The organism is Rhodococcus huquni (genome assembly GCF_055231055.1).
The window spans coordinates 631,781-742,520 of sequence record NZ_JBUYWE010000001.1; the positions used below are offsets into that span (position 1 = coordinate 631,781).

At 64.6% G+C, this 110,740-nt stretch carries 130 protein-coding genes, 2 tRNA genes and 1 riboswitch (2 of these 133 cut by a window edge); of the genes, 86 read left to right on the plus strand and 46 right to left on the minus strand.

Annotated features, from left to right (window positions below; all coding sequences use genetic code 11):
* Positions 1-301, minus strand: the 5' portion of a protein-coding gene (gene dop / locus ACZI8R_RS02900; RefSeq protein WP_463378039.1) for a depupylase/deamidase Dop. 1,199 nt of this gene lie to the left of the window's left edge; 301 of the gene's 1,500 nt are visible here — the first part of the coding sequence; the start codon lies at positions 299-301; its stop codon lies off the left edge, out of view.
* Positions 302-483: 182 nt separating this feature from the next.
* Here dop and ACZI8R_RS02905 point away from each other — a divergent pair, with 182 nt between their 5' ends.
* Positions 484-1,278, plus strand: coding sequence for a class I SAM-dependent methyltransferase (locus ACZI8R_RS02905; RefSeq protein ID WP_463378206.1), 795 nt, complete (start codon positions 484-486; stop codon positions 1,276-1,278).
* A 68-nt stretch (positions 1,279-1,346) separates the two neighbouring features.
* Here ACZI8R_RS02905 and ACZI8R_RS02910 read toward each other — a convergent pair whose 3' ends face one another.
* On the minus strand, positions 1,347-2,114 hold the full coding sequence (locus ACZI8R_RS02910; RefSeq protein WP_463378040.1) for a hypothetical protein: 768 nt from the start codon (positions 2,112-2,114) through the stop codon (positions 1,347-1,349).
* A 175-nt stretch (positions 2,115-2,289) separates the two neighbouring features.
* On the opposite strand from ACZI8R_RS02910, the gene ACZI8R_RS02915 reads away from it, so the two are divergent.
* Entirely contained in the window at positions 2,290-2,832 is a 543-nt protein-coding gene (locus tag ACZI8R_RS02915) for an NUDIX hydrolase (protein ID WP_463378041.1), read from the plus strand.
* 96 nt (positions 2,833-2,928) lie between these two features.
* Here the strand turns inward: ACZI8R_RS02915 and arc are convergent, their stop codons facing one another.
* Positions 2,929-4,704 carry a proteasome ATPase gene (gene arc / locus ACZI8R_RS02920; protein WP_463378042.1) on the minus strand — a complete coding sequence of 592 codons (1,776 nt, stop codon included), beginning with the start codon at positions 4,702-4,704 and terminating at the stop codon, positions 2,929-2,931.
* A gap of 183 nt (positions 4,705-4,887) precedes the next feature.
* On the opposite strand from arc, the gene ACZI8R_RS02925 reads away from it, so the two are divergent.
* Positions 4,888-5,373, plus strand: a complete 486-nt coding sequence (locus tag ACZI8R_RS02925; RefSeq protein WP_463378043.1) for a WKL family lipoprotein — start codon at positions 4,888-4,890, stop codon at positions 5,371-5,373.
* Between the two features lie 74 nt (positions 5,374-5,447).
* Here ACZI8R_RS02925 and ACZI8R_RS02930 read toward each other — a convergent pair whose 3' ends face one another.
* Positions 5,448-6,302, minus strand: a complete 855-nt coding sequence (locus tag ACZI8R_RS02930) for a tRNA (adenine-N1)-methyltransferase (RefSeq protein WP_463378044.1) — start codon at positions 6,300-6,302, stop codon at positions 5,448-5,450.
* A 68-nt stretch (positions 6,303-6,370) separates the two neighbouring features.
* On the opposite strand from ACZI8R_RS02930, the gene ACZI8R_RS02935 reads away from it, so the two are divergent.
* Both ACZI8R_RS02935 and ACZI8R_RS02940 read left to right on the plus strand, forming a co-directional pair.
* The gene (locus ACZI8R_RS02935) at positions 6,371-7,303 is read left to right on the plus strand and encodes a RecB family exonuclease (RefSeq protein ID WP_463378045.1); all 933 of its coding nucleotides are present in this window, start codon (positions 6,371-6,373) and stop codon (positions 7,301-7,303) included.
* A complete protein-coding gene (locus tag ACZI8R_RS02940) occupies positions 7,300-8,112 on the plus strand; it encodes a thioesterase family protein (protein ID WP_463378046.1) in 813 nt (270 codons plus the stop codon). The genes ACZI8R_RS02935 and ACZI8R_RS02940 overlap by 4 nt, the downstream gene beginning before the upstream one ends.
* A gap of 19 nt (positions 8,113-8,131) precedes the next feature.
* Here ACZI8R_RS02940 and hisG read toward each other — a convergent pair whose 3' ends face one another.
* Genes hisG through metH form a run of 6 tightly spaced genes read right to left on the minus strand, consistent with a single transcriptional unit; the run spans position 8,132 to position 15,412 of the window.
* Positions 8,132-8,983 carry an ATP phosphoribosyltransferase gene (gene hisG, locus ACZI8R_RS02945; protein ID WP_463378047.1) on the minus strand — a complete coding sequence of 284 codons (852 nt, stop codon included), beginning with the start codon at positions 8,981-8,983 and terminating at the stop codon, positions 8,132-8,134.
* 55 nt (positions 8,984-9,038) lie between these two features.
* Positions 9,039-9,320, minus strand: a complete 282-nt coding sequence (locus ACZI8R_RS02950; protein WP_463378048.1) for a phosphoribosyl-ATP diphosphatase — start codon at positions 9,318-9,320, stop codon at positions 9,039-9,041.
* Between the two features lie 29 nt (positions 9,321-9,349).
* Complete coding sequence (locus tag ACZI8R_RS02955) at positions 9,350-10,243, minus strand: pseudouridine synthase (RefSeq protein ID WP_463378049.1); 894 nt, start codon at positions 10,241-10,243, stop codon at positions 9,350-9,352.
* A gap of 2 nt (positions 10,244-10,245) precedes the next feature.
* Positions 10,246-11,106, minus strand: a complete 861-nt coding sequence (gene trhO / locus ACZI8R_RS02960; protein ID WP_463378050.1) for an oxygen-dependent tRNA uridine(34) hydroxylase TrhO — start codon at positions 11,104-11,106, stop codon at positions 10,246-10,248.
* A gap of 39 nt (positions 11,107-11,145) precedes the next feature.
* Positions 11,146-11,850 (minus strand): HAD family hydrolase, encoded by a 705-nt coding sequence (locus ACZI8R_RS02965; protein ID WP_463378051.1) that lies wholly within the window; start codon positions 11,848-11,850, stop codon positions 11,146-11,148.
* Entirely contained in the window at positions 11,843-15,412 is a 3,570-nt protein-coding gene (gene metH, locus ACZI8R_RS02970) for a methionine synthase (protein WP_463378052.1), read from the minus strand. The genes ACZI8R_RS02965 and metH overlap by 8 nt, the downstream gene beginning before the upstream one ends.
* A 52-nt stretch (positions 15,413-15,464) precedes the next feature.
* Between metH and ACZI8R_RS02975 the strand changes: the two genes are divergently transcribed.
* The 6 genes from ACZI8R_RS02975 to ACZI8R_RS03000 all read left to right on the plus strand — a co-directional run bounded on the left by ACZI8R_RS02975 (position 15,465) and on the right by ACZI8R_RS03000 (position 26,123).
* Positions 15,465-16,403: a PAC2 family protein gene (locus ACZI8R_RS02975; RefSeq protein ID WP_463378053.1), complete on the plus strand. Its 939-nt coding sequence runs from the start codon at positions 15,465-15,467 to the stop codon at positions 16,401-16,403.
* A gap of 140 nt (positions 16,404-16,543) precedes the next feature.
* Positions 16,544-17,641 (plus strand): helix-turn-helix domain-containing protein, encoded by a 1,098-nt coding sequence (locus ACZI8R_RS02980; RefSeq protein ID WP_463378054.1) that lies wholly within the window; start codon positions 16,544-16,546, stop codon positions 17,639-17,641.
* Positions 17,642-17,791: 150 nt separating this feature from the next.
* Complete coding sequence (locus ACZI8R_RS02985) at positions 17,792-18,898, plus strand: hypothetical protein (protein WP_463378055.1); 1,107 nt, start codon at positions 17,792-17,794, stop codon at positions 18,896-18,898.
* Between the two features lie 225 nt (positions 18,899-19,123).
* Positions 19,124-20,575 carry a TIGR02677 family protein gene (locus ACZI8R_RS02990; RefSeq protein ID WP_463378207.1) on the plus strand — a complete coding sequence of 484 codons (1,452 nt, stop codon included), beginning with the start codon at positions 19,124-19,126 and terminating at the stop codon, positions 20,573-20,575.
* Positions 20,572-21,966, plus strand: coding sequence for a TIGR02678 family protein (locus ACZI8R_RS02995; RefSeq protein WP_463378056.1), 1,395 nt, complete (start codon positions 20,572-20,574; stop codon positions 21,964-21,966). Before ACZI8R_RS02990 ends, ACZI8R_RS02995 begins: the two co-directional genes overlap by 4 nt.
* Positions 21,963-26,123 (plus strand): TIGR02680 family protein, encoded by a 4,161-nt coding sequence (locus tag ACZI8R_RS03000; protein WP_463378057.1) that lies wholly within the window; start codon positions 21,963-21,965, stop codon positions 26,121-26,123. Before ACZI8R_RS02995 ends, ACZI8R_RS03000 begins: the two co-directional genes overlap by 4 nt.
* Before the next feature lie 44 nt (positions 26,124-26,167).
* Here ACZI8R_RS03000 and mshC read toward each other — a convergent pair whose 3' ends face one another.
* The 5 genes from mshC to ACZI8R_RS03025 all read right to left on the minus strand — a co-directional run bounded on the left by mshC (position 26,168) and on the right by ACZI8R_RS03025 (position 30,516).
* Entirely contained in the window at positions 26,168-27,412 is a 1,245-nt protein-coding gene (gene mshC / locus ACZI8R_RS03005) for a cysteine--1-D-myo-inosityl 2-amino-2-deoxy-alpha-D-glucopyranoside ligase (protein WP_463378058.1), read from the minus strand.
* A 45-nt stretch (positions 27,413-27,457) separates the two neighbouring features.
* Positions 27,458-28,267 carry an SCO1664 family protein gene (locus tag ACZI8R_RS03010; RefSeq protein WP_463378059.1) on the minus strand — a complete coding sequence of 270 codons (810 nt, stop codon included), beginning with the start codon at positions 28,265-28,267 and terminating at the stop codon, positions 27,458-27,460.
* Positions 28,268-28,270: 3 nt separating this feature from the next.
* Complete coding sequence (locus ACZI8R_RS03015) at positions 28,271-28,867, minus strand: DUF3090 domain-containing protein (RefSeq protein WP_463378060.1); 597 nt, start codon at positions 28,865-28,867, stop codon at positions 28,271-28,273.
* A gap of 80 nt (positions 28,868-28,947) precedes the next feature.
* The gene (locus ACZI8R_RS03020) at positions 28,948-29,634 is read right to left on the minus strand and encodes a histidine phosphatase family protein (protein WP_463378061.1); all 687 of its coding nucleotides are present in this window, start codon (positions 29,632-29,634) and stop codon (positions 28,948-28,950) included.
* Positions 29,635-29,670: 36 nt separating this feature from the next.
* Entirely contained in the window at positions 29,671-30,516 is an 846-nt protein-coding gene (locus tag ACZI8R_RS03025) for an undecaprenyl-diphosphate phosphatase (protein ID WP_463378062.1), read from the minus strand.
* Between the two features lie 181 nt (positions 30,517-30,697).
* Here ACZI8R_RS03025 and ACZI8R_RS03030 point away from each other — a divergent pair, with 181 nt between their 5' ends.
* From ACZI8R_RS03030 to ACZI8R_RS03050, 5 genes are all read left to right on the plus strand, one after another.
* On the plus strand, positions 30,698-31,618 hold the full coding sequence (locus ACZI8R_RS03030; protein WP_463378063.1) for an aldo/keto reductase: 921 nt from the start codon (positions 30,698-30,700) through the stop codon (positions 31,616-31,618).
* A 72-nt stretch (positions 31,619-31,690) separates the two neighbouring features.
* Positions 31,691-32,377 (plus strand): biliverdin-producing heme oxygenase, encoded by a 687-nt coding sequence (locus ACZI8R_RS03035; protein ID WP_463378064.1) that lies wholly within the window; start codon positions 31,691-31,693, stop codon positions 32,375-32,377.
* Positions 32,374-33,387: a heme/hemin ABC transporter substrate-binding protein gene (locus ACZI8R_RS03040; protein WP_463378065.1), complete on the plus strand. Its 1,014-nt coding sequence runs from the start codon at positions 32,374-32,376 to the stop codon at positions 33,385-33,387. Before ACZI8R_RS03035 ends, ACZI8R_RS03040 begins: the two co-directional genes overlap by 4 nt.
* 50 nt (positions 33,388-33,437) lie before the next feature.
* Positions 33,438-34,454 carry a FecCD family ABC transporter permease gene (locus ACZI8R_RS03045; RefSeq protein ID WP_463378208.1) on the plus strand — a complete coding sequence of 339 codons (1,017 nt, stop codon included), beginning with the start codon at positions 33,438-33,440 and terminating at the stop codon, positions 34,452-34,454.
* Positions 34,451-35,314, plus strand: a complete 864-nt coding sequence (locus ACZI8R_RS03050) for a heme ABC transporter ATP-binding protein (protein ID WP_463378066.1) — start codon at positions 34,451-34,453, stop codon at positions 35,312-35,314. Before ACZI8R_RS03045 ends, ACZI8R_RS03050 begins: the two co-directional genes overlap by 4 nt.
* Here the strand turns inward: ACZI8R_RS03050 and ACZI8R_RS03055 are convergent.
* Positions 35,311-35,652 carry a hypothetical protein gene (locus ACZI8R_RS03055; RefSeq protein ID WP_463378067.1) on the minus strand — a complete coding sequence of 114 codons (342 nt, stop codon included), beginning with the start codon at positions 35,650-35,652 and terminating at the stop codon, positions 35,311-35,313. The two genes, ACZI8R_RS03050 and ACZI8R_RS03055, sit on opposite strands and share 4 nt — an antisense overlap.
* Before the next feature lie 153 nt (positions 35,653-35,805).
* Between ACZI8R_RS03055 and ACZI8R_RS03060 the strand changes: the two genes are divergently transcribed.
* Genes ACZI8R_RS03060 through ACZI8R_RS03070 form a run of 3 tightly spaced genes read left to right on the plus strand, consistent with a single transcriptional unit; the run spans position 35,806 to position 38,172 of the window.
* Entirely contained in the window at positions 35,806-36,819 is a 1,014-nt protein-coding gene (locus ACZI8R_RS03060) for a hypothetical protein (protein WP_463378068.1), read from the plus strand.
* Positions 36,816-37,091, plus strand: coding sequence for a DUF5703 family protein (locus ACZI8R_RS03065; protein ID WP_463378069.1), 276 nt, complete (start codon positions 36,816-36,818; stop codon positions 37,089-37,091). The genes ACZI8R_RS03060 and ACZI8R_RS03065 overlap by 4 nt, the downstream gene beginning before the upstream one ends.
* A gap of 10 nt (positions 37,092-37,101) precedes the next feature.
* Complete coding sequence (locus ACZI8R_RS03070) at positions 37,102-38,172, plus strand: quinone-dependent dihydroorotate dehydrogenase (RefSeq protein ID WP_463378070.1); 1,071 nt, start codon at positions 37,102-37,104, stop codon at positions 38,170-38,172.
* A gap of 80 nt (positions 38,173-38,252) precedes the next feature.
* On the opposite strand, the gene ACZI8R_RS03075 is transcribed toward ACZI8R_RS03070, so the two are convergent.
* Both ACZI8R_RS03075 and ACZI8R_RS03080 read right to left on the minus strand, forming a co-directional pair.
* Positions 38,253-38,783 carry a YbhB/YbcL family Raf kinase inhibitor-like protein gene (locus ACZI8R_RS03075; RefSeq protein ID WP_463378071.1) on the minus strand — a complete coding sequence of 177 codons (531 nt, stop codon included), beginning with the start codon at positions 38,781-38,783 and terminating at the stop codon, positions 38,253-38,255.
* Positions 38,784-38,819: 36 nt separating this feature from the next.
* Positions 38,820-40,172: a M20/M25/M40 family metallo-hydrolase gene (locus ACZI8R_RS03080; RefSeq protein WP_463378072.1), complete on the minus strand. Its 1,353-nt coding sequence runs from the start codon at positions 40,170-40,172 to the stop codon at positions 38,820-38,822.
* A gap of 172 nt (positions 40,173-40,344) precedes the next feature.
* On the opposite strand from ACZI8R_RS03080, the gene ACZI8R_RS03085 reads away from it, so the two are divergent.
* The 8 genes from ACZI8R_RS03085 (at position 40,345) to ACZI8R_RS03120 (ending at position 50,403) form a co-directional block, all read left to right on the plus strand.
* Positions 40,345-40,430, plus strand: a tRNA-Leu gene (locus ACZI8R_RS03085).
* 90 nt (positions 40,431-40,520) lie between these two features.
* Positions 40,521-42,002, plus strand: a complete 1,482-nt coding sequence (locus ACZI8R_RS03090; protein ID WP_463378073.1) for an SDR family NAD(P)-dependent oxidoreductase — start codon at positions 40,521-40,523, stop codon at positions 42,000-42,002.
* A gap of 91 nt (positions 42,003-42,093) precedes the next feature.
* Positions 42,094-42,498 (plus strand): DUF2784 domain-containing protein, encoded by a 405-nt coding sequence (locus tag ACZI8R_RS03095; protein ID WP_463378074.1) that lies wholly within the window; start codon positions 42,094-42,096, stop codon positions 42,496-42,498.
* 9 nt (positions 42,499-42,507) lie between these two features.
* Positions 42,508-43,767 carry a saccharopine dehydrogenase family protein gene (locus ACZI8R_RS03100; RefSeq protein ID WP_463378075.1) on the plus strand — a complete coding sequence of 420 codons (1,260 nt, stop codon included), beginning with the start codon at positions 42,508-42,510 and terminating at the stop codon, positions 43,765-43,767.
* Between the two features lie 264 nt (positions 43,768-44,031).
* The gene (locus ACZI8R_RS03105; RefSeq protein WP_463378076.1) at positions 44,032-45,021 is read left to right on the plus strand and encodes a sulfite exporter TauE/SafE family protein; all 990 of its coding nucleotides are present in this window, start codon (positions 44,032-44,034) and stop codon (positions 45,019-45,021) included.
* A gap of 107 nt (positions 45,022-45,128) precedes the next feature.
* Positions 45,129-47,312, plus strand: coding sequence for a malate synthase G (locus ACZI8R_RS03110; protein WP_463378077.1), 2,184 nt, complete (start codon positions 45,129-45,131; stop codon positions 47,310-47,312).
* Positions 47,313-47,449: 137 nt separating this feature from the next.
* Positions 47,450-49,216: a substrate-binding domain-containing protein gene (locus ACZI8R_RS03115; RefSeq protein WP_463378078.1), complete on the plus strand. Its 1,767-nt coding sequence runs from the start codon at positions 47,450-47,452 to the stop codon at positions 49,214-49,216.
* Positions 49,216-50,403 (plus strand): metallophosphoesterase, encoded by a 1,188-nt coding sequence (locus ACZI8R_RS03120; protein WP_463378079.1) that lies wholly within the window; start codon positions 49,216-49,218, stop codon positions 50,401-50,403. Before ACZI8R_RS03115 ends, ACZI8R_RS03120 begins: the two co-directional genes overlap by 1 nt.
* A gap of 22 nt (positions 50,404-50,425) precedes the next feature.
* Here the strand turns inward: ACZI8R_RS03120 and gcvP are convergent, their stop codons facing one another.
* From gcvP to ACZI8R_RS03190, 14 genes are all read right to left on the minus strand, one after another.
* Positions 50,426-53,278, minus strand: coding sequence for an aminomethyl-transferring glycine dehydrogenase (gene gcvP / locus ACZI8R_RS03125; protein WP_463378080.1), 2,853 nt, complete (start codon positions 53,276-53,278; stop codon positions 50,426-50,428).
* Positions 53,279-53,459: 181 nt separating this feature from the next.
* Positions 53,460-53,580, minus strand: a riboswitch (glycine riboswitch).
* A 46-nt stretch (positions 53,581-53,626) separates the two neighbouring features.
* Positions 53,627-54,196: a MerR family transcriptional regulator gene (locus tag ACZI8R_RS03130; protein ID WP_463378209.1), complete on the minus strand. Its 570-nt coding sequence runs from the start codon at positions 54,194-54,196 to the stop codon at positions 53,627-53,629.
* 325 nt (positions 54,197-54,521) lie between these two features.
* The gene (locus ACZI8R_RS03135; RefSeq protein ID WP_463378081.1) at positions 54,522-54,995 is read right to left on the minus strand and encodes a bifunctional nuclease family protein; all 474 of its coding nucleotides are present in this window, start codon (positions 54,993-54,995) and stop codon (positions 54,522-54,524) included.
* Between the two features lie 93 nt (positions 54,996-55,088).
* Positions 55,089-55,829 (minus strand): transcriptional regulator FtsR, encoded by a 741-nt coding sequence (gene ftsR, locus ACZI8R_RS03140; RefSeq protein ID WP_463378082.1) that lies wholly within the window; start codon positions 55,827-55,829, stop codon positions 55,089-55,091.
* A complete protein-coding gene (gene odhI, locus ACZI8R_RS03145; protein ID WP_463371478.1) occupies positions 55,826-56,326 on the minus strand; it encodes an oxoglutarate dehydrogenase inhibitor Odhl in 501 nt (166 codons plus the stop codon). The genes ftsR and odhI overlap by 4 nt, the downstream gene beginning before the upstream one ends.
* Positions 56,327-56,621: 295 nt before the next feature.
* A complete protein-coding gene (gene gcvH / locus ACZI8R_RS03150) occupies positions 56,622-57,026 on the minus strand; it encodes a glycine cleavage system protein GcvH (protein WP_463378083.1) in 405 nt (134 codons plus the stop codon).
* Positions 57,027-57,068: 42 nt separating this feature from the next.
* Complete coding sequence (locus ACZI8R_RS03155) at positions 57,069-57,863, minus strand: DUF881 domain-containing protein (RefSeq protein WP_463378084.1); 795 nt, start codon at positions 57,861-57,863, stop codon at positions 57,069-57,071.
* 5 nt (positions 57,864-57,868) lie between these two features.
* A complete protein-coding gene (locus ACZI8R_RS03160) occupies positions 57,869-58,219 on the minus strand; it encodes a small basic family protein (protein WP_463378210.1) in 351 nt (116 codons plus the stop codon).
* A 79-nt stretch (positions 58,220-58,298) separates the two neighbouring features.
* Positions 58,299-59,159 carry a DUF881 domain-containing protein gene (locus tag ACZI8R_RS03165; protein WP_463378085.1) on the minus strand — a complete coding sequence of 287 codons (861 nt, stop codon included), beginning with the start codon at positions 59,157-59,159 and terminating at the stop codon, positions 58,299-58,301.
* Entirely contained in the window at positions 59,156-59,788 is a 633-nt protein-coding gene (locus ACZI8R_RS03170; protein ID WP_463378211.1) for a cardiolipin synthase ClsA, read from the minus strand. Before ACZI8R_RS03170 ends, ACZI8R_RS03165 begins: the two co-directional genes overlap by 4 nt.
* A 99-nt stretch (positions 59,789-59,887) precedes the next feature.
* Positions 59,888-60,931: an SMP-30/gluconolactonase/LRE family protein gene (locus ACZI8R_RS03175; protein WP_463378086.1), complete on the minus strand. Its 1,044-nt coding sequence runs from the start codon at positions 60,929-60,931 to the stop codon at positions 59,888-59,890.
* A gap of 25 nt (positions 60,932-60,956) precedes the next feature.
* Positions 60,957-61,562: an NUDIX hydrolase gene (locus ACZI8R_RS03180; RefSeq protein WP_463378087.1), complete on the minus strand. Its 606-nt coding sequence runs from the start codon at positions 61,560-61,562 to the stop codon at positions 60,957-60,959.
* A 20-nt stretch (positions 61,563-61,582) separates the two neighbouring features.
* Entirely contained in the window at positions 61,583-62,110 is a 528-nt protein-coding gene (locus ACZI8R_RS03185; protein WP_463378088.1) for a hypothetical protein, read from the minus strand.
* A 105-nt stretch (positions 62,111-62,215) separates the two neighbouring features.
* Positions 62,216-62,680 carry a hypothetical protein gene (locus ACZI8R_RS03190; protein ID WP_463378089.1) on the minus strand — a complete coding sequence of 155 codons (465 nt, stop codon included), beginning with the start codon at positions 62,678-62,680 and terminating at the stop codon, positions 62,216-62,218.
* 199 nt (positions 62,681-62,879) lie between these two features.
* On the opposite strand from ACZI8R_RS03190, the gene ACZI8R_RS03195 reads away from it, so the two are divergent.
* Positions 62,880-63,566 carry a hypothetical protein gene (locus ACZI8R_RS03195; protein ID WP_463378090.1) on the plus strand — a complete coding sequence of 229 codons (687 nt, stop codon included), beginning with the start codon at positions 62,880-62,882 and terminating at the stop codon, positions 63,564-63,566.
* 126 nt (positions 63,567-63,692) lie between these two features.
* Complete coding sequence (locus ACZI8R_RS03200; protein WP_463378212.1) at positions 63,693-64,664, plus strand: fused (3R)-hydroxyacyl-ACP dehydratase subunits HadA/HadB; 972 nt, start codon at positions 63,693-63,695, stop codon at positions 64,662-64,664.
* Positions 64,665-64,811: 147 nt separating this feature from the next.
* Here the strand turns inward: ACZI8R_RS03200 and ACZI8R_RS03205 are convergent, their stop codons facing one another.
* The 4 genes from ACZI8R_RS03205 to ACZI8R_RS03220 all read right to left on the minus strand — a co-directional run bounded on the left by ACZI8R_RS03205 (position 64,812) and on the right by ACZI8R_RS03220 (position 67,999).
* Positions 64,812-66,008, minus strand: a complete 1,197-nt coding sequence (locus ACZI8R_RS03205) for a tyrosine-type recombinase/integrase (protein WP_463378091.1) — start codon at positions 66,006-66,008, stop codon at positions 64,812-64,814.
* Positions 66,009-66,017: 9 nt separating this feature from the next.
* A complete protein-coding gene (locus tag ACZI8R_RS03210) occupies positions 66,018-66,362 on the minus strand; it encodes a hypothetical protein (RefSeq protein ID WP_463378092.1) in 345 nt (114 codons plus the stop codon).
* 164 nt (positions 66,363-66,526) lie between these two features.
* Positions 66,527-66,928, minus strand: a complete 402-nt coding sequence (locus ACZI8R_RS03215) for a hypothetical protein (RefSeq protein ID WP_463378093.1) — start codon at positions 66,926-66,928, stop codon at positions 66,527-66,529.
* Positions 66,929-67,303: 375 nt separating this feature from the next.
* Positions 67,304-67,999, minus strand: coding sequence for a hypothetical protein (locus ACZI8R_RS03220; protein WP_463378094.1), 696 nt, complete (start codon positions 67,997-67,999; stop codon positions 67,304-67,306).
* A 223-nt stretch (positions 68,000-68,222) separates the two neighbouring features.
* On the opposite strand from ACZI8R_RS03220, the gene ACZI8R_RS03225 reads away from it, so the two are divergent.
* The 50 genes from ACZI8R_RS03225 (at position 68,223) to ACZI8R_RS03470 (ending at position 99,038) form a co-directional block, all read left to right on the plus strand.
* Positions 68,223-68,477, plus strand: a complete 255-nt coding sequence (locus ACZI8R_RS03225) for a hypothetical protein (protein ID WP_463378095.1) — start codon at positions 68,223-68,225, stop codon at positions 68,475-68,477.
* A 56-nt stretch (positions 68,478-68,533) separates the two neighbouring features.
* The gene (locus ACZI8R_RS03230) at positions 68,534-69,322 is read left to right on the plus strand and encodes a phage antirepressor N-terminal domain-containing protein (protein WP_463378096.1); all 789 of its coding nucleotides are present in this window, start codon (positions 68,534-68,536) and stop codon (positions 69,320-69,322) included.
* On the plus strand, positions 69,322-69,606 hold the full coding sequence (locus tag ACZI8R_RS03235; protein ID WP_463378097.1) for a hypothetical protein: 285 nt from the start codon (positions 69,322-69,324) through the stop codon (positions 69,604-69,606). The genes ACZI8R_RS03230 and ACZI8R_RS03235 overlap by 1 nt, the downstream gene beginning before the upstream one ends.
* On the plus strand, positions 69,603-69,782 hold the full coding sequence (locus ACZI8R_RS03240) for a helix-turn-helix domain-containing protein (protein ID WP_463378098.1): 180 nt from the start codon (positions 69,603-69,605) through the stop codon (positions 69,780-69,782). The genes ACZI8R_RS03235 and ACZI8R_RS03240 overlap by 4 nt, the downstream gene beginning before the upstream one ends.
* Positions 69,779-69,946: a hypothetical protein gene (locus ACZI8R_RS03245; protein ID WP_463378099.1), complete on the plus strand. Its 168-nt coding sequence runs from the start codon at positions 69,779-69,781 to the stop codon at positions 69,944-69,946. Before ACZI8R_RS03240 ends, ACZI8R_RS03245 begins: the two co-directional genes overlap by 4 nt.
* 113 nt (positions 69,947-70,059) lie before the next feature.
* Positions 70,060-70,476, plus strand: coding sequence for a DUF732 domain-containing protein (locus ACZI8R_RS03250; protein WP_463378100.1), 417 nt, complete (start codon positions 70,060-70,062; stop codon positions 70,474-70,476).
* Between the two features lies 1 nt (position 70,477).
* On the plus strand, positions 70,478-70,798 hold the full coding sequence (locus ACZI8R_RS03255) for a hypothetical protein (protein WP_463378101.1): 321 nt from the start codon (positions 70,478-70,480) through the stop codon (positions 70,796-70,798).
* Complete coding sequence (locus ACZI8R_RS03260; RefSeq protein WP_463378102.1) at positions 70,795-70,995, plus strand: hypothetical protein; 201 nt, start codon at positions 70,795-70,797, stop codon at positions 70,993-70,995. Before ACZI8R_RS03255 ends, ACZI8R_RS03260 begins: the two co-directional genes overlap by 4 nt.
* The gene (locus ACZI8R_RS03265; RefSeq protein WP_463378103.1) at positions 70,992-71,360 is read left to right on the plus strand and encodes a hypothetical protein; all 369 of its coding nucleotides are present in this window, start codon (positions 70,992-70,994) and stop codon (positions 71,358-71,360) included. The genes ACZI8R_RS03260 and ACZI8R_RS03265 overlap by 4 nt, the downstream gene beginning before the upstream one ends.
* Complete coding sequence (locus tag ACZI8R_RS03270; protein ID WP_463378104.1) at positions 71,357-71,524, plus strand: hypothetical protein; 168 nt, start codon at positions 71,357-71,359, stop codon at positions 71,522-71,524. The genes ACZI8R_RS03265 and ACZI8R_RS03270 overlap by 4 nt, the downstream gene beginning before the upstream one ends.
* Entirely contained in the window at positions 71,521-71,667 is a 147-nt protein-coding gene (locus ACZI8R_RS03275) for a hypothetical protein (RefSeq protein ID WP_463378105.1), read from the plus strand. Before ACZI8R_RS03270 ends, ACZI8R_RS03275 begins: the two co-directional genes overlap by 4 nt.
* Entirely contained in the window at positions 71,664-72,197 is a 534-nt protein-coding gene (locus tag ACZI8R_RS03280) for a 3'-5' exonuclease (RefSeq protein WP_463378106.1), read from the plus strand. Before ACZI8R_RS03275 ends, ACZI8R_RS03280 begins: the two co-directional genes overlap by 4 nt.
* Entirely contained in the window at positions 72,194-73,087 is an 894-nt protein-coding gene (locus ACZI8R_RS03285) for a YqaJ viral recombinase family protein (protein ID WP_463378107.1), read from the plus strand. Before ACZI8R_RS03280 ends, ACZI8R_RS03285 begins: the two co-directional genes overlap by 4 nt.
* Positions 73,084-73,968: a hypothetical protein gene (locus tag ACZI8R_RS03290; protein ID WP_463378108.1), complete on the plus strand. Its 885-nt coding sequence runs from the start codon at positions 73,084-73,086 to the stop codon at positions 73,966-73,968. Before ACZI8R_RS03285 ends, ACZI8R_RS03290 begins: the two co-directional genes overlap by 4 nt.
* On the plus strand, positions 73,961-74,083 hold the full coding sequence (locus ACZI8R_RS03295) for a hypothetical protein (protein ID WP_463378109.1): 123 nt from the start codon (positions 73,961-73,963) through the stop codon (positions 74,081-74,083). Before ACZI8R_RS03290 ends, ACZI8R_RS03295 begins: the two co-directional genes overlap by 8 nt.
* On the plus strand, positions 74,080-74,598 hold the full coding sequence (locus ACZI8R_RS03300; RefSeq protein ID WP_463378110.1) for a hypothetical protein: 519 nt from the start codon (positions 74,080-74,082) through the stop codon (positions 74,596-74,598). The genes ACZI8R_RS03295 and ACZI8R_RS03300 overlap by 4 nt, the downstream gene beginning before the upstream one ends.
* Positions 74,595-75,332, plus strand: a complete 738-nt coding sequence (locus tag ACZI8R_RS03305) for a cutinase family protein (protein WP_463378111.1) — start codon at positions 74,595-74,597, stop codon at positions 75,330-75,332. The genes ACZI8R_RS03300 and ACZI8R_RS03305 overlap by 4 nt, the downstream gene beginning before the upstream one ends.
* Positions 75,329-75,724 carry a hypothetical protein gene (locus ACZI8R_RS03310; protein WP_463378112.1) on the plus strand — a complete coding sequence of 132 codons (396 nt, stop codon included), beginning with the start codon at positions 75,329-75,331 and terminating at the stop codon, positions 75,722-75,724. The genes ACZI8R_RS03305 and ACZI8R_RS03310 overlap by 4 nt, the downstream gene beginning before the upstream one ends.
* Positions 75,725-75,869: 145 nt before the next feature.
* Entirely contained in the window at positions 75,870-76,235 is a 366-nt protein-coding gene (locus ACZI8R_RS03315; RefSeq protein WP_463378113.1) for a hypothetical protein, read from the plus strand.
* Positions 76,236-76,693: 458 nt separating this feature from the next.
* Positions 76,694-76,861 carry a hypothetical protein gene (locus ACZI8R_RS03320; RefSeq protein WP_463378114.1) on the plus strand — a complete coding sequence of 56 codons (168 nt, stop codon included), beginning with the start codon at positions 76,694-76,696 and terminating at the stop codon, positions 76,859-76,861.
* Positions 76,858-77,256: a RusA family crossover junction endodeoxyribonuclease gene (locus ACZI8R_RS03325; protein ID WP_463378115.1), complete on the plus strand. Its 399-nt coding sequence runs from the start codon at positions 76,858-76,860 to the stop codon at positions 77,254-77,256. The genes ACZI8R_RS03320 and ACZI8R_RS03325 overlap by 4 nt, the downstream gene beginning before the upstream one ends.
* Positions 77,253-77,534: a glutaredoxin family protein gene (locus ACZI8R_RS03330; protein WP_463378116.1), complete on the plus strand. Its 282-nt coding sequence runs from the start codon at positions 77,253-77,255 to the stop codon at positions 77,532-77,534. Before ACZI8R_RS03325 ends, ACZI8R_RS03330 begins: the two co-directional genes overlap by 4 nt.
* Positions 77,531-78,208 (plus strand): hypothetical protein, encoded by a 678-nt coding sequence (locus ACZI8R_RS03335; RefSeq protein WP_463378117.1) that lies wholly within the window; start codon positions 77,531-77,533, stop codon positions 78,206-78,208. The genes ACZI8R_RS03330 and ACZI8R_RS03335 overlap by 4 nt, the downstream gene beginning before the upstream one ends.
* Entirely contained in the window at positions 78,205-78,456 is a 252-nt protein-coding gene (locus tag ACZI8R_RS03340; RefSeq protein WP_463378118.1) for a hypothetical protein, read from the plus strand. Before ACZI8R_RS03335 ends, ACZI8R_RS03340 begins: the two co-directional genes overlap by 4 nt.
* On the plus strand, positions 78,453-78,596 hold the full coding sequence (locus ACZI8R_RS03345) for a hypothetical protein (protein ID WP_463378119.1): 144 nt from the start codon (positions 78,453-78,455) through the stop codon (positions 78,594-78,596). Before ACZI8R_RS03340 ends, ACZI8R_RS03345 begins: the two co-directional genes overlap by 4 nt.
* Before the next feature lie 303 nt (positions 78,597-78,899).
* Positions 78,900-79,097 carry a hypothetical protein gene (locus ACZI8R_RS03350; protein WP_463378120.1) on the plus strand — a complete coding sequence of 66 codons (198 nt, stop codon included), beginning with the start codon at positions 78,900-78,902 and terminating at the stop codon, positions 79,095-79,097.
* A 61-nt stretch (positions 79,098-79,158) separates the two neighbouring features.
* Positions 79,159-79,305 (plus strand): hypothetical protein, encoded by a 147-nt coding sequence (locus ACZI8R_RS03355; RefSeq protein WP_463378121.1) that lies wholly within the window; start codon positions 79,159-79,161, stop codon positions 79,303-79,305.
* Entirely contained in the window at positions 79,302-79,586 is a 285-nt protein-coding gene (locus tag ACZI8R_RS03360) for an HNH endonuclease (RefSeq protein WP_463378122.1), read from the plus strand. Before ACZI8R_RS03355 ends, ACZI8R_RS03360 begins: the two co-directional genes overlap by 4 nt.
* Positions 79,587-79,697: 111 nt before the next feature.
* Positions 79,698-79,997 carry a hypothetical protein gene (locus tag ACZI8R_RS03365; RefSeq protein WP_463378123.1) on the plus strand — a complete coding sequence of 100 codons (300 nt, stop codon included), beginning with the start codon at positions 79,698-79,700 and terminating at the stop codon, positions 79,995-79,997.
* Positions 79,981-81,441 (plus strand): terminase, encoded by a 1,461-nt coding sequence (locus ACZI8R_RS03370; RefSeq protein ID WP_463378124.1) that lies wholly within the window; start codon positions 79,981-79,983, stop codon positions 81,439-81,441. Before ACZI8R_RS03365 ends, ACZI8R_RS03370 begins: the two co-directional genes overlap by 17 nt.
* Entirely contained in the window at positions 81,441-82,859 is a 1,419-nt protein-coding gene (locus ACZI8R_RS03375; RefSeq protein ID WP_463378125.1) for a phage portal protein, read from the plus strand. The genes ACZI8R_RS03370 and ACZI8R_RS03375 overlap by 1 nt, the downstream gene beginning before the upstream one ends.
* 176 nt (positions 82,860-83,035) lie before the next feature.
* A complete protein-coding gene (locus ACZI8R_RS03380) occupies positions 83,036-83,689 on the plus strand; it encodes a VG15 protein (protein ID WP_463378126.1) in 654 nt (217 codons plus the stop codon).
* 72 nt (positions 83,690-83,761) lie between these two features.
* A complete protein-coding gene (locus ACZI8R_RS03385; protein WP_463378127.1) occupies positions 83,762-84,271 on the plus strand; it encodes a hypothetical protein in 510 nt (169 codons plus the stop codon).
* Positions 84,272-84,289: 18 nt separating this feature from the next.
* Positions 84,290-85,189, plus strand: coding sequence for a phage major capsid protein (locus ACZI8R_RS03390; protein WP_463378128.1), 900 nt, complete (start codon positions 84,290-84,292; stop codon positions 85,187-85,189).
* Positions 85,189-85,359 carry a DUF7302 family protein gene (locus tag ACZI8R_RS03395; RefSeq protein WP_463378129.1) on the plus strand — a complete coding sequence of 57 codons (171 nt, stop codon included), beginning with the start codon at positions 85,189-85,191 and terminating at the stop codon, positions 85,357-85,359. Before ACZI8R_RS03390 ends, ACZI8R_RS03395 begins: the two co-directional genes overlap by 1 nt.
* Before the next feature lie 7 nt (positions 85,360-85,366).
* On the plus strand, positions 85,367-85,840 hold the full coding sequence (locus tag ACZI8R_RS03400; RefSeq protein ID WP_463378130.1) for a hypothetical protein: 474 nt from the start codon (positions 85,367-85,369) through the stop codon (positions 85,838-85,840).
* Positions 85,837-86,163 carry a hypothetical protein gene (locus tag ACZI8R_RS03405; RefSeq protein ID WP_463378131.1) on the plus strand — a complete coding sequence of 109 codons (327 nt, stop codon included), beginning with the start codon at positions 85,837-85,839 and terminating at the stop codon, positions 86,161-86,163. The genes ACZI8R_RS03400 and ACZI8R_RS03405 overlap by 4 nt, the downstream gene beginning before the upstream one ends.
* Positions 86,160-86,369: a hypothetical protein gene (locus ACZI8R_RS03410; protein WP_463378132.1), complete on the plus strand. Its 210-nt coding sequence runs from the start codon at positions 86,160-86,162 to the stop codon at positions 86,367-86,369. Before ACZI8R_RS03405 ends, ACZI8R_RS03410 begins: the two co-directional genes overlap by 4 nt.
* Positions 86,370-86,594: 225 nt before the next feature.
* Complete coding sequence (locus ACZI8R_RS03415; protein WP_463378133.1) at positions 86,595-87,002, plus strand: hypothetical protein; 408 nt, start codon at positions 86,595-86,597, stop codon at positions 87,000-87,002.
* Positions 87,003-87,067: 65 nt separating this feature from the next.
* Positions 87,068-87,667 carry a phage tail tube protein gene (locus ACZI8R_RS03420; protein ID WP_463378134.1) on the plus strand — a complete coding sequence of 200 codons (600 nt, stop codon included), beginning with the start codon at positions 87,068-87,070 and terminating at the stop codon, positions 87,665-87,667.
* Positions 87,668-87,725: 58 nt separating this feature from the next.
* A complete protein-coding gene (locus ACZI8R_RS03425; protein ID WP_463378135.1) occupies positions 87,726-87,923 on the plus strand; it encodes a hypothetical protein in 198 nt (65 codons plus the stop codon).
* A 123-nt stretch (positions 87,924-88,046) separates the two neighbouring features.
* Complete coding sequence (locus ACZI8R_RS03430; protein ID WP_463378136.1) at positions 88,047-88,463, plus strand: hypothetical protein; 417 nt, start codon at positions 88,047-88,049, stop codon at positions 88,461-88,463.
* A gap of 173 nt (positions 88,464-88,636) precedes the next feature.
* Positions 88,637-88,933 carry a hypothetical protein gene (locus tag ACZI8R_RS03435; RefSeq protein ID WP_463378137.1) on the plus strand — a complete coding sequence of 99 codons (297 nt, stop codon included), beginning with the start codon at positions 88,637-88,639 and terminating at the stop codon, positions 88,931-88,933.
* A 16-nt stretch (positions 88,934-88,949) separates the two neighbouring features.
* A complete protein-coding gene (locus tag ACZI8R_RS03440; protein WP_463378138.1) occupies positions 88,950-93,881 on the plus strand; it encodes a tape measure protein in 4,932 nt (1,643 codons plus the stop codon).
* Positions 93,878-94,792, plus strand: coding sequence for a hypothetical protein (locus ACZI8R_RS03445; RefSeq protein WP_463378139.1), 915 nt, complete (start codon positions 93,878-93,880; stop codon positions 94,790-94,792). Before ACZI8R_RS03440 ends, ACZI8R_RS03445 begins: the two co-directional genes overlap by 4 nt.
* Entirely contained in the window at positions 94,792-96,486 is a 1,695-nt protein-coding gene (locus tag ACZI8R_RS03450; protein WP_463378140.1) for a Gp37-like protein, read from the plus strand. The genes ACZI8R_RS03445 and ACZI8R_RS03450 overlap by 1 nt, the downstream gene beginning before the upstream one ends.
* Before the next feature lie 11 nt (positions 96,487-96,497).
* On the plus strand, positions 96,498-96,911 hold the full coding sequence (locus tag ACZI8R_RS03455; protein ID WP_463378141.1) for a phage gene 29 protein family protein: 414 nt from the start codon (positions 96,498-96,500) through the stop codon (positions 96,909-96,911).
* A complete protein-coding gene (locus ACZI8R_RS03460; RefSeq protein WP_463378142.1) occupies positions 96,908-98,017 on the plus strand; it encodes a glycine-rich domain-containing protein in 1,110 nt (369 codons plus the stop codon). Before ACZI8R_RS03455 ends, ACZI8R_RS03460 begins: the two co-directional genes overlap by 4 nt.
* Positions 98,014-98,733, plus strand: a complete 720-nt coding sequence (locus ACZI8R_RS03465) for a glycine-rich domain-containing protein (RefSeq protein ID WP_463378143.1) — start codon at positions 98,014-98,016, stop codon at positions 98,731-98,733. The genes ACZI8R_RS03460 and ACZI8R_RS03465 overlap by 4 nt, the downstream gene beginning before the upstream one ends.
* Positions 98,733-99,038, plus strand: a complete 306-nt coding sequence (locus tag ACZI8R_RS03470) for a hypothetical protein (protein ID WP_463378144.1) — start codon at positions 98,733-98,735, stop codon at positions 99,036-99,038. The genes ACZI8R_RS03465 and ACZI8R_RS03470 overlap by 1 nt, the downstream gene beginning before the upstream one ends.
* 36 nt (positions 99,039-99,074) lie before the next feature.
* Here the strand turns inward: ACZI8R_RS03470 and ACZI8R_RS03475 are convergent, their stop codons facing one another.
* Entirely contained in the window at positions 99,075-99,683 is a 609-nt protein-coding gene (locus ACZI8R_RS03475) for an HNH endonuclease signature motif containing protein (protein WP_463378145.1), read from the minus strand.
* Between the two features lie 27 nt (positions 99,684-99,710).
* On the opposite strand from ACZI8R_RS03475, the gene ACZI8R_RS03480 reads away from it, so the two are divergent.
* The 7 genes from ACZI8R_RS03480 to ACZI8R_RS03510 all read left to right on the plus strand — a co-directional run bounded on the left by ACZI8R_RS03480 (position 99,711) and on the right by ACZI8R_RS03510 (position 103,609).
* Entirely contained in the window at positions 99,711-100,490 is a 780-nt protein-coding gene (locus ACZI8R_RS03480) for a peptidoglycan recognition protein family protein (RefSeq protein ID WP_463378146.1), read from the plus strand.
* Positions 100,490-100,873, plus strand: coding sequence for a phage holin (locus tag ACZI8R_RS03485; protein ID WP_463378147.1), 384 nt, complete (start codon positions 100,490-100,492; stop codon positions 100,871-100,873). The genes ACZI8R_RS03480 and ACZI8R_RS03485 overlap by 1 nt, the downstream gene beginning before the upstream one ends.
* A complete protein-coding gene (locus ACZI8R_RS03490) occupies positions 100,870-101,289 on the plus strand; it encodes a hypothetical protein (RefSeq protein WP_463378148.1) in 420 nt (139 codons plus the stop codon). The genes ACZI8R_RS03485 and ACZI8R_RS03490 overlap by 4 nt, the downstream gene beginning before the upstream one ends.
* Positions 101,262-101,588 carry a hypothetical protein gene (locus tag ACZI8R_RS03495; protein WP_463378149.1) on the plus strand — a complete coding sequence of 109 codons (327 nt, stop codon included), beginning with the start codon at positions 101,262-101,264 and terminating at the stop codon, positions 101,586-101,588. The genes ACZI8R_RS03490 and ACZI8R_RS03495 overlap by 28 nt, the downstream gene beginning before the upstream one ends.
* On the plus strand, positions 101,585-101,992 hold the full coding sequence (locus ACZI8R_RS03500; protein WP_463378150.1) for a phage upper tail fiber protein: 408 nt from the start codon (positions 101,585-101,587) through the stop codon (positions 101,990-101,992). Before ACZI8R_RS03495 ends, ACZI8R_RS03500 begins: the two co-directional genes overlap by 4 nt.
* A gap of 20 nt (positions 101,993-102,012) precedes the next feature.
* Positions 102,013-102,456: a hypothetical protein gene (locus ACZI8R_RS03505; protein WP_463378151.1), complete on the plus strand. Its 444-nt coding sequence runs from the start codon at positions 102,013-102,015 to the stop codon at positions 102,454-102,456.
* Between the two features lie 325 nt (positions 102,457-102,781).
* Positions 102,782-103,609: a hypothetical protein gene (locus tag ACZI8R_RS03510; protein WP_463378152.1), complete on the plus strand. Its 828-nt coding sequence runs from the start codon at positions 102,782-102,784 to the stop codon at positions 103,607-103,609.
* A gap of 40 nt (positions 103,610-103,649) precedes the next feature.
* Here ACZI8R_RS03510 and ACZI8R_RS03515 read toward each other — a convergent pair whose 3' ends face one another.
* The 9 genes from ACZI8R_RS03515 to ACZI8R_RS03555 all read right to left on the minus strand — a co-directional run.
* On the minus strand, positions 103,650-104,057 hold the full coding sequence (locus ACZI8R_RS03515; protein WP_463378153.1) for a DUF732 domain-containing protein: 408 nt from the start codon (positions 104,055-104,057) through the stop codon (positions 103,650-103,652).
* Positions 104,054-104,482, minus strand: a complete 429-nt coding sequence (locus ACZI8R_RS03520) for a hypothetical protein (RefSeq protein ID WP_463378154.1) — start codon at positions 104,480-104,482, stop codon at positions 104,054-104,056. The genes ACZI8R_RS03515 and ACZI8R_RS03520 overlap by 4 nt, the downstream gene beginning before the upstream one ends.
* Before the next feature lie 692 nt (positions 104,483-105,174).
* Positions 105,175-105,251, minus strand: a tRNA-Pro gene (locus tag ACZI8R_RS03525).
* Between the two features lie 72 nt (positions 105,252-105,323).
* On the minus strand, positions 105,324-106,748 hold the full coding sequence (der, locus tag ACZI8R_RS03530) for a ribosome biogenesis GTPase Der (RefSeq protein ID WP_463378155.1): 1,425 nt from the start codon (positions 106,746-106,748) through the stop codon (positions 105,324-105,326).
* The gene (cmk, locus tag ACZI8R_RS03535) at positions 106,745-107,407 is read right to left on the minus strand and encodes a (d)CMP kinase (protein WP_463378213.1); all 663 of its coding nucleotides are present in this window, start codon (positions 107,405-107,407) and stop codon (positions 106,745-106,747) included. Before cmk ends, der begins: the two co-directional genes overlap by 4 nt.
* 17 nt (positions 107,408-107,424) lie before the next feature.
* On the minus strand, positions 107,425-108,435 hold the full coding sequence (locus ACZI8R_RS03540; RefSeq protein WP_463378156.1) for a pseudouridine synthase: 1,011 nt from the start codon (positions 108,433-108,435) through the stop codon (positions 107,425-107,427).
* 17 nt (positions 108,436-108,452) lie between these two features.
* Positions 108,453-109,178, minus strand: coding sequence for an SMC-Scp complex subunit ScpB (gene scpB / locus ACZI8R_RS03545; RefSeq protein ID WP_463378157.1), 726 nt, complete (start codon positions 109,176-109,178; stop codon positions 108,453-108,455).
* Entirely contained in the window at positions 109,175-110,056 is an 882-nt protein-coding gene (locus ACZI8R_RS03550) for a segregation and condensation protein A (protein ID WP_463378158.1), read from the minus strand. The genes scpB and ACZI8R_RS03550 overlap by 4 nt, the downstream gene beginning before the upstream one ends.
* Positions 110,056-110,740: the 3' portion of a ParA family protein gene (locus tag ACZI8R_RS03555; protein ID WP_463378159.1), read on the minus strand. 209 nt of this gene lie beyond the right edge of the window; only the last 685 of its 894 coding nucleotides appear in the window; its start codon lies beyond the right edge, outside the window; its stop codon occupies positions 110,056-110,058. Before ACZI8R_RS03555 ends, ACZI8R_RS03550 begins: the two co-directional genes overlap by 1 nt.

Consider the following 110,740-nt stretch of genomic DNA (forward strand, 5'->3'; position numbering starts at 1 on the left):
ACTCCGGATGCGCGTGATCGACGTACAGCCGAGCGCCGTTGGTGAGGATCATGTTGGCCGCGCCGATCTCGTCGGCGTCGATCACCGGCGCCGGACCACTCGTCCTGCCGAGATCGAATCCGCGCGCGTCCCGCAGCGGAGACTCGACCTCGTAGTCCCAGCGGGTGCGCTTGGCGCGCGGCACACCCGCTGCGGCGGCGTAGGCCAGAACGGCCTGCGTCGACGTCAGAATGGGGTTGGCCGAAGGCTCGGTGGGCGAAGAGATTCCGTACTCGACCTCGACTCCGATGATCCTTTGCATGGCCCGAGCCTAGGCGATGGCATCGTGTTCGACCGCTCAGGTCCAAAGGCGACTGCTGGGCTGGCCCGTCCGCACTCGACGCTCGATACTGAACTAGGGCCGCATCGGATGCCTCGGTGGGGTCTCTCAGTGGGAGGCACACCGTGTCCGATGCAGACGTCAGATCCAACGACGATCACGACATGAAAGTGAAACAACGCCGAATGTGGGCGTCCGGCGACTACCCGGCCGTCGCGAGCGAAGTGATTCCGCAACTCGGTATCGAACTCGTGCGTGCGTGCGATCTGAAGTCCGGCGATCGTGTTCTCGACGTCGCAGCGGGATCCGGGAATGCATCGATCCCCGCCGCCGTGGGCGGTGCACACGTCGTCGCCGCGGACCTCACCCCCGAGCTGTTCGAACGTGGTCGCGCCATAGCCGACGAGCAGGGCGTCGAAGTGGAGTGGCGCGAGGCGGATGCCGAATCCCTACCGTTCGACACCGCGGACTTCGATGCGGTGATCTCGTGCGTGGGAGTGATGTTCGCGCCGCATCACCAGCTCACGGCGGATGAATTGGTACGGGTGTGCCGACCCGGCGGCACCATCGGACTGTGCAACTGGACCCCGGAAGGATTCATCGGGCAGATGTTCGCAGCCATGAAGCCGTATGCGCCTGCTCCACCGCCCGGGGCACAGCCGCCACCTCTGTGGGGCGACGAAGAACATGTGCGATCGCTGTTCGGATCGCGAATTGCCGACGTGTGCGCCGAACGTCGGTTGCTACACGTCGACCGCTTCGGGTCGGGCGAGGAGTTCCGCAAGTTCTTCGTCGAGCACTACGGGCCCACGATTTCGATCTACGCGGCCATCGGAGACGACCGGGAGCGGGCGCAGGCCCTCGACCGAGCACTGATCGCTCTGGGCGACGAAGAGCTCGGCCACGGCGGCGCGGGGATGGACTGGGAATACCTGCTCGTCACCGCACGCAAGGTGTGAAGAGAGGGCAGCTCCCTGCCCCGTGTCACACACGGAACAGGGAGCTGCCGGCTACGCCCTACTGTGGATCAGCTACCGAACTTGAACAGGTCGCCAAGGGAGCCGTTACCAACCTCGGGAACTTCAGGAACCTCGGGAACCTCAGGCGCCACGAGCTCGAAGTCCGTGGTGCATCCGAACTTGATGCCGTCGACGTGATTGGTGCCCGCGGCCGCGCCGCTGCCGAGGTTCACGCCGTAATGATCGAGCGTGGCATTCGGCTGCTTCTCGGCGAACTCCTGCAGAGTGATCGGCTGTCCCCGCTTGATGTCGCCCGTCAGGTTGCGAGTCGCCCACCACTTACCCGTCTCGAGGCCGTCGTAGGTCGTCCAGCCGTCGACATCCGTGCCGGCTCCCTGGTTGTTCGACGGCACCCACACGAGGCTGGCGAATCCGTCCTCCACGCCGGCACCGTTGTCGGCGTTGGGATCGTATTCGGCACCGGTGATACGGAGCTGGTACGAGCTGCCGGTGGTTCCCTTGGTCTCCTTGAAGCCGATCGACGTGCCCGCGACATCGGCGATCTTCTGCTGCTCCGCCGGGTGGTAGTACTCGACGATTCCCTTGTTGTCGGCAACCGTGTACTCGAGCGCCCCCTCGCCCACTCCGCCCTCAGGCGATGCGACGTAGTTCGGCGCAGTACCGTCGATCGACGTCCAACCCGCCTCCGCTCCCGGTGCGGACACGAAGTCCTGGCACGCGGGGGCTGCGGCAGCAGTCTGTGCTGTACCGGTCACGAAAGCGGCGGCGAAGAGCGCTGCCACTCCCACCCCTGAAACCGTCTTACGAACGTTCACGTACATCTCCAGTGTCTCCCCGACCTGGTTGAAACCGATTGATACTGCAACGACTTCGTCTGCAGTAACGGAAAAGTAACACACACCACCGACACCGTCACGAAGAGATACCACTCACACACTCCCTCGGCGGCGCACCGCTCGGCGCGCACCGGCGCGCTGGCATCATCGAGGAATGCAACCGAGCGCGAACCACGACCGTCCCGAAGATGAAATGGTCGCCGTCTTCGACAGCGCAGGCAACGAGTGCGGTTCCGCAAGACGCGGCCGCGTCTACGCAGAAGGGTTGTGGCACGCGAGTGCAGGGGTGCTCGTCCGGTCGACCGATGGAGAACGCATTTACGTCCATCGCCGATCCGGCAGCAAGGCGGTGTTCGCCGGGCATCACGATTGTCTCGCCGGCGGAGTGGTCGACCCCGGAGAGTCGCCGGAGCAGACGGCGCGACGCGAACTGGCCGAGGAACTGGGCGTCGACGACATCGAACTCACCCCGGTGACCAACGTGTCGTGGGACGGGGTGTGGAACGGCCGTCCGCTACGTTGCCACTTGTTCGCCTACGAGACCCGGCACGACGGCCCGTTCGTTCATCAGCCGAGCGAGATCGCAGACGGGTGGTGGTGGACCCGTGGTGAGCTACTCGCCCACCTCGCGGATCCGGACTGGCTGTTCGCGCCGGACACCCGCGTGCTGTTGAACGACTTCCTCACGCCGCCCTGACCGTCTCCAGTTCCCTCCCCCACCCCCGACGAATGTCACACCGGTTCGGCTGAGCCGAACCGGTGTGACATTGGTCAGCGGGGGCGGGAGGGGATATCAGAGGTACTGACCGGTGTTCGTTTCCGTGTCGATGGCCCGGCTCGCACTGGCATTCTTGCCCGTGACCAGCGTGCGGATGTAGACGATCCGTTCGCCCTTCTTGCCCGAGATCCGAGCCCAGTCGTCCGGGTTGGTGGTGTTCGGCAGATCTTCGTTCTCGGAGAACTCGTCGACGATCGAGTCGAACAGATGCTGCACGCGCAGACCGGGGTTACCGGTCTCGAGTACCGACTTGATCGCGTACTTCTTCGCTCGGTCCACGATGTTCTGAATCATGGCGCCGGAGTTGAAGTCCTTGAAGTACAGGACCTCCTTGTCACCGTTGGCGTAGGTGACTTCCAGGAATCGGTTCTCTTCACTCTCCGCGTACATCCTGTCGACGACACGCTCGATCATCGCGCGGACGCAGGCCGTCCGGTCTCCGGAGAACTCGGCCACGTCGTCGGCGTGCACCGGCAACGTGTCGGTGAGGTACTTGGAGAAGATGTCCTGGGCCGACTCGGCGTCCGGTCGTTCGATCTTGATCTTCACGTCGAGTCGACCGGGCCGCAGGATCGCGGGATCGATCATGTCCTCACGGTTCGACGCACCGATCACGATGACGTTCTCGAGCCCCTCGACACCGTCGATCTCACTGAGGAGCTGCGGCACGACGGTGGTCTCCACATCCGAGGACACACCCGATCCACGAGTTCGGAAGATCGAGTCCATCTCGTCGAAGAACACGATCACCGGAGTACCTTCGGACGCCTTCTCGCGTGCCCGCTGGAAGATCAGCCGGATGTGACGTTCGGTCTCTCCGACGAACTTGTTGAGAAGCTCAGGGCCCTTGATGTTGAGGAAGTAGGACTTTGCTTCCTTGCTGTCCTGACCGCGGGCCTCGGCGATCTTCTTCGCCAACGAGTTGGCGACTGCCTTGGCGATCAGCGTCTTTCCGCACCCGGGCGGGCCGTACAGCAGCACACCCTTCGGCGGCCGGAGCGCGTACTCGTGGAACAGGTCCTTGTGCAGGAACGGCAATTCCACCGCGTCACGAATCTGCTCGATCTGTCGTCCCAGACCGCCGATGTCGTCGTAGTGGACGTCGGGAACCTCTTCGAGGACGAGATCCTCGACCTCGGCCTTGGGTATCCGTTCGAACGCGTATCCCGCTTTGGTGTCGACCAGAAGTGAATCCCCGGGACGCAGCTTGCGGGTCGGAGAGTCGACGTCGTACGCGATGTCGGCGTTCTCGGAATCGGCGAACACCTTGGCCAGCGGCTCCGACAGCCACACGATTCGCTCCTCGTCGGCGTGCCCGACGACCAGCGCACGCCGACCGTCGTCCAACACCTCGCGCAACGTGCTGATCTCACCCACGCTCTCGAAGCCGGTGGCCTCGACGATCGTGAGTGCCTCGTTGAGCCGAAGCGTCTGGCCGAGCTCGAGCGTGTTCGCGTCGACATTCGGAGAGCACGTCAACCGCATCTTGCGGCCCGAGGTGAAGACGTCGACGGTCTGATCTTCGTGTATCCCCAACAGCACTCCGTAGCCGCTGGGCGGCTGCCCGAGCCTGTCCACCTCTTCTCGGAGGGAGATCAGTTGCTGACGGGCTTCCTTGAGCGTGTCGAGCAGCTTGGTGTTGCGGACGGACAAGGAGTCCACCCGCGACTCGAGCTCGCGCATCTGATCAGGCGACTCTGCGAGCCGGCGCCGCAGGGCCGAAGCCTCGGCGCGCAGCGACTCGAGCTCCCGTGCGGCCTCGATGGGATCCGGGTTGTCTGTAGAGCTCATGTGCGTCTCCTCCCACTACGATCTGTCAACGCTACCGGCACAGGCCGAAAAGTGCGTTGTGACACGGGTTCCGTCGATCGTCGATTCGAGGAAAGCTCTCACGTCGAGCCCCGGACCACCATGTTAGCCTCACCTAATCCTTGAGCGGTTACGTCTCTGTTCTCTGTAACGAAAGGTTCGGCCTTGATAATCCGCAAATCGGCAATTGCCGCCACCGCGTTGGCTCTCGCACTGGGGATGTCCGCGTGCTCGTCCGACGAGGCCGGCGACGCAGCCGACACGTCGACCGCCGCCACCACGCCGGAAGCGGACTCCGGCTCTGCCGACAGCGACGTGGCCGCACCGTCCGCCGACGAACTGCGCGGGACCTTGGACGCACTCGTGGATCCACAGAAGCCGGTCGACGACAAGGTCGCCCTCATCGAGAACGGCGACGAGCGGAGACCCAACGTCGAGACGATGACCAATGCCATGCAGAACTATCCGGTCGGTTTCGAAGTGACCAACGTGAAGGTCGAGGGATCGACCGCGACTGCGGACGTGGCGATCACCGGCCCGCACGGTGCGGCATCCGCCACTCCGTGGACTTGGGTGAACGCGGACGGAATCTGGAAGGTGTCCGACGAGAGCACCTGCGGACTTCTCGGGATGGCCACAGCGCCCTGCTAGGTAGCTGACCATACCGGGTTCGGCGCCGCCCCCGACGTGCGTCGCCGAACCCGGTCGGCTCTCAACGCAGCGCTCTAGCCTTTGCCCGAGCGGCGCTGAGGTTTCGGGGTGACGGTGCCCTCTGCCAGTCGGCGGGCTGTCACGAGAAATGCGGTGTGCCCCTGCATCCGATGTTCCGGACGTACGGCGAGGCCGACGACGTGCCAACCACGCACGATCGATTCCCAGGAACGCGGTTCCGTCCAACATTCCTGCTCGCGCATCGCTTCGACCACCCGCGACAGCTGGGTGACCGAGGCGACGTACACGACGAGCACACCACCCGGGACCAGTGCCTTCGACACCGCCGGCAGCACCTCCCAGGGTGCGAGCATGTCCAGCACGACACGGTCGACCGGTCCGCCTGCGGCTTCCGTATCGAAGTCGGCGACGTCGGCGATGGTCAGATCCCAGTTCGCGGGACGTTCGCCGAAGAACGTCTCGACATTGCGGACGGCGTGTTCGGCGTGGTCGTCGCGGACCTCGTACGAAATCACGCGACCTTCGGGCCCCACCGCTCTGAGGAGTGAACAGGTCAGCGCACCCGAGCCTGCGCCGGCCTCGAGCACGCGCGCACCGGGGAACACATCGCCCTCGTGGACGATCTGTGCGGCATCCTTCGGATATATGACCTGAGCGCCCCTCGGCATGGACAACACGTAGTCGACGAGCAGCGGGCGGAGCGCGAGGTAGGCCGTGCCGTTGGTGGACTTCACGACGCTGCCCTCGTCGGTGCCGATGAGAGCATCGTGCAGAATCCCGCCGCGATGCGTGTGGAATTCCTTACCCGCCTCGAGGTTCACCGTGTAGTGGCGACCCTTGGCATCCGTCAGTTGGACACGGTCGCCCACTCGAAACGGGCCGCTCGGTCGTGTCTCGTGCCCAACCATCGTCACAGACTCCTCGTTCAGCGTGTCCGGCCGACAACGTGTCGGACCGCCCGCCTACCCTGCCAGGTGTGAGCACTACAGCGTCGTCTCCCCCCGCGTCGAAGGGTTCCACGTCACAGGACTCGGTGGTCTCACGGATCCCCAGACGACCAGCCCTGTCCCCGTCTCGGGCCGGCGATTTTCGCCAGTGCCCGTTGCTCTACCGGTTCCGCGCGATCGACCGCATTCCGGAGAAGGCAACGAAGGCCCAGGTCAAGGGCACGGTCGTGCATGCTGCGCTGGAGTCTCTGTTCGCGCTCCCCTCGGATCAACGCGACCAGGCCCGAGCACTCGATCTCGTTGCGCCCTCGTGGGACGCGATTCTCGAGAAGTCTCCCGAACTCGAAGAGCTTCTGGAAGGCGAAGCCGACCGAGAGAAGTTCCTGACGGAGGCAGCGAAGCTGGTGGCTTCGTATTACCGGCTCGAGGATCCCACTCGGTTCGATGCCGAATCGTGCGAGCTTCGTGTAGAAGCGGAGTTGGACAACGGCGTCCTACTCCGGGGATTCGTCGACCGTATCGACGTCGCGCCGACCGGAGAGGTCCGGATCGTCGACTACAAGACGGGCCGCGCCCCCGGTGAGGCGATGGAGTCCAAAGCACTGTTCCAGATGAAGTTCTACGCACTGATGCTGCTGCGAACCAGACAGATAGTGCCGGCGCAGTTACGTCTGCTCTATCTGGCGTCCGAGACCGTGCTCACCTATGCGCCCGACGAAGCCGAGTTGCTTCGCTTCGAACGCACCCTGTCCGCGCTGTGGACCGCCATTCTCGCCGCCGGCGTCGAGGGAGACTTCCGGCCGAAGCCGGGGCGCCTGTGCAACTGGTGTGACCACAAAGCGCTCTGCCCTGCATTCGGCGGAACACCACCGCCCTACCCTGGGTGGCCCGGCACGGGGCAACCTGACTCCGGACAATCCGCGATCCCACGGGACGAACTGGTCAGCGAAGGCAAACAATGAGCGACGACGCGTACTACGTACCGCTGGGACCCGGGTCGTCGGTGGGCGTGGAGCGATTCCTCGCCACCGACCTCACCACCAGTCTCTGGGCTCCGACGATGCAGCACGGCGCTCCCCCTTCTGCACTGCTGGTGCGCGCCTTGGAGCGGTGTGCCCAGAGAGCGGACACACGTCTCACGCGAGTGGTGGTCGAGATCCTGGGCCCGATCCCCATTACGGAACTCGAGGTGCACGCGTGGGTGGAGCGGCCCGGTCGCCAGGTCGAATTGGTGTCCGCCGAACTCTCCGCGGACACCCCCGAGGGCGGCAGACGAGTCGTCGCAAGCGCGACCGGCTGGCGGATGGCCACCGTCGACAGCACCGAGGTCGCACATGCAGCCGACCCGCAAATGCCCTCGCGGAGCGAAGCGGGCCGTGAGGGGAAGCTCGACGGCATCTGGGGCGAGGGCTATCTCGACACCCTCCATTGGTCATGGATCGACGAGATCGGTTGCGAGGGGCCGGGGCGAGTCTGGATGCGCCCGAAGCCCGTCCTCGTGCGCGGTGAGGTACTCACCCCGATGGAACGCCTGTTCTCCGTCGCCGACGTCTCAAACGGAGTCGGCGCGAAGATCGACCCTGCGGAATGGACGTTCCTCAATACCGATTTGAGTGTCCACATCTTCCGAGTGCCCGACGGAGAGTGGATCGGCGTCGGCGCAGAAACCTCCATCGGACCCGACGGTGTCGGGATGTGCGCAGGCATCCTCTACGACGAGAGCGGTCCGGTAGGCAGGATCGCGCAGACGCTCCTGGTCAGAAAGCGCTGAGAGTTCGGGTCTGCACGGGTCAGAGTGCGCGAACCGACCTGATGTTCGACGCCAGAATCGCCTTCGCCCCGAGCTGAGCCAGCTCGTCCATCACGTCGTTGTGGCCCTTGATCGGGACCATCGCGCGTACAGCCGTCCAGCGATCGTCGGCCATCGGTGACAGCGTCGGCGACTCGAGACCCGGTGTGATCTTCAGTGCGTCCTCGAGGATCGTCTTGGGGCAGTCGTAATCGAGCATCAAATTCTGCTGCGCGAAAACGATTCCACGCACGCGCTCGATCAACTGGTTGCGATCCGCGTTGTCCGCAGCCGAACCGGCCTGCTCGATCAGCACGCCCTCCGAGTCGCACAACACGTCACCGAAGGCAACGAGGTTGTGCTGCTTCAGCGTCCGACCCGAACCCACGACGTCGGCGATCGCGTCGGCCACTCCGAGCTGGATGGAGATCTCGACCGCGCCGTCGAGACGAATGACGGCAGCCTCGATGCCACGCGCCGCGAGGTCTGCGCGAACAAGATTCGGGTACGACGTGGCGATACGTCGACCGGCAAGGTCCTCGACACTCCACTCGCGCCCGGCGGGGGCGGCGTAGCGGAACGAGGATCGGCCGAAACCGAGCGACAGCCGCTCGGTGACCGGCGCAGCGGAGTCGAGGGCGAGATCGCGCCCGGTGATGCCCAAGTCGAGTTCACCCGAACCGACATAGATCGCGATGTCCTTCGGGCGAAGGAAGAAGAATTCGACCTGATTGGCGGGGTCGAGGACGGTGAGGTCTCGCGAGTCGGTGCGACGACGGTATCCGGCTTCGCTGAGAATCTCGGCGGCGGACTCGGACAGTGAGCCCTTGTTCGGCACGGCTACACGCAACATGGTGGGTCCTTTCGGTGGGGAGATCGAGGGTGTCGTCGTCGAGAACGGTGCACGTTCACAGATGTCGGTAGACGTCCTCGAGCTTCAGACCCTTACCCACCATCAGAACCTGTACCCAGTACAGGAGCTGTGAGATCTCCTCCGACAGCGCTTCGTCGCTCTCGTGCTCGGCGGCAATCCATACTTCGCCGGCCTCCTCGAGAATCTTCTTTCCCTGCGAATGGACGCCGGCGTCCAACGCAGCAACGGTGCCCGAACCCTCGGGACGGGTTTCGGCACGCTCGGACAGCTCGGCGAACAGGGATTCGAAGGTCTTCACGAGTAGGCATTGTTTCACGGCAGCCGCAGGCGATCCATTCGGGCAGCTCACCAGGGCAGCGACCGCGTGGTCTCGAACCGTCGGAGCCGCCCCGACAGTGGGTCGACGAACTCGACGGCGGAGGCCAGCAGGCGCAACGGCGTGGAGAAATCACCCGGAACGGACCGGGAGAACGCCGGGTAGTAGTTGTCTCCCTCGATCGGAATTCCCAGGGAACACATGTGCATTCGCAGTTGATGCGTCCGTCCGGTTCGAGGCTCGAGGTGATAGAGGCCGCGGCCGGACCGGGTATCGACGAGCTCGATCCGGGTCTCACTGTTGGGCACGCCCGGCTCCTCCGTCGCCGTCATCACTCCGTGCTCCTTGACGATTCGACTTCGCACGATGCGGGGAAACGTCAGGTCCGGATCATGGCGGGCCAGCGCCCGATACTCCTTGGTGACCTGCCGGTCGACGAACAGCTCCTGGTACGGCCGCCGGTGGCGCCGCTGGATCACGAAGACGAGAACACCGGCAGTCATTCTGTCGAGACGATGAGCGGGGGTCAGTTCGGGAAGGTCGAACTGCTTACGCAAACGCACCACGGCAGTCTCCGTGATGTGTGCACCACGCGGAATGGTGGCCAGGAAGTGCGGCTTGTCGACGACGAGCAACTCGTCGTCGTGGTGCAGCACCTCGAGCTCGAAAGGAACGGGGACTTCCGGCGCCGGGTCACGGTAGAAGTACAGGAACCGCGTCGGCGCGTAGCGCGTATCGGTGTCGATGACACGAGCGTGTTCGTCGACGATCTCGCCACGATCGACCATGTCCCGCCACGTGTCGACGTCGTCGGGAAACTGCCGAGCCAGGAACTCCGCGACGGTCTTCACATCCAGGTTCGCCGGCATGCGGATACGGTCCGGGCCGAGTCCGTCCCGAATGGGTAGAGGCGCTTTCCCCACGGTCAGTCGCCGCTCTCGACACCCGAGCAGGAACCGCACACCAACACCAGCGTGCGTTCGGGAACCGAGTCGTCGTTCTGGTACCGCGATGTCGGCGCACCACACACCGAGCACTGTCCGAGGGTCTTCGCCGACTCACTGAACTCGATGTTCATCCGGTTGTCGAAGACGTAGAGCGACCCTTCCCAGAGACCTCGGTCCCCGTACTCCTCCCCGTACCGGACGATGCCACCGTCCAACTGGTACACCTCGTCGAACCCCCGCGCTCGCATCAACGACGACAACACCTCGCACCGCACCCCGCCCGTGCAGTACGTGACGACGGCCCGGTCCTTGAGGTGGTCGTATTTTCCGCTGTCGAGTTCCTCGACGAAATCCCGAGTCGTTGCCACATCCGGCACCACGGCGTTCTTGAAGCGACCGATCTCGGCTTCGAACGCATTGCGGCCGTCGAAGAAGACGACGTCGTCGCCTCGGGTGTCGACGAGGTGATGCACTTCGTCGGGCGCAAGGCGCACTCCCCCGTCTACGACGCCCGCATCGTCCACCTCGAGTTCGTCGGGCGCACCGAAGGTGACGATCTCGGGTCGAACCTTCACGCTCAACCTCGGGAAATCGCGACCGCGACCCTCCGACCACTTGATGGCCGCGGACTTGAACGGCGCATAGCTGCGGGTGCCTTTCACGTACCGCTTCACGTCAGCCAAGTCACCGCCGACGGTGGCGTTGATCCCATGGGGAGAGACGACGATTCGCCCGGTCAGATCGTTCGACTCCGCCAACGTGTGCTGCCAGAGACGGATCGCCTCCGGGTCCGGCAACGGAGTGAAGACGTAGAACAAGACGATTTTCGGTACAGCCACGACAATCTAGATTACCGAGCGGATGTGCCGTCGCGGTAATCAGACGCGGGACGGTGTAGCCCAGAGGGCCTCGAGGTCCCTGCCGGTCAGACCTTCGAGAGTGGTCCGAAACACCCTGTTCGGCGACTCCGGCACCGGAATCTCACACGGCACGACGAGTACGGAACACCCCGCAGCCTCTGCCGCTGCGGCCCCGGTGGGTGAATCTTCGACGGCAAGGCAGTCCGACGGGTGCAGGCCGAGAAGTTGCGCGCCCCGCAGATAGGGGTCCGGGTGCGGCTTTCCGTTCGGCACGTCGTCACCGCACACGGCGTGATCGAAGAATTCGCGTCCCAGCCTGTCCAGCGCTCGGTCGACCAGGCGGCGCTCCGTATTGGTCACCAACGCGGTCCGGACTCCGTGGTCACGGGCAGTCTCGAGTGCTTCCCGCGCACCCGGCCGCCAGCCGACGTCGGAGAACAGATTCTCCACGCGGATGTACATCCAGTCCTTCGCCTCTGCCAGCGCCTCCGGCGTCTTGTCGAGGCCCAACGAGTCGAAGATGATCCCCAACGCCGTAGGACTGGATGCACCGATGGTCCGGATACGGGTTTCTTCGGTCATCACCCCACCGAGGTGTTCCGACAACTCCCGTACGGCGACGTCCCAGATGCGCTCGGAATCGAGCAGCGTGCCGTCCATGTCCCACATCACGCCACCGAAGGTGCGACTGGCGATTACCGACGCGGTCATCTCGTCAGACATTGAAGTACTTCGCCTCCGGGTGGTGCAGCACGAATGCGTCCGTCGACTGCTCGGGGTGGAGCTGCAGTTCGTCGGACAGTTTCACGCCGATTCGTTCCGGTTCGAGCAGCGCCATCATCACCGCTCGGTCTTCGAGATTCGGGCACGCTCCGTAGCCGAAGGAATAGCGAGCGCCCCGATATCCCAGGTCGAAGAACTCCTGCACGTCGGCGGGATCCTGGGTGGCGAGGTTGGACCCGTCCGGGAGGACGAGTTCCTGACGTACTCGCTGATGCCAGTACTCGGCCAGCGACTCGGTCAGCTGCACGCCGATTCCATGCACCTCGAGGTAGTCCCGGTACGCGTTGGCCGCGAACAGTTCGTTCGCGAAATCTGCGATCGGCTGCCCCATCGTGACGAGCTGGAACGGCAGGACGTCGACCGTTCCCGAGGACTGCGCTTCCTTCCTGGATCGGACGAAGTCCGCGACGCACAGGAAGCGCCCGCGCTGCTGCCGCGGGAAGGAGAACCTGCACCGCTCCTCGGCGTCCGGTTCCGGGCTGGTGAGAACGACGACATCGTCACCCTCGGACACAGCCGGGAAATAGCCGTACACGACGGCAGCATGAGCCAGGATCCCCTCGGTGCTGAGCCGATCGAGCCAATACCGCAACCGCGGTCGACCCTCCGTCTCGACCAGTTCCTCGTACGTGGGCCCGTCGCCGGCACGTTGGCCGCGCAGCCCCCACTGCCCGAGGAACAGAGCCCTCTCGTCGAGCAGACCCGAGTAGTCGGACAACGAAACACCCTTGACGATTCGGGTGCCCCAGAACGGCGGCGTCGGAACGGCGAGGTCGGCAGCCACATCGGATCGCTCCGGAACGACGATCGGAGTCTCCTCCGCCTTTCGCTTCTCGGCTATTCGCTTCGAACGCTCGTGGCGGGCCTTGCGCTCGGCGGCCTTCTCCCGAGCCGCAACAGCTTCGGGGCTGTCAGGATCGGGTCCGTTGCCACGCTTGATCGCCATGATCTGGTCCATCAGATGCAGACCCTCGAAGGCGTCTCGCGCATAGCTCACTTCGCCCTCGTACAGATCCGCGAGGTCGTTCTCGACAAAGGAGCGCGTGAGGGCCGCGCCACCGAGCATGACCGGGAACTTCTCGGCCACGCCTCGCGAATTCAGCTCCGCCAGATTGTCCTTCATCACCACGGTCGACTTGACCAGCAGTCCCGACATGCCGATCACGTCGGCCCTCTGCTCGATCGCCGCGTCGAGGATGGTGCCGATGGGCTGCTTGATTCCCAGATTGACCACGTCGTAGCCGTTGTTGCTGAGGATGATGTCCACGAGGTTCTTACCGATGTCGTGTACATCGCCCTTCACGGTGGCGATAACGAGGCGGCCCTTACCGTCGTCGTCGCTCGCTTCCATGTGCGGTTCGAGGAACGCCACGGCCGCCTTCATGACCTCGGCCGACTGCAGTACGAACGGCAACTGCATCTGTCCGGATCCGAATAGCTCGCCGACCGTCTTCATCCCGGACAGCAATGTCTCGTTGATGATCTCGAGCGGCGGCTTCTGCTTCATCGCCTCGGTGAGGTCGTCGTCCAGACCATTACGTTCGCCGTCGACGATGCGATGCTCGAGCCGCTCGAACAACGGAAGTGCGGCCAACTCCTGCGCCCGCGACTCACGCGCCGATGCCGCCGACACTCCCTCGAACAACTGCATCAGCTTCTGCAGTGGGTCGTAGCCCTCGCTGCGGCGGTCGTAGACCAGGTCGAGCGCCACCTCTCGGTGCTCGTCGGGGATCCGGGCCATCGGCAGGATCTTCGACGCGTGCACGATCGCGGTGTCGAGCCCGGCCTGGGTGCATTCATGGAGGAACACCGAGTTCAGGACCTGCCGCGCCGCGGGATTCAGTCCGAACGAGATGTTCGAGACGCCCAGCGTGAAGTGAACGCTCGGGTACAGCTCCTTGAGCTGACGGATCGCCTCGATCGTCTCGATTCCGTCGCGGCGAACCTCTTCCTGCCCGGTCGAAATCGGGAAGGTCAGCGCATCGATGATGATGTCCGACTCGCTCAGTCCCCAATTGCCGGTGATGTCCTCGACGAGGCGCGTCGCGATGCGCACCTTGTGTTCGGCGGTGCGGGCTTGCCCCTCCTCGTCGATCGTGAGGGCTACGACGGCCGCGCCGTGTTCACGCACCAGCGTCATGATCCGCTCGAAGCGTGAATCCGGGCCGACACCGTCCTCGTAGTTCACCGAGTTCACCGCACTACGGCCGCCGAGATGCTCGAGGCCCGCCTTCAGAACCTCCGGCTCGGTGGAGTCGAGCATGATCGGCAACGTCGATGCCGTCGCGAACCTGCTTGCGAGCGCGGCCATGTCGTAAGCGCCGTCGCGGCCGACGTAGTCGACGTTGAGGTCGAGCATGTGCGCGCCGTCACGAGTCTGCTGCTTGGCGATCTCCAAGCACTTGTCGTAATCCTCGGCGATCATCGCCTCACGAAACGCCTTCGAACCGTTCGAGTTGGTTCGTTCGCCGACCACCAGAATGCTCGCATCCTGTTCGAACGGCACCGCGCTGTACAGCGAAGACGTACCAGATTCGTGGGTCGGGGTGCGCCGGGCCCGTTCGGCACCGTGCACCGCTTCGGCCACCTGCCGGATGTGCTCGGGGGTCGTGCCGCAGCAGCCGCCCACCAGGTCGAGGCCGAACTCTCGGACGAATCCGCTCAGTGCCTCGGCCAACTCTTCGGGGGTGAGCGGATACTCGGCACCCTTGGGCCCAAGCTGCGGCAGACCCGCATTGGGCATGACCGAGACCGGAATCGACGTGTTCTTCGACAGGTGCCGCAGGTGCTCACTCATCTCGGCAGGTCCGGTCGCGCAGTTCAACCCGATCATGTCGATACCCAGGGGCTCGAGCGCCGTCAAGGCCGCGCCGATCTCACTGCCGAGGAGCATCGTGCCCGTCGTCTCGACCGTCACGTGCGTGATGATCGGCAAACGGCGTCCGAGCTTCTCCATCGCTCGCTGACTACCGAGAACTGCCGCTTTCACCTGAAGAAGGTCCTGGCAGGTCTCTACGAGAATCGCATCGGCACCGCCGTCGATCATGCCCATCGCGGCCTCGACGTACGCGTCTCGGAGTGAGGCGAACGGAGCGTGCCCGAGCGTCGGCAGCTTGGTGCCCGGCCCCATCGAGCCGAGCACGAACCGTCCCATTCCGTCGCGCCCTGGGCCCATCTCGTCGGCGACCTCGCGGGCCAACCGGGTGCCTTTCTCCGACAGCTCACGGATTCGATCGGCAATGTCGTAGTCGGCGAGGTTGGGCAGATTGCATCCGAACGTGTTCGTTTCCACTGCATCCGCGCCGGCCTCGAAGTAGGCCCGGTGGATGTCGCGCAGCACGTCGGGGCGCGTTTCGTTCAGAATCTCGTTGCAACCTTCGAGGTTCATGAAGTCGTCGAGAGTCAGTTCCGCGTCCTGCAACATGGTGCCCATCGCCCCGTCGCCGATCACAACGCGCCGTGTCAACGCATCGAGCAGTGCAGAGTGAAGTGGGGCAGACATGCCGTCCACAGTAGTAGGCGCCGCCGACGAGGCTGGCCGTAGGCTGGGCCTTGTGAGTTCCAGTGAGTTCCCCGTCACGCCCAGCGAAGCGGAAGACCCCGCGGCCGCAACCTCTGCGGACGAGCCGATGTCAGAGCTGCCGGTATTGCGTGACCCCATCCTTGTGGCGGCGTTCGAAGGCTGGAACGACGCCGGCGACGCAGCGAGCGGCGCCGTCGAGCATCTCGAGCTCATCTGGGACGCGCAGCCGCTCGCCGAACTCGACTCCGAGGACTACTACGACTACCAGGTCAATCGCCCCACCGTGCGGCAGATCGAGGGCGTCACCCGCGAGATCGTGTGGCCGTCGACTCGGGTATCCCTCTGCTCGCCACCCGGCGGTCAGCGCGACATCGTCCTCCTACGCGGGATCGAGCCGAACATGCGTTGGCGCAGTTTCTGCGACGACCTGATCGAACTGATCGAGGATCTGAAGATCCACACCGTCGTCATACTGGGTGCGCTCCTCGCGGACACTCCCCACACTCGTCCTGTGCCGGTCACCGGTTCCGCATACAGCCGCGAGGCCGCCGAGCGATTCAACATCGAACAGACGAGGTACGAGGGTCCGACCGGAATCACCGGCGTGCTGCAGGACGCCTGCGTGCGGGCCGGCATCCCGGCGGTGTCGTTCTGGGCAGCAGTCCCCCACTACGTGTCACAGCCACCCAACCCCAAGGCCACCGTCGCACTGCTGCAACGCGTCGAGGACGTCCTGGACGTGGAGGTGCCTCTCGGAGAGCTTCCCGGCCAGTCCGAGGATTGGCAGGAAGCCGTCACCGAAATGACGTCGGACGACGAGGAGATCGGCGACTACGTTCGCACTCTCGAGGAGCGTGGCGACGCCGAAACGGACATCTCGGACGCGATCTCGAAGATCGACGGCGACGCCCTGGCAGCGGAGTTCGAGCGGTACCTTCGGCGCCGCGGTCCCGGCAGCTTCGGCATCTGACCACTCACCCCCTCCGTCGAGGATGGGGTGCGTGAGCGGTCGTGAAGAGAACTTTCGTACCGATGGTGAGTTCGGAGTGTCGTTATAAATTCGGTCTATTCTGGGGTTCCGTCTGTCGCCGACAATGGTACGATGCACACGTGCCGACGGACAAGAACCAGACGAACGTCCCCAAGCCGGAGCGTGACATCGACCTCTATCGGCGGTCCACTGCAGCCCTGCGTGCCGCGCTCCCCCCTGGATGGACCATCGAGTCGGGCAAGGCCCGCTCCCTCGCAGACGCTCCGGAGCGTCTGCTGATCTCCTCCCCTGCCGGCGAGGTCGCCTCGTTCTCGGTGATCTCCGCTCGTGGAGTCCTCGCCGGCGACGCCGCGAGATTTGCCGATTCGGTGTCGGATGCCGACAACGGTTTCGTCTGTGCCCGCTACCTTTCCGAACCCGTACGCAAACAACTCGACGCCAAGGGCCTCTCCTATGCCGACGCCACCGGCAACACGTCGGTCTTCGCGAATCGACCGGCGATCTGGGTCCGCGACCGAGGGGCGGACGCAGACCCGTGGCGCGGACCGGGTCGCCCGGCGGCTCAGCTGACCGGCGACCCAGCAGCCCGTGTCGTCCGCGCCCTGGCCGATCACTCCGGCGAACTGACGGTTCCGCAACTCATCAGGCTCAGCGGTGCATCCACAGGCGCCACCTACCGCGTCGTCGAGACCCTGGCCGAACGTGATCTGGTCGAACGACTCCCGAGAGGTCCCATCACCAGCGTCAGGTGGAAGGACATGCTTCGCGCATGGAGTGCGGACGCGCGATTCCGGGACTGTCCCTCGGTCGGCTACTTCGCCCCCGACGGCATCACGTCGATCGTCGAAGGCCTGGCAGCCAACCCCGAACTCCTGTACGCGGTCACCGGGTCCGTAGCGGCCGCCACCTGGACCGAGTACGCACCCAGTCGTCTGTTGCAGATCTACGCGGACAACGGCGAAGCTCTCGCGACCGCTCTCGGCTTACGCGTGGTCGAGGAGGGAGCCAACGTCGTCGTGGCAACGCCCCGGTCCCCTTCCGTGTTCGACAGAACCCTCTTCCGCAGAGACATCCGGCTGACGGCCCCCGCTCAGGCCTGCGCGGATCTACTCGGCGGCAAAGGTCGCCAACCGGAGGAAGGCGAGCACCTTCTCGACTGGCTCGCGGAGAACGAATCGGCCTGGCGAACTTCGCTGCGCGAAAAGAAGCAGAACTGACGCTTCGACCACGTCCACGGTGACGGGCCCCACTCGGCCCATTCGCGACTATGTACGCTTGCGACTTACCAGAATCGTGGAACCGCAAGGCAGCACGTAACCGCATGGCGGCGAATGTGATCCGCAGCGGCCGGAGTAGGGGTAGTTGTAATGGCCATGGGAGTCGGGCTCAGGGTCGGCAGCGTCGTGTCGACTGCCGTCGTGGCGTCGAACGACCCGGGTTCGCCCGACCCGATCGTCATCGTCCGCGACACGGTTCTACACATGTGTGGCGACGGCAGTGCTGTGCTCGGCGGGTCCACGCCGGTCGGAGTTCCCGGAGGTACACAATCCGTGTCGGGATTCCTTCCCCGCGTAGCAGATCCGGCAGGCGTCACCACCAAGGACGGATCCCTCTTCAGAGCAGAGGATCTCGTGGCGGGCGCAATGCGCTGCCTCCTGCGCGAGTGCGAGCCACTCCCGGACCACGGCGGACGAACGGGCGGGGCACCGGACATCATGGCCACCTACCCGACGAAGTGGGACGCCACCGCGGTGGACGCCCTGCGCGACGCACTCGACTTTGCCGACCTGTCGTACGTCTCCCTCATGTCCGATGCCGAGGCTGCGGCAGCCTGGTTCGAATCCGAGATCGCCGAGAAGCCAGGCAAACTCGTCGGCATCTATCACGTCGACGACACGGGAGCGACCGTCGGTCTCGTTCGCTCAGGTGTTGCCGCCGGCAAGGCATTCCGGTTCGCCTCCACTGGCGACTCCTCCCCCACATCCCGAATCGCGACAGCTCTCGGGGCATTCGGTTGGCTTCCTGCGAACCTCGACGCCGTCGTCGTGACCGGTGACGGTCTGGTTGCTCGCGACTCCACCGCGATCCACGCGATCGCCGAGACGGTCGGCACGAAATTCTCGGTGCGATGTGTCGTCGGACCGGGGCCCGAGCAAACGGCAGCCCTCGGCGCAGCCATCCGAGCAGCCGGGTTCAACCCCACGACTCACCGCGTCACCCCCATCGGCCTACCCCCGTCGTACGACGTGACCGAAGTGATCGACGCGATCGCTCACGAAGAACGTGTCGTCGCTCGGGGTGCTGCGCGCCGTTACGAGGAAGCCGCCCCCGAACAACCGCCTACGCCGGTCGAAACCCCCGAAGAACCGCGAACGACACGCCGTCGCAGGCGCCTGTTTCGCACCATGGCCGGCGTCGCCACCGGCGCAATCGCCCTCCTTCTGGGCGTTGCGTACTTCATGTACGGCCTCTGAACGATTCGTCCAAAGGCGACCACTCCAGCGTCCCTTCGAGAGATTCGCCTAGTTCGGTGAATTCTGGGTTTCCGTCACGATCCGACTCGGTTCGCATCGGGCTACGGCGACACGTCTATCGGGCAGGCCAACGCTTAACCTGTCACGGTGACCGATTTCGCCGATACCGCCGAGTGGGTGTTCCCCTCAGGGCGAGTGACCGACTCCCCCGACGTGGACGGCCGGCTGAAACTGTTCGCATTCGCGACGGCAGAGAAGCGCACCGAGTACCTGTGGGTGCTGCGCGCCTTCGACAGCGCTCGCGCCAACTATGTGGTCCTGCTTCACGCCGCCGAGGTGTCGCGGATCCTCGAAAAGATCTCGCCGGACGACCCGGCCGCTCACCTCTCCCCCGTCGAGGTCGCTCCTCTGCTCGAGCAACTCCACATCTGGGAGGTCCTCGAGCGAAGCTACGACGGAACCCGGGCAGCCACCCTCGCCGAATATCGAAACCGAAACTTCGTCTACCAGTTCAGCCAATCCGGCTACCAAGTGTTTCGTGCAGTGGAGGGCGTGTTGGCGGCCCGCGACGACGAAGCCTCGTTGTCGCGACTGGCACTACCCGATCTGCTGTCGGACATGAAGGATCTCGCTGCGGCCAATCGTCGAAACGATGCGGACGGGGTGTACCGCAAGCTGGGACGCCTCGACACCACACTTTCCGAAATGGCCACGCGCGCATCACATTTCTACTTGACACTCGGCGATCTCGTGCGCACCACCGACATCACTCCCGAGTCGTTTCTCTCGCACAAGGATGCGTTGCTCACGCACATGCGCGAGTTCGATTCGGATCTGACCCGCTACACACCGCGCATTGCGGAGGCCATCGCCACCGTCGAATCCACGGGCACCGATGCGATGCTGCGCCTCGCAGCAACGTCGGACGAGCGAGTGTTTCTCTCCTTCGAACAGCGGATAGACGACTGGCGGGCGCGGTGGTCCGGCCTGACCAACTGGTTCGTCACGGACCCCACGCACCGGAGCGAATCCGAACGACTCGGCGAAGGCACCATGAGTGCGATCGCCGCGGTCCTCTCACTCCTTCGCCGCGTCACCGAGACACGCAGGGGTGGCGTCAGCCGCGAAAGCCAACTGCGGCACCTCGCCGGATGGTTCGCAGCAGCACCGTCCGAAAAGGCGGCTCACGCGCTGTTCGACGCGGTGTTCGATCTGGGCAAACCCCGGCACCTGTCGGTCGTTCACCCGGATGCGGACGTCATTCCGGACGCCCGCTCGTGGTGGGACGCGCCGCCCATCGAGATTTCGCGCACGCTCGCCGAGACCGGCCGTCCGCCGTCACCCGGCCTGCCCGCACGCGTCCAACGCAACGACGGAAGTGTGCGCCGACTACGTGAGGAACAGCTCGACCGACAACGTCGACGAGCGGCCGCGGCGCGATCCCTGGCCGATGGGGACGCATACGGACGCGTTCTCGGTAACGCGGAGACGGACGTTCTGCTGAGCCTGCTCAACATCGCACTCACGTCACGAGTTCCGGTGAGTGGACGGGTCGAAGGCGCCACCGGAGCCGAGAACGGCGTGAAGCTGACACTGAGTCCACACACCGAGTCCACCACGGTGGAGACCGAACGCGGCCGGCTACACCTCGACGGATTGAAGGTCACCATCCGATGAGGGCACAAGAGATTCCGTCGTTGACTCTCGATTCCTATCAGCGCGCAGCACGGCTCGTACTGACGAATCATCTGGTGACACGGTCGTTTCCGGACCGTCTCGCGTTGCCGCTGATTCGGAGGTGGGCCACCGAGCTTCGCGACGATCTTCACGAACTCTTCGGATACCGCCTCGAAGTCACGGAAACCACTGCGCGACTGTTCACTCGATCGGACCGACTCGACCCGGACTCTCCAGCGAAGACCGCATCCGACCGTACTTTCGATCGGAGTCGATATTCCTACCTCGCGCTGTCCCTCGCCGCGCTGGGCCGGGCCGGCAATCAGATCACGTTGTCGGAACTGGCGAACCACGTCGCCGCGTCCGCCGCACAGATCGACGGCATCGAGTTGTCCACCGAGCGCGCCTCGGACCGCGACGCCTTCGTGGACGCCGTCGGTTGGCTCGCGATCCGCGGAGCGATAGCACTCACCGACGGGGATGCCGGGGGTTGGGCCGCAGATCCCGAGGCCGGCGAAGCCCTCTACGACATCGACCGCGGTGTAGTGGTCGCCTTGTTCCGGCCGCCACGAGCTCTTCAACACCTCCGATCCGTGCGAAGTCTGCTCGCCGAGCCCGATGCATCCGGTAGCGATGCGAATACCGAGCGCCCCGTCGACCCACAGGCCGTTTGTCGGCGCGTGCGGAGAGCCCTCGTCACTCGTCCCGTCGTGTACGCCGCCACGCTCGACGACGACGAGAGGGTGCAATTGGCACTCCCCCGAACCACGGCGGAGATCCAACTCCTGACCGGTCTGACGGCCGAGCGCCGCGCCGAGGGCGTCGCGATGATCGACGTGTCCGGTCGCCTGTCCGACACCCGGTTTCCCAGTACGGGCACGGTCTCACAAGTGGCGCTGCTCCTTGCAGGCGAGATCGCGGACCGAGTGCTCGACCTCGACGCCCCCGAACTGTCACACCTGCCATTGCCCGAACAGTCCGCGGCAGCCCTCGCCGCACAGCTGGACAGAGCGATCCCCACGTCCGGCGTCTTCGAGGAGCTTGTCGACGAGGCCGACGATCGCGATTCGTCGAGAGAACACGCGGATCCGGAATCCTCCGATGATCCGGACGTGTTTCCGATGATCGCGCACGCATGGATCGACAACACGCTCCACACCCTCGTAGAGCAGTACGGCAAGACGTTCGCGGCCGCCTGGCAGGCCGACCCGGCAGGGCTGGGGCGCGCCGCGCTCGCCCTTCTCGAGCGCCTCGATCTGGTGGCGCCCGTGCCCGGCGGGCTTCTTGTTCTGCCCGCGCTCGCACGCTACCGCGGAGTCGTCGTCACCATCCGGGAGCGCGCCCCCGAAATCGACCTGTTCCCGAGCACCAGTGAGGACACCACAGTATGAGCAGCACTCGCTTTCGGCCGACCCGCGCCGGAATCATCAATCTGTGGGACTACCGAGATCAGGAGTTCTCGTTCGCCGACGGAAGATTGGTGCTGAGGGGACCCAACGGGTCCGGCAAGACGAAGGCACTCGAGGTGCTCTTTCCGTTCGTGTTCGACGGCCGGATCGAGCCTCGTCGACTCAATCCGTTCGCCGGTGAAGAACGCACGATGAAGTCGAACCTCCTCTACCGCGGTCAAGAGAGTGCGTACTCGTACGTGTGGATGGAATTCTGCCGCGGGTCGAAAGCGGATCCGGAGGCAGTCACGGTCGGTATCGGGATGCGGGCGAGCCGCACCAACGACAAGGTCACTCGTTGGTATTTCGTGGCCGACGGCCGGGTCGGCGTCGACTTGTCCCTTCTCGGCGACGACGATCGTCCGCTCACCAAGAAGCAATTGGGCGAGCGGATCGGTACCGACTCGATCGAAGATCGACCCGTCGACTACCGCGCGGCAATCGACGCCCGCCTGTTCGGTCTCGGCGCAGAACGATACGACCAGCTCATCAATTTGATCCTCACTCTCCGGCGCCCCCAGCTCGCGAAGAATCTCGACCCGAAGGGCCTGTCGCAGGCGCTGACCGACGGACTGCGGCCGCTCGACGAGCAGCTGGTTCTCGAGGCCGCCCGGTCGTTCAGCGACATGGAAGAAGTCGGGCGGGCGCTCGAGAGTCTCACGGCGGCCGACGAGGCCGCCCAGAGCTTCGTCGGCGTCTACACCCGCTATCTCGAACTGCACGCCAAGTCCGATGCCGATCATCTGTCCGCTCGCCTCGATTCCGTGACGCGTGGCCGCAGCGACATGAATGCGGCCGCCACGGAACGCGAACGAGCACAATCCGCCCGCGCCGCTGCCGAAGCGGGGTTCGCGGCCGCAGAACGAGAGCTCGACCAGGCCAACGCCAATCTCGATGCGCTCACTCGTTCCACCGCGTACGAAGGCCGAACTCAACTCGACGACCTCACCCGAGCTGTCACCACGCTGGAACGATCGACCACAGGACAGATCGACAAGGCGCGCAAGGCCACGGCAACCCTCGAACAGCGCGCGGAGGAATCCGCCCGCGCGCAGGACGTCGTCGCCCGCACCGCCGAAGCCCTCTCCCGAGCCGAGGACGAACTCCAGGCCGCCGCCGACGACGCCGGCATCACGTGGACCGCATTGCCCGACACCAGCCGTTCGGACCAACTCACGAACGCACTTCGCGGTCACGCCGAGGAGCGAGACGGTGACATCCGGGCCGTACGCACCGCGGCCGCCGCAGTCGAGAAGGCAACGGCTGCACGGGAACGCGCCGCCGAATCCGCCCGCCGGAGCCAGGACCAGCACGAGTCTGCACGGACTGCAACGATCGAGGCCGAAGCAGCTGTGGAGGTCGCCCGGGGGAAATGCGCGGTGGATCTGCGCGCTTGGTGGACGCAGCACTCCGACTTGTTCGCGACCGTGGGCATCGCAGACACACTCTTCGACGAACTCGACGCCGCCTTGTCGCAGGTCGGTGACGAAGACGCAGCGTCACTGAGCGAAGTACTCGCACGATGCAGCGCCGACGCCGTCGAGGCTGTCAGGACCGACCGCCAGAACGCCGCGTCCGACATCACCGCCACCGAGACCACGCTCACGGAACTGAAAGCGACCAGAGAGGCGGTCGCGGCCGAGCACGACGACGCTCCACCTCCGTCGGACGCACGTACCGGAGCACGTACCGAACTCGAGGGCGCACCACTGTGGCGTCTGGTCCGATTCGGCGACGACATCGACGCGCACACTGCTGCAGTCGTCGAGGCGGCCCTGCAGGCGTCGAACCTTCTGGACGCCTGGGTCACCGATAACGCCTCCGCGCTTGCCGACCTCGAATCCGAGCAGTACCTGACTCCCCTACCTCCCGGGGACCGCCCCGCAGGCTCCACGCTGCGTGACGTTCTCGTACCCGAATCCGATGCGGGCGTGTCGGAACAGCGGATAGCGAATGTGCTCGCCTCGATCTCCTGGGACGGACCGATCGAAGACGGTCCCACCCCGGCTCTGGACGGTCGCGGCAACTTTCGTCAAGGGGTGCTACGAGGAAGGCATACGAAGGCCGAGGCGGAGTACATCGGAGCCACGGCCCGTGAGCGGCGCAGGCGTGTACGCATCGAAGAGTTGGACCACGACATCGCCGGGGCCGAGGCCACGCTCGAGCGGGTCCGCGCCGAGGAGGAGCACGCACGTGCCCTCCTCGCTCGTCTGGCCGGCGTCGGCGGCGAGCTACCCACTACGAAGCACATTCGACGAGCGCTCGTGGCGGTCACCGAGACTGCGGGTGTGCTGCGGAGCAGGTCCGAGGCCGAAGTACTTGCAGTTCGCGAACACGATCAGGCCATCGCCGAGGTGAGCGCGAAGGAGAAGCAGCTGCGCAGCGCCGCAGTGAAGCACCGGACACCGCACGTCGCCCGGGACATCGATTCCCTCGCAGCCGATGTGCGGCACTTCGAACAGCGGGGCGAGACCGTACTGCGACTGCGTCGCGATCATGCGCGCGAGATCGAACATGCTTCCGAGGCCGACGACCGGCTCACCGAAGCCCGGTACACCGCAGAAGAATTCGCCGAAGAGGCGGTGATCGCCGAGGAGTCTCTCGCCCAGCAGGTTCAACGCTTGAGCACGCTGCGGGAAGCACTCGGTGCCAGCGCGGAACAGATCGACGCCCAGCTCGACGAGGCACATGCACGAATCGAGGCGTGCAAGAAGAAGCAGCGGGATGCGCGCAAGGCGGACAAGGACGCCGGTGAAGCCATCGGTAAAGCCGAAGGCGCACACACCGCGGCCGTATCGGCGTTGCGTGTCGCACTCACCGAGTGCCACAACGACGCCGCCCGCCTCGCTCCGTATGCGCAGCGAGACATCCTCGAGCTCCTCGGGATCGGTACCGACCACGCTTGGCCGGCCAGTTCGTCCGCCTGGTTGACTGCCGACCAGTTGGTGTACCGACTCCAGGAGTCCGAAGAACACACCGATGTGCTGCCCGCGGAGGTGGCGGCCCTGCATCAGTCGCTGATCGGCGTGACGGAGTCGGTCCGCGGTGGGGATGCCGCCCGCAAGTCGACGAGATCCGCGCTGACCACCGCGCTACAGGAATTCGAGGCACGTCTGGCCGCAGCAGGCGAGGACTACAGGCTGCAGTGGGACGCGCCCGACGGCCTCACCGTGGTCCAGATCCAGGACGACGAGGGTGTTTCGTCGGTGGGACAGTTCGCTTCTCGTATCGCGGAGTCGCGCGGACATCAGGAACACCTGCTCACCGATGCCGAACGCAAGATTCTCGAGGATGCACTACTCACCGGACTCGCACAGCAGATTCACGAGCACACCGTCGATGCTCGGGAACTGATCGCGAAGATGGGGACCGAGATGCGGGAGCGCCGCATGTCGTCCGGGAGCACCATCGGAGTTCATTGGGTTCTCGCCGACGATCTGGACGAGCGCGCCCGCGCCGTGTCCAAGTTGCTCGAACGCGATTCCTCCGCACTCGGCCCCGACGAGCTCGCGACCATGCGCGCACATTTCGCCGATCGGATCAGAACTGCCCGCGCAGCACATCCGGAGCGGTCGTATCCGGAAATCCTGTCCGCGGCACTCGATTACCGTCGTTGGCGCGTGTTCTCGTTCACCCTCGTCGGCGTCGACGGCAACGAGGACCGACTCACGGTGGCCCGGCACAGCGCGTTGTCCGGAGGTGAGCAGTCGGTATCGCTTCACCTGCCACTGTTCGCGGCCGCGCACGTGATGCTCGATTCCGCTGATCCGCACGCACCGCGACTGCTGGCTCTGGACGAAGCATTCGCCGGCGTCGACGACAACGGACGCGCCGAACTTCTCGGACTCAGCGTCCAGTTCGACCTCGACCTGTTCATGACGGGGTACGACCTGTGGATCACGTACGCGGGGGTACCGGGATGCGCCCACTACGATCTTGCGCACTCGTCGGCCGAGCAGAGCGTCAGCGCGGCGCTGCTCGTCTGGACCGACGGCGAACTGCTTGCGGAGCACGACGGTTCGGACTTGGCGACGGCGCTCGGATCCCCGCTGCGTCGCCGAGCCCCACGGCCGGTGGACGACTCACTCGAACTCGTGTGATCTCGGCCCGGCGACGTATGCCAGGGGTCGATCCACGAACCTCGTCAGGACAGTAGGTCGACGCCCAGGAGTGCATCGACGGCGGCGGCGAACAATCCGGGTGCCTCGGTGTTCGGGCCACCGTCGTCGACGGCCCTTCTCGCCCAACCGTCCAGCGCGTCCAGTGCCTTGGGCGTGTCCAGGTCGTCCGCCAGGTGTTGGCGCAGGCTCGCGACGGTGTCCTCGGCGGATTGCGCAGATTCGAGTGCAGCGGCCTTGCGCCACAACTCGAGTCGCGCGTGTGCGTCGGCCAGAACCTGATCGGTCCATGCCCGGTCCTGTCGGTAGTGCCCGGAGAGCAGACCGAGCCGGATGGCAGCGGGATCAACCTGTTCGCCCCGTAGCTTCGAGACGAACACGAGGTTGCCACGGCTCTTCGACATCTTCTCGCCGTCGAGGCCGATCATTCCGGTGTGCACGTAGTGCCGTGCGAAGCGCCGCTCGCCGGTCACGGACTCCGCGTGGGCCGAGGAGAACTCGTGGTGCGGGAAGATGAGGTCGCTTCCGCCGCCCTGCACATCGAATCCGCTTCCGATCCGATTGAGTGCGATCGCGGCGCACTCGATGTGCCACCCCGGTCGGCCCTCGCCGAACGGCGACGGCCACTTCGGTTCGCCGGGTCGGGCCGCTCGCCACACCAGGGCGTCCAACGGATCGAGCTTGCCCGGCCGCTCCGGGTCACCGCCACGCTCGGCGAAGAACGTGGACATGGTCTCGCGGTCGTAACCCGACTCGTAACCGAACTGTTCGTTGGCATCGACTCTGAAGTAGACGTCCGGGTACTCGGGGTCGTCCACGACGTACGCCGCCCCGGACGCCACCAGCTTCTCCACCAAGGCGACGACCTCGCCGACCGACTCGACCGCTCCGATGTAGTCGCGAGGAGGTAGCACTCGCAGTGCCTCCATGTCCTCACGGAACAACGCGGTCTCCCGCATGCCGAGAACCACCCAGTCCTCGCCGTCACGCTCCGCACGCTCGAAAAGGGGGTCGTCCACGTCGGTGACGTTCTGGACGTAGTGCACATCGTGGCCGGCGTCGCGCCAGACCCGGTTGACCAGATCGAAGGTCAGGTACGTGGCGGCGTGGCCCAGATGTGTCGCGTCATAGGGGGTGATGCCACAGACGTACATCGTGGCCGTCGGCCCCGGAACGACTGGGCGAACCTGCCGGTCTGCGGTGTCGTACAACCGTAGCGGCGGACCCTCGCCGGGTAGTGAAGGGACAGCGACGTCGGACCAAGACTGCATGCAACCGAGAGTAATGGAGAGCGCTGTAGCCGAGGTTGGCGCCTGTCAGAATGCCGGCCACGGGATGGGGCGATTCCCGTTCGGCCGTGGCATCGTCGGCGCGGCGACGAGTGCCAGCGCTCGCTCCCGTAGTGCGGTCACCTCGGCGGGCGTGATGTGCTCGGTCAGTTCGTCGCCGAACTCTCCCGACAGACCCTCCACGAGCTCGGCTACGTCCAGCACCAACGCACCGGGAACTTCACTGCCTGCCCAGCCCCACAGCACCGTGCGCAGCTTGTTCTCGGAATGGAGACAGATTCCGTGGTCCACGCCGTAGACGGACCCGTCCATACCCTCGAGTGCGTGACCACCCTTGCGGTCGGCGTTGTTGATCAGGATGTCGAGTACCGCCATCCGCTGCAGCCTCGGATCGTCTGCGTGAATCAATGTCACGTTCGACCCGTCCATGTCGGTCGCATGCAGAATCTCGAAGAACCCAGGAGGTACGTCGCCGCTGGGACAGATGTCGACCAGGTCCAGCCCGACGGGGCTGTCCGAGGACACGTCCGTGCCGTGTCGATCCGGCGTGTCGATCCAACGCTGCACCATTCCGGGACCGAAAGGCCCGTCACGCAGGATCGTTCGCGGTATCACGCCCCACCCGAGGCGTTCGGAGACGAGATACGACGCACGCTCCCGGCCGGCCAGGGTGCCGTCCGGAAAGTCCCACAACGGCTGCTCGCCGCGAATCGGCTTGTAGACGCATCGGACCACGTCGTCTCCGGATTCCGCATCGCACACCAACGTGGCGTTACTGGCATGCGTGATCTGTCCGATGAGCGTCAGCTCACCGTCCAGAAGCGCGTCGACGGGCAACCGTCACTCCTCTTCGTCCGCATCGGGTGCGAGCAGTCCGAAACTCTCGCCGCGGCGATACCCGTTGGTGCGAATACACATGTGCCCTTCCGGTGCCAAGGGTTCGCCGCACAGCGGGCACGGCGCCCGGCCGGCGGCGATGACGCGCTCCGAGCGCAACGAGAACTCCCGTGCCTGAATCGGGGTGAGGAACACCCGCACGGCGTCGGGCCCCTCCTCCGAATCGTCGAGGACCACCGACTCGTCGAACTCCGTCTCGCTCACGGCCAACAGTTCGACCACGACGGCCTCCGCGTCCGCGTCCCAGCCGAGCCCCATCGTGCCGACCCGGAACTCCGCGTCGATCGGCGTCACCAGCGGGCTCGAGTCACCCGGCTGGTCACCCTCCGGCGGCACATCGGTGCCGAACCGACGGTGGACCTCTTCGAGCAACAGACCCATGCGGTCCGCGAGTACCTGTACCTGCTGCTTCTCCAACAGAACACTCACCACCCGGGCATCGTGCACCGCCTGCAGGTAGAAAGACCGGTCACCTGGCTGACCGACCGTGCCCGCAATGAATCGATCGGGGGTGCGGAATACGTGGATCGCGCGTGACATTGCACCTCCTTGGGTTGAAGCCGGGCATCGCCGAAGTCGTGCCCGCTCGCCTGTTTCTCATTATCCGTCAATAGTCACAGTCAGACCTCCCCGCCGGGCACCGATTGGGATACCGCCGGTCCGTCTCGCTTCGGTGCAGTGCCGACGAGGCCCGAGAAATCGCCACCGGTGTCGTTCATGCGAAGCACGAACGGTCGGGTGTCGGTGTACCGAACGACACTGATCGATGCCGGCTCCGCAACGATCCGCTGGAAACCGTCGAGGTGCGAACCGAGCGCGTCGGCGAGTATCGACTTGATGACATCACCGTGACTGCACGCCACCCAGACCACGTCACCGCCGTGTTCCTTCGCCAATCGGGCGTCGTGCTCACGCACTGCTGCCACGGCACGGGACTGCACCTGCGCCAATCCTTCGCCGCCGGGAAACACCGCTGCGGAGGCGTGCTGTTGCACGACCTTCCACAGTGGCTCTTCCACCAGCGACTTCAGTTCGCGCCCCGTCCACTCTCCGTAATCGACCTCGACGAGTCGGTCGTCGGCCTCCGGAGTCAATTCGTGCTCGAGTGCCAACGGCTCCACGGTCTGCTCGCAACGCAGCAGCGGAGACCGCACGATCGCCGCCAATCGAACACCTGCCAATCGGTCGACGACCGATCGTGCTTGCTGCCGGCCGCGCTCGTCGAGGGCGACGCCGGGGGTGCGACCCGCCAGAGTTGCGGCGGTGTTGGCCGTCGACCGACCGTGACGGAGCAGGACAACTGTCATTCGCCCAGCCTAAACTCGAGGACTCCGAACGGCCGGTCAGGTGGCGGAAACGACGCCGGTCGCCAGCAGTGCCATCACGATCACACCGAGCCCGATTCGGTAGCCGACGAACCAGTACATCGAGTGGTTCTCCACGAACTTCAGGAACCATGCAATCGCCGCATAGCCGACTGCGAAGGCGATGACGGTCGCAACCAGGAGCTGGGCTCCACTCGCGTTGAGACCCGATCCTGCTGGTTCGAATGCGTCGGGAAGGCTGAACAGACCGGACGCGACGACCGCGGGGATCGCCAGCAGGAACGAGTAGCGGGCGGCCGCCTCACGGGTGAGTCCGAGAAACAGTCCGGCGCTGATCGTGCCGCCGGAGCGGGACACACCCGGAATGAGGGCGAGAGCCTGCGCCGAACCCATGATGATGCCGTCGCGCGCGTTCAACTGGTCCAACGGGCGCACCTTGCGGCCGTAGTACTCGGCCGCGGCGATCACGAGCGCGAACACGATCAGCATCGTGGCGATCAACCAGAGGTTGCGAGCACCCGTCCTGATCTGATCCTTGAACAGGAAGCCGAGCACACCGACCGGGATCGTGCCGATGATCACGTACCACCCCATGCGGTAGTCGAGATCACTTCGATGCTCGGCGTGTAGCAATCCCCTGAACCACGCCGTCACGATCCGAGCGATGTCGCGGGCGAAGAAGATGAGGACCGCCAGTTCCGTACCGAGCTGAGTCACCGCCGTGAACGATGCACCCGCGTCGTCGCCGAAGAAGATCTCGGAGACTATGCGCAGATGCCCCGAAGAAGACACCGGCAGAAACTCGGTCAACCCTTGAACAACTCCCAGTACGACCGCCTGAAGCCAGGTCATCGCCTCGCCCATCACTCACTCACCTTCGTGCGGCCCGCTCCGAGATGGAAGATGTCCGTTTCGGGAGTGTGGCGCCAATCATCCGCGTCGAGTTCGTAATTCACCGGCGCCACGGTACCGGGACACGAACTTCACCGATCAACTCGGCGTGGCATGGGTAGGCGCCCCGGCCTGCCCACTACTCTGCCGGGTTATGGAACAGAGAACGGTGGGAGCGAGTGGGCTTCGAGTGTCGCGACTCGGTCTCGGGACTCTGACGTGGGGTCGCGACACGGATGGAGACGAAGCCGCAGCACAGATCTCGGCATTCGCCGACGCCGGTGGCACGCTGGTCGACAGCTCCCCCGCATACGGAGACGGTGCGGCGCAGCGGATTCTCGCCGAACTCCTCGGGGACGTCGTGCCTCGCGAACAGCTTGTCGTCAGCTCGAGCGCCGGTATCGGCGGCGGCCGAGTCGATTGCTCACGCAGAGGTCTTCTCGCTCAGCTCGACTCCACTCTTCGTGAACTCGGCACGGATTACCTCGACGTGTGGCAAGTCGCCACCTGGGACCCGGCAACTCCCGTCGACGAGGTGGCCACCACCCTCGACCACGCTGTCACCAGCGGGCGTGTCCGATACGTCGGGGCACGTGGCTATCTCGGATGGCAGCTCGCAACCGCAGCGTCGGCGGCGCGCGACACCGACCTGGTCGCAACCCAGATCGAATATTCGCTCCTCGCACGCGGCGTCGAAGAAGAACTCGTACCGGCGGCTCTTCACCACGGCGTCGGCGTGTTCTCGGCGGTACCCCTCGCAGGCGGAGTACTCACCGGAAAGTATCGAAACGGTGTGCCGGTCGACTCCCGAGGTGCCGACGAGGCCCACGCCGACCACGTACGGAGCTACCTCGGCGATGCCTCGAACAGAGTGGTCGACGCCGTCGTCACCGCCGCCGACGGTCTCGGCACCTCACCACTCGCAGTAGCCCTTGCCTGGGTGCGCGACCGTCCCGGAGTCTCCAGCGCGATCGTGGGTGCCCGCGACATCGCGCAGCTGACCGGGGTGCTCGTCGCCGAGGAATTGGAACTTCCACCCGCGATCAGCGCGGCGCTCGACGACGTCAGCGCGTAGCCGGTTCACGCCCAAGGCAGGTCAGGCTAACCTGGTACGCGAACCGGCATCGGCGTACAGGCGAGGAGCAGCATGACCAGTCAGATTCGGACTGCCGAACGTCCAGACGAGGCGGCCGGATTCTCCGAACGCCTCCGGACCGGCACCGACGCAGCCCACCGCGAGACGGAGCAGTCCCGGTTCGTGGGCGCTCTCCTCGGCGGCGAGCTGACATCGGACGGCTACGCAGAGCTCCTCGCGCAGACGTACCTCGTGTACACCCGGCTCGAAGAAGCCGGTCGGACTCACGCCGACGACGCAGTGGTCGCCCCGTTCCTGGCCGAGGAACTGCTTCGAGTTCCCGCACTCGAGGCGGACCTGGAGTTCCATCGTGGCCCACAGTGGCGCGAAACGATACGTCCACTCCCCGCCACGGAGCGGTACGTCGCACGCCTGGACGAAGTCGCATTCGGCTGGCCGGCCGGGTTCGTCGCGCACCACTACATCCGATACCTCGGCGACCTGTCGGGCGGACAGATCATCAGGCGAATGCTCGAGCGCGCCTATGGATATCGAACCGACGGGCTCCGCTTCTACATTTTCGACGGTATCCCCAAGCCGAAGCCGTTCAAGGACTCCTATCGGGCGAAACTCGATGCCGCCCCGCTGACCGAGCAGGAGCAGCAACGTGTCATCGACGAGGTGAACACGGCGTATCGCCTGAACGGACAGTTGTTCGCGGATCTCGAGGCCGACATCGAGAGGTACCTCGTCAAATGAGGCGACGCATCGCTGCTGTCGCAGTCGTGTCGGTGGTCGCATTGTTCGGCGTCACGGCCTGCGCGTCGGGCGCGGATCCCGGTTCGGGATCGTCGGGACCACGCACCGCGACGCTGGCGGACCCCGACCCGCAACCCGTGGCCGAAATGCCGGCACCTGCGTTGCCCACCACCGTCCACAGCTTCGACGGTGCGGAGGTGACCATCGACGATGCGAGCCGCATCGTCACCGCCGACCGATACGGCACTCTCACCGAAACGGTCTTTGCTCTCGGACTCGGCGACAACGTCGTCGGACGCGACATCGCTTCCGATTTCCCTGCAGCAGCAGACGTTCCGGTGGTCACGCCCGGTGGGCAGTCCCTCAACGCCGAGGCAATTCTGAATCTCGCTCCCACGGTCGTCCTGACGGACACCAGCATCGGACCCAAGGGTGTTCAGGACCAGTTGCGAGATGCCGGAATTCCGGTCGTGTTCTTCGATCCGGCCCGAACACTCGAAGGCGTGGCGCCACAGATCACCGCTGTTGCGGACGCACTCGGAGTGCCTGACGCCGGCCGCGATCTGGCCGCACGCACCGAAGCAGAGATAGCGGCGGCGCACGACCGAGTTCCGGAGGGCACGGACCCACCGAAAGTTGCGTTCTTGTACATGCGAGGAACCGCTCTCACCATGATGGGTGGGCCGGGTTCCGGCGCGGATTCGCTCATCGAAGCTCTCGGCGCGGTGGACGCCGGAACCGAATCCGGTCTCACACAACAGTTCTCCCCCATCACCAGCGAGGCGATGATCGCCGCGGCGCCCGACGTGTTCCTCATGATGACGAATGGGCTCGAGTCCATCGGAGGCATCGACGGGCTCGAGAAGATCCCCGGTATCGCTCAGACTCCGGCGGGCAAGAACCAGCAGGTTGTCGAGATGGCGGACGCAGTTCTCCTGAGCTTCGGCCCCAATACCGGTCGCGTGCTCGCGGCACTGGCCGACGCACTGTATCCGCCCGCAACTACGTGAACGTCGGTATAGACGTCGGCTCCGGCAACAAATCGCGCAGCCGAGCGGCGATGGTGTTGGCCGGTCTGGTGGTGGCTCTCCTGGTGTGTTCGGTGTTGTCCGCCTGCATCGGACAGGTACCGACGAGTCCCCTGGAGGTCGTCGGGAGCATTCTGCACCGCATCGGCCTCGACCTCGGCCCTGTCCCTGCCCATCCGAGCGGTGACGTCACCCTGTGGGAGGTTCGTTTCCCCAGGGTGGTTCTGGCAATTCTGGTGGGCGCCGCATTGGGTTGCGCCGGCGCGCTTCTCCAAGGCGTGTTCGCCAACCCACTCGCGGAACCGGGGGTCATCGGAGTGTCCGCCGGCGCCGCGGTGGGAGCGAGCGCGGCATTCGTCGTCGGCGGCACCTTCGCCGCCGGATGGTCCGTCGCGGCAGCCGCGTTCGCGGCCGGCCTCGTCACCACGGTCGGCGTCTACCTGCTCGCGAGACACGACGGTCGCACCGAGGTGGTCACACTCGTGCTCACCGGCGTGGCGGTCAACGCGTTCGCGGGGGGTCTGATCGCCTTCTTCACCTTCGTCGCAGATCCAGCGGCACGCGACCAGATCGTGTTCTGGCAGCTGGGCAGCTTGAACGCCGCTACCTGGAGTTCGGTTGCAGTGGTCGCGCCGATGGCGATCGCCGGCATCGCCGTCACCATGCTCATCGCACCGAAATTGGACCTGCTCGCGCTCGGCGAGAACGCGGCACGCCACCTGGGGCTGAACGTCGAACGACTACGACTGATCGCCGTGCTCCTGGTCGCGATTCTGGTGTCGTCGAGTGTGGCGTTCACGGGGATCATCTTGTTCGTCGGTCTCGTAGTGCCCCATCTGATGCGCATCATGGTCGGCCCCGGCCACCGAATCCTGATCCCGGCCAGCGCTCTGTGTGGTGCGTTGGTACTCCTGCTGGCCGACCTCGGGGCGCGCACTCTCGTCCAGAACGCAGACCTGCCGCTCGGCATGTTGACGGCGCTGGTCGGTGGTCCCTTCTTCTTCTGGCTCCTCCGCCGCACCCGTGCGAGCCAAGGGGGTTGGGCATGATCCGGGCCCTGAGAAGACTTGCGTCGGCACGCAGGGTCGATGGGCCACCTCCGCCGGCCGGAACCGGAGCGGTCACGCTGCGCGCCGTGGGAATCGACGTGACATTCGGAGATCGAGCGATCCTCCGCGACGTCTCGATGGACGTGCGGGCGGGCGAGATCCTCGTGCTGGTAGGACCGAACGGCGCCGGCAAGTCCACCCTGTTGGCCGCACTGTCCGGAGACCAGCCCGTCAGTTCAGGACACGTCGAACTCGGCGGCCGTTCACTGCCGCAGTGGTCGCACCTGGAGATGGCTCAGCGCAGGTCCGTCCTTCCGCAGCAGCACACGGTCGGATTCTCGTTCACCGCACGCCAGGTCGTCACCATGGGACGCTCCCCCTGGGCTCGGACTTCTCGTGCCGACGAGGACTCGGCGCTCGTCGAGCAATCGATGCGCATCTGCGATGTCGACACGTTCTCGGACAGACCGTTCACCGCGCTCTCCGGCGGCGAGCGCGCCCGCGTGGCATTGGCGAGGGTCCTCGCGCAACAGACGGACACAATTCTTCTGGACGAGCCCACCGCAGCACTCGACCTCGGTCATCAGGAGACGGTGATGACGGTTGCACGCGAACGCGCCGCGCAGGGCAAAGCAGTGGTCGTGGTGCTGCACGACCTCGCTCTCGCTGCTGCCTATGCCGACCGCATCGTCGTGCTGGAGAAGGGGCGAATCGTCGCCGACGGCCCGCCTGCCGACGTCCTGTCCGAGGATCTGCTCACCGAGGTGTACGGACACCCGGTCGAGGTGATGGCGCACCCCCGTACCGGTGCCACACTCGTGATCCCCAAACGCGACCGGTTGCCGGTCGACGACGCCTAGAGACCCAATTTGGCGAGGACGGCACGCACTGCCGATCCTTCTCCACGGCGGTCTTCGCCGGTGTCTGCGGCCGGGTCGGCGACCGCGTCCCGCACCACGGCAATCACGCTGCGTTCGTCGCTCAGATCGATCTCGGTGACCGATCGGCGAACCTCGGCGATCACATCCTCCCGATCGGGCACCGAATACCCGGATTCGTACCGGTAGATCCGGGCGACCAGGGTCCGGCCACACACGCGAAACGTGTACTGGCGCCCATCGTCCGTTCTACCGAAACCGTGGGCATGTGCACCGGCGGAAATGTATTCGGTTGTGAACTGGGAACCGAAACGTTCCACGGATCTCTCCTCGCTGACGGCGGTGGTCGACCGCGCGAACCGATCACACGGTAACCCGAATCGGCCGCTATCCCGAGTCGCCTGCAACGGCGTTGCGCCGATCAGGGATGCTGATGGGGTCGAACAGTCGGCCCGAATCCGAGGGAGCATTACATGAAACGTCCCGGACTGCGTGTGGTTGCCACACTCCTCGGATCGGCATTGCTGCTGGTGGCGGGCTGTTCTTCGGGCGACGATCAGGACAAGGTCCAGACGATCGAGCGTGCCACTGCCGCCGAATCGCCACCCGTCACAACTGCACCTGCGGGCGTCGTCCAACCACTGCCCTTCTCGGTCGATTCGACAACGATCGATCCGGCGACGAACACCCTGATCGTGACCGGTGACGACGGACGACAGGTTCGATTGTTCGAGAACGACGATCCGGCCGCACCGCCGCGAGAAGTAGGCACGGACCGGCCTGTTCGGCAGGTCACGCCGGTCGGCGACGGAACGGCGCTCCTCGCCATGAAGGATCAGGTCGGGCGTCTGGACCTGAATACCGGCGAGATCACGTCCACGCCCTTCGAGGGCAACGTACTTTCGGTGTCACAGCTCGACGACGGCCGGATCGTCGCCGGTACCGACAACGGGACCATCGGCATCATCGATCCGAAGACGAACGATGTTCGGACCATCACCGGACTCGCCTCGGTCGACGCGTTCGCGGTCGTCGGAAACAGTCTCACCGCGCTCGATCGGAAGCAGACCTCGGTCACCGATATCGACGTGAACGAGGAGTCCCTCGGCGTGGCGCTACGCGTAGGCGAGGGCGCTCACTCGCTCACGACCGACTCGTTCGGTCGCATCCTCGTGACCGACACCCCCGGCGACGAACTGCTGGTCTACACGACGGACTCGCTGACGCTGCGTCAGCGATTCCCGGTCGGTCCCGCACCCGTCGGAGTTGCCCACGACTCCGGCACCGACACCGTGTGGGTGACCTTGTCGGGCACCAACGAGGTGGTCGGATTCGATCTTTCCTCGGGGGTCGGCGTCGAAACGGCCCGGTTCACCACGGTCCGGCAGCCGAACTCCGTCGCCGTGGATTCGCGCACCGGTGACCTCTTCGTCGGATCCGCGGCAGGTGACGGCCTGCAACGCATCCCTACCCGGGCCGCGCCGTGACGACGCCACCCCCACCGCAGTCGTCCGGTTCGTCGAGACTGCCGAAGGGGTGGGAAGTCGTCACGCAAGGTCCCGGAAACGAGGATGCGGAGTTCGTGCACCTGCGACTTCCACCTGAAGTGACGCGCATCAGCGCAGCATTGCGACTGTCCATCCACGCGGAATTCGGGGGCTGGAAACTATCGCGCGTCCGCCTGTATTCGGACGGAACCAGGCGTGTTTTGCTCGAACGGCGTAAGACCGCGCATCATGTTCCGGATCCGGGAATCTAGGGAGAACTACGTGTATCACCTGCTCTTGCGCTTGATGTTCCTCGCTCCGCCGGAACGAATCCATCATCTGGCATTCGTCGCGATGCGCTTCGCCACACGGGTTCCTCCCGTGCGCTGGCTGATCTCCCGACTCCTCGTGGTCGACGACCCGGTACTGCGGTCCACTGTGTTCGGCGTCGACTTTCCCGCGCCGCTCGGCCTCGCCGCCGGCTTCGACAAGGACGCCACCGGGGTCGACGCCTGGGGACCACTGGGGTTCGGTTTCGCGGAAATCGGCACCGTCACTGCGCAGGCCCAGCCGGGCAACCCCACGCCGCGCTTGTTCCGCTTGCCTGCCGACCGGGCACTCGTCAATCGCATGGGCTTCAACAATCACGGCGCCGGCCACGCGGCCAACTACCTGCGTCAGCGCCGCGGCGGAATCCCGATCGGCGCCAACATCGGCAAGACCAAGGTCGTTCCGGTCGACGACGCCGCCGAGGACTACCGGCAGAGCGCCAGCCTTCTCGGCCCACTCGCGGATTTCGTCGTCGTCAACGTCAGTTCACCCAACACACCTGGTCTCCGAGACCTTCAGGCGGTGTCCACGCTCCGTCCGCTTCTGCAGACAGTCCTGGACACGGTCAGCGTTCCGGTACTGGTGAAGATCGCACCGGATCTCTCCGACGAGGACATCGAAGCCGTGGCCGATCTGGCTCTCGAACTCGGCCTGGCGGGAATCGTCGCCACGAACACGACCATCCGGCGCGACGGGCTCGTGACACCGCAACCGGATGTCGCCGCGATCGGCCCCGGTGGGGTGTCGGGAGCGCCGGTAGCCGATCGATCGGTCGAGGTTCTTCGTCTGCTGCGCGCACGCGTCGGCGACCGCATCGCGTTGGTCTCGGTGGGCGGCATCGAGACGGTCGATCAGGCGTGGGAACGCATCCTCGCCGGCGCCGCACTCGTGCAGGGCTACACGGGCTTCATCTACGGCGGTCCGTTCTGGATGCGCGGCATCCACAAGGGCATCGCACGAAAGCTCCGCGAACGCGGGTACTCGTCCATCTCCGAGGCTGTCGGCGCGGGCGTGGACGCCTGAAGGCCGCTCGACCGACAACGAGAACGAAACGAGTGTGGGGGCCGCGATACGCGGCCCCCACACTCGTTCACAAGTGACAGCTACTGCTCGTACGTTCCCGTGATGGTGGCGCGGGCGATCGCATGCGAGAACAGGTTGAATCCGAGGAAGGCCGGCGTCGAGTCCGCTGTCACGCCTTCCAGCGTGTCGACGTCCACGGCGTGCACGGCCACGATGTACCGATGCGGGCCGTGGCCTGCCGGGGGCGCGGCACCCAGGAACCGATGCAGTCCGCCGTCGTTCTTCAGCGTGACGCCCGGGTGCGGGATACCGGTGCCGCCGTCGTCACCGGCACCGACCACGAGGGACGTGGTGGCTGCGGGAATGTTCGCCACCGCCCAGTGCCAGAACCCCGAGGCGGTGGGTGCGTCCGGGTCGTACATGGTGACCGCGAAGCTCTTCGTCTCGGGCGGAAACCCCGACCAGGACAGCTGGGGCGAGTTGTCGTGGCCGCCGGCACCGAAGATTCCGCTGACCTGCTCGACCTTCAAGGGCTGGCCCTCGCTGATGTCTTCCGACGTCAACTCGAATGTGGGCAGCTTCGGAAGGTCCGCGTACGGATCGTGGGGCATACCGTTCCTCTCTCTCGTGTCACTTCTGTCTGGGGATCAGCTGTGCATCAGGAAGTGTTCGAGCACGCGCGTACCGAACTTTAGTGCGTCCACAGGGACTCGCTCGTCCACTCCGTGGAAGAGTGCGCTGAAATCGAGATCTGCGGGCAAATGGAGGGGCGCGAAGCCGAAGCACCGAATACCCAGTTTTGCAAAGGCTTTCGCGTCCGTGCCACCCGAGAGCATGTAGGGCACCGTCCGGGCTTCGCTGTCGTTGGCGAGGATCGCATCGTTCATCGCATCGACCAGGTGGCCGTCGAACGTCGTCTCGTAGGAATCGAGCTTGGTGATCCATTCGCGGGTCACGTCCGGTCCGATCAACTCGTCCACAGTCTTCTCGAACTCGGCCTGCCGTCCGGGAAGTATTCGGCAGTCGACCACCGCGTGCGCCGTCTGGGGAATGACGTTCGCCTTGTATCCCGCCTCGAGCATCGTCGGATTGACGGTGTCACGCAGCGTGGCCCCGATGATGTTGGCAATACTGCCGAGCTTCGCGAGTGTGCCGTCGAGGTCCGGGGAGGCCGGGTCGAAGTCCAACCCGGTCTCGTTGCCGACCGCCTGCAGAAACTCTGCAACGGAGTCGGGGACCACGAGCGGGAATCGGTGGGCTCCCAAGCGGGCCACTGCTTGCGCCAGGATGGTCACGGCGTTGTCCTCGTGCAGGAAGGATCCGTGTCCGGCCCTGGCCTTGGCCGTCAGACGCATCCACCCCAGGCCCTTCTCGGCCGTCTCCACGAGATAGAGGCGCCGCTCACCCCCGTCCGGCTTGGGGACGGTGAGCGAAAAGCCACCCACCTCACCGACTGCCTCGGTGACACCGTCGAACAGGTCCGGACGGTTCTCCACCAGCCACTGGCATCCGAACTTGCCACCGGCCTCCTCGTCCGCAACGAAGGCGAACACGAGATCACGCGGCGGGACGGTCCCCTCGGCTTTGAGTTGCCTTGCGACTGCAAGGATCATGCCGACCATGTCCTTCATGTCGATGGCGCCACGACCCCACACGTAGCCGTCCTCCACCGCACCCGCGAACGGGTGCACCCGCCAGTCGGCCGGCTCCGCGGGAACGACGTCGAGATGACCGTGCAGCATGAGGGCGCCACGAGAACTGTCCGCGCCCTTCAATCGTGCGAATACGTTCCCTCGCCCCGGGGCCCCCGATTCGACGTACTCCGTTTCGTATCCGACTTCCTGCAATTGCGCCGCGACCCATTCGGCACACTCGCGTTCGCCCTTCGTCGTCGACGGCTCACCGGTGTTCGAGGTGTCGAATCGGATCAAGGAGCTGACGAGATCGACGATCTCGGATTCGGCGCGGGCAGGACTCCGGTTCTTTTCCGTGGAAGACACCCCACTTTCCTACCACCGCACAGTGGGAAACGCTCAGGTGAACGCAACCTTTCCACCTCGTCGCACAAGGCGATTTGGGCCGCGGCGATTCATCGGTTAGTCTTTCTCGGCACCACAGAAACGGGCACGATGTGTTCGAAGATGCGGTGCTCCGTGCCTTGGTGCGGAGCAAGTCCGAGTGGCGGAATGGCAGACGCGCTAGCTTGAGGTGCTAGTGTCCTATTAACGGACGTGGGGGTTCAAGTCCCCCCTCGGACACGCTGATTTTCAGACAGTTCTGAGTTGAGACAGACGAGAAGCCCCGGTTCCTTGGAACCGGGGCTTTCTTCGTGAGAGGGCGAGAACCGCGTGGATGAGCACGAGCGGAATCTTGGGCCGCGCAATGATGTGGCCCGAATCGATCCGGCAGACCTGGAGATCTGTCTGCGGGTTCTCGATCAGGCTGCGGCACTGGACGACGACGATCCGGATTCGATCACGGTGCAGCGCGCAGTCGGACACCTCTTCAAGAGACTGAAGAAGCGGCGGCGCATCTCCGCACGCAACGCGGTGTCCGACGCCGATCGGAAGGTCGTCGCGGCCACCGCCACCGGCTCCCCCGACCGTATCGACGACGAGACGGCCGGCATCCTGCTCGAGTCGAACACGGAAGGCTCGGTCGCCGGCACGTTGATCCGGCCCCGCCCGTGCTACATCTGCAAGCAGCGGTACACCCGAGTCGACGCCTTCTACCACCAGCTGTGTCCCGAGTGCGCGGCGCGAAGCCACAGCAAGCGCGATGCCCGCACCGATCTCACCGGGCGCCGTGCCCTCCTCACCGGGGGCCGAGCGAAAATCGGCATGTACATCGCACTTCGGTTGCTGCGGGACGGCGCCCACACCACCATCACCACACGCTTTCCCAACGACGCCATTCGACGGTTCACCGCGATGGAGGACAGTGCGCAGTGGTTGCACCGTCTGCGCGTGGTCGGTATCGACCTGCGTGATCCGGCCCAGGTCGTGGCGCTCGCGGATTCGGTGGCGGAGCAGGGGCCTCTCGACATCTTGATCAACAACGCCGCCCAGACCGTGCGACGCTCCCCCGGCGCCTACAGTGCGCTGGCCGACGCCGAGCGCGGCGCGCTCCCGTCCGGGCAACTACCCGAGGTACTGACCTTCGGCAAGACCAGCGATGCCCATCCGGCCGCACTCGCAGGCTCGCTGTCGGATGCTTCTGCAATGGCACACGCAGCGATGACGCCCGAAGCCGTCAGTTCCCTCGCCATGGTCGCGAAATCGGCGTCGCCCGAACGGCTCGAGCAGGGTCTTGCGATCGATGCAGGCGGACTGCTGCCCGACCTCGCACACAGCAACAGCTGGGTTCAGACCGTCGAGGAGGTCGACCCCATCGAACTTCTCGAGGTTCAACTGTGCAACTCGGTTGCACCGTTCATCCTGGTCTCTCGGCTGCGACCCGCGATGGCGGCCGCAGCGGCACGGCGCAAGTACGTCGTCAACGTCTCGGCGATGGAGGGTCAGTTCGCCCGCGCCTACAAGGGACCAGGGCATCCGCACACCAACATGGCCAAGGCCGCGCTGAACATGCTGACGCGTACCAGCGCCAAGGAAATGCTCGACGACGGAATCCTGATGACAGCGGTCGACACCGGCTGGATCACGGACGAACGTCCGCACCACACCAAGATGCGTCTCGCGGACGAGGGTTTTCACGCCCCACTCGACCTGGTCGACGGCGCAGCCCGTGTGTACGACCCGATCGTGCAGGGTGAGTCGGGCGTCGATCTGCACGGGTGCTTCCTGAAGGACTACGAGCCGTCACCCTGGTGAACACCTGACGCAGTTGCGCCCGCTACCCCTTCACCCGACGTAATCTGAGGACAGACGGCATTCCGCCGTCACGTTCGAAGGTGGGGCGAAGATGCTCTATTCGGTGATTGCGAACCTGACGTTCGCGGCGCATCTCGCGTTCATCTCGTACGTCGTCGTGGGCGGATTCGTCGCATGGCGATTCCCTCGCACTCTCGCGCTCCATCTCGCAGCGGTCGCCTGGGGATTCGGCGGCATCATCGTCGGCTACGACTGCCCGCTCACCGCCTTGGAGAGTTGGGCCCGGATCCACGCCGGCGAAGCGCCGCTGCCCTCGACAGGATTCATCGCTCACTACCTCACCGGAGTGATCTATCCCGAGTCGGCGATCGGCCTCGTGCAGGTCCTGGCTGCTTCACTGGTCCTCGCCTCGTGGGTCGGCTTCGCCTTTCTCCACACTCATGGCCGCAGATCGGCCGTCCATCGCGTCACGGGCACTCGCGTTCGTCACGTATAGGCTGGCGGCATGAGTGCAAGCGAATCGAACGGAACTGCACGCGAATTCGACATCGTCGTCTACGGCGCAACCGGGTTCGTCGGCAAACTCCTTGCCGGATACCTGGCCGACAAGGCTCCTGCCACGGCCCGGATCGCGCTGGGCGGCCGGTCTCCCGAGAAGCTGGAGGCGGTGCGCGCCACCCTCGGCACACGCGCGGCCTCCTGGCCGACCATCGTCGCCGACGCCGACGATGCAGCGGGACTCGATGCGCTCGCCGCCCGCACCCGCGTGGTCGCGACCACGGTCGGCCCCTACGCCAAGTACGGACGCGAGTTGGTACGTGCCTGCGCGGAAGCCGGCACCGACTACGTCGACCTCAGCGGCGAGGTCCTGTTCGCGCGAGCCACCATCGACGCGCATCATGCGACCGCGAAGTCCACGGGGGCGCGGATCGTCCACTCGTGCGGCTTCGATTCGATTCCGTCCGACCTCGGTGTCCACGTACTCAACGAGGCCGTCGCAGCCGACGGCGCCGGTGAACTGACGGACACCACCCTCGTCGTGACGTCGCTCAGCGGCGGTGTCAGCGGGGGCACGATCGACTCGCTGCGCAACCAGATAGACGAATCCAAGAAGGCTCCCGACCTGCGGCGTGTGGCCGCGACTCCCTACTCGCTCAGCCCCGACCGGTCCCGTGAACCAGATCTGGGTCGGCAGTCCGACATGAGCATCGTGAAAGGGGGCGACATCGCTCCTGTCGTGCGCGGATGGAAGATCCCCTTCGTGATGGGCCCGGCGAACACTCGTGTCGTTCGCCGAACGAACGCCCTCCGAGACTGGGCCTACGGCCGCCAGTTCAAGTACCGCGAGGTCATGAGTGTCGGATCGTCGGCCCTCTCCCCTGCAATCGCAGTCGTGGCCACCGCCGGCATCGGCCTCGGTGTGGCCGGCCTGGCTTTCCCCCCGACCAGGGCTCTCCTCGACCGGATTCTCCCGAAGCCCGGCGAAGGTCCCGACGAGGCCGCGCGGGACAAGGGTCATTTCACGATCGACGTGTTCACCACCACGAGCACGGGCGCCCGCTATGCCTCACGGGTGAAGGCCAAGGGCGACCCTGGCTACAAGGCGACCGCAGTGATGCTCGGTGAGTCCGCGCTGGGTCTCGCCTTCGACAGGGACGCACTCCCGGACGCCGCTGGAGTGCTCACACCCGCCACCGCGATCGGGGATGTCCTCGTGAACCGCCTGCGTGCTGCGGGCGTCGAATTGTCCGCCCGCAAGCTCTGAACAACACACCGTTCGTGTCCCGGATGTGACTGCACACCACCGGGCGTCTAATCTCGTAGTGCGTGCGTAAGCACTCGTACGCGATCCACTTCGACTTACCCGGGAGCCACTGTGAACCGCACGAGCCAGGAAGGCCCAGCCGCCTCCCTAGCTCTTCGGTCCTTCTGGCCGTCCCGTCGCGGACACTGCTTCGACCAAGGATGTTGCTGAACCGGCTCGGCGCCGGTTCAACGTGCCCTTTTTCGGTCTGCAGTCGGAGTTTCCATGCTCAAGCTCTTGGTGTTCACGCTCGTCGGTGTCGGCGCTCAACTCGTCGACGGCGCCCTCGGGATGGCGTTCGGCGTGACGGCGACCACGCTGTTGGTCTTCAGCGGCGTCGGACCTGCACATGCGAGCGCCGCGGTTCACTTCGCCGAGGTGGGCACCACGTTGGCGTCGGGAGTGTCGCACTGGCGGTTCCGCAACATCGACTGGAAGCTCGTTCTCAAGCTGGGCGTGCCCGGAGCCGTAGGCGCCTTCGCCGGAGCAACCATCCTCTCCGGTCTCTCCACCGACTCCGCAGTGCCGGTCACCTCCACGATCCTGTTGGCCATCGGCGTCTATGTGCTGCTCCGATTCTCGATCAGGCCGCCCGAGGTCAACTCCGCACGCACCTCCCCACACACGGCGAAGTTCCTCTCACCGCTCGGACTGTTCGGCGGATTCATCGATGCGAGTGGAGGCGGCGGCTGGGGTCCGATCACCACGAGCACGCTCCTCTCCCGCGGTAAGACGGCGCCCCGGACGGTCATCGGATCGGTCAGTGCGTCGGAATTCCTCGTCTCCGCGGCCGCCAGCGTCGGCTTTCTCCTGGGACTCGGTAGCGACTTCTTCGACAACCTGATCATCATCGCCGGGCTCGCACTCGGCGGTGTGATCGCTGCCCCCATTGCGGCTTGGCTCGTCAGCCGGATCTCCGCAACGCTGCTCGGTACCGGCGTCGGCGGCATCATCGTCATCACCAATGCACAGAAGCTGCTGTCGAACGCGGACATCGGTGGCGCACCCGCGGCCGCCGTGTACGTCGTCCTCGTCGCCGCGTGGCTCGCACTGCTCTCCGTCGCGTGGCGGCGTTCGCGGCTCACGGCCGCCGAAGCTGCCGGTGAGTTCGTGGAAGCACCATCGCCGGACGACGTGCCTGCAACCCTCGACCCCGCAGTCGCCGACACCGATACCGCACTCGCGGACACGGACGGCGACCGATCGTCACGGTGATCTCGAACACCCCGGTCACCGGCACTCACGGGTTTACCCCCAGGTAACATCGGAAGCGATGCACGGCATCGATCAGGTGCTCCGATAGCGGAAAAGTGAGGCTATTCATGACTGAGCGTGTTCAGGTCGGCGGTCTTCAGGTCGCCAAGGTTCTCTACGATTTCGTCGGGAACGAAGCCCTTCCCGGCACCGGCGTCGACGTCGACGCCTTCTGGGCCGGCGCCGACAAGCTCTTCACCGATCTTGCACCGAAGAACCGTGACCTGCTTGCCAAGCGCGACGACCTGCAGGGCCGGATCGACACCTGGCACCGCGACCGTGCCGGCAAGCCGATCGACATGACCGAGTACAAGGCCTTCCTCGAGCAGATCGGCTACCTCGTCCCCGAGCCCGACAAGTTCGAGGTCTCGACAGCGAACGTCGACACCGAGATCACCACCACCGCAGGCCCGCAGCTCGTGGTCCCGATTCTCAACGCGAGGTTCGCCCTCAACGCATCGAACGCCCGCTGGGGTTCGCTCTACGACGCCCTGTACGGCACGGATGCCATCTCGGAGGAAGGTGGCGCCGAGAAGGGCTCGAGCTACAACAAGGTCCGCGGCGACAAGGTCATCGCCTGGGCACGCAATTTCCTCGACACCGCTGCGCCGCTCGAGTCGGGCTCGCACGCCGACTCGCAGAAGTACTCCATCGAAGGCGGCGTCCTGAAGGTCGCCCTCGCCGACGGCTCCGTCTCCGGACTCGCGCAGCCGGAGAAGTTCGTCGGCTACCGCGGCGACGCAGAGGCCCCGACCAGCGTCCTGCTACTCAACAACGGACTCCACGCCGAAATCGAGATCGACGCCTCCTCCCCCGTGGGAAGCACCGACGCGGCCGGAGTGAAGGATGTCGTGCTCGAGTCCGCGATCACCACGATCATGGACTTCGAGGACTCCGTCGCCGCCGTCGATGCGGACGACAAGGTCGTCGGATACCGGAACTGGCTCGGCCTGAACCGCGGCGATCTGACCGAGACCATCGCCAAGGGCGACAAGACGTTCACCCGCTCGCTCAATCAGGACCGCACGTACACCGAGCCCGACGGTGGTGAGCTCAGCCTGCACGGCCGCTCGCTGCTGTTCGTGCGCAACGTCGGCCACCTCATGACCAACCCGGCGATCCTCGACGCCGACGGCAACGAGCTTCCCGAGGGAATCATCGACGCACTCGTCACCAGCCTCGGTGCGGTTCACGGACTGAAGATCAACGACGAGAACGGCCCGCTCGACAACAGCCGTACCGGCTCCATCTACATCGTGAAGCCCAAGCAGCACGGCCCGGAAGAGGTCGCGTTCACGACCGAGCTGTTCGGCCGTGTCGAGGAGATCCTCGGCCTGCCTGCGAACACGCTCAAGGTGGGCATCATGGACGAGGAGCGCCGCACGACGGTCAACCTCGCGGCCTGCATCAAGGAGGCCAGCGAGCGCGTCGCGTTCATCAACACCGGCTTCCTCGACCGCACCGGCGACGAGATCCACACCTCGATGGAGGCGGGCGCCGTCGTCCGCAAGGGCGCGATGAAGCAGCAGAAGTGGATCGCTGCCTACGAGGACTGGAACGTCGACACCGGCCTGGCCACCGGGCTGAAGGGCAAGGCGCAGATCGGTAAGGGCATGTGGGCGATGACCGAGCTCATGGCCGACATGCTCGAGCAGAAGATCGGCCACCCGAAGGCCGGCGCGAACACCGCGTGGGTTCCCTCGCCCACCGGCGCCACCCTGCACGCCACGCATTACCACCAGGTGGATGTCGCGCAGGTCCAGGACGAGCTCGCGGGCAAGAAGCGGGCTCAGCTCGAGGACATCCTCACCATCCCTCTTGCTCCCGACACCAACTGGTCCGATGCCGAGAAGAAGGAAGAGCTCGACAACAACTGCCAGTCGATCCTCGGATACGTCGTCCGGTGGATCGATGCGGGTGTGGGTTGCTCGAAGGTTCCGGACATTCACGACGTCGCGTTGATGGAGGACCGTGCCACGTTGCGCATCTCCAGCCAGCTTCTCGCGAACTGGATCCGCCACGACATCGTGTCGGAAGCGGACGTCGTCGCGGCACTCGAACGCATGGCTCCAGTCGTCGATCGCCAGAACGCCGGCGATGCCGACTACCGGCCGATGGCTCCCGACTTCGACTCCAACATCGCCTTCCAGGCGGCCAAGGAGCTGATTCTCGAGGGAACGAAGCAGCCGAGCGGTTACACCGAGCCGATCCTGCATCGCCGCCGTCGTGAGTACAAGGCAGCCAACGCCTGACACCACACACGAAACTCGACACGTCTCGACCCCGTCGCCGCAGGTGGCGGGGTCGAGACGTCGGTGCCGGTGGGCGCCGTCATTAGACTCGGCGGGGCTGGAAACGAAGAGTCGACACAGAGCAGGAAGAGAACCAGGTGGGACAGCATCGCGACGAAGGCGGCATCAGAGGCGTCAGCAAGGGTCCCGTCATCGTCGTCGGACTCGTCGTCCTTCTCGTCCTTGCGGTGGTCGGCTGGTTCCAACTTCGCGAGCGAATCGATTCGCAGGGCGCACAGGCGGCAGGCACCTGTGTGGAAGGTGAAGCGATTCTGCACGTGACCGCGGATCCGGATATCGCGCCCACGGTGGAAGAACTCGCAACTGCGTACACGGACACCGATCCGGTCGTTCGCGATCACTGTGTGCGTGTCGAGGTCGCGTCGAAGCCCACCGGAACGGTCGGCGCAGCCTTGAGCGCCGATCCCGGCGCCCCCTGGGACGAAGACGGTCTCGGGCCGCGTCCGGACCTGTGGATTCCCGACTCGACGGCGTCGCTCCGACAATTGACTCGGCCCGACATCGTGCCCGGTGAACCGCGATCCATCGCTGCCACACCGGTAGTGCTCGCAGTGCCACGTGACGTGTCCGCGGCACTCTCCGCTGCCCCCACCGGATGGCAGGATCTGCCGGCACTGCAGAGCGGGCCGACATCACTACAGGACCGCGGACTGCCCGGGTGGGGCAACCTGAGGCTTGCTTTGCCCATCGGCGCCGATTCGTCTCCTACCGCGATGGCAGTGAACGCCGTCGCCGCGGCGCTGGCCGAAAGTCCCGGTGAGCCGCTCACCCCCGAACAAGTCACGGACGGAAGGGTGCGCAGCGCGATCACCGAGCTGTCCCGCGATGCTCCCCAGAGGCCGTCGCCGGAGTCCACGACGTCCGAGACCGTCGCCGACATGATGACGCACTCCGACGAAGGGGACGCTGCGGTGCACGCCGTACCCAGCACCGAGCAGCGGGTCTTCGCCACCCTTCGGGAGGATCCGCGCGCAGGACTCACCGCGTTCGTTCCGTCCGGGTCGACACCGGTGGCCGACTACCCCGCAGCAATCCTCGCAGGCACGGACGAGACCAAGTCTCGTGCCGCGTCGGAGTTCGTCGAGTTCCTCCGAGCCCCGGAACAGGCACAGAGTTTTGCGGATGCCGGGTTCCAGGTGTCCGCCACCACACCACCCGCAGATTCTCCACTCGACTTCACCCAGATCGACTCCCCGCTCGCGCCCGCAGAGCCACCCGCAGCCGCAGCGCTTGCGAAGATCGTGGAATCTCCTGTCCCAGATCGTGCCACCACCGTCCTTCTCGACGAATCCCGCTCCATGGGCGCCACAGAAGGCTCGGCGACCCGCCTTGCCAACACCACCGCTGCACTGGGCGCGCGGATCGAGGCGGCTCCGAAGACCTCGAACTTCGGTCTGTGGGTATACAGCCAGAATCTGGACGGGTCGACGCCCTACCGGACCGTCGTGCCCACCGGTCCCCTCGCCGAGGGTGATCGCCGCCAGGAACTCGAGCGCGGACTGTCGAACGCTCAGCCCGGAACCGGTTCGTGGACGTACGCCTCCCTGTCGGCTGCGTACGAGGATGCCGTGAACAACTACGTTCCAGGTCGCACGAACTCCGTTCTCCTCGTCACCGACGGCGCAGACGACCAGCCGCAGTCGACCCGAGCGGAATTGCTCGCCGCCCTCGCCGCGGCAACCGACGAAGGCTCCCCTGTACGGATCGACGTGATCTCCATCGGTGACAATCCCGCCGAAAGCACACTGCAGGCGGCATCGGACCGGACCGGCGGCACCCTCGTGAACATCGACTCGACCGACGGCCCCGCCCTCGGCGAAGCCATCGAAAGGCTTTCCTCCTGATGGTCAGACTCGTGATTTTCGGCGTCGTCCTCGGCCTCGTCACCTGGCTGCTGCACCGGCGCCTCGTTCGAGCAACCGGCATCCCGGGCGGGTGGGCGCGTCTCGCCGATGTCGTCCTCGTCGTGCTGTGGGCGCTCACCCTCGTCGGGGTCGGGTCGGGCGAGGTGTTCGACACGAGCTGGGCCCGTCCCGTCGGCTTCCTCGGCTGGGTATGGCTGGCTTCCCTGTTGTACTTGTTGATCGGCCTGCTGCTCATCGCAATCGTCTCCGGCGTGCTGCGGATTGCGCGACGGCGACGAGGTACGTCGACCCTGAAGGCGCCCGACCCGGAGGCCGTGGACCCGTCGAAGACCGTCGACACGGGTCGTCGGAACGTCCTTCGCGTAGGCACGGGAATCGTCGTCCTGGGAGCGCTGGCGACCGCCGGCTACGGCGTCCGAGAGGCCGCGAATCCTCGACTGGTGCGAGTCCGCGTCCCACTCGCCCGATTGCCCAGGGACTTCGAAGGCATGCGGATCGCGCTGGTATCGGATCTGCATGTGGGTCCGGCTCGCGGTGTCGCTTTCACCCGCCATGTCGTCGACCAGGTCAACGCCGAGAACGTCGACCTCGTCGCACTGGTCGGAGATCTGGTCGACGGCACCGTGTCCAAGGTGTCACCGGACCTCGCACCCCTCGCCGACCTTCGAACACCGCTCGGTGTGTACGGCGTGAGCGGGAATCACGAGTTCTATGCCGACGACGGCGGCCGTTGGCTGGACGTATGGGACGGCCTGGGGATTCACACCCTGCGCAACGAGCGCGTCGAACTTCGCCGCGGAGACGGCGTGATCGACCTTGCCGGCGTCCACGACTTCACGTCGCCGGCCCCGTACGAACCCGATCTCGCGTCCGCTCTCGCCGACCGCGACCCCGATCGCGCCGTCGTGTTGCTGGCGCACCAACCGAAACAGGTTGTCGAGGCATCCGAGCTGGGCGTGGACCTTCAGCTGTCCGGCCACACCCACGGTGGTCAGATGTGGCCACTCGGCTATCTTGTTCCGGCGCAACAGCCATCGGTGACCGGCCTCGACCGGTTCGGCCCCACGACCCTCTACACGAGCCGCGGCGCCGGAGCGTGGGGGCCGCCGGTACGGGTGGGGACACCGCCCGAGATCACGATCCTCGAACTGGTTCGCGAATCCTGACCTCGAGCGGGCCTCGTGCCCGTCAGGCGTCCTGGAACGCCTCGATCGGCGGGCACGAGCACACCAGGTTGCGGTCGCCGTGCGCACCGTCGATGCGGCGCACCGCCGGCCAGACCTTCGGTCGTGCCTTGCCACGCGGGTAGACCGCGATCTCCCGCGAGTAGGGATGATTCCACTCGTCGACGAGGCATTCCGCAGTGTGGGGTGCGCCGCGCAGCGGGTTGTCTTCGACCGGCCACTCGCCCGCGCCGACGCGATCGATCTCCTTGCGGATCGCGATCATGGCATCGCAGAACTCGTCGATCTCGGCGAGATTCTCACTCTCCGTCGGCTCGACCATCAGGGTCCCGGCTACCGGGAAGCTCATGGTCGGTGCGTGGAATCCGTAGTCCGCGAGACGCTTCGCCACGTCGTCGACGGTCACACCGGTTTCCTTGGTCAGCCCACGCAGATCGAGGATGCATTCGTGGGCGACCATTCCGCCTTCGCCGGTGTAGAGAACCGGGAAGTACTCGTCGAGTCGGCGCGCGATGTAGTTGGCCGACGCGATCGCGGTGAGGCTCGCGCGACGCAGGCCCTCGGCTCCCATCATGCGGATGTACGCCCACGTGATCGGCAGAATCGATGCGCTGCCGTACGGAGCAGCAGACACCGGACCGCTCTCACCGAGTTCGGGGGCCATCGGGTGTCCGGGCAGGAAGGGCGCAAGATGTGACCGGACACCGATCGGCCCGACACCCGGGCCGCCACCTCCGTGCGGGATGCAGAAGGTCTTGTGCAGATTGAGGTGGCTGACGTCGCCACCGAACCGTCCGGGACGAGCAAGCCCCACGAGTGCGTTGAGGTTTGCGCCGTCCACGTAGACCTGCCCACCCGCATCGTGCACTGCGGCGCAGATATCCGAGATCTCGTGCTCGTACACACCGTGTGTCGACGGGTAGGTGATCATGATCGCAGCCAGGCGTTCCGAGTGATCGGCGATCTTCGCCTTCAGGTCGTCCACGTCGACGTCGCCGTTGGGCCTGCACGCCACGACCTCGACACGCATCCCGACCATCACCGCGGATGCGGCGTTCGTTCCGTGCGCACTGGACGGAATCAGGCAGGTGTCCCGCTCGGTGTCACCGCGCGACAGGTGGTAGTTGCGGATGGCGAGCAGTCCGGCGTACTCACCCTGGCTGCCCGCATTCGGTTGCAGGCTCACCGCGTCGTATCCCGTGACGGACACGAGCCACTGTTCGAGGTCCTTGATGATCGCGAGCATGCCGGGCGCATCGGAAGTCGGAGCAAACGGGTGCAAGCGCGAAATCGACGGCCAGGTGATGGCCTCCATCTCCGCGGTGGCGTTCAGCTTCATCGTGCACGAGCCGAGCGGGATCATGCTCCGGTCCAAGGCAATGTCCTTGTCGGAGAGTGCACGCAGGTACCGCAGCATCGCGGTCTCCGTGCGGTACCGAACGAAGGCCTCGTGCTGCAGGTATTCACTGGTCCGCAGTTGTCCGGTCGGGAGTGCGGGCTCCGACGCGAACTCGACTCCCGCTTCCACGGCGAAGGCGCGCAGCACCGTCGCCAGGTGCTCGTCCGTGGTCGCCTCGTCACAGGTGATCGAGACATGATCAGCGTCGACGAGCCAGAGATTCACGCCTGCCTGCGCAGCCTTTTCCAAGACATCCGCAGCCGAACCTGTCACCTCGACGAGGATGGTGTCGAAGAAGTGGTCGTGTACGACACGCACACCGGCCGCCGACAACGTGTTCGCGAGACCGCGCGCTTGCCGTGCGACTCGCTCGGCGATCGCCTTCAATCCCTCGGCACCGTGATAGCTCGCGTACATCGCCGCCAGGATCGCGAGAAGCACCTGTGCCGTGCAGATGTTGGAGGTCGCCTTCTCACGACGAATGTGCTGTTCACGCGTCTGAAGTGCCAGTCGATACGCCGTGGTTCCGTCCGCATCCACCGATACGCCCACGAGTCGTCCTGGCAGCTGCCGTGCGTGCTTCGTGTGCACTGCGAGGTAGCCCGCGTGGGGTCCGCCGAAGCCCATCGGGACACCGAAGCGCTGGGTGGTGCCGAAGCACGCGTCCGCACCGAGCTCGCCGGGAGGCGTCAGCAGCGTCAATGCGAGCAGGTCGGCGCCGACGGCGACGAGCGCGCCACGCTCGTGAGCGGCGTCGATCACTCCGGACAGGTCGGTGACGCGGCCGGAGGCGCCGGGCATCTGCGCCAGGACGCCGTAGAAGTCGCCTTCGGGCAGTCCTTCGGTGAGGTCGGCAACGACGACCTCGATACCCAAGGGCTCGGCTCGCGTCTCGATCACCGCGAGAGTCTGGGGGTAGAGGTCTGCGTCCACGACGAAACGCGGCGACTTGCTCTTGTTCGCGCGCCGGAGCAGCGTCATCGCCTCGGCGGCCGCGGTTCCCTCGTCGAGCATCGAGGAGTTGGCGACCTCCATGCCGGTCAGGTCGCCGACCATCGTCTGGAAGTTCAGGAGCGCCTCGAGACGGCCCTGGCTGATCTCCGGCTGGTAGGGCGTGTACGCCGTGTACCAGGCCGGATTCTCGATGATGTTCCGAAGAAGAACAGGAGGCGTGAGGGTGTCGTGGTAACCGAGACCGATCATCGATGTCGCGACCGTGTTCTGCCCCGCCAACGACGCCAGTTCGGCGAGCGCTTCATGCTCCCCCACGGGCGCCGGGAGGGTGTCGAGGCCGTCGGCGATCCCGGATTCGACACCGTCGAGAATGGCGGCGGGGACGGCCTTCGAGGCGAGAGCGTCGAGCGAATCCACGCCGATCAGTTCGAGGATGCGGGTGAGTTCGGGAGTGCTCGGCCCGATATGACGGTCGGCGAATGTACGGCTTGCGGCATCGACCACGTTGGCTCCAGACGATTCGGAGGAACAGGACACGCACCACGTCGTGGTACGCACCTCCCCCTCTGTCGCCTGCTCGTGGTCACGAGCGCCTGAGAGATTCGGTACCGACCCGATCGACAACGACCGGAGCAGCCCTTTCCCCGTGGGCGGGTGGGTGCTCCCACCGCTTTCCAGAGGCGTCGGAGCCCGCACGGTCCTGGATGCCTGAGAGATTGACGGGGAGGTGTTGCTCCTTCGGCGCCCGATCACGCAGCACAGGAAGACCTGTGTCGCGATACTCGGAACTCTCCCGCACGGCGTCGACGCAGAGGCCAGTCTATGCCACTGCCTAACCGATCTGGGCCACTGCTAACCGATCTTGCGGTTCGCACGGTTCTTGCGACGCGACGCGAGTTCGTCCTCCGGGCTTTCCTCGGCCTCGCCGTCGATGGCACGCTCTGCAGGGAAGTCCGCGATGGTGCCCGTCAGTTCGCGCATCGCACCGCTGACCGCAATACCGAACACGCCTTGCCCGCCTTGCAGAAGGTCGACGACCTCTTCGGGTGACGTGCACTCGTACACGGTCGTACCGTCCGAGAAGAGGGTGATCTTGGCGAGATCGCCGACACCACGTTTACGCAGATGATCGACCGCGACGCGAATGTTCTGTAGCGAGATTCCGGTGTCCAGCAGCCGCTTGACGATCTTCAGGACGAGAATGTCCTTGAAGGAATACAGGCGTTGACTGCCCGACCCCGCTGCGCCCCGAATCGACGGCACGACCAGCGAAGTCCGCGCCCAGTAGTCGAGTTGCCGGTAGGTGATGCCCGCGATCTGGCACGCACTGGGTACTCGGTAACCCACCAGCTCGTCCGGCACAGAATCGTCTGGGAAGAGACCTGGCTGGACGTCTTCGGACCCGAAGTCGGAATCAGCGATTCGCTCGTCGTCCGAATGCCCGGCGCCGACGCCAAGCACGAGGTTCGCCCCGTTCTCCTGCGACCGATCTCCCACTGAGTACTCCCTCTCGCATGTGGCACTGAACCCGACGATCAGTGCGCCTGATGACGCGCGCGTCGCCAGAGTGACATCGAGCAAATCCGCATCGTGGATTTGTCCAGCTTACTCTCGATGCCCCCTGCAGGGCATTCGTTCACTGCAGAGAACGCTACGACCCGCCCGAAACCGGGTCAATGCGACGCGCCGCAAACCTCAACCTTTACTTGAGACTTTTGAGATTCGTACGTCAGCGGCAGAGAGCAATCTATCCGTCGGTCGCCTTGAAATCGTCCGGCGACACGGAGTCGAGGAATTCTTTGAACTTCTCGACCTCGTCTTCGCGCTCGTCCGGCATCACGAGGCCGGCCTCGGCGAGAACCGATTCGTCGGCAAAGATGGGAACACCGGCGCGTAGCGCGATCGCAATCGAATCGGACGGACGGGCCGAGACACGCGTGTCGCCGTCGAACACGAGGTCTGCGTAGAAGGTTCCCTCTTGGAGGTCGACGATCCGGACCTCTTCGAGGGTACGACCGAATGCCTCGAAGAGGTTCTTGATCAAGTCGTGAGTGAGCGGCCGGGCCGGCTCCACACCTTGCTGTTCGAGCGCAATCGCGGTGGCCTCGGTCTGGCCGATCCAGATCGGTAGATAGCGATCACCGTCGGTTTCGCGCAGCAGCAGGACAGGCGCATTCTGAGGCTGCTCGACACGAACTCCGATCACGTGCATTTCGCTCATCGTGCTGCCTCCAACCTGCGGACTGGGTACGGAAACCGCGAGCGTGAATCCGTACCTGGATTCTATTCGATCAGAGCGAACCGTTCGACCGCGTCAGCGATCGAGCGCACCCCGTACAGCCGACTTCACAAGACACGTATGCAAAGTGAGCGACAGTGCTGCGAGCTCGCGCACCATCTCCTCTGCCCGGTCGCGTGCACCCGCGTCACGGCCCTTCGCGATCGGTCCGGCGATCTGAGCCACCAGCCCCGCCTCGCGATCGGCAGCCAACTTGAACGCCCTGAGATGCCGAACCTCGAGGCCGAACTCCGACATCGCCTTCGCGGTCCGGGCGAGCGTGACGGCTTCTTCGTCGAAGAATCCGGCCGCGCCGGGCACGACAAGACCTGCGCGGACGAGCTCGCCGAGAAACTTCTCGTCGATACCTGCCCGCGAGATCATGTCGTCGCGGCCGATACGAACCTCTCGGTCCGAACGGAACTCCTCGGGTGAGACGTCGCCGGGAGCGACGACCAGCGCGCGGGGACGACGCGGCGCGTCTTCCCCGCCCACCGTGGCCACACCACTGTCGATCGCCTCGAGTTGTTCCTTGATGACCTTCAGCGGCAGATACTGATCCCGCTGCGCCGTCAGCACGTAACGCAGACGTTCGCAGTCCGCGAGCGAGAAACGCCGGTACCCCGACGGTGTCCGCTCGGGACTGATGAGCCCCTCGGCTTCGAGGAAGCGAATCTTCGAGATCGTCACATCAGGGAAGTCGGTACGAAGTCGGTCCAGAACGGTACCGATCGACATCCCGGCTTGCGCCTGCTGCTGCTGCCGCACCGCCGTCATTGGCTACCTGCACCTGCCGACGATTCACCGATCTGCGAGCCACCGGACGCCGCGCGGGGTCCGGTGAGGAAGACCAGTCGGAACTTGCCGATCTGCACCTCGTCACCGTTCGCAAGAACAGCCGAATCGACAGGCTCGCGATTGACGTACGTGCCGTTGAGGCTTCCCACGTCCACGACCTGGAACTCGTCCTCGTCCTGACGGAATTCGGCATGTCGACGACTCACGGTCACGTCGTCGAGGAAAATGTCGCTGTCCGGATGACGACCGGCCGAAGTGGTCGGCTGATCCAGCAGGAACCGCGATCCTGCGTTCGGCCCGCGCTTGACGACGAGCAGTGCGGAACCTGCGGGCAGGCCCTCCACGCCGGATACGGGTGCCTCCGAAGCCTGCGAACTGGTCGCATTGTCGAGCTCGTTCAGAAAATCTGCCCGGAAGACCGATGTCGTTTCTGCCGGCGTTTCCCCATAACCCGCGTCGTTGCCGTTCTCGCTCACCGTTTATCCTCCTCAGTCCGATCGTCCAGTCGCCCTCGCTGGACCACGCAGTGCTCACATGCTAATTCGCTTACGTACTACATCCGAACAATCTCGATATCTCTTGCCGTCTCGGGGCCGAGCGACCCCTCGACGCCATACCTTCTTCCGCAATCGATCTCCCGCGGCGGACCAACGCTCTGCATCGGCACATGCGTTCACCTCGACCGTACCCTGCAGCGGCCCGCACGTGTAGCGAGACAGGCGAGTACGGCCACGGCCTTCCTGGATGCGGCCGCGTGGAGATCGGCCGCGATTACCCGCCGGCGATCTCGTCGTATCCGGCTGCATCGAGCATGTCGCCCAGGGCTGTGTCGAGGGTGTTCTCGTCGGAAACCGCGAGATCGACCAACCACCCTTCAGCGTAGGGAGCGGAATTGACCAGTTCCGGACTACCGTCCAGATCCGTGTTGGCGGCAACGACTTTCGCGGTGAGCGGGGCGAAGATGTCGGAGACACTCTTGGTCGACTCGACCTCACCGAACGATTCCCCGGAAGTGACCTCTTCGTCCACTGCCGGGAGCTGAACAAAAACGACGTCACCCAATTGCGCCTGGGCGAAGTCGGTGATGCCGACACGAACCGTCGTCGGGCCGGTTCGCTTCACCCACTCGTGTTCTGCCGTGTACCGCAGATCGGTGGGGGTTTCGGGCTCACTCACGGTGGCTTCCTTTCGATTGCATTCCGAGTTCGGATGCGAAGATCATTTTCCGGGCTGAGCGTATTGGCGAGGTTTCGCCTCTCGCAAGGCGGAGATCGTGACCTGCTCGGATTGCCCGATCGTCAGTCTTCCGCCGCTACGCGAGACATTGTCCACCACTCCACCAGGAATGTTCAGCGCAGCTGCCAGAGTAGGCGGATCGCCGACTGCGGACACCTCGTACGGAGCCTTGATCGCCTGACCGTCGAGGCGTAGGTCGCCTGCGGAACCCGATACCCACGAGTCGACTCCGATGCGGATCGGGGAGCTGCCCGCGCCGGCGATCTGGATGGCCTCGGCTCCCGCCGCACGAAGTTCCTGCACGAGGTCGAGTAGCACTTCAGAACTCACACCCCGGTTGGGGTCTGTCACCGTCATGGTCACCCCCGGCCCAGTGGCCGGGACGGACCCCACTTGAATCGACAAGCTGCGCAGACGCGCACGCGCCTCTTCGAGGGCCGCTTCGGAGCTGCCACTCTGTTGCAGCGTCGCGAGGCTCTGTTCCAGGTTTCCGATTTCCTGACGCAGGGCTGCCTCACGCTGATTCAACGTGTCCAGCACGACGAGTAGATCGGCCGGACTCGCCGAATCCAGACTGTCGCCGGAATCGGTGTTTCGAACCTGGGTGACGATAGCGATACCCAGACCCGCAAGCAGTACCGCCGCGATCAGTCCGAACACGAGATGTGTCTGGACGGAAACGGTCCGCTTCTCGTGCAGTTCGTGCTTGTTCTCGTGTTCGAGCGTGTTCTCCTGCTCGTTCGTGTTCCCCTGCCGATCGTCGGTGTCGTCGCTCATGTTCCTCACGCCCCGAACAGCCGACGGCGCAGTGCGGCCGCATTACCGAAGATTCGAATGCCGAGCACCACCACGATTGCAGTCGAGAGCTGGGTGCCCACGCCCAGCTGATCGCCGAGCCAGACGATGAGTGCCGCAACGAGAACGTTGAACACGAACGACACGACGAACACCTTCGGGTCGAAGATCTCGTCCAAGTACGCTCGCAGCCCGCCGAACACCGCATCGAGGGCCGCCACCACGGCAATCGGAAGGTACGGCTGAACCAGATCGGGCACTTGCGGGCTGAAGACCACCCCGAGGATGATTCCGACGATCAACGCGAGAACACCGTAGATCGCCGATCCGCGCTTCAACACTGGGTCACTCCTCTCGCGGCGTCCGATCGTGCGATCGGACGCCCTGCTGCTCCCCGCCGCCGTAGCGGACTTTCACTCATGAGCCACCCTCCCGTGCAATCCGGGTCTCCCGAACGGTGGCGGCAGGCAAGGAGATGTCGTCGGATTCGGTCACCGAGAAGTCGATGCCGTACAGCTGCTGGACGCTGCTCAACCTCAAGTACGCGTCGCTCACCACGAATCGGGTCTGCATGTCGCTTCGTGGTCCGATCGCGGACACCTCGTACGGCGAGAACACCGGCTGATTGTCGACCAGCATTGCTCCACCGGCCTGGCGCACTGTCACGCCGGGTCCGACCCGTACGTCGTTGATGGCGATCGCTTCCGCGCCGCTACCCCACATCGCGTTCACGACGGCCTGGAGGTCACGGTCGAGCACCACGGCGCGGCCACCGACACTGCGCTGCGACGAATCGGAAAGGTCGGGCGGTGCAACCGGATCGGTCAACGTCACGACGAGCCCCGGGCCGTGGACCGGATCGGCACCTGCGGTGACTTCGACGCCGTGCAGTTGCGCCAACAGTCCCGACCCGTCGACATCTCCAGCCAGCGCAGAGTTACGTGCCGCGTCCACTTCTCCGGACACGGCATCCCGCTCCCCCGTCAGCTCGTCGATATCGGCCTCGGCAGCGTCGACTTTGGACAACAGATCGGACCGAACGTGCTCGGTCCCGGGTACCCGCTCCACAGCCTGTAGGTACGCCGTACAGAGGACGAAACCTGTGAAGAGTGCTCCCAAGATCAACCACACCGCTCGCGAACCCGGAGTGGATTTTCGCTTCCCGTCCGCACGAGCGCGTGCTGACGCCGCATACCCGGGATCGAGGTGCTCGGTCATCAGCGAGCGAAGGAGCGAAGGTTCCGGGTTTCGAACGACGCCCTCGTCGCTTCGCTTCATCGGTCGATGCCTGATCGGCGCCGATCGCCTCGGTCAGCGGTCGGCGGCCCGGACCGTATGACGTCGAACGCCTTGCCGAGGTAGATGATCCCCGTCCACACGTACAGGACCGTGCCCCAGACGAGGAAGGCGAAACCGAGCGGACGCGCCACATTCGCGACTGCCCAATCACCCTGCGCCGCAAGGATCAGCGGCAGAGCGAACATCAGCAGGAACGTCGCCGCCTTGCCGAGGTAGATCACTTCGGGAGGCGGTAGACCACGTCTCCTGTAGATGATCAGGCTGAGACCGAGAACCGCGTCGCGCCCGATCAGAATCGCGGCAACCCACCACGGGATGAATCCCCTGATGACGAATGTGACGAGAGTCGTCACCACGTAGAGGCGGTCCACGAACGGATCCAGGAGGGCCCCCAGCCGTGACATCTGACCGAGAACTCTGGCGAGCTTGCCGTCCAACCAGTCGGTGAACCCACTCGCCATGAGCACGGCCAGAGCCCATCCATCGGCCTGTTCGACGAGCAAGAGGTACACGAACAACGGGACGCCGAGCAACCGGACGACGCTCAAGACGTTGGGGACCGTGAGAATGCGGCTCGACCGCATCGACTCGTCGTCCAACTGCTTCACCCCGTCGTGTCGGCTACCCCGTTGCGCGACCACTCTTCCACATGAGGCCGCCGACTTCCCTGCTCCCTCGGCGAGGTCGACCGTGTCGCGTCGGCAGCATCAATCGGGACGACCCGACAGGGGCACTCGCGCCACCGCCGCTGAGCTCAGGCTACCCAGGTAGAGCCATCCGTCGTGTTCGCGAACACCGGTGATCGGCGAATAGCTCCCGCGTCCACCTCGAAGACTCCTGACGATCGCGCCGTTCGAGTCGATCGCCACGACCCACCCGGCCTTTTCTGGTGACGGTTGGATCACTTCCGGAAGGTTCGCTACAAGGATCCGTAGGTTCGGATACGGCGCGACCATGTCGAGCAGCTTCATGCGTGGGCTGTAGAGGGCGACCCAGAACACCCCCGACGCGGTCTCCGACGTGATGTTGTCCGGAAGTCCTGGCAGGTTCTCCGCGATCACCGAGCGCGTTCCCGCTTTCGCACCGGTGAGTTCGACACGAGAGACGCTGTACGCGCCCGTCTCCGCCACCAGCACGTGCGATTCGTCGGCGGCGAGGCCGACGCCGTTGGCGAATTGAAGTCCGTCGGCGAGCACGTCGGTGTCCCCGGTCGCCGGGTCGAACCGCAGCAGCCGGCCGGTCCCGCTGTGTTCCAAGATGTCCAGTCGGTGATCCGCCACACTGAACCGCGAAGACGAGTCGGTGAAATAGACGACTCCATCACGCCCCACTGCAGAGTTGTTGCAGGCTGTCAGGGATCGACCGGCTGCAGCGTCCGCCAACAGCTCGACCCGCCCGGTAACGTCGACGCGGAGTAGTCCTCGCTGCGTGTCACACACGAGAAACCGTCCGTCGTCCAACGTTTCGATGCCCAGCGGGCGGCCGCGAGTGTCGGCCAGCTGAGTGGCGACTCCGTTCCTGTCGAAACGCCAGATCTTGCCGTCGTCGCCGCCGGTGACGACGCGTCCCTCGTGGTCGAGTGCAACGTCCTCCGGCCCCTTCCCCACCGGAAGCCGCCACTGCTCGGCGCCGTCCAGGAGTCCATTGGCGGCGAAGATGCCTTCGACCGGCTCCGTTGCGGGTGCGCGCCACGCCACTGGTTCCACACCGGTTCGGTCGATCATCCGTGTCAGCGATCCGAGAACAGTCACGAAATGTGAGGCTAGTCCCAGTGGTTCATCGCCATGCGAAGACGGGCTGATCGAATCCGTCCACCCTCGTGTGCCGACCGCGGCGAGCCAGCTCGCAGAACTGGTAGACGACCGCGCCGGTCGGAGCGTGGATCAAGTGCCCCCTGAACGGCCATTGGATCACCGGCTTGGACGACTCCGGGATATCGACGAACCGAGGCTCGGCATCCAGCTCCCCGGCGGATACGGCGAACACCTCTTCCACCTCGTCCGGACTCGGCACCACCGAACCGATGCTCTGGTCGGTCCACACGACGAACGGTGTGATGACGAATCCGGAACGAGTGACGTAGTCGTCGAGTCGCCCGAGAACATCGTCGGCGCCGACCGCGATGCCCAGTTCCTCTTCGAGCTCTCGCAGTGCGGCGTCGATTCCCGACTCGCCGGGATCGACGCTGCCCCCGGGCAATGCGAACTGGCCAGGGTGGTTACGCATGGTGGAAGGGCGCATCGTCAATGGAATCGAACGCCCGCCCGCCCCGTCCCCCATGACCACGACGACAACCGATGCCGCCCGCCCGTCGGTCACGTTGGCTCGTACCGGGTCGAACCCGTCCAGCGCTGCGGCCAGTGCATTCCGGTCGAGGGTCATTCCGCGAGGATACGTCCCGTTCAGGGAACGAACATCACGCCGGCTCCGGGCACGACCGCGTTGGACATCGGAGGTGCTTCGTACTGGTCACGCTGGTGAGTGACCGTCGCAACCACCGGCCCCGAACCCGTCTTCGCCGCGCCCTGCATCGGAAGCGTGGCACCGTAGGACTTGTCCGCATTGGTCGGGAAGTCGTCGATCCAGTGACGAAGATCGACGGCGCCCGCCGCGCCGGTCGCGAGGTTCTGCCAATGCACCGTGATCCACCGGTAGTTGTATTGGTAGTGGTAGGGGGCCGGGTTCGCCACCTCGAACGCCGTGACGCCCGCTTCGACACCGGGCGACGCTGTCACGTTCACGAGTTGAAGGAACCCTCCGGGCACCCCGCCCTGCCCGACTTCGGGGCCGGTCACCACCGGAATCTGCAATGGGTTGAGCGGCGCAGCCGCAGCAGACCCAACGGCTGCACCGAACATCCCTGCTGCAGCAAGAACTGCTACGACCGCGACGTTCCGCGGCAACTTCTCGATCTTCGACTTCTCGAGCATCTCAGGGCTCCAATCGCACTCGATGTCTACCCACCCGTCCGAATCGGACTCTCTCACGCTTGTCCGCGGCGGCGCCGGATTTCGCGAATCGCCCGTTCGCCGTGGTCAGGACCGAGAGCCTCGCAACGCAAGGACACCGACCAATCCGCAGATCCAGGCAACGACGTATCCGGCGGCCAGGCCCAGAGGTATCACCGCTTGTCCGTATTCGCGCATCACGAACGGCGCGAGTACGGGAAGAGCAGCCACTGCGAACGTGATCCAGCCCCACAGTCGTGCGGGCCCCACGTCGTTCGCGACGAGCCGCAGATGTGCCCACCAGGACACGAGACCCAGAATGCCGACCACGTAGAGGTATCCGTACAGCGGCGCAGCCTCGCCGTACTTACCGACTGGGTCGTAGACGGCGTGTAGGTGATCGTCCAGTCCCCCGAGAACGATCTGGTCGACCAGCGTGTAGCCGAGCCCGATCGCGGTCGCGAGCGCACCGAGGCAGTACGCGGCCATCGTCGTACTACTTCTCCGACTCGAGGCGGATGCCGTCCGCCGTGCATCGATGGTGTTCGCCATGGATCCCACTCCTTTGGTACTTCGTGTACCAATTTGGTACATCAAGTACCGTAAATCGGTGACCGATGGATTGGAACACCCAGTACCAAACTCCCCGCAAAGATCAGGGAAAACCCCGAGAAGGCGACCCCGGCTTGCGCTGGAAGAAACCCGGCGACGCGTACTCGATCACGCCGTCGGGAAGGTCCTGAGCGCGGGCATGGGCAGTGGACTCGAACACGTACGTCTCGAGGACGCAGTGCGTGACGCGGACGTGTCCCGCACTGCCGCTTATCGCTGCTGGCCGAACCGCGACGACTTCCTCGTCGACGTACTTGCCGAGTTGGCCGGTCAGGCACTTCCGGTGGAGGACACCCGCGGGTCCGAGGCCACCGCGATCCTCCGAGCATCCGTGGGTGACGACCCGGACGTTCTCCGCACCGTCGAAGGACGCCGGGAGGCACTCCGCAAGGCCGTCTCGGCGTCGGCCAGCGACGACCTGATTGCCGATCGTAGCGAGAGTCGCCGCTGGCAGTTGTATCTCGCACTCGCGATGGCGGTGCCCAACTTGCCGGAAGGCGACCGTCGAGACCGCGTGTCCGCAGCAGTCTCCGATGCGGAAACCCTTGTGCTGCAGCGACTCGAACGAAACTACCGAAGACTGCTCGAACTCTTCGGGTTCACGTCTCTTGTCGGCTACCGCGAACTGGCCGAAATCGGACTCGCGCTCATGCGCGGGTACGTCATCGGCAGTTATGCCGGTTCGGGCACTGCGGCCCCAGGAGAGGCGTACGCACTGTTGGTGGACGGCGCAGCCGTCCCCTCCGACAGCAAGGAATGGGACCCGGCGAGGGTCCGGCGCCTGTTCGACGACCTCGCCGCCATCGATGCATTCGAGCCGAAGTGAACGGGTGGTTTCGCACCCGATCCCTGCACCGTTAGGTTGTCTGGTGTGACTGCACCTACACCATCACCAGCAAGCTCGTCCGCTGACGCGTCCCCGATCGCGTCCCGCGTCGGCCACTACTACCGAATGAACGAGACGTTCGAGGTCGGTCGCGAGAAGGTTCGCGAGTACGCGCGCGCCGTGCAGGACTATCACCCCGCACACTGGGACCCGAAGGCCGCAGAAGCCCTGGGGTACTCCGGACTCGTCGCACCGTTGACCTTCACGTCGATCCCGGCGATGGCTGCGAACCGCCACCTCTTCGAGTCGGTCATCACCGGATACGACACGTACGTGCAGACGGAACAGGTGTTCGAGCAGCACCGGCCCATCGTCGTCGGCGACGAACTCGTCACCGACGTGGACCTGTCGAGTGTGCGGCGCATCGCAGGCAAAGACCTGATCACCGTCACCAACACCTTCACCGATGTCGCAGGCGAGACCGTCCACACCATGCACACCACGGTGGCCGGAGTTACCGCCGACGAGGTCGATCCCGCGATCACCGAATCGGTGCGCAAGGTGATGATGCACGACGTCGACATCCTCGCGAAGGAAGACTCCGACACGGAGTACACGCGAGCCGAGCGCCCCGAGACCCAGGTCCACATCGCCTCGGACACCAGGGGTGCGCCCGGCAGCCGCCCGTTCGAGGAGCTGAAGGTCGGCGACGAGCTGTCTCTGCACCACGCGCGCCTCTCACGCGGCGACCTGGTCAACTACGCAGGCGTGTCGGGTGACGCGAACCCGATCCATTGGGACGAGAAGATCGCCAAGTTGGCGGGGCTCCCCGACGTGATCGCCCACGGCATGCTCACGATGGGCCTCGGGGCCGGATTCGTCTCCTCGTGGTCACAGGACCCGGGCGCGGCAACCCGCTTCGCCGTGCGGCTGGCGTCACCGGCGATCGTTTCGGCCGAGAACGGTGGAGACATCGAGTACAGCGGCAAGATCAAGTCGCTCGATCCGGAGACTCGCACCGGCGTGGTTCTCGTCGTCGTGAAGTCCGGCGGCAAGAAGATCTTCGGCCTCGCCACGATGACGATCCGCTTCCCCTGAGTACGCGGAACATCCTGTCCCACACAAGACATGAGAAGGGGCCCTATCCGGTAATCGGATAGGGCCCCTTCTCTGCGTCGGGCTGACAGGATTTGAACCTGCGACCACTTGACCCCCAGTGAAAGCATCGACCGCCCTGACCTGCACCTACCCGGCCTTGGTGTCTCCCTGGTGCCCCTCGGCTCGGTGCCGTCGCTCCATGAACCGCGCCCGCTCAGCCTTCATGTGACCGTCGACGGCGGCCGGCAACGCATCGAGCTCGTCATCCCAGAGGTGACCGTAGATGTCCAACGTCATGGCCGCCGACGAGTGCCCGAGCATCCGCTGCACCGTCTTCACGTTCGCGCCCGAGTGGATCGCCAACGACGCCGCAGTGTGCCGCAACTCGTACGTGTCCAGACCCGGCAGGCCTGCCGCCGAGGTGGCCGACAGCCAGACCTTGCGCCACCGGTCACGCGTCCAGCCCCGTCCGCCAACGGTCAGCAACCATTCGCCGCGGCCCCGCCCTTCGACGGCGTCCTCAAGGTCGAGCAGCAGCTCCCCGCCCACCGGCACATCACGGTGCCGGCCCGTCTTCGTGTCATCGACCTCACCGTGAGCGTCCACGTCCCGCGAGATCCGCAACCGTCCGCGCACCGCATTCAGGTCACCGACCTGCAGACCGAACGCCTCGCCTGGACGAAGACCGGTCCGCACGAGCACGTCGACGACCAGGCGCGCGGCATCGGTCGGCATCGCCGCCATCAGACGGTCCACCTCAGCGACCGACAGGTACCGGCGTTCCGTGGTCTTTTGCCGAGGCGCATCCTTCATCTGCACCGGGTTCGCCAAGATGATGCGCTCCTCGACCGCGGTCTCCATCAGCGCGTTCAGGACGATCATCACCTTCCGTAGCGACGACTCCCCCAGCGGCAACGACTGCCCGTCCTCGTCGCGGCGCCGTCCAGTCAGGGTGGGCAGCCAGGCGGCAACTGCAGCGCGGCTGACCTGCGAGCACGGCACCGAACCCCACCTCGGTTCGATGTGCTTCCACGCCGCGGCGTACCCGGCGCGCAACGACTTCGACTTGCCGGCCTTCGTGCCCCACCAGATCGGCCACACCTGCGCGACCGTGATCTCCTTGTTCGCCTTCGCCACGTACAGACCGTCGGCCTGCTCGGTGACGGTGCGCGACACGAACGCTTCCGCACCATCACGTGTGTCGAATGCCTTCGATACACGTCCGCCGTCTTCGTCCCAGCGGGCAAGCCACCGCTTTCCGCTCCCCCAACGTTCGGTGCGTACCTTCTTGGCCTTGCCGTTCTCGACGACGCGGGTAGTCCATCGATCCACGATCTGCGCCACGGCGCTCCTCTATCCTGTTCGGCGGGCCAGCTCCTCGTCGATGTACCGACGTTCGCTGGCCGTGAGGTTCTGGACCCTGTTCATCAGCGTGGGTAAGTCGACCCACAGATCGTCTGCCGTTTCCTCGGTGGTGCGGCAGCGGTTCCATACGAGCGCGTCGACCAGGTGCTCGAGACTGATCAGTCTACGTGCGGTGATGCAGTCGACCGTGCGTTCTTCCTTGCCCGCCAGGTACGTGTCCCTCGGCACCGGTCCCCGCTCGATGTGCACGAGCTCGTGAGTGAGGGTGCACCGGCGTTCCGCCTGCGTGAGTGCTGAGTCGAGGTAGACACCGTGGGTGGTCCACATGCCCATGCGCGATCCGAGGGCGTACGAACATGTCACGGCCACGTGCGGGTAACGATTGCTCAGATGTCGCCACGGGTGCCAACGTTCTTCCCCACCAACCATGCTCGAGATTAGAACATGCGTTCGAGGTTACCCGCGCGTTAATCCGAATCCACCGAACGAAACCAGCCCTAGTGGGAGACCAACGCGCTCTCAATCGATCCGGTGGGGATCTTTGGCGTCAGTCCGGACCATCCCTGCTGAGCCGCTTCGATCGACGCGACCGCCATCCCGACCGTGATATCGGGATGACCCTCAAGCTCGTCGTCCGCTTCGCCGAGCCCAGCGGAGCCTGACGGACCCCACCACATGAACTGAAACATATGCTCGCGTGGGAAATAGATTGCTACGTGAGCGCCCTCCGGGGACACGTGCTCCATGCTGTCGAGCATCGCAGCCACAGTGTCACTTTCGAGGCACACCACCGCACGGACCGACTCGCCCCCGAGTTGGCTGCGCACCGATGGGTCGCGGGTAAGTCGACTGAATATACGTCCAGCCAACTTCAGGTTGCTTTGTCGCACCTTATCCATCCCGCCACCTCCTCACCAGGGACTCCCAGTTGTCCAGCATCCATTCATACTGTACGTCGAACTCATCGTCCACGATGGGTTCATCCCCTCGGTCGAGCTCCCGAATCGTGTAGCGGTCGGTCTGCCGATCCTTGGGAGCAGACCGAACAAGACGATGCCGATGGAGTTCACCCTCGCAACAGTCGACCGACTCGACCTCGAACCGCTCGTCCGGCGCAAGTATCCATACCGAGATGCTGAAGTCACGCACCTGTTGCCGGTATGTCGATTGCCTCACGAACAGTTCGACTTTCCAATCGTCGACTCCCCCCAATGGCGTCGCCCACTTCGTCTCGCATAGCGCTGCACGTGGGTGTGGCACATATGTCCCACCCATCAGGTCTGGCTTCGGTCATCGCCACGATCTCGGGCTGCGAGAATCTCGTCATCCGACAACACACTGGGCGCCGGCATTGAGTCAGGGCCACGCCCTTGATTCTTCGGAATCAAGGTCCTGACCTTTCCGGACTGTTGGAATGCCAACTCAAGCCGATGCCTCAACTCGGGATCGAGATCACCCTTCGTCTCGGCTGCCTTCACGAGCATGTACAGGGTCCACTCAGCTTCACTCCGGCCCAGCACTACGTCGATGGCCTCGTCAAGATCACCTATGGGGGCTCCTGACTTGCCCGCCGTGCGGCCTGCGCGGCCGAGCTCCTCGCTGCGCGCTTGCGTCCCCGGTTCCTGGTCGTCCTGGTCATCTCGAACTCCTTGCGTCGCGACGATGCTCCGGATGAGCTCGTCCATTGCGCGACGCTGGCGTCGATCGAGGAGGTTCGCCTCAACGGGCGGGATGTACGGCTCCTTCTCCCCCGTGGGGAGTGAGGCAGCCGAACGTAGTTCCTCGATCCGAACGTTCAGCACCGCTGCGAGCGCAGCAAGAACCTTCTCGGGAGGTCGTTCGCCGTGCCGGCCGTTGAAGTACGGGATGACGGTGCTTTCACCGATGCCGTACTTCGTGGCGGCCCGGCCAACCTCACGGACGCTGCGGTCGCCGCGTCGTTCGTTGAGTAGGTCGGATAGTGCGCTCACAGTTACGGACACTCCCCTACGTTCGGCCTGTTCGAATAGTCAAAGCGTAACCGACACGGTTACTAACTACGCCAATGTAGTTCCCAGACCTGCGTGTCAGGGGTGGTTACGACGCTTGCGGCGCGTAACCGTTATCGGTTACGCTGCCTGTTGCCTGGACAGTCGCCAATCAATCGGTTACCTTATGGAGGTCACAGTGACAACGAACACAAGGAGGCTCCTGGTGAAGCTCATCAGCCACCAAGTCCTCGATCAGTACATGGTCTTTCGCGGCGAATCGAACCGCACCCTCGCGGAGAAGGTGGGCGTCAGCACGGCAACCATCGCCCACCTGCGCCGCGGCGCGCGAACCTACTGCAACCCCAAGATCGGCCCCAAGATCGAGGCAGTCCTGAACACCCCGCCCGGCTCTCTTTTTTTGGCCAAAGTGATTGACGACTACACAGTCAACAATCGCAATGGACACGCTGCGGCATAAGAAAAGCCCTCACCTGCTGCAACAGGAGAGGGCCGATGACAACGAAAGGAAGTTCAATGTCAGTACCGAATAATACGGCACTCGCCACCATCACTGTTCCCGGCACCGACCGGAAGATCGTCGCCGCCTCCGCCAACGAAGTGTCGCTCCGTCATGCCTGCGAGGCGATCGGCATCTCGTTCGACGCTCAGCGCGTGAAGCTCGCGAACAAGTCCTGGGCAACCGTCACGATGATCGTGACGGTTGGAGCGGACGGCAAACCGCGTGAGATGACAGTCGTCGACCGCAAGACCTTCACCATGTGGCTCGCCACGATCGACGAGAACCGCGTCAACGAACAGGCCCGACCAACCGTCCAGGCATTCCAGAAGGAAGCGGCCGACGCCCTCGACGCCTACTTCCACGAGGGCGGCGCGATCAACCCGAACGCCACCGAAGATCAACTGGACCGTCTCGCTCGCCAGGCGAACGCTCAAGCATCGGTCCTTCAAGCGCTCCGAGGCATCGTCGATCCCAAGCACCTCGAATCCAAGGGGCGGATCATCCTCGCCCGGGCACTCGGCGAGAAGCCGGAACTGAACCCTTCCGACATTCCTCTCTACGTGTCGGACTTCCTCAAGTCGAAGGGGCTCGCTTCCGACCTGATCTCGGCGAAAGCCTCCGGATTCGGGAAGCGACTCAAAGGCCTGTACGTGGCCGAGCACGGTGACGCGCCGACGAAGGCATACCAGGAGCTCCCGAACGGCACGGTCCGCGAGGTGTTCGCCTACACCGAATCCGACCGACCGCTATTCGAGCAGGTCTGGAATCGCCACTACGAGGGCGTCACCAAGGCGGTGGCCTGATGAGCCTCCGCGACGACTGGGAAGCCTTGCCGCAGCAGACACGAGAAGCCCTCGACCGCTCCGCGCGGACCTCGATCTTGGAAGGCCTGGTGCGTTACCCGTACTGGGACAAGAAGGTCTGCCTGGAACTTCTCGCGTGGTCGTTTCTCGAGAACGAGATCTACGCCGCGCACATCAGCTGGTTGTCGACATTGAAGGCGCGGGCAGAGTCCGAGGGCCGCGAATGGACGACCGAAGAACTCGTTCGGCAAGTCCGACAGACCGAGGGCAGTGATGCCGCATGAACGGCAACCTCCTCACCTACGCCGAGGTCGGTGAACGCCTCGGCGTGTCCGCGAAGGTCGTCGCGAACCTGACCCGTTCGGGTGAACTTCCCCGCATCGTGCTGTCGCCGCGGGTGCATCGCATCGACCCGGCCGACCTGGACCGCTACATCGCGCGGCATCGGAGGGCGGCATGAGTGGCATCGACCTGAACCAGCTGCTCGCGACGGTGTCCCCGACCGAGCTGGCCGCATTGGTGGCCGCCGAGATCGTGGCCGCGTTCGGCGGCATCGAAACCCCCGGAGATGTCGGGCTTCCCCCGCAGGCCAGCCGATCTGGCGCCGACATCTCCGGGCCCTGACCCCGGTGGCGGCGGGAACGAAGTGAAGTTCGGTTCCGCCACACGAGCGGCCTCGCCGCCACCGGACACCAATCCTCTCCCCCTTTCATCACCCTGACGAAACGAGATCAACAATGCGTACCACCACTTTCGCTGTCGCCGCCGCAGGTATCGCGGTGCTGACACTCACCGCGTGCGGACCTGTCGAAGGAACCGCCCAGGCTGCTGACACCAGCTACACGGCGCCAACCTCGACCTACAGTCCGCCGGCACAGCCGGTCGCGGATTCGAACGATGAGTTGTTCATTCAACTCCTCGATACCGAGGGCATCGACTACTCGTCCGAGAGCGCAGCGGTCGAGGCCGCCGAGGGCGTGTGCGACGCCATCGACGCGGGGGTTTCCCTCGTGCAGATCGGTTCGATCGCAATCAATGACGGCGGGTTTGAAGCCACCGAGGCCGGCTACTTCATCGGCGCGTCGGTCGGCATCTACTGCATCGAGCACATGCCCGTGCTCGAGGAGTTCGCTAACACGTACGGCGGTAACTGACATGACTGCTGCACAGCGAACCTCGTTGCCGGAACTGTTCGAGCTGTTCACCCATGACGGGCTCGATGCGCACTACATGTCGACACCGTTGTTCGACTCGGCGCAGCCCGCCTTGTCGTCGCTGCTGCGGGATCTGGACATCAGCACCGTCGAGTTCACCCTGGCCGCCGACGACGCCCTCGCCTTGTTCGACGAGGACCGGGCCGCCGTCGAGGACAAGGTTGTGGCTGAGCAGTGGGCGGCGTGGAAAGCGTGGGCGCTCTGCCTCACCCTCGGCGCCGTCCTCGGATTCATCCTCTGGGCTGCGGCGGCGACCGCATGAACGAGACCCTGTTCCCTGATTGCGTTCTCCCCGGTTGCCGGAACGCAGTGTCCGATCACGGTGACGCCTGCACCGAATGCCTGCAGGCCTTCGGCGCCATGATCGCCCCCACCTCGGTGAAGTTGTCGGCCGCGCAGATCGCACACCGCGACCGCACCGTCGCCGCCGTGTACATGGGGCGCGAGGTGGCGGCATGACCTCGGACATCACCACTGATGCCACCCTCGGGCACATCCCAGAGACACCGGACCACGTTGCCGAGAAGGCGCGCCGCACGATCGCCGCGAATGCGACCGACACTGCCGACGCCCTGCAACTGATGCAGATGCTCGGGCTGATCGACACCACCCCGCAGCCCATCCCTGCGCCAGTTCCAGTCGTTCCGGCGACCGCGAAGGTCACCAACCCCGGACGCTGCCTCCACCCCGGCTGCAACGTCCCGATGCTCGGGAAGCACGAGAAACGCCCACCCGGGTTCGCCCGTTACGGCGGCCGCGGCATGTGCGAGAAGCACCACCGAGCAACTGTGCGCGCTGAGAAGAAGGCGGCGGTCGCGTCATGATTCCCGCCCCACCAACCGGGTTCGGGCCGTGGGAGCAGGTCCGCGAGATCACCCACATCCGCGCCATGTACGACGACCTGCCCACGTTGCGTCTCGACTTCACCAACGGCGACCGGCACGAAACGAAGTTCTTCATCGCAGCCAGAACAGGAGTTCGCATATGAGCGGCTGGGACGACCCCGGCGAGGTCGACGAATGGACCGGGCACCGCGACCCGGCATCGGCTTGGGACGAATACGACTGGGGCGCACATGCCGACCGCGACCACGACGCAGCCGTCGACCGACAGAACGGAGTAACCCGATGAACCGGCAACTGATAGCTGTCGACGTGGAGACGACCGGCCTCAACCCCGACCGGCATGTGATCCTCGAGGTAGCCGCCGTCAACGTGACCACCGGCGAGGAGCTTTCGTTCTTCCCATGGGTGTCGCAGGAGGTGTTCGGGAAGGCCGACCCGGGCGCACTGGCCGTCAACCGATACTTCGAGCGTCGCTGCTTCGAACAGAGAACTTTCCGACCAGACAACGAGAACCTCTACGTGGGTCTCGCCGAAATGCTGGACGGGAACACCCTGGCGGGATCGAACCCCAGCTTCGACGCGGCCTTCCTCGCCCGCGCGTACGACGAGCTGGACTACGCCGAACTCCTTCACCACCACCGGCTCGCCGACCTGTCCGCGTATGCGGCTGGCGCCCTCGGCGTGCCACCGAACGAGCTCGAGGGATTGGAGAAGGTATGCGCGCGCCTCGGCGTTCGTAACGAGGCCCCGCACACCGCGCTCGGTGATGCCCGCGCGACCGCCGAATGCTTCCGCAGGCTCGAGGTGCAGCCATGACAGCCCCACTCCTCACCCCTGGATCCTCGGAGTGGCTTCGGGTGATCACCGCATCGAAGATCCCCGCGATCCTCGGGGTGTCCCGGTTCCAGTCGCAGTACACGTTGTGGCATCAGATGGCCGGCAACCTCGAACGTCAGGAGATCACCGAGCAGAAGCAGGACCTGTTCGACTATGGGCACGCCGTCGAGGTCGCTGCAGCCGAGTACTGGTCGTTCAAGAACCCGGGTTGGCGGCTGTCGCCTGGCGAAGCCCAGTACTCGCGTGACGATCTGGGTTTCCCCAACGCGGCAACCATCGACCGGCGTGCCTCACGTGGTCGGGCCCGCCGTGTCGTCGAGGTCAAGTCCGCCCGCTCCCTCGAGGAGTGGGGTGACGACGGATCGGGTGAAGTCCCGGCCGACTATGCCGCTCAGGTGATCTGGCAACAGCTCATCACCGGCTGGCATGCACCGGCCGACCTGGTGTTGTGGCCGCAGTACGGGATGCCCCGCATCTACCACGTGCACTACAACCCGGGCATCGCCGACGCCATCCTCACCGCAGCACGCGCCTGGGTGGCATCACTCGACGCCGGAACACCACCCGCACTGGACGACACGATCTCCTGCTACGAGACCGTCCGGGACCTGCACCCCGACATCGACGGCACCGAGGTCCAACTCGACCCCGACCTAGCCGTCGACTACCTGCGGGCTGTGGCTGACGACCGCGAAACCAGCACCCGGCTGCGTGGCCTGAAATCCCAGGTGCTCGCGGTGATGGGTAACGCCCAGCACGCCAACTGTTTCGACCAGAAAGTCGCTTCCCGGCGACCAGGGCGCGGCGACTCCGTGTCCCTGTACGCCTCCAAAACCGATCCCAACATCATTGAGGAGCTCTCCGCATGAGCAACGAACTCGCACACATCGCCAACACCGCCCCAACCATCCCCGGGTCGGATGCCTCCGACGAGGCGTTGAACAAGCTGATGCGCCAGGCGCAGGCCATGGAAGCCGCGCACAAGCTCGGGACCGCCCTCGCGGCAACCGACATGGTCCCCGAGATCTACAAAGGCAAGGCCGACAACGCAACCGCCGCGATCCTGTTTGGCGCCGAGTTGGGCATGTCCGCGATCCAGTCGCTGCAGAACGTGTTCCTCGTCAAGGGCAAGCCCGCTGTGTACTCGCGCACGATGGCAGCTCAGGTCAATGCGGCCGGCCACCAGTTGGCCGAGATCGATGCAACCCCTGAGTCGGTGACGTGGAAGGGGCGTCGCGCCGACACCGGGCAGGAGTTCCTGTCGACCTGGACCATCGAACGTGCCACCCAAGCAGGGTTTACCTCCAACGCGAAGTACAAGTCGCAGCCCATCGAGATGTTGCGCGCCAAGTGCATCGCCGAGGTATGCCGATCAATGGCCCCCGAGGTCCTGCTCGGTATGGCGCACTCGGTAGAGGACCTGGACCTCGAGAAGCCGATCCGCGCCACCTCGGAGCGGATCGATGGCCCGAAGCGCGGCACCGCAGGCCTGGCGGAGAAGTTGGGAGTCGAATCGGCCCGACCAGCCGACGCACCCAACGAGGAGAAGTCGGATCTCGCGTCGGCCGCCGATCTGAAACGCCTGCACACCGTAATGACGAAGCACGGAATCACCGACCGCGCAGAAGGCCTCGCATTCCTGTCGTCCCGCGTCGGCGAATATCTCGAGTCCTCGAAGCAGCTCACCCCGCAGCAGGTCTCCGACACCATCACCTTCCTCGAGACCGGTGAGGAGCCAGCTGGTGAGTAGCACCGAACTCGCCTCACTCGCAATCGCCGTCGCAATCGCGGCGGCGGGGGTGGCTGTAGGCGTCGCAATCGCAATCAGCTGGGCTGCCGACGAACTCGAAACGAGGATCCGATGACCGACTTCACCCCCGAGCAGTTGCGAACAGCCGCAGACGTGGCGGATTCCGTCTACCTGCCGATAGCGGCCAGCGAGTGGCGCGCCGAGGCTGACCGTATTGAGGCGGAGCAGTCGGAAACCGCCTACCTAGACGAACTCATGGAGGCGTACTACACCGACGACGCCAACGGGTGGAGCGACAAGCACGGTATGCGTGCTGTGTTGGCGAAGCTCGAAGCAGACGGGCGACTGCGGGCGAAGCCGCTGGTTCACAATCACGGCCCGGAGGGAGGTGACGGGCTTGATTGCCCCGAGCATCGTGACGGTGCCGGGAACCTTCGTGGCCGGTGCATGGGTGGCCGCGTGCCAAGGGTGTGGCAGGAAGGCGACCCCGAACCCGAGGGCGTCACCGAAGTTCTAGACAGGAACGGCGCATCGTGGGTGAAGGGGCGGCGCGGCTGGCGATGCGGCGGCAATTCCCTTGCGTTTGTTTGGACGTACCTGCCGTTCGAGTTGACCGAGGTGATCCGATGATCACCGTCCTCGTCGTCGGTGGGACCGGCGAATCATTCCCTGGCGACACCCGCACCGAAGTATCCGGGCTGATGAAGGTCGTCACCGACCAGCTCGACCCTGCACGGTTCGTCGCGAAATGGGTCGGCTACCCCGCGACCTACGGCAACGGCTCGTCATACGCCGCCTCGCGTGAGGCCGGGATCGACGCGCTGCTGGACGCAACCTGGCGGGACCCGAACCCTGTCATCTGGGTCGGCTACTCGCAGGGCGCCGCGATCGTTGGTGACGCCGCGAACAGGCTCGTCCACTACCCGTACCTCGACGTGCGCGGTGTCGGCCTGGTCGCCGACCCTGCACGGCACCGCAACCAGGTGTTCGGCCCGGACCCCGGCGGATACGGGGTCGTCGGCGAACGCTGGATCGACCATGGCGGACTCGTCGGTCAAGTGTGGTCCGTCGCCGCACTCGGCGACCCGATCTGCGCACTCCCACCAGGAAACCCACTCCGCAGCATCGCCGACCTCACCGAGTTCATGGAGGCCCGCGACCCCCTCGGATGGGGCCGGAAAGTCCTCGAACGCGCGCAAGCTCGGCAATGGCAGCGCTGGTGGGACGTGAAGAACATCCGCTCCTGGGGCGGCGCTATCGCCTACGCCCGCGGCTACCTAATCGATAGCCGCCACGTCCTCGCCTACATCTGGGACGGCCACCTCAACCGGCTCGCCTCCGCAATCAATGAGGTGCGCCAATGACCCTCACCGACGAGCACAGGCGCATCATCCGCGAACTCTCGGACTGGCAAATCCTCGCCCTCGCGTCTGACCCGAAGTACTGGGGCCGGCACATCAAGGAAAGCCACAGCGGCGGCTCCCTTTCTGATCCCGAGTGGAGGGCGGCGGGCTACTTCCGACAGACGTACTCGTGGGGCATCGGTGTCGGCTCAACCGACGTATACGGCACCCGAAAGCGCTCAGAAGTGCCCCACACCATCACCTGGGGGCAGATCACCGCCTGGGCCGACAGCCTGCCCGCCGAACTTCGGGACCAGGCGGGCGAGGAATGGAACAACCACGCCGACCACACGGAACTGATCGGCCAGCTCCTGAACATCCCCGAACCTGCTGTCCAGGAGGCGCTGTGGTGACCCGTTGCCCGGTCTGCTGGCGACCAGTGTGGGCGTCCGAGCGAGGCCGTGTGGAACGCCACGCGGACACCGCCAAGACGCCCTGCCCCATGGGTGCGAACTACCTGCCCGACGAGATCGTTCGCGAGCTCCAGGGGGTGGCTTGATGGCCGGATTGCCCTGGATTCGACTCGACACCGACACATTTTCGAACCCAAAAGTCCTGGAACTGATGGACGAAAAGAAGTTTCAAGCCATCGTTCTCCATCTCGCCGCCATGTCGTATTCGGGCAAACACGGGACGGGTGGCCACATACCGAAGGTCGCACTGCGCATCCTTCCGGGCCGAATGCAGGACGTGACCGAGCTCGTGAAAGCCGAACTGTGGCACATCGACGCAGCCGGGTGGCGCATTCACGGATGGGACGAATACCAGCTTGACGACGAGGAACGCCAGAAACGGCGTCAACGAGCACGGAAAGGCGGGTGCATCAAAAACCATGGTCCGAACTGCCAATGCTGGAAGGAATGAGCAGTGCTTAAGCACTGCTTGCCTGGCACTGCTTCCAAGCACGTGCTTAAGCACTGCTTCCGTGGTGTGCACGGGACGGGACGGGACTAACGAGAGAGTCCCTAACTGCGAAAGATCTTCATCTCACCTAAGCAACGCGCACAGGGGGGCAGGAAGATTCGCCTCGAATGGGGTCAGGATCGGCGCGCTTCGCGACGCCGAGAGGGGCCAGCGATGAACCCATACGACTTCGCCGGCACCGTCACATGCCCCAACTGCCACGCAAACATCGGCGAACGCTGCACCACCGCCGACGGATACGAACGGCAACTCCCCTGCCTCGCCCGCACAAAACTCGTCCAGTGGCCAGACATCCCAGACCCGCCACCGCCGAACCCGCGCGCAGACCGAGCCCGCCGCTACGCAAACGAACACCCCGCACCCCGAGACATCACCGAACCCACCCGAGGAACCGACCAATGAGCGACGACATCAAACCCGGCGACTACGTCACCAACCGCCACCACCGACGACCACTACGAGTCGTACGGATCGACCACCGATACGGGACCGCCGAATGCATCGAAGACGGCACACGCCGATACGCCATCGGCCTGTCCAAGCTCACCAAGGTGGCCCGACCATGAACGCCAACTGGTCCCGCATCGAACTCCCCTGGAACCGACCACCCCTGTCGATGAACCAACGCCTCCACTGGCGGCAGAAAGCCGAGATCACCGCGAAAGTCCGGTGGACCACCCGATACGCCGCGAAACACCACCGCATCCCCACCGGGCAACACCACGCCACCGTGCAGCTCCACTACCGGCCCGGCGACAACCGGCGCCGCGACGCCGACAACCTCGTCCCCGTCCTCAAAGCCTGCTGCGACGGACTCGTCGACCACGGCCTCGTCGCCGACGACACCCCCAACCTGATGCGCAAAGAAATGCCCATCATCCACCCCACAGAAGGCCGACGAGCCGCAGCCATGTGGCTCGAAATCGAATGGCACACCACCACCCAGGAGCAGACCGCATGAACGTCACCGTCTACACCTCACCCGGATGCATGCCCTGCCGCGCCACCAAACGAGACCTCGACAAGTACCGGATCCCGTACACAATCGTCGATGTCACCGAAGACCCCGACGCGGCCGCCGACCTGAGAACACTCGGATACCAGCAGACGCCCGTCGTGATCGCCACACTTTCGGCCGGCACCCAGCACTGGGGTGGTCACTCCCCCGACAAGATCACCCACCTCAAGCGGGAACTCGACGCCATCGCGTTCCTGTCCGAGGAAGGGGGCCCAGCATGAACGAGGACGACCAGTTCTTCCTCTCACGCTTCGAGCAGAAGAAGCTTCTGGAGACGCTGCGCCAAATCCCCTCCCTCGCCGAAGACCTCGCCGCCGCCATCACCGCAGGCCCCTACCCCACCAAGGTCAGCTACGAACCGAAGGTCACCGTCGGCGAACGCGAACGACCACTCCCGTTCAACGTCGACGCCCAGGAAGCCGCCGACAACCTCCGCAACGAACTGATCTTCTGGGTACGCCTCGTCTGCGACACCCGCGGTATCGCCCACAACGGCAGCACCACCACCGCAGGCCTCGCCCGATGGCTGGACCGAAACATCATCACCCTCGCCCTCACCGAAGCCTCACAGGACGCACCCCGGTACATCGCCGGATACGTGCGTGCCGCCACCCGCGCCGCGAAGATCAAGACCGGACCCCACTACGACGGCACCGTCGACCAAGCCCGCAACGCCGAACTCAACGCCCGCGCCATCGAACGCATGCGCTGCGAACTCGGCGACGAATACGCCGGCCTCACCGAACGCCGCATCAAAACCCTGCGCAAGAACACCGACCTTCGGCCGATCCGCGTCGTCGCCACACCCATCGGGGACCTCGCCGTGTACCTGCTCGGCGACGTCATGGACGCACACCTCGCCTACCCCACCCGAGCAAGGAGAGCCACCGCATGACTGACCGAGTGTTCGACCCCAACGAGGCTCGCGACGATTGGCTCGACGACGCGTTCGACGGCGGGATCGCCCCGGCCCGAGCGTTCGGCAGAGTCGCCGCGTTCGTCTCGTGGTTCGGTGACGGCTACGTGTTCGGCAGCGAGGACGATATCGACGACGTCGAGTCACCGCCGCTGCACTCGCGTGATCTCGGCGCCCTACTCGCGCACATCGAGGATCTGCAGAAGCGAATCGAGGCCGCCCGATGACGGCCGAGGAACGTCAAGCCGTGTCCGACTACTGCTGGTCGGTGAGCGACGGCAGGGCGAACGTGTACATCCATCTGATGTTCTCCATGCTCGGGGAGAACGCAATCCCCGCCGACCTCCGGGAAGGACTACCCGAATGACACGCCGAACACCCTGACCTGCAACTCAATCCTTAAGTCGGTGCCATCAGGTAAGCTTCGCTTCAGACGGTCGTGACCCCCACAACGGGGGTCACGACCTTTGTCGTCCAGGGGCGCGACTGGATACGCACCGCACGCAGCTCGCCAGCGCGAGGCCGGTACCAACGCGCACAAGCCCCCACTCCGTAAAAGTCACCGCCTGCCCCGAATCAGCAGGACCACGGAATCCAAGCCGCACCACCGTTTCAGGATCTCGTCATCAGGTGCAGCTGCGGAGTGGACCACACCACAGGAGGCGCAGCTGTGCCCGACATCATCAGCTTCGCCACCGAAGTCACAGCCGGAGTCATGCGCCGCATCGCCGACGCCATCGACCACCACCAACCCGAACCACTCACGCTGCCCGACATCGTGGTCCGCATCGAATGCCCACACCACCACCAACCCGAGCAGGCCACCGCCAAGTACCCACGGTTCTACCGAGGAGTCCGCAAGCCATGACCATGCTGCGCTGGATACTCGCCGGACTCATCGAGATGTACATCCCCAAGCGGAGGCTGAGATGATGTCGATGGAGGACCAGGTCGTGGACACGCTCGCCAACCTGCGGCACGCACGCGAGCACGACAACCGCAACGCCACCATCATCCTCGAGTCGAGACTCAACCGGCTCCTCGAACGACTACCCCACAACGACCGAACCCCATGACCCGCAACACCACAACCCGGGACAAACACCGCGCCCAGATCAAGCGCAGCCACCCACCCTGCGGCATATGCGGCACCCCCATCGACTACGACCTACCCCACCTCGACCCCGGTGCCTACGTCGTCGACCACATCGTCCCCCTCAACAAAGGGGGGCCAGACACCCTCGCCAACAAACAGGCCGCACATCGAGCCTGCAACCGAGCCAAGTCCGACCGGCTACCCGACGCCCCCCGCGCCACCGCCCGGACGTTCGTCACCGCCCGGACCTGGTGGCGTTGACCCCAGGGGGAGGTCCCCCACCCCCGCCCTCGGGCCGCCCCTCAGGGCATAGGCAAATCTCTCTCTAGTCGTTTTTCCATCCCCTACCCCACCACCGCAGGAGGTGATCGCATGGTTGCCAGGAAGGCGTTGCGCGCGGTCGCCCCGGACGAAAAGCCGAAGCCCAAACCGAAGGGTGTCGCGGAGGCCGCGAAAGGCGGATCGCATCGGGAGCTGCTGGTGGCGATGCGGGATCGGATCGCGACTGCGGTGAATGACCCCGATTGCCCGCCGCGCGATCTGGCCGCGTTGACGCGCCGATTGCAGGACATCGCGAAGGAGATCGTGACGTTGGATGCGCGGGAGTCGGACGAGCATAAGGATGGGGTGACGGAGGTTGGCGACGACACCTTCGATGCCTCGGCTATCTGAGGTTGCTCGACATCTGATCATTCCCGACGGGATCACAACGTCGGTGTTTCCTCGGGTGTATGGGCGTCTGCAGAAGTGCGGTGTCTCTTTCGATCCGTGGCAGCAGGGTTTTGGGTCGGTTGCTCTCGGTTGCCGCACTGATGGCAAGTACGCGGCGACGATCGGTGGGGTTGTTGGTTCGATCCCCCGGCAGGTCGGAAAGACGTACACGTTCGGCAATTTGCTGATCGGGCTGTGCCTGGAGTTCCCCGGCCTGCGGTCGGTGTGGACCTCGCATCATGGGCGCACGACGACGAACACGTTCCGGTCGATGCAGTCGATGGTTCGCCGCAAGAAGGTGTGGCCGCACGTGAAGGCGATCCGTACCGCGAACGGCGAGCAGGAGATCGAGTTCCTGAATGGGTCGATCATCATGTTCGGCGCGCGGGAACAGGGTTTCGGTCGAGGTATGGACGCGATCGACATTCTCGTCTTCGACGAGGCGCAGAAGCTCGGCATCAAAGCTCTCGAGGACATGGTGCCGGCGACGAACCAGGCGAGGCATCAGTTCGGGGGTCTGCCGATCTTCATCGGCACACCGCCTCGCCCGTCGGATGATGGTGAAGCGTTCACGACGAAGCGTCAGCGTGCGATCGACGGTTTGACGAAGGATCAGGTGTACGTCGAGATTTCGGCGGATCCGAACGCGGACCCTGATGATCAGTCGCAGTTCGGGTCGTTCAATCCGTCGTATCCGCATCGGACTCCGTTGGAGTCGATGCTGCGAATGCGGGAGAACATCCCGGACTTGGAGTCGTGGCGTCGTGAAGCGATGGGCATCTGGCCGGTCGGTGGCGGTTCGGCGGTTGTTCCTGCGGCGCATTGGGTGCGGCTGGCTGACTTTGGGCCGCCTGACGATGCGCGACCGAACGCGTTGGCTGTCGACATGTCGCATGATCGGGAGATTTCGGTGAACGCCTGTTGGATTGGCGATGACCCGGATCTTCTCGACGATGACGCGCATGTCGAAGAGGTGTGGGCTGGCGTCGATGCGGCGGCTGCCGTCGACTGGATCGCTGGCCGAGTCCTTCGGCGCACTCCGGTGGCAATCGACTCCGCGTCGCCTGCAGCTGCTCTGGTCCCTGCATTACGACGACGGAAGGTCAACGTGATTCAGACTTCTGCGTTCGATATGTCGAAGGCGTGCGGGCTGGTCGTGGACAGGGTTGCCGCTGGTTCGGTGACGCACGGTGATCAGGAGTCGGTGAACGCGGCGCTCGAAGGCGCCCGGAAACGCCCGATCCGCGATGCGGGTGGTTGGGGTTGGGATCGTCGTGACGGGTCGGTGAATATCGCGCCGATCGTGAGTTGGACTCTTGCGCTGTTCATGGGGACGGCGGCAACGAAACGGAAGACACGTACGGGCCGATCCGGCCGAGGACGCAGAGAGGCGGTGGTGATGTGATGGACAAGGTCCGCCTCCCCGGTATCGATGATGACGACATTGCGATCCTGAATCATCTGATCGAGATGTTGGACAAGCGTCAGCCCCGGAACGTTTTGCGTGCCTGCTACTACGACGGGCGCCGAGCTGCGCGCGCAGCGTCGTCGGTGATGCCTCCCGTGTATCAGAATCTGATGATGACGCTGGGGTGGTCGGCGAAGGCTGTCGATATCCTTGCGCGCCGATGCAACCTCGACACTTTCACGTGGCCTGACGGGGATCTCGACAGCCTCGGTTTCCGCGAAGTGTGGGAGGACAACAGTTTCGGTTCGGAGTCGGATTCGGGTGTTGTCGCATCGCTGATCCACGGCCCGGCCTTCGCGATCAACACGAAGGGTGGGGACGGAGAGCCGCGCTCGCTGATTCATGTTCGTGACGCCTTGCACGCGACCGGCGATTGGAACTTCCGCACGCGCCGATTGGACAATCTCCTGTCGGTGCATCGACGCGACCATGACACGGGCAACGTGGTGGACCTTTCGCTGTACTTGAATGGGCGCACTATCACCGCTGTCCGCGACTCTTCCGGGTGGACGGTGGATCAGTCCGACCATCCGTGGGGTGTGCCGGCGGAGTTGCTGCCGTACAAGCCGCGGCACGCGCGACCGTTCGGGATGTCCCGGATCTCGCGTCCGGTGATGTCGATGCACGACGCCGCACTACGCACGGTCCTCCGTATGGAGGGTCACGCAGATGTGTACTCGTTCCCCGAGTTCTGGATGCTGGGTGCGGACGATTCGATCTTCAAGAACGCAGACGGCACCCCGAAGGCGAACTGGCAGGTGATGCTGGGACGTATCAAGGGCATTCCGGATGATGACGAGGCGGAGAATCCGCGCGCTGATGTCAAGCAGTTCGCGTCGTCGTCACCTACGCCGCATATCGACATGCTCAAGCAGCAGGCGCAGTTGTTCTCGGGTGAGACTTCGATCCCGTTGTCATCGCTGGGCGTCTCAGACATGTCGAACCCAACGTCGGCGGACTCGTATATCGCTTCGCGTGAAGACCTGATCTCGGAGGCTGAGGGCGCTACGGACGATTGGTCCCTCGGGTACCGCCGGGCGATGATTCGTGGTCTCGCGATCGCGAATGGTCTTGATTCGATACCTGACGAGTGGCGCAGCATTGACACGAAGTGGCGTTCGCCTGTGCATCTCTCGCGCGCGTCGCAGGCTGATGCCGGGATGAAGCAGGTTTCGGCTGCGCCGTGGTTGGCGGAAACCGAGGTCGGACTCGAACTTCTGGGGCTCACGGATCAGCAGATCCGTCAGGCAATGTCGGACAAGCGCCGCCTGGCCGGCACGGGAGTGCTGCAAGCCCTCACCGATGCGGCCGCACGGCGGAACTCGGAGAGTGCAGCGGAGCCCTCGGGGGGGTAATTGATGCCTCCCAGCTCAAAGCGCAGGCCGATGCGTTCGGTGCGTTCGTGCGGTCTGGTGTCGATCCGACCGATGCGGCTTCCCGTGTCGGGCTTCCAGGTCTGAAGTTCACCGGCGCCACGCCGGTTTCGCTTCGTCTTCCTGAGAGTCAGGCGCAAGACCTCGAGGAGAAATAGATGGCGTCGCCACACGAAACGTTCCGCCGTGCGGTCCGGGATCTGATGATCCTCGCGAACGCCGACATTCGTGAGCTGTGGCGACTGGTCGAGAACGCGGGGCCGGACGCCCTTTACGACCTGCTGCCTGACGTGGTGGACACCTACGGTGCGGCAGCGCAATCACTTGCCGCCGACTACTACGAATCGGCCAGGGAGATGGAGGGTGTCGCTGCACGGTTCACCCCTGTGGTCGAACCGGCGGGTGACACCGGTACGCGGCAGCTGGTCGGTTGGGCAACGGCCACGGCCACTAGCTCGGAGACGTTCCAGAGTCTGATCCTCGGCGGGATGCAACGGCGAATCGTCAACCAGTCTCGCGATGTGGTGACGCGTAGCTCGATTGCTGACCCACATGCTCGAGGGTGGATGCGAGTCGGCAAGGGCGAGTGCGACTTCTGCGCGATGCTCATCAGTCGCGGCGCGGTCTATTCCGAGAAGTCGGTCGACTTCAAGTCGCACGACGACTGCTACTGCGGCGCGGCCCCCGCTTTCAACCAGAACCAGGTCCGCGAGATCACGAAAGAGTTCGTCCCGTCTGCGCGGAAGCGATCCGAAGAAACGAAGGACGCCGACCGCGCGCGGGTCAAGGACTGGATCGACGCGAACCTCTAGAGACTTCCCCGACAAACCGGGGGTACGCCGACGCCCAGCGGTCAATGGGCGGTCCGAAGTGAGGAACACCGCATGAGTGAGAACACGTCGAATCAGGACGGCAACCAGGATTCCAGCGGCACCACGTCCGACGCTGGCGACGCATTCAAGCCGATCAACTCGCAAGACGACCTGAACCGCATCATCGCGGACAGGGTCAACCGCGAGCGCTCCAAGTTCGCGGACTACAAGGATCTGAAAGCCAAGGCGACGCGGCTCGACGAGATTGAAGAGGCGAACAAGACCGAGCTGCAGAAACTCTCGGACACGAAATCTGCCGCGGAGCAAGAGCGCGACCAGGCCAAGGCCGAAGCACTGCGGCTACGCATCGCCGCCAAGCACGGCATCGCTGACGACGATGCAGACCTGTTCCTCACAGGTACGGACGAAGAGACGCTGACCAAGCAGGCGCAGCGGCTCACCGCCCGTGAAGCCGACCGCAAGAAGCAAGGCAACTACTCGCCCCGCGAGGGCACCCCCATCGAGTCGCCGAACACTGACATGCAGTCCTTTGCGCGTCAGCTGTTCAAACGCGACGCATAGACGAAGGAGACAGCCAGCATGGCTACTTTCGACACCTCGGGACTTTCCATCCCGAATCAGATCCTCGACCCGTGGCTGGGGAAGGTGCAGAACGGTTCATCCGTAGCTGCCCTGTCCGGCGCGACCCCGATGAAGTTCGGGAACGGCGAGTGGATGACGTTCGACATCGGCGAAGCCGAGTACGTCGGCGAGGGCGCCAACAAGGGCGCATCGACGATCGTCCCGACCACGAAGACGGTCAAGCCGTACAAGTTCCACAAGACCGTCCGCTGGACGGAAGAGGTCAAGTGGGCGAACGAGGACCACCAGCTCGGTGTCGTCGAGCAGGTGCTGAACCTGATCCAGCCGGCGCTCTCGCGTGCCCTGGACTTCGGTGTGTACCACGGCATCAACCCGACCACCGGTGACTCGGTGACCGCCATGAGCGAGTCGCTGTCGGACACCACGAACTCGGTTGAGATCGCGGCACAGAAGCCGTACGCACTCCTCGACGCGGCGGACACTCTGGTCCTCGCGGACGGCTACGTCCCCCGCGACGTGGCGATCGACCCGTCCTTCGCCGCATCGTTCTCGACGCTGCGTGGGACGAACAGCGAGCAGAAGCTGTACCCCAACTTCACCCTGTCGACCGACGTATCGGAACTGGATGGCCACCGTGCCTCGGTGTCGAACACAGTCGGCGCCGTCAATGTCGCCTCCACCGACACGAACGTCAAGTCGTTCGTCGGTGACTTCTCCGGCATCCGCTGGGGCATCCAGCGCCAGATCGGTCTCGAGCTGATCGAGTACGGCGACCCGGACGGCGGCGGCGACCTCAAGCGCAACAACCAGGTCGCATTCCGCGCCGAGGTTGTCTACGGCTGGGGCATCGCGGACCTGAGCGCATTCGCCAAGATCGTGGATGCGGTGACGCCGTAATGCCGCGGCTCCGCAACGACGCAACCGGGGTGGTGGTGTCCGTGTCCGAGGGCACCGCTGTCCGGTTGGGTGCCGGATGGAAGCAGGCGGACGAGTCGACGCCCTCACCGTCGGCACGTAGGCGGTCGACCCGCAAGGTGACCGACTCGGAGTCGACCGAACAGGAGTAGGTGAACCATGGGCGCATTCGTCTCTGTCTCTGACTTGCAGGTGTTCGAGCCTGACATCGACACCGTCAAAGCGGAAGCGATGATCGCGGACTCCGAAGCAATGGCAGCGCTCGTGGCGCCCTGCATCACCGCCTCCGACTTCCCCTACGGCGATGCTGTGAAGGCAATCCTTCGAGGCGCGATCTTGCGGTGGAACGACACCGGCAGTGGAGCGGTGACCCAGATGTCTGCAGGACCGTTTCAGCAGACGATCGATACCACCAACCCACGCAAGTCGCTGTTCTGGCCGTCCGAGAAAACGCAACTCGAGGATATCTGCAAGATGGTGACCGGCATCGGCAGCTCTGGTGCCTTCTCCATCGACACAGCGCCAACTTCGGGGCCTGCTCACAGGGACGTATGTGCGCTGACATTCGGTGCGACGTACTGCTCCTGCGGTGCGGATCTGACCTTGGGACTTCCACTCTGGGAGGGCCCGTGATCAGCGCCCGTCTTCGCCGTCGCGAACGCAGCGGCGGTCGGAACCTGAGGGGCAACGAGGTCGTCACCCTGAGTGCACCCGAAACAGTGGGCGTGTTGGCGTACTACATCGCCGAAGGTGAAGTCCAGGTCGACGGTCACGCCTCACGGGTCAGATTCGACGCCACGGTCTACCCACCAACCATGTTGGGGGTGCAGGCGTACGACCAGTTCGAACTCGGTTCCAACGGTTGGTTCGTGGTCGTCTCGGTCACCGACTACGACAACAATCCGTGGTGGTCGCCGGGTCTAGCGGATGTGAAGTTGCGGAGGGTGTCGGGATGAAAGTTCTGGTTCGCCATGTGGGCGGGAACATCGTGTACGACACCGCTTCGTTTCGCACCGAGGACAAGACCGGTGTGCTGCTCCTGTTCGAGGATCGCACGCAGAAACGCGTGATCGCCGCGTACAACGCCGCGGCATGGGTTTCGGTCGAGTTCTGCGAGGAGGTGGACGACGATGGCGAGAGCGCAGATCCAGTGGCGCCCTGACGCATTGTTCGAGGTTCGCACTTCGCCTGGCACTTTCGCGTGGATCGAGCAGACGGCACAGAGGATGGCGTCGGCTGCTGGCGAAGGTTTCGAGTGGTCCTCTCGTGTGGGCCGCAAGAATCCGCAAGGTCGCGGTCGGGCGATCGTTTACCCGGCTACGCATGCTGCCAGGAGGAAGAACGCGAACGACAACATCCTGGTCCGGGTGATGGGTTCGGTCCGGTCATGAGTGCGCCGCTGTTCGTCCCGAGACCAGCGCAGGCCGTGGCTGCAGCGTTGATCGATGAGGGTTTGCGTGCAGCCGGTCTACTCGATGTGTGGGTTGCGACCAAGGTCCCCGAGCCGAGGCGCCCCCTGATGGTGCGAACAACACGCATCGCTGGAGGTGGCATGGCCGCTGCCGGCGCCTCCGATTCGGCGAACATGCTCGTCGAGTGTTGGGCCGAGAGTGAGGATGACGCCGAGGATCTCGCGAACACTGTTCGTGCGGTCCTCAACTCATCCCAAAGCCGAACTGTTCTCGGCGCGTTCGTCCGCAAATGGAAAGAGACGGGCGGCCCCTACTCGTGGCCCGACGAGTCCGGTCAGGAGCGCTGGCAGCTCACTGGCGAATTGCTACTCAAGGTCGGCTGACGGCCGTCCTGGATGAAAGACCCTTTCGCGCCCGGTGCAACGATGCCTGAAAGGGGCACTCGATCATGGTCAATGTCAACAACAGCTTCGTGGCAGCACCTCCCATCGATGGCGGCGTTCTCCACTCGGCGCCGCTCGGAACAGCTTTGCCGGCCGATGCGAAGACCGAGCTCGATCCGATCTTCCTCGGAAACGATCACGGTGCGGTCGGCGAGAACGGCATCGCGATCAACAAGACGCGATCGACCACCAAGATCCGCATGTTCGGCGGCAAGGTGTTCCGCACCGTGCAGACCGAGTACGACCACTCGATCGTCATCACGCTCCTCGAGGACGACAACGAGATCGTCTTGCAGACCGTCAACGGCGCAGACAACGTGGTCGTCGGAACTCCGGACGAGGACGGTCTCGCAAAGACCATCTACCACGTGTCGAACCCGCTCCCCATCCAGTCGTGGGTGGTCGAGTGCATCGACGGCGAGAAGCTCAAGCGGTACGTCATCGAAAAGGGACAGGTGACGGAGGTCGCCGAGATCGTCGACGTGCACACCGATGTCACCAAGTACCAGGTGACCATCGAAACGTACGAGTCTGCTGCAGGCGAGAAGGGCGAGAACGTCGTCGAGTACCGCCTCGATCAGTCGCAGGCGGTCACGACCCCTTAGTCGCCGTGCCGGGTCCGGATCTCTACCCCGGCGCGGCGCTCTACCCAGGAGGTAGCTGATGGCTTTCACACCGAAGACATGGGCAAACGGTTCCGGTGGTGGCACGCCCATCACCGCAACCGAGCTCAACCGCATCGAGGCCGGGATCGAAGAGGCCCACGATGCGGTGGACACGCTCCCCACCTCCCCGACACAGTCGGCGTTCGATGCCCTCGAGGCTCGTGTCGCTGCGCTCGAGTCGGCTGGCGGAGTCTGACCGAACCCACCCGGCAGGGGTGAACATTCACCCCCTTTGCACCGGGCCCACCCCTGCCGGGTGGGCCTCGCGGCCCGGTGCCCCACTCCCCTGTTACATCCAATTCTGAAAGGGCCTGGTGCAATGGCTTTCCGAATCACGTCCGCCGCCGAAGCGGACACCGTCGACATCGTCGTCCCCCTCGCGGGCGGCAAGGAACTCGAACTCAATCTGCCGCAGCTCGGCTACATGCCGAAGAAGGTTGCCGAGCAGATCGACGAATGGTCGACGAACCGCATCCTCGAAGTGCAGAAGATCCGCGACGAGCGCAATAAGAAGCGCCAGCCGATCATCGAATCCGACCCCGCGGTGTCGTACCCGACACCGTTGGACGTGATGGACCGCATGCTCGAGCATGTCGATGCTGACGCCGCCGTCGTGGTGGCCAGCCTGTCCTACCGTGAGCGGCAGCAGATCTGGGACTACTGGAACGAGCAGTCCAAGCCTGCCGATGCGGAAAAATCTTCGGCCTCCTCCGACTCCTCCGACGAGAAGGCGTAGAGGGGGCGATCCGCTCCGACCTACTCGACATCGGTAGGTCACTGGACGAGGCCGGTCGGACCCTATCGTGGTCCGACCTGGTCTCGTTCCTCGAACACCTGCCGACCACGTCGGCGTTCAAACGGACCTTGGACCCGTGGGCGCAGTACATAACTCCTCCGGCGACGGTTGAGATGTCGATGCTCGTGGCCGACAAGATCGACCAGTTGCAGTGGACGATCGGCAATTCCGGTGTGCCCGAGGACCAGCGAACCCCGTTCCCCACGTCTATGCGGGATCGGATGCGTGCCGCCAAGTCGAAGGCCGAGCAAGTCAAGGCGGATGCGCCAAAGAAGGTTGTCGATATTCGCGGTGAGCTCGCTCGCCGCAGGGCCGGCATCCGGCAGGAAGGCAAGCCGAAGCCGCCGAACCCGGCAGCTGTTGCCACCCGAGAACGGCTACAAGCGGCCAGGGCTGCTGTGCAGCAATAACCACAGGAGGTAGTCAGTGACTGAGTTGGGCGTTGGTTACCTCTCGATCGTGGCGGACACATCGAAGCTGCCCGGTCAGGTGCAGAAGGCTCTCGACGGTTCGCAAGGGTCTGCGGACAAGTCCGGGCAGTCGATGGGTTCGAAGATCGCTGGCGGGCTTGGGAAGACCCTCAAGGTCGGTGCTGTCGGCGCGGGTGCGGCCGCTGCAGGTGTGCTGGCCACGTCGATCACCAAGGGTCTCGGTCGACTGAACGCGATCGAGCAGGCCGAGGCGAAGCTGTCCGGTCTGGGAAACTCGACGCAGTCGGTCGGCAAGATCATGGACAACGCCCTAGCGTCGGTGAAGGGCACCTCGTACGGGCTCGGTGACGCGGCGACAGTGGCCGCATCGGCGGTGGCTGCCGGTGTGAAGCCAGGTAAGGATCTCGAGCGCACCCTCAAGTTGACCGGTGACGCTGCAGCCATCGCTGGTGTCGGCATGGGCGAGATGGGTGCGATCTTCAACAAGGTCGCCGCCAGCAACAAGATCCAGGGCGATGTCATCAACCAGCTCAACGATGCTGGTATCCCGATCATTCAGCTCCTCGGCCAGGAGCTCGGCAAGACTGCCGAAGAGACGGTCAAGCTGGCGTCGGACGGAAAGATCAACTTCGAGACCTTCCAGAACGCCATGGAGAAGGGCCTCGGCGGAGCCGCGCTGAAAACCGGCGATACCGCCAAGGGCGCGTTCGACAACATGAACGCGGCGTTGGGCCGGTTCGGCGCCACCCTGACCGGCCCGATCTTCGGGCAGGCACCGTCCGTGTTCCGCGGCATCACCGACGCGGTCGATGACCTCGAGGCACGCCTCAAGCCGGTGATGGAGCAGTTCGGTTCCGAGCTGACCAGCAACTACATTCCGGCGTTGAAGGAGTTCGGCGCCCAGGCCGTCGAGTCGTTCCAGCAGTTCCGGCAGTCGGATCTGGTGACTTCGTCGATGTCCCGCCTCGGTGACATCTTCACGACATTGGCCGGCACCGCGCGCGACATCGCCCCGGCAATCGGTGGCATCATCTCGTCGCTGTCGCAGGCGTCTGCGGCGTTGGGTGTGTCGACTTGGCAGATCTTCCTGTCCACCCTCGAAGCGTCGGCGACCATCCTCGACGCCACCCTTGTGCCTGCTCTGACGACGACCGCGAACCTGATGCAGTCGCATCAGGGCGCGGTGACCGCTGCGGCGGGTGCATGGCTGGCGTTCAAGACAGTGCCCGGGATGTTCGAAAAGGTTCAGTCGGTTCTCAACCCGATGGTGAGCACCACCACGAAGGCAGTCGGTGGGCTGAAGGACATCGCAACCTCGACCGGGAACGTCGTCCAGGTGGCCGGTTACGGTTCCACCACTCTGGGTCGATTCGGTTCCGCCGTGCAGACTATGGGATCGCATTCGCCTGCCATCGCGCAGATGCAGAGATCGTTCTTCGATGCCGCAATCGGTGCGGAACGGTTCGGGCGAACAGCAGGGACGGCAGCTGCGGCGAGCAAGGGTCTGACCATCGGTGCCGGGAACGTGATGTCGGCTCTCGGCGGTCCGTGGATGGTCGCGCTGGCGGCCGCTACTGCGGGCGTGATGACTTGGGTCAATCTGAGTCAGCGTGCAGGAAAGCAGCAGGACATCCTGTCGACGTCTGCGACGGATGCGGCCACGTCGTACCGGGAGTTGGCGGAAGCGCTCAGTACCACGGGCGGGGCGGTCGACGACTCGGTCGTTGCTGCCGCCACCAAACAGGTGCAGTCTTACCGGGATTCGATGGCGTCGCTCGCGGCCACAGGGCCGAGCACGTTCGACAAGCTGTCCCTCGGCGTGTCGGCATTCGGGTCTGTCCTCCAGGGCAACTTCGGCGGCGCAACGGCCGCCGTCAAGGGCATGTCTGATTCCACAGCCGAGTCCGCGCAGGCGGTAAAGGCCGAGTTCGACACCCTCGGAATGACCTCGGAGGAGCTCGGCGGCAAGATCACCGGCACCGAGATGGCGTTCCAGGACTTCGTCCGATCGTTGCGCGATCAAGGGTTGAACGCTCTCGCGGATAACCTGGTCAAGCAGCGGAACGAGTTCAATGCTCTGCAGGATTCGATGCAGCGGATCGGTGGCGCGAGCCTGCAGGTCACCGATGGGCTGAAAGAGATTTCCGCAGCAGCGGGTGATTCCGACAAGAAGCTCAACGGCCTCAAGATGGCGTTGCAAGGGCTCGGGATTTTGGAGACCGACGCCCAGTCCGCAATGTTCGATGCGGCCGACGCGGTGCGCGACATCACCGAAGCGGCAGTGCAGGGTGTGGACCCGGTCAACGGGTTCGGTGAATCGTTGCTCGGCCTAGACGGGAAGCTCGATCCGAACAAGGTCAACGCCGGCGCCCTGCGCGATTCGTTGTCGTCGCTGGGTGACCAGTTCCTGTCGCTGCGCACGTCCGGTGTGGACACCGCGGCAGCGATGGGGACACTGAACCCGGCGCTGCAGGCGCTCGCGGATCAGTACGGGTTGCCGATCGAGAAGATCAACGAGCTCGCGGCAGCGTTCGGTCTCGTGCCAGATCAGGTGTCGACGATCCTGAGTGTCGAGGGCGGCGACGCGGCGTGGGCCGCAGTGTCCAACGTGAAGTTGGCGATGGACCAGATCCCGGACGATCAGCCGAAGTCCGTCACGATGAAGGTCGAGGACGAAGGGGCGCGCACTGCCCTGACCAATCTCGGGTTCCAGGTTGAGGTCATCAACGCCACCACTGGCGAGGTGAAGGTCACCGCGAACAACTCTCTCGCCATGGTGGCGATGGACCTTGTCCAGCAACGTGTGGCGGGGTTGGACATCTCGATCGCGAACCCGAAGATCGGTGCGGATACGACGTTCTTCCGCATTGAGGATCAGAATGTTCGCAACTCGCTGACCGGTATCGATCTGACCTCGGTGTCACCCGAGATCGGTGCGGTGATCGACTCGTTCATCAACGGCCGCGATGTCACGTTGGCGGAGCTGTCGAAGCTGGACTTGTCGACGGCCGAGCCTGATGTGCGTCTGCTGATCGAGCAGGCGTTGGCGCAAGCGAAGGTCGCGAACGATGCGATCGATCAGGCTGCCCGGAACCGCACCGCGAATATCGCGGTGCAGTGGTCAGGTGACCTCGAGGCTGGGCGTCGTGCGGCGATGAACGGTGCCGCTGGACCTGTCTCGGGCCTCGCTACGGGTGGGCGTCTTCCTGCATACGCAACTGGTGGGCGGATGCCTGCGCGGGCGCAGACCGACGACATCTTTGCTGTCGGCCCGAGCAATGCTCCGATCGCGATGGTCGACGGTGAAGAGTGGATCATCAACTCGCGCTCGTCGGAGAAGTACGACCGCGAGCTCGCCATGATGAACGCGGGTACCTTCCCGAAGCTTCCGGGCTTCATGGACGGCGGGCGCCTGCTCGACTTCGTGAACGGTCGCGAGGGTGGCGCACCACCACTGACCGGTTCGCCGTATGTGTGGGGAGGTGTGCGCTGGGGTGACTGCTCCGGCGCCATGTCGGCCATCGCCCGGTACGCGGTCGGCATGGACCCGTTCGGCGGCAGATTCGCTACAGGGAACATGGCTGGTGCGCTCGCGCAGATGGGATTCAGCGCGGGACGCGGCGGCCCCGGCGATCTGCGATTCGGGTGGTTCAACGGTGGACCGTACGGCGGTCACACCGCTGGCACGTTGCCGGACGGGACGAACGTCGAGATGGGCGGCTCCTACGGGGGCGGCATGGTCGGCGGTCGTGACGGCAGCGACGCTGGCCAGTTCACCGACCACGCGTTCCTGAACATCGCTCCCCCGTTCAACTGGTCCGATCCTGGTGGGTACCCGGCCGGCGGCAAGGGCAGGCTGAACAAGGACGGCACCCCGATGTCGGGGCAGGCGTACAACACGGACTCGATGCGAGCTCGTGGCGGCGTCGGTGGCACGAGCTCAGGCGTTGTGTCCGGCAGCTCGGCGTCATCGTCGGGCGCTGCACGGCAGCCGGCGTCATGGTCCGAGCTCGCAGGAAACGCGGCACAGTCCGCGGTGTCCGGTCAGGTCTCGGACTTCCTCGGCGTGTTCGGTATCCCGGACGGGCTACCGCCCGCGGTGAAGGCGTACCAGATGTACCAGTCCGAGATGGACGCGTACAACAAGGAACTCGCCGAGTCCAATGCCCAGTTGGTGGAGCCATCCGCCGATGAGAGGGCGTTGGGTGCGCAGGTCACCGAGCAACCGGCCCAGCCCCCGGCTGAACCGCCTACTCCCCCGCCCGCTGTGGTCATGGCGGACACCCCTGTGGTGTACGACCCGGCCAAGGGTGCGCAGCAGTGGGAACCGGTGATCAACGAAGCCCTGACCCGTGTCGGGTTGTCGCTGGCGAACCTCGGTCGCACGACGGAACAGGTCGACATCGAGTCGTCCGGCGATCCCGGTGCGGTCGGACCCGATTCGTCCGACGGGAACCCGCGCGGGCTGCTGCAGGTGAAGCCCGGAACGTATCAGGCGTACCGGGACCCGGCATTGGTCGACAACGTGCTCGACCCGTTGTCGAACGTGGTTGCTGCGTTGCGGTACACGGTCGACAAGTACCAGGGGCCGGAGAACATCTGGCCCACTGCTGCCGGCTATTACAACGGCGGATCCATTGTCGGCCCTTCGGGGATCGACAAGGTTCCGCTGTGGGGTACAGCGGGCGAGTTCATGGTCAACGCTGCCTCGGCTGCGGCAGGCGCGAATCCGGCGATCCTGCAGGCGATCAATTCGGGCGCCCAGTTCGAGTTCGGGTCGATGAAGAAGTCGGCCCCGAAGGAATCTCGAGGTCCGAAGGTGCAGATCAACCAGCACCTAACGGTTTCGAATGACCGGTCATTGCTTCGGAAGCAGCGGGAGCAGAACAAGATGCTGATCGCCCAATACGGAGGTGCGAAACCGTGACACTGAACATCTCCATCCTCGGCGCTGGCGGCGGCCCGGAACTTCTGGTTTCGGGCCGCGGCGCCGGCGCGGAAGGCATCGCTCTGGGTGAGGGTCAGGTCGAGGGCATCTACCACGCGCCGACGGACACGGAGTGGAAGCGTGCCCGCCAGCAGCGCGGTGGTTCGTTCTCCGGTCTCGAGAACCCAGAACGCGACATGCAGTTGGGCTTCCTCGTCGACGGCGACCGGGCCGACGGATGGTCATCGGCGGACGATCTCCTGTACTCGTGCTTCACCTACCACCTGGACAAGTGGTGGCCGGGTGACACGTTGGCACGGTTAGCGGTCGAGTCCGAGTGGGGATACCGCACCCTGTCGATACAAATGTACGAGGAACCGGAGTTCGCCCCCGACACCGACCCCGACGAGCAGCAGTTCGGGAACATCTTCTACAAGCTGCGTGCGGCGCAACCGTTCTGGGAATCGGAAACCGAAGTCACCTCGTGGGAGACATCGGGAAGCTCGGGGTCGGGGACGATCCGAGTGTCGAATCCAGGCCCCGTGGAGATGTTCCAGAAGATCGTGCTGACGCCGGGAACGTGGACAGTGCCCGATGTTTCGTGGACGGGTGCACCACGTCATCGGGCGCCGGGTGGCCGATACCCGACTCGGTCGATCCCGTTGAAACCGGTCACGTCGGTGCACCAGGGTTTGGTCATCGACCTGGATCCGATGCACGTGATGATGCAGTCGAAGACCGGCACGAACGTCATGGGCGAAGTCGGCGGGGGCTACTACTTCATGCACACCATCCCGCCACACACTCCCCCAACCGAGTTACCGATCTCGGTCACCGGTGCGCCAGCGGGGGGTGCGCGGGCAGAGCTACACCAACCACGGTTGTGGTCGCACTTCATCGGAGGTTACTGATGGCAACTGCCCTCGAGCAGGCATGCAAGGACACCCTCGACTCGGTACGTACCCGCGAACTCGCCCTGCAGATGAAGCGCCTGGATGCCCCGATCATCCGATTGTGGTCCGGGAAGAAGTCAGACCAGCTGCAGTTCGTTGTCCGCTGCGAGAACGAGTACGACTGGGAAGACATCGAGAACGACACCGGTGCCGGCGTCATCAAGATCGACGCCGACCACGAAGAGGGCCAGTGGCTCTGGGACATCCGGGGCCGCAAGGAGCGCGGCGAGACGATCGATGTTCTGGTCACCGTCGACTACGTGGGGCGCCGGTGGTCCGGGTTCCTCGACAACGTGGACATGGAGACCAACGACCTCGGTCAGTCGATTGTCACCGCGAACTTCCTGTCCGACTACGAACAGTTCAAATGGCGGGACCTATGGGCGACGCCGGTCACTCCGGCGAACTTCCAGCCGTTCAAGACGTTCATGCTCGGCGGTCCCACGCACTGGGCGCTCGGTACGGCGTTGAAGTTGAACCTTGCGCGCGCTCATGGTCGCCCGTCCGGGATGGGGTTCTTGGACCCGCTCGCGAACGGCACAGCCGACTACCGCAACTGGCCCATCGTTCTCGCGCCACTGAGCTATTCGCAGGCCGCCAGTCAAGGCGTGACCACTGGGTTGGTGCTGTCGCGGTTCAAGACGTGGCACGAGTGCGCGGAGCCGATGCTCGATGACGCCGACCTGACGGTCAGGTGGCGTAGGTACATGCCCGGCGACTCCTTGCCGTGGGCGGGCGCACAGATCCGTTACGGCACGTTGGTGGTGTGGTTCGAGAACAACTCGGCAGGGTTGGCCGACAACACCCTCGGCGGGTTCTTCGACGGCATCGGGCAGTTGGTCCGCATCTTCGTCTCGGCGTTGGTCGAAGGCATCGGCGGTGGGTCGCTTCCCATCGAAACGTCGGAGCAGTCGATCATCGGCCTACCCGATGTACCCGAATATCAGGTCCCCGGATTCTTGGGCACGATGCCAGTGAAGCCGTACGTGTTCTACGACGCCCGCTCACCTGGCGTCGTGTCACAGACGGCGAACCTGAAACTCGCTCGCGGTCACCGACTCACGGGCGGTGGGCACTCGATGCCTGGCGTGAACGAGCTCATATCCGCTGCGGTGCAGGCAATCGGTGATGCTGTGGCGGCAATCCCATGGGCACCGATCCCGCCCCTCGGTGGTGTCGCAGATGCCCTGTTGAAGCCGTTCTACGAAGACACGATCCTTGCGTTCATGACCGTGTACCTGGTGCACCGCTCCACGTATCTGTCGGATATGTCGATGTACGAGATGTTCGTCGAAGGCGCGGACAACGCCTACACGCTGTCGGCGACGCTGGTACTCCGTGAGGCGATGCGTGCCACCGAGACGAAGTACCACGCGGAGATGGAGATCCTCGACGGCGCACCGTGGCTCGTTGGCGCTATGGGGCATGGTCACTTCGACCTGAGTGGCCGGGTATTGGTGCAGACCCGTGGCGACAAGTCGGGCCGGGTCGAGTCGCAGCGAGTGAAGGCACTGAACCTTAAGGGCGCTGTCGGTGAAGCGCCGGGGTTCGTGATCCGCCTCGGATCTAAGGATGACGTCGATCCGTTCGCTCGGATGATGCAGCGAATCAAGAAGCTCGTGAGCGGCGTGAAAGCACTGGGCCTGATCTAGAAGGGGAATCAATGAAGGACAACGAGCTACCCACTGTCGACAACTGCGACTCAAAAGACCCCGAAGAGGTCTTCCTACCTTTCTTCGTGGGATTGCCGGATGTGATCGGCGCAATGCTGGTGTTCCCGATCGCCTGGTGGCGCAAGGTATCCGCGCATCTCGTGAAGTGCGGGCTGATGCTCGAGTGCCCCGAGTGCGGCCACCGCAACGCCCCGGAGGTCAAGTTTCGTATCGATCCAACCGAGGACCCAATGATGGGCGGCGGCGGCCGGTGGGTGTCGGCGGATGAACCAGACCCCGAACGCGACATCCTCGACGAGCGGTTGGAGCAGTTGAAGCCGGAGATCAGACGGGAAATGTTGAAGCGGTTGCGCGATCAGTTCCCCGACGATGAGACGTTGCAGGACATGGGAGGCGAACCATGACTGTCCCGTGGGGTGGTTACCCGGACGGCGCTATCACCGGGTCGGACCTGTCGAGTCTAGACGGGTTGAACGAAGCCTCGTGGCGGGCGAACCTGAACAACAACGTGATCGGCCCCGCCAGCGGACAGGGCGGCGGATTCAACGGCATGTTCGGTTCGGTTGTCGGCGCGATCCACGGCACCGTGGACAATAGCTACGTTGCAGATTTGCCCATAATCAATGATCACTCGCAGTCGATTACTGAGTTGGCCGAGATGGTCCAAGTGTTGATCCTGCAGGGTGACGCGCAGCGGTACACGTCGGACCAAACGTATTACCCGACACCGGGAATCGTGTCGATCGATGTGATCATTATCGGTGCTGGCGGCGGTGGCGGTGCTGGCAATGGTGACGCTTACAACATGGCGGCTGGCGCTGGTGGTGGCGGTGGCGGCGAGGTTCATACCTCGATTCCCGCCAACCTTCTACCACAGGACGGTGAGGGCAACTTCACTCCAATCACGATCACAGTCGGACGTGGGGGTGAGGGCGGCCAAAACTCGAGGAACCCGGGAAAGGGTGGCGGCAATACGTCTTTCGGTGGCCTGTTGACTGCGGGTGGTGGCGCTGGCGGTCAGGGTGGCACTGGCGGTCCGAATGTTCCGCCGCCTACTATCGGCGGTCCTGGTGGGGCGGGGATGCTCGTGGGCGGCAAGGGCGGCGACGGGCAAACTGAGTCCGGGCAGGCTGGGCAGGCTGGCGGTTCGTCCACTTCTGCGTACGACCTACACGGCGGTGGCGGTGGCGGCGGTGGCGGCGGATCGTCGCAGGCCACCTCCGGTAATGGTTCCCCTGGCGCTGGCGGCATTGGCGGTATTTCCCCTGGCGGATCGGCCCCAGGTGGCGTTGGTTCGGCTCCTAGTTCCATTGTGGCGACTGGCGGCGGTGGCGGTGCTGGCGGGTACAGCGTCGGTAACAACAAGTCTCACCACGGCGGGCATGGCGCGGCTCCTGCTGGCGGCGGCGGTGGCGGTGCCACTGATGGCGGCTCGATATTCGGCGGTTCGTTTACTCGAGGCGGCAACGGCGGGGCGGGCATCCTGTATGTAATCGAGCGGATGGCATGAGGTGGGTGTCGAACGTCGTTGTGTTCACAACGGACGGCGTTTACACGAAGCCCGCCAACCTTTCCAACATGGTGGTGGTTGTGCGGTCTGCCGGCGGTGGCGGTTCCTCGGGTTCCGGTTGTGGCGGCGGCGGTGGGGGTGCTGCTGTGGAGTCGAGAAGGATCTTCACGTTTGAGATTCCCGCCAGCATCCCGATCACCGTGGGCGTTGGTGGTTCGGCTGGGCAGAACGGCGGCGGCTCATCTTTCGGAGATCTGCTCTCGGTCGAGGGCGGCAAGGGAACTTCCTCTGACACTGGGGGGGCTGGCGCCCTGTCGATCATGCGCGGTGGCCGGGGCGGCAACTTCACCCAGAGCGGCACATCGGTCACGTCCGCACCCATCCGAATGCTTACCGGCGGCGGTGGCGGTGGCGGCGGTGCCGCTTCTGGTATCGGAGGTCGTGGTGGTGCCCGATGGGATGGTGCAGCTGCGAGCGGCGCTGGCGGCACTAATCAGAACGGCGGTCATGCACCTTCTAATCCTGTCTTCTGGCAAGTCCTCCAGTCAGAGGGCGGCGGCGGTGGCGGATCGGGTACTGGCGCGGGCGGTAACGGCGGCTTCCCTTGTGGTGGTGGGGGCGGTGGTGGCCGCTCGAACGGTCCCGGCGGGCGCGGCGGAAACGGCTGCGTAACCGTCATCGAAACACTCTTCTACCTAGACGGCGAGGAGCCCTAATGCTCAAAGCGGAACTGGTGCATGACAATCTCGGCGGCTTCGCTGGAGTCGCCCACTGCTACAAGTTGGAACAACCCCTACACGGACATGATCACGTCACCGTGTGGGTGCAAGACGCTTACGGCAACCAGCCGCCCGAGGCTGTGATTGTTGCCGCGTATCCGTCGGGTGCTGCGAAGAATATGACCCGGCTACCCGGCTCGTATGTGCACCCCGACGCAACACATTCGGGTGCGCTCTGGCTCAACGGATACGAGATTCACACACCCACAGAATCCCCCGAAGGAGACACCGCACATGGCTGATCCAATCTGGCTGACCCCCGTACTGCGCGGAGCTGGTTAAGGCAGGTGCTTCCAAGAACGGCGGGCCAGCACGCCGAGGATGGTGCCCCTGCCGACTTTGTACTTTTCAGCCAGCGTGGATACGGGAAGCACGCTCGTCCGGATCTCGAGTACGGCCTCGTCTGTGAGCTTGGCTCGGGGGTTGCGGACACCGTAGGTCTGTCGCCAGCGGCTCACCATGTCGCCGACGTTGTCGTCGTTCGACCCGGTGCGGAGGTGTCGGGGATTCACGCACAGCGGTGTGTCGCACGCGTGCAGGATGTGCATTCCCGCGGGTACGGGCTGCTTGTTGAAGAGCTCCCATGAAACTCGGTGCGCATCGTACTGTCGGCCGCCGACTGTGAACTTGCCATAGCCGATCCCGGTGGCGCGCTTGGTTCCTCCACGCGCACCACGCCAGATCCAGCACTCGTCCTCGGTGAGGCCTGGATCTATCCGACGTTGTATGCGCTCGTGCAACGTGGCATCGCTCTTGACGTGGGTGTTGAGCGGCCTGTCCACGTCTGCATGCCCGAGCTTCTTCCACCGCTCGTAGTGGCCGAAGCAGTAGCCCCGGGCGTTATGCGGCCGTTCACATTCGGGAACCTCACACACACGTTTATTCACAGTCCCATTTTACTTGGAGGGTACGACATGGCTTGGACAGGAGACCCAGTCTGGCTCGCAGATGTACTGCGAGCTGAAGGCCTCAAGGTCATCGAGCACGACGGCTGGCGCAACCGAGGGCACGGCGACTTCCTCGACATCCGTGGTGTGATCTGTCACCACACCGCAGGCGGCGGCACCAATGACTGGCAGATCGTTCAGAACGGTCGCCCTGGGCTTCCTGGGCCGCTGTCACAGCTGGTGCTCGAACGAGACGGCACCTACCGGGTCGTCGCCGTGGGTGTTGCGTGGCACGCGGGCCGTGGGTCGTGGCCCGGTTGGCCGACGAACAACGCCAACTACCACACCATCGGCATCGAGGCCGTGAACAACGGTGTCGGACAAGAATGGCCGGCCGTTCAGCTCGACGCCTACAAGCGCGGGTGCGCAGCCATCCTGCGGCGCATCGGCCGTGGCGCATCGGATTGCGTGGGCCACAAGGAATACAGCAGCGAAGGAAAGATCGACCCCTTCCCTATCGACATGGCGGCATTCCGCCGCGATGTGCAGACGATCATCAACAGAACAGGAGACGCACCCATGAGTGCAGCGGAAGTGAAGCAGGTCCAGGACTTCGTTGCGGGCTTCTGTGGCCCGATCGGATCGGATGTGAAGGACATTCGCCAGCAGTTGACCGGTGGCCGAGACTCTGGCCAGTACCCGGGGTGGACACAGCTCGACAAGAAGACCGTCGTCGACGCCCTCGCGGAACAGAACAAGGTGCTCGCGGACATCGTCGCGCGTCTGACCAGGTTGGAGGGCAAGTGATGTCTGTTCTCGAAACTGCACGAAGCATCGTCCCCGCTGCCGCCCGCGAGAAGCTGTACGTGGTTGCCGGTGCGCTTGTCACTCTCCTCGCATCGTGGGGTGTCGTCGACCAGGAGGCCGCGCAGCAGTGGTCGGCGTTCGCGGTTGCTGTGGTGGCGCTCGGGTTCGCTATTCTGCACTCGACCGACAGCTGGCGCACCGCTTTGTACTCGGTGCTGCTCGCAGGTCAGGGTGTCGGCCAGGTCTACGGGCTTCTCACCGACACACAGTGGGCGTCGATCCTCGGGCTCGGCGCCGCGATTCTCGGCGTAACCGTGGCCGCAGCGAAGACCCCGGCCGAGATCAGCGTGAGTGGACGTCACCACGCCGCAGAGGCTTCATGATCGTTGCGGCAGCGCGACACGTTCGCCTGAAAACTGTCGCGCTGCTGATCGCAGCATTCTCCTGCTGGTCCATCGGCTGGGCCTACTTCCCACTGACCGGCCCGTCAACTCTGCAGCAACTCACGTTCGTCGAGTCGATACTCCCGCTTTGGGCATGGGGGGCCGTGTGGATGGTCGCCGCAACCGTCTGCCTGACCGGGGCCGTCTGTCGCGCAGTGATGCCAGCTGCTTTCGGTATCGCTGCGGGCATGCACCTACTTTGGGCGTTCTCCTTCATGGCGTCGTGGATCTTCCTCGACACCTCTAGATCCTGGGTTTCAGCCCGCGGCTACTTCGTGGCTGCAGCGCTGCTCCTGGTCGCGTCGGCCATCACCGAAGGGGGGCCGCCGTGGGGTCGACGATCCTCGTCGCGCTGATCTCGGCTGGCGGTGTCCTGGCGTCGTCATTCGCCGTAGTCGTCGGCCACCTCCTCGCGCGCCGCTCGAACCGGGACGACGACACTCGCGACTGGGTGAAGATCAGGTTCGACCGCCAGGACGAAACCATCTCGAAACTCGAAGGCCGAATCGAAGACCTCGAGGAGGCGCTCACGTCCGAGCAGAAACTTCGACGATCAGCATTCGACTACATCCGACTCCTGCTCCGGTGGATCGAAACCCACATGCCTGAGCATGTGCCGCCCTCGGTTCCGGACATGTTGAAAGAGGACCTATGACTGTCATTACGACGAAGGTCGCAGACATTGCTGGGTTGCCGGAACACGAAGCGGTGGTCTTCACGGTCCCCAACCTTCGAGGCAACGAGTCTGGCGACGGCATCGTCACGAAGGCACGGCATCGGGTGTGGCCCGTCGCTGGGGTGTTGACGACACCTGATCTCGACCCGGGCCCGGCCATTGTGTCGTGGCGTGCCATGAAGTTTCCCATCGAGATCCCCGACAGCTCAACCGCAATCCAGTTGTGGCCGTTGATCGAGGCAGGGATCAAACCTGTATCGAACACGACCGGCTTCGTCACGAATGGTGGCGGGGTGGCACGTATCCAGGCACTCACCACCACAGAGTACGAGGCGATCAGTACTCCCGACCCCGAAACCTTGTACGTCATCGTGCAGGGCTGACCCCACCCTTAGGAGTTCACATGGCAACCACGGCAAAGCTGTTCGGCCGTTTCTTTCTCTCGCAGGCGAACAAGGAAGTCGACCTCGACACCGACGACCTCAAGGTCATGCTCCTCGCGGACGGCGCTGCTCCCGACCAGGACGCCTGGCGTTACAAGTCGGACATCACCACAGCGGAGTCCACGGGCACCGGGTACACCGCTGGCGGAAAGTCCCTCGGCGGCGTCACGGTTACCTACGACGCTGCCTCGAACACCCTCAAGCTCGATGCGGACGACACGGCCTGGACGAACGCCACCGTCTCGGCGCGGTATGCAGTCATCTATGACGGGACTCCCGGCAGTGACGCCACTCGTCCACTGATCGGCTGGGTCGACTTCGGTCAGGTCGTCTCATCTACGGCTGCCACGTTCCAGATCTCGTGGAACGCGACGAACGGCATCGTGAGGCTGACGGCGGCCTGACATGAGTGAACCGCTGAATCATTCGTTGGCGTCTCCTCAATCACCGCGTGTTGAGAAGCGCGGCGATTCGATCGAAGCGGCACGAGTCGGAGCTCTGCAGGTGCTTAGGATCATCCTGGGCACGAAGATCACGTACGACGGGACGAGGCCCGCGTACGTCATGGCGCCGGTAATGGCTGGCACGGGATCGGTTGTGCCACCTTTGCCTCAGGCGAACGTATCTACAGAGTCCGGTACGGCGAACGGCTACTGGAACGATGCGTTCGAGGCGACCGTTTCAGCCGGCGTCACGATATACCCGCCGTCAATGGACGGCGCCGGTGTGATGGAACCGTCCACTGAGACTGCCTGGATGCTCATCGATGTGCCCCCGATGATCGGAACGGGCGTAATGGAGGAAGCGTCGGCCGGTGAGGTTGCCGGCGCTGTCGTTCAGGCCTCATGGCTCGCCGCGACTGCGGACTTCCCCGCACCGGAGGTCGGCGCTGGCGTGACCATCGACGCACCATCGATGGACGGGAGTGCGGAGCTCGCTGCTCCCAGGTACGGTTCCGAGTTCACGGGCCTACCGCCGTCGATGGACGGTAGTGGTGTGATGGAACTTCCCGACGTTAGTGCGGCCGCCCGACCCGCTTCCGGAAGCGAAGCCACGGGTAGTGCCTCCATGGCTGTGCCCACGGTCAGCTCCGGCGTCACGATCTACCCGCCGTCGATGGACGGTAGTGGTGCTGCGCAGGTTCCGGTGGTCGAGGTGATCAACCTGATGCCGATGGGCATGAATAAGAACGGCAGCCACGTACTGCCATCGCAGTCCACCTGGACGAAGATTCCGGACTGGGTCGTTCGCTCCGGATATCCGCTCACGGTCATCTCGTCGCACAGTCTCGTGTCGTCGGGTGCAGGTTCGGTCACTCTGAGATTCCACTTCGACCGCGCCTACACGTCGAACTTCTCGCCGGTGCCGATCCGCATCTGTGTAAACGGAACGCCGGTTGCGACCTCGGCCGGCATGGTGAACGGCGACCCGGATCTGACTGCCACGGTGACGGTCGCGTCTGGCGACCTGATCTCGGTGGAGGGCCAGCGGGCGCACGTGACTGACGTCCGCTCGGAAATCACCTCCGCGTCCTGGTTGACACTGACACCCGCATGACAAAAGCCCCCGCACTTCGGTGCGGGGGCTTTCGTCGTGTCTAGTTCACGCCGTAGTGCGACCCGATCATTGGCTGGAAGTCTTTGCAGAATTCCATCGTCGCCAACATGGTGATGGTCGCAGCGTCCTCGTCAGATACCTCGAACTTGTCTCGCACATGGTCAAAGGTTTCCTGCACGGTGTGCGAAGTATTCAAGGCCCCACATGCCTGTTGGCCGGCACGCACCGCCTCGTCGTCAGGGAGGGAGACGCCCTGCGTACGAGCCATCTGCTTGTAGAACTCAACGTCACCACCCACCGGATAGTCCTCAACTTCGTCGAGGGAAGTACGTTCGACAGTGACGTGCGGTATCCCGTTCGTGGATTCCTGCACCGGCTCGTCACTCCCGCCGCATCCTGCCAGCAAGAGTGTTCCAACGCCCGCGAGAGTAAGAACTGTGCGCTTCATCGATCGGCCCTCTCGAGTTCACGGAGTCCGGCGATCGCCGCATCCGCGTCGGATTCGCTGGGTACGTTCTCGATGCACTTCGTAGCGTTCTCGGCGCCGATCGGTTGTTTGAAACAGCTCGTGGCGTAGTGGTTCCAGTCGTAGCCGACGTCATACGCCGCCTTGTACCCGGTCTGGTGATTCAGCCCGGCGTCGATCAGCGGCTTGTATGTTCCGCGAACGAGGTCGTAGGCGTCGCGTGCTGCGAACTCGCAGTCCTTCGATCGTGGGCTCTTCTCGCAGGGGCGGACTGTCTTCCCCGCCTCTTCCCAGGTAGCGATGATGCCGTCGTAGTCGATGCTCGCGGAGGCCTCGGCATCGCCAGATCCGCACGCGGGCAGGCACAGCACTGCAAGTGCGGCACCAGCCGCGAAGATCTTCTTCATGGCGAATACATACCAGACAGATCGGACAGCGTTACAAGGATTCGACCGCCGGTCCCGCCTGACCCCTCATGTTTGCCTGGCGGGACCGCGCGAACACCCTCCACGCGTGCACTGCCAGCGTAGGCGCCGGCACTCGATTGCGGTGACGCTTGGCGAATGGGGCGACCCCGCCAGGCCACCGGGGGGTGTGGCCTGACGGGGCCTGTGCACGGACTCGGGGGGGTGAGTCAACGTGCGTGCACCCGACGCTACGCATCGACTGTCGTACTAGCGAGTATCCATCGGTGGAACCGAAGTGCCACTGCCTGCGTCGAACAGTGCATGGGGGAACTGTGGGATGTCGCGTTGTGGGATGCCGAGATGGCCGAGTGGTTGGCCGAGCACGGGATCGAGTACTTGGAGGACCTGTGATTGTGGGCCGCGCCGGCTTCCCTCCGGTGCGGCCCACCGCAACACCATAGCAACGACTCGAACACGTGTGCGAATATTACAGAGTGAGGGTTGTCGAGCAGTCGCCGGAGTCTTGCCCGAACGGGCATCGGTTAGGACCGAATCGAAGTGAGAGTTTGGTGCCCGCTTGGTGCCCGGCCGGTGTCTGTCGTGCCAGATTTCCTGGGACTTTACGAAACCCTTCGGGACTATCCGGATACAACAAATGCCCTGGTAGAAAGTGCTTCTACCAGGGCATTCGATGGTCGGGCTGACAGGATTTGAACCTGCGACCACTTGACCCCCAGTCAAGTGCGCTACCAAGCTGCGCCACAGCCCGTCCGCACCCCGTGTTCAGGTGCCCGATGAGATTACATCAGTGACAGTATGGAACGCTAATCGCCTGGTCAGGTCACTTCTTGCTACGATCCCGCTTCTCTTTGACGCGCACGGAGATACGCACGGGGCTGCCGTCGAAGTTGAATTCTTCACGCAGACGCCGCTCGAGGAATCGGCGGTAGTTCGCCTCGAGGAAGCCGGAGGTGAAGAGGACGAACGTCGGCGGCCGGGTGGCGGCCTGGGTGGCGAACATGATCCGGGGCAGACGTCCACCGCGCATCGGCGGCGGCGTCGCAGCCGTCACCTCCTTGAGCCAGGTGTTGAGGCGTCCGGTCGGGATTCGCTTGTCCCAGGAGTCGAGTGCCGTGTCGAGCGCGGGGACCAGCTTCTGCACCGCACGGCCGGTGTGGGCCGAGATGTTGACGCGATGCGCCCACGGCACTCGGGCAAGGTCACGGTCGATTTCCTTGTCCAGCATCAAGCGCCGGTCCTCGTCGACCAGATCCCACTTGTTGAATGCGATGACCAATGCACGGCCGGCGTCCGCCACCATGCTGAGTACACGTTGGTCCTGTTCGGAGATCGGCTCGGATGCGTCGATCAGGAGAATCGCGACCTCGGCGGCCTCGATCGCACCCTTCGTCCGCAGCGAGGCGTAGAACTCGGCGCCGCTCGAATAGGTGACTCGCTTACGCAGGCCGGCGGTGTCGACGAAGCGCCACACCTTTCCGCCGAGTTCGATCAGGGTGTCCACCGGGTCCACGGTTGTACCCGCGACGTTGTGCACCACGGAACGCTCGTCACCGGACAACTTGTTCAACAGGCTCGACTTGCCCACGTTCGGCTTGCCGACCAGCGCAACACGGCGCGGGCCGCCGCCCGGAATGCCTTCACGCGGTGTCTCCGGCAGTGCGGCAAGAACCTCGTCGAGCAGGTCTCCGGTGCCGCGGCCGTGAGTGGCACTGACCGAATGCGGCTGTCCCAGTCCCAGCGACCACAGCGCGGCAGCCTCCGATTCGGTGCGCTCGTCGTCGACCTTGTTGGCCACCAAGATGACCGGGGTCTTCGACCGACGCAGCGTCCTGGCGACCGCCTCGTCCGTGGCCGTCGCTCCGACGACCGCGTCGACCACGAGCAGGATCGCGTCCGCGGTCCCCATGGCCAGCTCGGCCTGGCGGGCAACAGCCTGCTGCAGCCCCTTGGCGTCAGGTTCCCAACCGCCGGTGTCCTGCACCATGAAACGTCGTCCGCTCCACGTGGCCTCGTAGGACACCCGGTCACGCGTGACACCCGGAACGTCCTCGACCACGGCCTCGCGGCGACCGATGATGCGGTTCACCAGAGTCGACTTGCCGACGTTCGGACGGCCGACCACGGCGAGTGTCGGCACGGCGACTGCGCTCTCCCCGTCACCACCTTCGTCGAAGTCTGCGAACTCCCAGTCCGATTCCTCGCTCCAGGTTCCATCGCCTGCGAATTCGACAGATTCGTCGGTCACTGCACTGCTCCCGTTCTTTCGGATACCACCAGCAACAACCGTTCGATCACGTCATCGATTCCGATATCGCTGGTGTCGACCAGCACAGAATCCTCGGCGGGCCGCAACGGCGAGACCGCACGTGTCGAATCGAGGTGGTCGCGGCGCTCGACATCTGCCAGAACCGCTGCGTAGTCGTCGCCTCGGCCTTCAGCGATGTTCTGCATGTTTCGTCTGTGTGCGCGCGCCTGAGCCGATGCGGTGAGATAGATCTTGGCGTCCGCCTCGGGCAACACGACTGTCCCGATGTCACGGCCCTCTACGACGATCCGCTGTGCCTCACCCGCAAGTCGACGCTGAGCGTCTACGAGCAATTCTCGGACCTCCGGCACAGCAGACACCGCGGAGACGGCCTTGGTGACCGCTCCCCCACGAATCTCCTCACGGACGTCTTCGCCGTCGAGAAGCATCTGCTCGACCGCCGGGTCGGTCCCCACCGACCACGGCAATGTCGCGGTGGCGTTCGCAATCGCGGCGGGATCGGCCAGATCCACGCCCTTGCGAAGCACGTACAACGTCGCGATCCGGTACATCGCCCCGGTGTCCAGGTAGCTGGCGTCCAGCTTCTGGGCGAGACGCCGCGACACCGACGACTTCCCGGTACCCGACGGGCCGTCCATGGCCACGATCAGTGCACTCACAGGTCCACCGCCCCGTAGAGTCCGCCGACCTCGCCACGCCCGAGGACGCGGAGCGTGCCTGGACGCTGATCGCCGAGGGCGACCGGGCCGACGTCTGTCCGCACGAGCCGGATCACGGGATGATCCACCGCTTCGAACAGGCGGCGGACGATGTGCTTACGCCCCTCGTGGAGCGTCACCCGCACCAGCGACTTGCCTTCGTTGATATCGAGCAGGGTGAAGGTGTCGACCTTGGCCGGACCGTCCTCGAGTTCGACACCGTCACGGAGTTTCTTGCTCACGCCACGTTCGAGTCCGCCGGCCACTGTCGCCATGTACGTCTTCGATACCTCGAACGAGGGATGCATCAGTCGGTGAGCAAGATCACCGTCGTTGGTGAGCAGAAGTAGACCTTCGGTGTCCGCGTCGAGCCGTCCGACGTGGAAGAGACGTTGGCCGGCAGCGATGCGCTCGGACACGATGTCGCCGACGCAAGGACGTCCCAGATCGTCGGACATCGTTGATTGCCAGCCACGCGGCTTGTTCAGCGCGAGGTGCACCAGATCCTTCTGGACCACGACGCGGACCCCGTCGACACGCACCACCGCGTTCTCCGGATCGACCCGCAATCCCTGTTCGATCACGATGCGGCCGTCGACCTCGACGCGCCCCTGCGAAATCAATTCCTCGGCCGCACGACGAGAAGCGACACCGGCCTGAGCCAGTACCTTCTGCAGTCGTACGCCGTCGCCCTGGGGCGGCCCCGGACGCCGTTCCGGCGCGTGCTGATGTCGCGCCGGCTTCGCGTTGCTGATCGTCGGAGCGCGCGTTTCGCTGCGCTGAGGCTTCGCGGTCTTGGGCTTGCCGCGCTTGTTCTTCGGCGCCTCCGACCTGGTAGAACGATCGGGTGCACCAGCGCGTTCTCCGCGCTTACCGGCCTCTGGGCGACCTGTTCGGCCGCCTGATTCTGTTCGGTCGGTTCTTGTCCTACGGTCCGGTGTGCCATCTCGGCGAGCGGGTTTCTTCACTTTTACTTCGATCCCTGTCAGTCATTCATTTCCGGGTCGACCATGTCGGGCGGCTCGGATGCCTTGTTCATTCTCGCAAATCGTGGATCTGTTTCCAGGCTTTCGCTGAGGTCGTCGATCAAGTCGACGTCCGGAAGTAAGGGGGCCAGCGCCGGCAGATCGGTCAGCGATGCCAGCCCCAACCGTTCCAGGAACAGTTCGGTGGTGGCGTACTGCGTTGCGTTCGTATCGGGGTCGTTTCCGGATTCGGCAATCAATCCCCGAGCGAGCAGCGTGCGCACGACACCGTCCACATTGACGCCTCGCACGGCACTGATCCGTGCGCGGGTCAACGGTTGACGGTATGCGACCACGGCCAATGTTTCCAATGCGGCTCTCGTCAGTTTCGACCTCGCACCGTCGAGCAGAAGCTTCTCCACGTAGGGCGCGTGGGCAGTGCGCGTGTAGAAACGCCACCCTTCCCCCGCGTAGCGAAGGTCGATACCGCTTCCCCGCGACGTGTACGACTCCGCCATTCGATTCAGCACTTCGTCCACACGAGACCGGGTCGTTCCCGTGACCGAGGCCAGCTGTTCTGCTGCTGCAGGCGAGTCGACCACCAGCAACAGTGACTCCAGAACCGACTCCAACTCGGCGTCGGTGAGCTCTTCTTCGGATTCTTCGACTTCATCCGTCTCGACGAAGTCGTCCATCTCGTCTGCGACGACATCGTCCGGGGACGTATCGGTGAGGTCGTTCGTCATCCGTAGTCCTCCTCCATCACCGGCGCGTCGGAGCCGCCCCCTGTCCAACTGACCAGCAGATCCCCCAACGGTTCGGGTTGTTCGAACTGCACGGATTGCTCTCGATACAGTTCGAGCAACGCCAGGAATCTTGCCACGATGTGCACGGTCGATTCACACTCGGACACCAGGTCCGAGAACTTCGACCACCCGCCGACACCCCGCGCCTTCAACAGATCGAGAACCATCAGTGCCTGTTCGGGCACCGACACCTTCGGAACGTGAAGGTGATCGAGCCCGACGGACGGTATCGGCCTCGGCGTGAACACCGTCGCGGCGATCTCGGCGAACCGCTGGGGATTCACCCCGAGCAACACCTCTGGCAACAACTCGTTGAACTGTTCCTCGACAGCGACGGATCGGGGATAGCGGCGCAGGGCGGCAGCCTCGAGTTCGCCGAACATCTGAGCGACCTGCTTGTAGGCCCGGTACTGCAGAAGACGGGCGAAGAGCAGGTCACGCGCCTCGAGCAATGCCAAATCCTCGGCATCCTCGACCTGACCGGCGGGCAGCAGCCGTGCCGCTTTGAGATCCAGGAGCGTAGCTGCGACGACCAGAAACTCGGTGGTCTGTTCGAGGCCCATCTCGGCCCCGAGCGTGCGTGTGTACGCGATGAACTCGTCCGTGACCTCGTGAAGGGCAACTTCGGTGACGTCGAGTCGATGTTGGTTGATGAGCGTCAGAAGCAGATCGAACGGACCTTCGAAGTTCCGTAGCGATACCCGAAACCCGGTATCGCCGGTGCTTTCGCCATCGGCCGGTTCCGCCTGCGCGCCCGTGCCGAGCTCATCCGATTCGAGTTCGACGGGAGCTTCCAGAGTGTCCTGCGCGTCCACCACTACCGGCCGGATCGGTGGATGACCTCGCGCGCGAGTGCGCGGTACGCCTCGGCGCCCGTCGACTTCGGCGCCCAGGTGGTGATCGGTTCACCGGCGACACTCGTCTCCGGGAAGCGAACGGTTCGATTGATCACCGTGTCGTAGACCGTGTCACCGAACACCTCCACCACCCGCGACATCACCTCGCGAGCATGAAGCGTCCGGGAATCGAACATGGTGACCACGATCCCAGCCAGTTCCAGGCGAGGATTGAGCCGATCGTGCACCTTCTCGACCGTGTCGTTGAGAAGCGCGAGGCCACGCAGACTGAAGAATTCGCATTCCATCGGAATGAGTACCGAGTCCGCGCACGCCAAAGCGTTCACCGTGAGCAGGCCCAGCGACGGCTGGCAGTCGATCAGCACGTAGTCGTAGCGATCGAGTATCGGGTGCAACACTCGGCCGAGAGTCTGCTCACGGCCTACCTCGGTGACCAGTTGAATTTCGGCGGCGGACAGGTCGATGTTGCTCGGCAGCAGGTCGAGGCCCTCCACACGGGTGCGCATCAACACGTCGTCGATCGACACCCGCGGCTCGACCAGGAGGTTGTGAACGGTCAGTTCGAGATCGTGGTGCGCGACGCCGAGTCCTGCGGACAGTGCGCCTTGGGGGTCGAGGTCGACCAAGAGCACTCTGCGCCCGTAG

Bases quoted from the DNA above. Each gene is read 5' to 3' on its own strand.
- ACZI8R_RS02905 (WP_463378206.1), top strand. From the start codon at position 484: ATGAAAGTGAAACAACGCCGAATGTGGGCGTCCGGCGACTACCCGGCC.
- ACZI8R_RS02915 (WP_463378041.1), top strand. From the start codon at position 2,290: ATGCAACCGAGCGCGAACCACGACCGTCCCGAAGATGAAATGGTCGCC.
- arc (WP_463378042.1), bottom strand. From the start codon at position 4,704: ATGAGCTCTACAGACAACCCGGATCCCATCGAGGCCGCACGGGAGCTC.
- ACZI8R_RS02930 (WP_463378044.1), bottom strand. From the start codon at position 6,302: ATGGTTGGGCACGAGACACGACCGAGCGGCCCGTTTCGAGTGGGCGAC.
- ACZI8R_RS02940 (WP_463378046.1), top strand. From the start codon at position 7,300: ATGAGCGACGACGCGTACTACGTACCGCTGGGACCCGGGTCGTCGGTG.
- hisG (WP_463378047.1), bottom strand. From the start codon at position 8,983: ATGTTGCGTGTAGCCGTGCCGAACAAGGGCTCACTGTCCGAGTCCGCC.
- ACZI8R_RS02965 (WP_463378051.1), bottom strand. From the start codon at position 11,850: ATGTCTGACGAGATGACCGCGTCGGTAATCGCCAGTCGCACCTTCGGT.
- metH (WP_463378052.1), bottom strand. From the start codon at position 15,412: ATGTCTGCCCCACTTCACTCTGCACTGCTCGATGCGTTGACACGGCGC.
- ACZI8R_RS02985 (WP_463378055.1), top strand. From the start codon at position 17,792: ATGGCCATGGGAGTCGGGCTCAGGGTCGGCAGCGTCGTGTCGACTGCC.
- ACZI8R_RS02995 (WP_463378056.1), top strand. From the start codon at position 20,572: ATGAGGGCACAAGAGATTCCGTCGTTGACTCTCGATTCCTATCAGCGC.
- ACZI8R_RS03000 (WP_463378057.1), top strand. From the start codon at position 21,963: ATGAGCAGCACTCGCTTTCGGCCGACCCGCGCCGGAATCATCAATCTG.
- mshC (WP_463378058.1), bottom strand. From the start codon at position 27,412: ATGCAGTCTTGGTCCGACGTCGCTGTCCCTTCACTACCCGGCGAGGGT.
- ACZI8R_RS03015 (WP_463378060.1), bottom strand. From the start codon at position 28,867: ATGTCACGCGCGATCCACGTATTCCGCACCCCCGATCGATTCATTGCG.
- ACZI8R_RS03020 (WP_463378061.1), bottom strand. From the start codon at position 29,634: ATGACAGTTGTCCTGCTCCGTCACGGTCGGTCGACGGCCAACACCGCC.
- ACZI8R_RS03025 (WP_463378062.1), bottom strand. From the start codon at position 30,516: ATGGGCGAGGCGATGACCTGGCTTCAGGCGGTCGTACTGGGAGTTGTT.
- ACZI8R_RS03030 (WP_463378063.1), top strand. From the start codon at position 30,698: ATGGAACAGAGAACGGTGGGAGCGAGTGGGCTTCGAGTGTCGCGACTC.
- ACZI8R_RS03035 (WP_463378064.1), top strand. From the start codon at position 31,691: ATGACCAGTCAGATTCGGACTGCCGAACGTCCAGACGAGGCGGCCGGA.
- ACZI8R_RS03040 (WP_463378065.1), top strand. From the start codon at position 32,374: ATGAGGCGACGCATCGCTGCTGTCGCAGTCGTGTCGGTGGTCGCATTG.
- ACZI8R_RS03045 (WP_463378208.1), top strand. From the start codon at position 33,438: ATGGTGTTGGCCGGTCTGGTGGTGGCTCTCCTGGTGTGTTCGGTGTTG.
- ACZI8R_RS03050 (WP_463378066.1), top strand. From the start codon at position 34,451: ATGATCCGGGCCCTGAGAAGACTTGCGTCGGCACGCAGGGTCGATGGG.
- ACZI8R_RS03060 (WP_463378068.1), top strand. From the start codon at position 35,806: ATGAAACGTCCCGGACTGCGTGTGGTTGCCACACTCCTCGGATCGGCA.
- ACZI8R_RS03075 (WP_463378071.1), bottom strand. From the start codon at position 38,783: ATGCCCCACGATCCGTACGCGGACCTTCCGAAGCTGCCCACATTCGAG.
- ACZI8R_RS03095 (WP_463378074.1), top strand. From the start codon at position 42,094: ATGCTCTATTCGGTGATTGCGAACCTGACGTTCGCGGCGCATCTCGCG.
- ACZI8R_RS03100 (WP_463378075.1), top strand. From the start codon at position 42,508: ATGAGTGCAAGCGAATCGAACGGAACTGCACGCGAATTCGACATCGTC.
- ACZI8R_RS03105 (WP_463378076.1), top strand. From the start codon at position 44,032: ATGCTCAAGCTCTTGGTGTTCACGCTCGTCGGTGTCGGCGCTCAACTC.
- ACZI8R_RS03110 (WP_463378077.1), top strand. From the start codon at position 45,129: ATGACTGAGCGTGTTCAGGTCGGCGGTCTTCAGGTCGCCAAGGTTCTC.
- ACZI8R_RS03120 (WP_463378079.1), top strand. From the start codon at position 49,216: ATGGTCAGACTCGTGATTTTCGGCGTCGTCCTCGGCCTCGTCACCTGG.
- ACZI8R_RS03135 (WP_463378081.1), bottom strand. From the start codon at position 54,995: ATGAGCGAAATGCACGTGATCGGAGTTCGTGTCGAGCAGCCTCAGAAT.
- ftsR (WP_463378082.1), bottom strand. From the start codon at position 55,829: ATGACGGCGGTGCGGCAGCAGCAGCAGGCGCAAGCCGGGATGTCGATC.
- ACZI8R_RS03155 (WP_463378084.1), bottom strand. From the start codon at position 57,863: ATGAGCGACGACACCGACGATCGGCAGGGGAACACGAACGAGCAGGAG.
- ACZI8R_RS03165 (WP_463378085.1), bottom strand. From the start codon at position 59,159: ATGAAGCGAAGCGACGAGGGCGTCGTTCGAAACCCGGAACCTTCGCTC.
- ACZI8R_RS03180 (WP_463378087.1), bottom strand. From the start codon at position 61,562: ATGACCCTCGACCGGAATGCACTGGCCGCAGCGCTGGACGGGTTCGAC.
- ACZI8R_RS03185 (WP_463378088.1), bottom strand. From the start codon at position 62,110: ATGCTCGAGAAGTCGAAGATCGAGAAGTTGCCGCGGAACGTCGCGGTC.
- ACZI8R_RS03190 (WP_463378089.1), bottom strand. From the start codon at position 62,680: ATGGCGAACACCATCGATGCACGGCGGACGGCATCCGCCTCGAGTCGG.
- ACZI8R_RS03195 (WP_463378090.1), top strand. From the start codon at position 62,880: ATGGGCAGTGGACTCGAACACGTACGTCTCGAGGACGCAGTGCGTGAC.
- ACZI8R_RS03200 (WP_463378212.1), top strand. From the start codon at position 63,693: ATGAACGAGACGTTCGAGGTCGGTCGCGAGAAGGTTCGCGAGTACGCG.
- ACZI8R_RS03210 (WP_463378092.1), bottom strand. From the start codon at position 66,362: ATGGGCATGTGGACCACCCACGGTGTCTACCTCGACTCAGCACTCACG.
- ACZI8R_RS03215 (WP_463378093.1), bottom strand. From the start codon at position 66,928: ATGGATAAGGTGCGACAAAGCAACCTGAAGTTGGCTGGACGTATATTC.
- ACZI8R_RS03230 (WP_463378096.1), top strand. From the start codon at position 68,534: ATGTCAGTACCGAATAATACGGCACTCGCCACCATCACTGTTCCCGGC.
- ACZI8R_RS03235 (WP_463378097.1), top strand. From the start codon at position 69,322: ATGAGCCTCCGCGACGACTGGGAAGCCTTGCCGCAGCAGACACGAGAA.
- ACZI8R_RS03240 (WP_463378098.1), top strand. From the start codon at position 69,603: ATGAACGGCAACCTCCTCACCTACGCCGAGGTCGGTGAACGCCTCGGC.
- ACZI8R_RS03245 (WP_463378099.1), top strand. From the start codon at position 69,779: ATGAGTGGCATCGACCTGAACCAGCTGCTCGCGACGGTGTCCCCGACC.
- ACZI8R_RS03250 (WP_463378100.1), top strand. From the start codon at position 70,060: ATGCGTACCACCACTTTCGCTGTCGCCGCCGCAGGTATCGCGGTGCTG.
- ACZI8R_RS03255 (WP_463378101.1), top strand. From the start codon at position 70,478: ATGACTGCTGCACAGCGAACCTCGTTGCCGGAACTGTTCGAGCTGTTC.
- ACZI8R_RS03260 (WP_463378102.1), top strand. From the start codon at position 70,795: ATGAACGAGACCCTGTTCCCTGATTGCGTTCTCCCCGGTTGCCGGAAC.
- ACZI8R_RS03265 (WP_463378103.1), top strand. From the start codon at position 70,992: ATGACCTCGGACATCACCACTGATGCCACCCTCGGGCACATCCCAGAG.
- ACZI8R_RS03270 (WP_463378104.1), top strand. From the start codon at position 71,357: ATGATTCCCGCCCCACCAACCGGGTTCGGGCCGTGGGAGCAGGTCCGC.
- ACZI8R_RS03275 (WP_463378105.1), top strand. From the start codon at position 71,521: ATGAGCGGCTGGGACGACCCCGGCGAGGTCGACGAATGGACCGGGCAC.
- ACZI8R_RS03280 (WP_463378106.1), top strand. From the start codon at position 71,664: ATGAACCGGCAACTGATAGCTGTCGACGTGGAGACGACCGGCCTCAAC.
- ACZI8R_RS03285 (WP_463378107.1), top strand. From the start codon at position 72,194: ATGACAGCCCCACTCCTCACCCCTGGATCCTCGGAGTGGCTTCGGGTG.
- ACZI8R_RS03290 (WP_463378108.1), top strand. From the start codon at position 73,084: ATGAGCAACGAACTCGCACACATCGCCAACACCGCCCCAACCATCCCC.
- ACZI8R_RS03300 (WP_463378110.1), top strand. From the start codon at position 74,080: ATGACCGACTTCACCCCCGAGCAGTTGCGAACAGCCGCAGACGTGGCG.
- ACZI8R_RS03305 (WP_463378111.1), top strand. From the start codon at position 74,595: ATGATCACCGTCCTCGTCGTCGGTGGGACCGGCGAATCATTCCCTGGC.
- ACZI8R_RS03310 (WP_463378112.1), top strand. From the start codon at position 75,329: ATGACCCTCACCGACGAGCACAGGCGCATCATCCGCGAACTCTCGGAC.
- ACZI8R_RS03315 (WP_463378113.1), top strand. From the start codon at position 75,870: ATGGCCGGATTGCCCTGGATTCGACTCGACACCGACACATTTTCGAAC.
- ACZI8R_RS03320 (WP_463378114.1), top strand. From the start codon at position 76,694: ATGAGCGACGACATCAAACCCGGCGACTACGTCACCAACCGCCACCAC.
- ACZI8R_RS03325 (WP_463378115.1), top strand. From the start codon at position 76,858: ATGAACGCCAACTGGTCCCGCATCGAACTCCCCTGGAACCGACCACCC.
- ACZI8R_RS03330 (WP_463378116.1), top strand. From the start codon at position 77,253: ATGAACGTCACCGTCTACACCTCACCCGGATGCATGCCCTGCCGCGCC.
- ACZI8R_RS03335 (WP_463378117.1), top strand. From the start codon at position 77,531: ATGAACGAGGACGACCAGTTCTTCCTCTCACGCTTCGAGCAGAAGAAG.
- ACZI8R_RS03340 (WP_463378118.1), top strand. From the start codon at position 78,205: ATGACTGACCGAGTGTTCGACCCCAACGAGGCTCGCGACGATTGGCTC.
- ACZI8R_RS03345 (WP_463378119.1), top strand. From the start codon at position 78,453: ATGACGGCCGAGGAACGTCAAGCCGTGTCCGACTACTGCTGGTCGGTG.
- ACZI8R_RS03355 (WP_463378121.1), top strand. From the start codon at position 79,159: ATGATGTCGATGGAGGACCAGGTCGTGGACACGCTCGCCAACCTGCGG.
- ACZI8R_RS03360 (WP_463378122.1), top strand. From the start codon at position 79,302: ATGACCCGCAACACCACAACCCGGGACAAACACCGCGCCCAGATCAAG.
- ACZI8R_RS03365 (WP_463378123.1), top strand. From the start codon at position 79,698: ATGGTTGCCAGGAAGGCGTTGCGCGCGGTCGCCCCGGACGAAAAGCCG.
- ACZI8R_RS03370 (WP_463378124.1), top strand. From the start codon at position 79,981: ATGCCTCGGCTATCTGAGGTTGCTCGACATCTGATCATTCCCGACGGG.
- ACZI8R_RS03375 (WP_463378125.1), top strand. From the start codon at position 81,441: ATGGACAAGGTCCGCCTCCCCGGTATCGATGATGACGACATTGCGATC.
- ACZI8R_RS03380 (WP_463378126.1), top strand. From the start codon at position 83,036: ATGGCGTCGCCACACGAAACGTTCCGCCGTGCGGTCCGGGATCTGATG.
- ACZI8R_RS03385 (WP_463378127.1), top strand. From the start codon at position 83,762: ATGAGTGAGAACACGTCGAATCAGGACGGCAACCAGGATTCCAGCGGC.
- ACZI8R_RS03390 (WP_463378128.1), top strand. From the start codon at position 84,290: ATGGCTACTTTCGACACCTCGGGACTTTCCATCCCGAATCAGATCCTC.
- ACZI8R_RS03395 (WP_463378129.1), top strand. From the start codon at position 85,189: ATGCCGCGGCTCCGCAACGACGCAACCGGGGTGGTGGTGTCCGTGTCC.
- ACZI8R_RS03400 (WP_463378130.1), top strand. From the start codon at position 85,367: ATGGGCGCATTCGTCTCTGTCTCTGACTTGCAGGTGTTCGAGCCTGAC.
- ACZI8R_RS03410 (WP_463378132.1), top strand. From the start codon at position 86,160: ATGAAAGTTCTGGTTCGCCATGTGGGCGGGAACATCGTGTACGACACC.
- ACZI8R_RS03415 (WP_463378133.1), top strand. From the start codon at position 86,595: ATGAGTGCGCCGCTGTTCGTCCCGAGACCAGCGCAGGCCGTGGCTGCA.
- ACZI8R_RS03420 (WP_463378134.1), top strand. From the start codon at position 87,068: ATGGTCAATGTCAACAACAGCTTCGTGGCAGCACCTCCCATCGATGGC.
- ACZI8R_RS03425 (WP_463378135.1), top strand. From the start codon at position 87,726: ATGGCTTTCACACCGAAGACATGGGCAAACGGTTCCGGTGGTGGCACG.
- ACZI8R_RS03430 (WP_463378136.1), top strand. From the start codon at position 88,047: ATGGCTTTCCGAATCACGTCCGCCGCCGAAGCGGACACCGTCGACATC.
- ACZI8R_RS03435 (WP_463378137.1), top strand. From the start codon at position 88,637: ATGTCGATGCTCGTGGCCGACAAGATCGACCAGTTGCAGTGGACGATC.
- ACZI8R_RS03450 (WP_463378140.1), top strand. From the start codon at position 94,792: ATGGCAACTGCCCTCGAGCAGGCATGCAAGGACACCCTCGACTCGGTA.
- ACZI8R_RS03455 (WP_463378141.1), top strand. From the start codon at position 96,498: ATGAAGGACAACGAGCTACCCACTGTCGACAACTGCGACTCAAAAGAC.
- ACZI8R_RS03460 (WP_463378142.1), top strand. From the start codon at position 96,908: ATGACTGTCCCGTGGGGTGGTTACCCGGACGGCGCTATCACCGGGTCG.
- ACZI8R_RS03465 (WP_463378143.1), top strand. From the start codon at position 98,014: ATGAGGTGGGTGTCGAACGTCGTTGTGTTCACAACGGACGGCGTTTAC.
- ACZI8R_RS03470 (WP_463378144.1), top strand. From the start codon at position 98,733: ATGCTCAAAGCGGAACTGGTGCATGACAATCTCGGCGGCTTCGCTGGA.
- ACZI8R_RS03480 (WP_463378146.1), top strand. From the start codon at position 99,711: ATGGCTTGGACAGGAGACCCAGTCTGGCTCGCAGATGTACTGCGAGCT.
- ACZI8R_RS03485 (WP_463378147.1), top strand. From the start codon at position 100,490: ATGTCTGTTCTCGAAACTGCACGAAGCATCGTCCCCGCTGCCGCCCGC.
- ACZI8R_RS03490 (WP_463378148.1), top strand. From the start codon at position 100,870: ATGATCGTTGCGGCAGCGCGACACGTTCGCCTGAAAACTGTCGCGCTG.
- ACZI8R_RS03500 (WP_463378150.1), top strand. From the start codon at position 101,585: ATGACTGTCATTACGACGAAGGTCGCAGACATTGCTGGGTTGCCGGAA.
- ACZI8R_RS03505 (WP_463378151.1), top strand. From the start codon at position 102,013: ATGGCAACCACGGCAAAGCTGTTCGGCCGTTTCTTTCTCTCGCAGGCG.
- ACZI8R_RS03510 (WP_463378152.1), top strand. From the start codon at position 102,782: ATGGAACCGTCCACTGAGACTGCCTGGATGCTCATCGATGTGCCCCCG.
- ACZI8R_RS03515 (WP_463378153.1), bottom strand. From the start codon at position 104,057: ATGAAGCGCACAGTTCTTACTCTCGCGGGCGTTGGAACACTCTTGCTG.
- ACZI8R_RS03520 (WP_463378154.1), bottom strand. From the start codon at position 104,482: ATGAAGAAGATCTTCGCGGCTGGTGCCGCACTTGCAGTGCTGTGCCTG.
- cmk (WP_463378213.1), bottom strand. From the start codon at position 107,407: ATGGACGGCCCGTCGGGTACCGGGAAGTCGTCGGTGTCGCGGCGTCTC.
- scpB (WP_463378157.1), bottom strand. From the start codon at position 109,178: ATGACGAACGACCTCACCGATACGTCCCCGGACGATGTCGTCGCAGAC.